Consider the following 115343-nt stretch of genomic DNA (forward strand, 5'->3'; position numbering starts at 1 on the left):
AATGGCTTTGACGGCGCCGATGCCCTGCCCGGAGCCCCAAATATCCTTCCAGGCCTTGGCGCCAGTCGTCGCCGTTTCGAAATCCATCTTCGAAGGATCGGCCTCCGGCAGCTTGTCAGGGTCCATGCCGGCGGCGCGGATCGAAGGTTTCAGATAGTTGCCGTGCACGCCGGTGAAGAAGTTGGAATAGACGATATCGGCCGCCGCACCGTCGACGATCGCCTGCTTGTAGGCTTCCGCCGCGCGCGCCTCTTCGGTAGCGATAAAGGGGGAGCCGATATAGGCCATATCGGCGCCCATCGCCTGTGCGGCGAGGATCGCGCCGCCATTGGCAATCGCGCCGGCAAGCAGCAACGGTCCGTCGAACCATTCGCGGATTTCCTGAACGAGCGCGAAAGGCGAGAGCTGCCCGGCATGGCCGCCGGCGCCCGCAGCCACCGCAATCAATCCGTCCGCCCCTTTGCGGATCGCCGAATTGGCATGACGGTTGTTGATGATATCGTGCAGCACGATACCGCCATAGGAATGCACGGCGGCATTGACCTCCGGCACGGCACCAAGCGAGGAGATGACAATCGGCACCTTGTATTTGACGCAGAGCATCAGATCGTGCTCCAGCCGCTTGTTCGATCCATGGACGATTTGATTGACGGCGAAGGGCGCGGATGGACGTTCGGGATGCGCGGCATCGTGTGCAGCAAGATCCTCGGTGATCATCGCCAGCCACTCGTCCAACTGGCTCTCCGGCCGGGCATTCAGCGCCGGAAACGCACCGACGACGCCGGCCTTGCATTGGGCCAGCGTCAAGGCCGGATGCGAGATGATGAAGAGGGGCGAGGCCACGACCGGCAGCCGCAGGCGCTCGGTCAGGACAGAAGGAAGAGCCATGAGCATCATCCGTATTTGACGTTTACGAAAACGTCAAAGGTAATAGCAGATGTGGATGGGGAGGGGAAGATGTCAGGCAGTAGGCAATAGGCGATAGTGACTGCTGATCATATCCGCGCGCCCACGCTTTTCCCCACTGCCCACTGCCTACTGCCTCACCTGCCACCCCATTTGTGTCGTCTTTGCCATTTATCCCCGCCGGAGTGTTCGTGGGGTATTTCGAGAGACTTGCACATTGCCGGTCAGGGCGTTACCCAATTTGGTTAGCGAATGGTAAAGAAATGGTCGTTTTGCCGGTAGAGTATGCAGGCGCATCGCGAGTGAGAGTAAAGGACCTGATGTGAGCGGATTAGAAACGGCTATCAGAAGCGCGTTGGAGCGATCCGAACGCGCCAATCCGGAAATTCGGGCTCGCATCTATCAATCGGCGCGACAGGCGCTCGAAGCCGGGCTTCGCAAGCAGGACATTACCGATATCGGCGTTATTTCCGCTCAGCGCCAGCGCCTTGAAGCGACCATCAAGGCGATCGAGGGCGAAGAGCGTGCCCGCCCGCGGGAGATGCCCGTCTCCCCCGAGGTGGAAGCGCCCCACGTGCCTCCCGCAGCGCCGCAACAGCAAGCTCCGCAGCCGATGCAGCAGCGTCAGGAGCAGGAGCCTATCATGAGTGTGCGCGGCGAGACGCGCGACCGTCCCGTTTCCGCCCAAGCCTCCGTACCAGTCGAACCCGTGGCACGGGAAAGCGAATTTGGCGACATGCGTGCCGGCCCGGCCGATCATCTCGGCGCCGATAGCGATGAAGGTCAAGCGGTCGCCGCGCCGACCGCAACCCGGTCGATGAATTTCAAACCCGAACGCGCCGCCGTTCGCCGCAAGCCGCGCAAGTTCTTCTCGCGCCTGCTGGTCTTCTGCATCCTGCTCGCCTTTCTCGGCGTTGGTGCCTGGTGGATCAAGACGTCAGGCGTGTTCATGACGGCGGCGCAGCGCGACACCAGCGTTCCCAATCCGCCGGCGCATGTCGATTCCCAGGATTTCAACGGCAACAACAGTGCTGACGATACGTCCGATGACGAGGACAACAGCGGGCCGCCCGCCAATCCTGGGCTTGCAACGATCGATCCACAGAACAACTTCTCGGCGGAGTGGATCGAGATTTTCAAGCCGACCGACAGCGCGAAGGTCGTAAGCGGCACGCAGGCCAAAGCCGAGAACGTCTCGGAAAATGAGGGTCCGGCGGTGCGCCTGATCTCTCAGGCCAGCGGTCCCGATGGCAACGCGTCCGTCGAAGTGCCGGCAAACGTGCTGCAGCAACTGGCCGGCAAATCGTCGACTGTCGCGCTGACGCTGCAGTCCACCACCGACACGCCGACGCAGATCACGGTGGAGTGCGATTTCGGCTCGCTCGGGAGTTGCGGCCGTCATCGCTTCGACGTCACCCGCCAGAAGACCGATGCGCTGTTCCAGGTCCGCTATGATCGTTCACTGGCGCCGACCGCGGCCGGCCATCTCATCATCAACAGCGATGTGGACGGCAAGGCACGCGGCATCAACATCTACGCAATCCGTGTCCTGCCGGGACAATAAGGTCGGATTGCATCCTGCCTATTTGAGGACATGCAATCCCATGCCGAGGATCTTGTCGTCGACCTCGCCGATCGCCTCCTCGTCCCTGCCGTCATAATCGAGCGTCAGCAGAATATGACGCATGAGGTTAAGACGCGCGCGACGCTTGTCGTTGGCGTGGATCACCGTCCATGGCGCGTAGTCCATATGCGTCTCCTTCAGCATACGGTCGCGCTTTTCGCTGTAGTCCTTCCATTTGCCGAGCGCCGCGATATCCATGGAGGAGAGCTTCCACACGGCGCGCGGATCGTGGCGGCGGTCGTGAAAGCGCTTGAGCTGCATTTCCCGGCCGATATCGAGATAGAATTTGAAGAAGAAAATCCCGTCCTGGACGATGAGCTTTTCCATATGCGGCGTCTGCTTCAGGAATTGCTCGTATTGCTCGTGGGTGCAGAAGCCCATGACCGGTTCGACGCCGGCGCGGTTATACCAGGACCGGTCGAACAGCACGAATTCGCCCGCCGTCGGGAAGTGGGCGACATAGCGTTGGAAATACCATTGGCCGGCTTCGCGATCGGTCGGCTTGGACAACGCCACGGCACGCGCGAGGCGGGGGTTCATATGCGCCGAAGTTGCCGCGATCGCACCGCCCTTGCCGGCAGCGTCGCGCCCTTCGAAGAGCGCCATCACCCGCTTGCCGGTCGCCTGCAGCCAAAACTGCACTTTGATAAGTTCGATCTGCAGCTTTTCGAGCTCTTCCAGATACTCTTCCTCCTTCAGCTTCTTCTTGTAAGGATAGCCGCCGGAGGCAAGCGCCTCGTCGTCGATCCAGCCCGGCAACACGGGGTCATCGACATCGAATATGCGAGTCTGGCCATGGATATCCAATTCCACAGCACGGCTTTTCACATCCTCTGCCATGTGCTCTGCTCCTCCCCAATTTATGCCATCTTAACGATATTTGCCGGTATGGCAAAAAAAGCCTTACGAGCAAGTTGAGCCATTTATCGAGTGTTTCCAAGCTCTTTGCGGGCGTCGTCTTTCGCCGGCTACGTTTATTGCCGCAGGCTGACGGCTTCTGTGGATAGAGCCGAAAACTTCTGTCATGAATCCTCGCTAAGACGCGGAGTCTTGGATTCCGCTATGACATGCGAAGGGACGGGCGCACTTGGAAGACGAATGGTCATTCCTCAGGAAACTGGCTGCACGGCTGCGGCAGGAGATCGCCATGCTGATTCTGGCGACGCTGATCGCCGTCATGGCGCTCGCCGAAGGTATCAATACAGCCGTCGTCTTCTGGATCTGGGTTGTCGTTGTAATTGTCGCGCTGATCCGCCGGCCGCTTGTCTCGCAAGCCGCGCCGCCGCCGCCCGTCGAGCCGGCGCCGGCCGATCCGGAAGCCTTGCTTCGCACAGTGTTCTCCGGCCTCGCCGCGCTCGACATGCCGGTCCTGATCATCGACCGTGAGGCCTCCGTCCTGGTGCAGAATGCCGCCGCCGAGAAGGCGTTCGGCGCCTTCCCGCTCAATGCGCATATCTCCGCCAAGCTGCGCTCCCCCGGTGTGCTCGACATGGTGCGCGAGACGATCACCACCAACACACCGAACCAGATCGAACATTCCGAGCGTCTGCCGTCCGAGCGCGTCTATATCGTCCGCATCGCGCCGGTCGAACTGCCGGAGACCGACATCGAGCCCGGCACCTTCTTCGTGCTGTCTTTCCGCGATATCTCGGAGCTCCGCCATATCGACCGCATGCGCTCCGACTTCGTCGCCAATGCCAGCCATGAGCTGCGCACGCCGCTCGCCTCGCTGCGCGGCTTCATCGAAACCATCCAGGGGCCGGCCAAGGCAGACCCGAAGGCGCAGCAGCGTTTCCTCGGCATCATGTTCGACCAGACGACGCGCATGAGCCGGCTGGTCGACGATCTCCTGTCGCTGTCGCGGCTGGAGCTGAAATCGCACATCGCGCCGGATCAGAAGGTCGACCTCGTGCCGTTGCTGGGCCATGTCCGCGACGCGCTGCTGCCGCTTGCTGCCGATCTCGACGTCACCATCAATCTGCATCTGCCTCCGGGCAAGGTGGAGGTGCTGGGCGATCGCGACGAACTGGTGCAGGTTTTCGAAAACCTGATCGAGAATGCCTGCAAATATGGTCAGGAAGGCAAGGTGGTCGAGGTTTCGCTCATGGAAGAGCTGGGCCAGGCCGTCGAAGTTATCATATCAGACAGGGGGCCGGGCATTCCGGCGGAACATGTGCCGCGCCTGACCGAGCGCTTCTATCGCGTCAATGTCGAAGACAGCCGCTCGAAAAAGGGCACTGGCCTGGGGCTTGCGATCGTCAAGCACATTCTTACCCGTCACCGCGCGCGACTGATCGTCAAGTCGGAAGTCGGAAAAGGAACGGACTTTACCGTCCGCTTTTGACGCCTCTGTGAATCGCTGATTTCAGCGCGACTTACTTCATAAATTTCAACGTTTTGAACTGTCATAATTGTTTTACTCGCCTGACATAAAAGGGCGGTGCTTTGACCGCTAAAAAAGAGATGTTGAACAGGCGGATGCTCCGTTCGCCGTCGCGCTCTTCAAAGCCCGTCAGGGAGGGTTCACCATGAACACGTTGAAACTGTCTGTCATAGTGGTCGCGTCCGCCGCTTTCGCTGGGGCTGCTGCGGCCCGCGATCAGATTCAGATTTCCGGTTCCTCTACCGTATTCCCCTACGCAAAAATCGTTGCCGAGACGTTCGGGGAAACCTTCACGAATTTCAAAGCGCCGGTCGTCGAATCCGGCGGCTCCGGCGCCGGTCTGAAGGAATTCTGCAAGGGCGTCGGCACCGATACCATCGATGTCGCCAATTCTTCGCGCCCCATCAAAAGTAGCGAAGTCGAGGCCTGCAAGGCAGCCGGCGTTGCCGATATCCAGCAGGTCAAGATCGGTTACGACGGCATCGTCTTCGCCTTCGACAAAAGCAATCCCGACATCAAATTCGTGCCCGCCGATCTCTATAAGGCATTGGCCGCCGAAGTTGTGGTGAACGGTAAGCTGGTTCCCAATCCCTATAAGAAATGGTCGGAGATCAATCCGGCCCTGCCGAACTTTGAAATTGCAGCCTATATTCCAGGCGAGAAGCATGGCACGCGCGAGGTTTTCGAGGAGAAGGTGCTCGCTGCCGGCTGCAGGGAGTCCGGTGCGCTTGATATCATCAAGGCGACTGTCTCCGATCCCGATCAGCAGACCGAGAAATGCATCGCGGTGCGCAAGGATGGCGCGGCGGTCGATATCGACGGCGATTATCCCGAGACGTTAGCCCGCATCGACGCCAACAAGTGCGGCGTCGGCGTCTTCGGCCTCTACTTCTATCAGAACAATGCCGACAAGCTGAAGGTCGCCACCGTGAGCGGCATCGTGCCGTCGGGCGAGACCATCGCCAACGGCACCTATCCGGTGTCACGGCCGTTGTTCTTTTACGTCAAGAAGGCGCATCTCGGTGTCATTCCGGGCTTGAAGGAATATGTCGACTTCTTCACGAGCGATCAGATGATCGGACCCGACAGCCCCTTGGCCGAATACGGCCTGGTGCCGGCGCCCGATTCCGAGCGCAACCAGATCCGCAAGGATTTCGCGGACGGGAAGATCATGTGATTGCATAAGGACTGCCCGCCGGTGCGGCTCGCCGCCACGCCGGCGTTCGCCGGGGAATGGGAATGAGTTTGTCACTGCTGCTGTTGTGCCTGTCGATCATCGGCGCCCTTGCCTTCGTGCTGGGGCGGACGAGAGCGGCTGCACTGTCGGGCAACAGGTCCTCGGCCATGCATTCACGGCTTGGCTATTACGGCGCCTACGCAGCCATCTGGGCGATATTGCCGGCGCTGGCGCTGATCTGCGCCTGGCTGGTGATCAGCCCGGAGGTGATCGATCGTTTCGTGGTCGGATCCTTTCCGGAGGAGGTGAAATCCCTCCCGACGGCTGAACTCAAACTCAGCTACGGCATGGTGCGCAGCCTGGCCCATGGCATGCGCCAACTCGATGACCAGGAACTTGCGGCTGTCGCGAACGGCTCGGCCGATCTTCAATTGTCCCTGGCGCAAAAAGGCGTCCCGCTCGCCGCCCGGCCGACCGGCTACATGATCGACGCCGCCAATCAATATAACGGCATGCGGCATGTGAGCCGTGTCGTCATGTCCGTCGCGGCCATCATTCTTTCGCTGCTCTGCGCCGTCCACGGCCTGCGCGCCATCACGCTGCGCTTTCGCGCCCGCAACCGGGTGGAGCAGGTCATTCTCGGCGGTCTGATCGTTGCCTCCTCCATCGCCGTGCTGACGACCGTCGGCATCGCTGCATCGATGCTGTCGGAGGCTGCCCGCTTCTTCAACATGGTTCCTGCCGCCAAGTTCTTCTTCGGCACCGTCTGGGACCCCGGCTTCACCGGCGCCGGTGCGCGGACATCGGGTACATTCGGCCTTATCCCGTTGCTGGCCGGCACGCTCTATATCGGCTTCGTCGCCATGCTGGTCGCGGTTCCCGTCGGCTTGTTTGCCGCAATCTACATGGCCGAATATGCCTCGGCTCGCGTCCGCTCCGTTGCCAAGCCGATGCTCGAGGTGCTGGCGGGCATTCCGACCATCGTCTACGGTTTTTTCGCCCTGGTGACGGTCGGGCCGTATCTGCGCGACATTTCCGCTGAGATCAACGGCGTGCTGACAGGCAATTATACGAGCTTCATCGAGGCGCAGAGCGTCCTGACGGCCGGCTTCGTCATGGGCGTCATGCTCATCCCCTACGTCTCCTCGCTGTCCGACGATATCATCATGGCCGTGCCGCGCTCATTGCGCGACGGCTCGCTCGGCCTCGGCGCCACGCGCTCGGAGACGGTCAAGCGCGTCCTCCTGCCGGCCGCACTACCAGGCATCGTCGGCGCGCTGTTGATGACGGCGTCGCGGGCGATCGGCGAGACCATGATCGTCGTATTGGCTGCCGGCGTTGCCGCCCGCATGCAGCTCGACCCTTTCGAGCCGATGACGACGGTCACCGTGAAGATCGTCAACCAGTTGACCGGCGACCTCGAATTCACCTCGCCGCAGACATTGGTTGCCTTCGCGCTTGGCATCACGCTTTTCGGCCTGACTCTGTGCCTGAACGTCTATGCCCTCTACATCGTCCGCCGGTACAGGGAGCAATACGAATGATCGAAGTCGTATCTTCCGCTCCATTGCCTATGCCGAACGGGCTCACGCCCGGCATGCCGCTGCGACGCGATATCGGCATCAAGCGCCGTTACGCCGCCGAGCGCCGGTTCCGCGCCTATGGCATCGCCGCCGTTCTCTTCGGTCTTGTTTTCCTGGTCATCCTTGTCTCGACGGTGGCGCGCCACGGCTACACGGCCTTCGTGCAGACCTCGATCACCTTGCCGGTCGAAATCACCGAGAAGGTCATTGATCCCGCGGGCAAGCGCGGCAGTGATCCGAAGGTGCTGATTGCGGCCAATTATCCCGTTCTCATTCGTGACGCCCTGATGAAGGCGCTCGGCATCGATCCTTCCAATCGAGCGCTGGTGCGCGAGGCGACGGAAATGGTATCGGACGGCGCGCGGATTGCACTCCGCGACAAGGTCCTGGCCGATCCGTCTGTTATCGGCAAGACTGTAAAGGTGACCTTCCTCGCCAGTGCCAATATCGACTCCGCCAACAAGGGACAGATCGATCTGACGGCCGACGAAAAGGATCGTAAGGTCTCCGATCAGCAAATTGCCTGGATGAGGCAGCTCGCCGCCACCGGCGCCCTGCATAAGGCGTTCAACACCGGTCTGTTCCTGTCGGCCAATTCCAGTCGTCCGGAAGCCGCTGGACTCGGCGTTGCCCTCATCGGCTCGTTCTATCTCATGCTGACCGTGCTGGTTTTGGCGCTGCCGGTCGGCGTTGCCGCTTCGATCTACCTTGAGGAGTTCGCGCCGAAGAACCGGCTGACGGATCTGATCGAGGTCAATATCAACAATCTCGCCGCTGTGCCGTCGATCGTCTATGGCCTGCTCGGCCTGTCAGTCTTCATCAACTTCATGGGTCTGCCGCGCTCGGCCTCGCTGGTTGGCGGGCTGGTGCTGAGTCTGATGACGCTCCCGATGATCATCATCGCCACGCGCTCGGCATTGCGCGCCGTGCCACCGTCGATCCGCAGCGCCGCCCTTGGCCTTGGCGCCTCACGCATGCAGGTGGTGTTCCACCATGTCCTGCCGCTCGCCATGCCCGGTATCCTGACGGGCACGATCCTTGGTCTGGCGCACGCGCTCGGTGAAACCGCGCCGTTGCTCCTGATCGGCATGGTCGCCTTTGTCGCCAACTATCCGGCGGGGCCGCTCGATCCTTCGACGGCCCTGCCGGTGCAGATCTATATGTGGGCGAGCGAAGCCGAGCGCGCCTTTGTCGAAAGAACCTCCGGAGCCATTATCGTCCTGCTCTTCTTCCTCGTCGCGATGAACATCGGGGCCATCCTGCTGCGCCGTCGCTTCGAGCGGCGCTGGTGAGAGGGGCGATCGAATGAACATGATGACGGAAGCCGCGAGCGAAAAAGCACTGGCCAGGAAGATGATGACGATCCCCTTCAAGATGATCGGCCAGGCTGTCTCGGTCTATTATGGCGACAAGCGTGCGCTGTTCGACGTCGACCTGAACATCCGTGCCAACACGGTCACTGCGCTGATCGGTCCTTCCGGCTGCGGCAAGTCCACCTTCCTGCGTTGCCTCAATCGCATGAACGACACGATCGATACCTGCCGCGTCACCGGCAAGATCACGCTCGACGATCAGGATATATACGACAACAGCATCGACGTTGTGGAACTGCGCGCCCGCGTCGGCATGGTGTTTCAGAAGCCCAATCCGTTCCCGAAGTCGATATACGAGAATGTCGCCTATGGCCCGCGTATCCATGGGCTGCATCGGTCCAAGGTCGATCTCGACCACATCGTCGAAACCAGCCTGCAAAAGGCCGGGCTTTGGGGCGAGGTGAAGGACCGGCTCTTTGAGGCCGGCACCAGCCTCTCCGGCGGCCAGCAGCAACGCCTCTGCATCGCCCGTGCCGTCGCCGTCAGTCCGGAGGTCATTCTCATGGACGAGCCGTGCTCGGCGCTCGATCCGATTGCCACCGCCAAAGTCGAGGAACTCATTCATGAGCTGCGGGAAAATTTCACGATCGTCATCGTGACGCATTCCATGCAGCAAGCAGCCCGCGTTTCGCAGCGTACCGCAATGTTTCATCTCGGCCATCTGGTCGAGGAGAACGATACCGATAAGATGTTCACCAATCCCGATGATTTCCGCACACAGGATTACATCATGGGCCGTTTTGGCTGATGATGCTCTCCGCGCGGCTTCCTTCGCATCTTTCACCTTGAGGATAGAAAAATGGTCTCTACACACATTCTCTCTGCTTATGACGAGGACCTGAAATTCCTGACGCGCCGTATTTCCGAAATGGGCGGCCTGGCGGAGCAGATGGTCAGCGACAGCGTCCGCGCGCTGGTCAACGGCGATGCCGCCCTTGCGCAGAAGGTCATCTCCGATGACGTCATTCTCGACCATGCCGAGCGCGAAGTCGGCGACAAGGCGATCGTCACCATCGCTCGCCGCCAGCCGATGGCTGCCGACCTTCGTGAAATCATGGGCTCCATCCGCATCGCCTCCGATCTGGAGCGCGTCGGCGATCTCGGCAAGAACACCGCAAAGCGCGTCATCGCAGTGCAGGGCACCGGCGTTCCGCGCCGTCTCGCCCGCGGCATCGAGCATCTCTCCGAACTGGCGCTCGTCCAGCTCAAAGAAGTGCTCGACGTCTACACGACTCGTTCGCCTGACAAGGCCGTGTCGATCCGCGAGCGCGACGAGGAAATCGATGCCATGTACACCTCGCTCTTCCGCGAGATGCTGACTTACATGATGGAAGATCCGCGCAACATCACCACCTGCACGCATCTTCTCTTCTGCGCCAAGAACATCGAGCGCATCGGCGACCATGCCACCAACATTGCCGAGACGATCTATTACATGGCGACCGGCGCCCAGCCGGAAGGCGAGCGTCCGAAGGACGATACCGCCAACACCGTCGGTGCGGTGACGGAATAAAGTAGACGCCAAGAGAAGGAGACCAGAGGCGCATGGTTCCGAGAGTAGCTGTTGTAGAAGATGAGGAAGCGCTAAGCGTTCTGCTGCGCTATAATCTCGAGGCCGAGGGCTTCGAAGTCGACACCATCCTGAGAGGCGACGAAGCCGAGCTGCGCCTCCAGGAGCGCATCCCCGATCTTCTGATCCTTGATTGGATGCTCCCTGGCGTGTCTGGCATCGAGCTCTGCCGCCGGCTGCGTATGCGGCCGGAGACGGAGCGCCTGCCGATCATCATGCTGACCGCCCGCGGCGAGGAAAGCGAGCGAGTGCGCGGCCTTTCCACCGGCGCGGACGACTATGTGGTCAAGCCGTTTTCGACGCCGGAGCTGATGGCCCGCGTCAAGGCGATGCTGCGACGGGCCCGCCCGGAGGTTCTGTCCACGGTCCTGCGCTGTGGCGATATCGAACTGGACCGCGAGACCCATCGCGTCCACCGCAAGAGCCGCGAAGTGCGGTTGGGCCCAACCGAATTCCGGCTGCTGGAATTCCTGATGTCATCGCCCGGCCGCGTCTTTTCGCGCTCTCAGTTGCTCGACGGCGTATGGGGGCACGATATCTATGTCGACGAACGCACCGTCGATGTGCATGTCGGCCGGCTGCGCAAAGCGCTGAACTTCTCCAATATGCAGGATGTCATCCGCACCGTTCGCGGTGCGGGTTATTCCATGGAGGCCTGATCGGGGCAACTCGACCGGCCATCGGACATAAGGGTGGAAACAGAAAACGGGCCTTTCGGCCCGTTTTTCATATGGTTAGCACTGATTTAGTGCGCGGCCCGACGCCGGTCATGCGCCGGCTGGTAGGCCAGCCGCTGATGGTAGGTGCAGTAGGGCGAAGAGTCCGGGCTGTCGTTGCCGCAGAAGTGAAAATCGTCCTTCAGCGGGTCGCCGACCGGCCACTTGCATGTGCGCTCTGTGAGCTCCGTCAGGCCGAGGCGGCGCGAGATCGGAACGACCACATTGGCGGCCGGGCGATACTCGATCTCATGGACCGTATCGATCTCGACTTCTTCCTTGAGCATCGTCGCACCCTGCTGGCGGGCAACCGTGCGGGTTGCAACCCGCGAGGCGTAATTCGGCGCCCGCGGCGCCGAGGTATTGCGCTTCGGCGCTCGAGCTGCGGTTGCTGCGCCACCGGCCTTCGCTCGGCCCGGCAGGCTCAAGCGATGCACTTTGCCGATGACGGCATTACGGCTGACACCACCGAGCTGTGCCGCGATCTGGCTGGCGCTCAAACCTTCGGACCACAGCTTTTTCAGCTTTTCGACGCGTTCGTCTGTCCAATTCATGCCCTGTCTCCGCTGTCGCGTTTCTGATGGCAGAATCCCTCACCATTGCCTCGCATTGGGTCGAGGCGTGAAACGCTTAAAAATTGTGGTGACTAGTTCCGCCGCATGCAGTCTAGTAATTGGTTTTTAACCTAGTGTGAGGCTGACTCCGTGACAAGAGTCGCGCGAATCTTGAGGAATCGATTTCGAGGTTTTCCCCAACTTGCTATACGTGAGTGGCATTTATGCAATATAAGTTGCCGACGAGATGCCCTCCACCAAGAGGCGCTCTGCCGCACCTGCTAAATCGCTAGTTTTGTTGACATCGCAGTGCAAAACATCAATAGTGCCCATGCCGCCGAGAGGCGGCATTTTGATTTTCCAGGGCCCGTTTCACGCGAAGGAAACGATCGGCCCTAAAAGTTGTGATCGAGGAGAATGCGCCATGGCTGAAACCGCGCCGCTTTATGACACCTACATGCGTGCTCCGCTGCGGTTCGAGCGAGGCGAGGGCGTGTGGCTGATCACGGAGACCGGCGAGCGCTATCTCGATTTCGCAGCCGGCGTCGCGGTGAATTCGCTTGGCCACGCTCATCCCCATCTGGTTGCAGAGCTGAAGTCGCAGGCAGACAAGGTCTGGCACCTGTCCAACCTCTACGAGGTGCCCGGCCAGGAGAAATTGTCGAAGCGCCTGACGGACGCCACCTTCGCCGACAAGGTGTTCTTCACCAATTCCGGAGCCGAGGCGCTGGAATGCGCCATCAAGACGGCGCGTCGCTACCAGTTCTTCAAGGGGCATCCCGACAGATACCATATCATCACCTTCGAAGGCGCCTTCCATGGCCGCACGATCGCGACGATCGCTGCCGGCGGCCAGGAGAAATACCTGGAAGGTTTCGGCCCGAAGGCCCCCGGCTTCGACCAGGTGCCTTTCGGCGATCTCGACGCCGTGCGTGCCGCCATTACCGGTGCTACGGCTGCGATCCTGATCGAGCCGGTGCAGGGCGAGGGCGGTATCCGCCCGGCGACCAACGAGTTCCTGCGCGGCCTGCGTCAGATCTGCGACGAGCATGGCCTGCTTCTGGTCCTCGACGAGGTTCAGTCCGGCGTCGGCCGTACCGGCAAGCTCTTCGCCCATGAATGGGCCGGCATAACGCCTGACATCATGGCCATTGCCAAGGGCATCGGCGGCGGCTTTCCGCTCGGCGCCTGCCTCGCGACTGCCGACGCTGCCTCGGGCATGAAGGCGGGCACGCATGGTTCGACCTATGGCGGCAATCCGCTCGCCATGGCAGTCGGCAACGCCGTGCTCGATGTCGTGCTGGCGGATGGTTTCCTTCAGCATGTGCGCGATGTGGCCTTGGTCTTCCGCCAGGGCCTGGCCTCGCTCAAAGATCGTTTTCCGGATATTATCGAGGATGTCCGCGGAGAAGGGCTGCTGCTCGGCGTGAAGGCCGCCATTCCGCAGTCGGACCTGCTGCAGGCGATCCGGGCTGAGCATCTGCTGGGTGTGCCGGCCGGCGACAACGTCATCCGTCTGCTGCCGCCGCTGGTGGTCACGGCCGAAGAGGCGCGCGAAGGCCTTGCCCGTATCGAACGTGCTGCAGAATCTCTGCGCGCCGCCCGCGTCAAGAAGTCGGCTTGAGTTCAACGCCTGCTGATCGGGGCGCTTTTGCCCTCACAGCGGGCGTTATCATTTCTGGAGTACAGGTAGGGACATGGCTTCACCGAAACACTTTCTCGATCTCTCGGCCATCGCGGCTGCCGACCTGCGCAGCATCATCGACGATGCCATCGTGCGAAAGCAGGCGCTGAAGACCGGTGCGGCGGACAAGCCGCTGGCCGGCAAGATGCTGGCGATGATCTTCGAGAAGCCATCCACCCGCACCCGCGTTTCCTTCGACGTCGGCATGCGCCAGCTCGGCGGCGAGACGCTGTTCCTGTCGGGTACGGAGATGCAGCTCGGCCGCGCCGAGACGATCGGCGATACGGCGAGAGTGCTGTCACGCTATGTCGACGCCATCATGATCCGCACGACCGAACATTCGCGTCTGTTGGAACTCGCCCAACACGCGACCGTGCCCGTCATCAACGCTCTGACCGACGATACGCATCCCTGCCAGATCATGGCAGACATCATGACTTTCGAGGAGCATCGCGGCCCGATCAAGGGCAAGACCATCGCCTGGACCGGCGACGGCAACAACGTGCTGCATTCGCTGGTCGAAGGGGCTGCCCGTTTCGGCTATCGCATGAACATGGCCGTACCCCTTGGTTCTGAGCCCAAGGATCACTATCTGAACTGGGCCCGCAACGAGGGCGCCGAAATCATGCTCTCGCATGATGCCGACCGTGCGGTCGCCGGCGCCGATTGCGTGGTAACCGATACCTGGGTTTCCATGAATCAGGAGCACCGGGCCCGCGGTCACAACGTCTTCCAGCCCTATCAGGTCAACGCGGCTTTGATGGCACAGGCCGGCAAGGACGCGTTGTTCATGCATTGCCTGCCCGCCCATCGCGGGGAGGAAGTGACGGACGAGGTGATCGACGGTCCGCAATCCGTTGTTTTCGATGAGGCGGAAAACCGCCTTCATGCGCAAAAATCGATTCTTGCTTGGTGCCTGGGCGCGATCTGAGGATATAGAACCGCGTTTGATGTCGCGGGCGCAGTAGGAGTAGAGCAATGGCGGAAAGTGCAGCCTCGCTGGGTCAATTCGATTTTGCCGGCGACGATCATGTCGTTCCCTTCCAGGTAGAGGGTCTGGATGTCCGCGGCCGCGCCGTGCAGCTCGGGCCGCTGTTGGACGCTATTCTCGCCCGGCACAGCTATCCGGCTCCTGTCGCGCGGTTGCTAGCCGAGGCGGTGGTGCTGACGGTATTGCTTGGCACGTCGCTGAAGTTCGAGGGCAAGTTCACCGTACAGACGAAGAGCGACGGGCCGGTCGACCTTCTGGTCGCCGACTTCTCGACGCCGGAGAACGTCCGTGCCTATGCCCGCTTCGATGACGAGGCGCTGGCCAAGGCCGTGGCTGCCGGCAAGACCGAACCGGAACAGTTGCTCGGCAAGGGCGTCCTCGCCTTCACCATCGATCAGGGTCGCTTTACCCAGCCTTATCAGGGGATTGTTGCGCTCGACGGTGCGTCGCTCGAAGAGATCGCCGGCACCTATTTCCGCCAGTCGGAACAGATCCCGACGCGTGTTCGTCTGGGCGCTGCCGAATTGTTCGACCGCGACGAAGCCGGCAAGCCGCGCCATCGCTGGCGGGCCGGCGGTCTTGTCGCGCAGTTCCTGCCGGAAGCACCGGAGCGCATGCGCCAGCCGGACCTTCACGGCGGCGACGGCGACACGAGCGTGCGCGCACACGTCGAAGATGATGCATGGGCGGAAGCCCGCACGCTGGTCGAGACAATCGACGCGGACGAACTGACCGACCCGCAGGTCGGCACCGAGCGTTTGCTGTTCCGCCTCTTCCATGAGCGCGGCGTGCGCGTTTACGAGCCCAAGGCTGTCTTCGACCGCTGCACCTGTTCGCGCGATAAGCTGAAGGGCGTGTTGCAGGGCTTTTCCGCCGAGGAGATCGAAGCGAGCCAAGACAATGGCGAAATCGCCGTCACCTGCGAATTCTGTTCGACGACCTATCGCTTCGAGGTTTCCGAAGTCGCGGACGCCTGAACAATTTCAGGAAGAATGCGGGATAGTTTTCCGCTTGGAATTGCGGCGAGCAAAGATGAAACGGTGTTGCGGTTCCGCGAAAAGCTGAACCGCTTCAGTTCAGCGTCCGCAGCAGGTTGGGCGTATCCAGCGAAAAGGCGGGGATTTTGACGTGGAAAAGCTTTCCGTCGTCCGTCTCCATCTGGTAATGGCCGAACATCATGCCCGAGGGCGTATCGAGCGGGCAACCCGAGGAATATTCATAGGTATCGCCGGGCTGCAGTCTCGGCTGCTCGCCCACGACACCGGGTCCGGTCACCTCGTCCACCATGCCATTCTGGTCGGTGATGTGCCAATAGCGCGTCACCAGCCGGACGGAGACGGTCGAGTGGTTGGAAATGACGATGCGGTAACCCCAGACGTAGCGGTCGTCTTCTGGATCGGATTGCTCCTCCAGATAAAAGGGTTCGACAACAACTTCGATGTCGTGTGTTAGTGCGCGATACATGCCTGACACCTTGGTCATTACTCCGAAACGTCGCGCGTCCAAACGAACGCACAAAGGACGCTCCAGCATTTTAAATCTAGGGCACCTTATCCGCTTTCTATGATCCCACGGAAAGCGGGATACTTAGGGGTATCCTATAAAGCGACCTCTTCCGTCAAGGAATGGATTGGTGAAAACGCCTTTGACGGATTAAACCCTTCGGATTTTCAGATGTTAGGACTAACTCTAAAGGTTAATCGTCCGCGGTCGAAAGTATAGGCGCACGGTCTGTTTTCAAGACGTGTAAGCCCGCCCGAACAATATTCGGGCGGGCTTGGGTAGAACGTCAGGCGGAAACCTGCGCTAGTGCGCGGGCGAAATCCTCGACCAAATCTTCGCCGTCTTCGATTCCGGCGGAGAAGCGCACCGTTCCAGGCGAAATACCGAGCTCGGCACGGGCCTCGTCGGTGAGATTCTTGTGCGTGGTGGTGGCCGGATGGGTGATCAGGCTCTTGGAGTCGCCGAGATTGTTGGAAATCTTGACGATCTCCAGCGCGTTCTGCAGCTTGAAGGCCGCTTCCTTGCCACCCTTCAGTTCGAAAGCCACCAGCGTCGAGCCGCCGGTCATCTGCTTGGCGATGATGTCTGCCTGCGGATGGTCCTTGCGGCCGGGATAGATCACCTTGCCGACCTTACCCTGGTCGGCGAGGAAGTCGGCGATCTTGGCTGCGTTCTGCGTCTGCTGCTTGACGCGCAGCGGCAGCGTTTCGATGCCCTTCAGCAGCGTCCAGGCAGTGAACGGCGACATGGCCGGGCCGGTATGGCGGAAATAATCGTGCAGGTTCTCGTCGATCCACTGCTTGTCGGAGAGGATGACGCCGCCGAGCGAACGGCCCTGGCCGTCGATGTGCTTGGTGGCGGAATAGACGACGATGTGCGCACCGAGCTCCAGCGGCTTCTGGAACAGCGGCGTCGCGAAGACGTTGTCGACCACGACCTTGGCACCGATCTGATTGGCAAGCTTGGCGACGGCAGCGATATCCACCACTTCCAGCGTCGGATTGGTCGGGCTTTCCAGGAAGAATACCTTGGTGTTCGGCTGGATTGCCTTTTCCCAGTTCTCGATGATGCGGCCGTCTACCAAAGTGCACTGGATGCCGTATTTCGGCGCCAGCGTCTCGACGACCCAGCGGCAGGAGCCGAAGAGGGCGCGGGCTGCCACGATATGATCGCCGGCCTTTAGCTGGCAAAGGATGGCGGCGGCAACGGCGGCCATGCCGGAAGCGGTGGCGCGGGCATCTTCGGCGCCTTCCAGAGCGCACATGCGCTTCTCAAACATGTCGTTCGTCGGGCTGCCGTAACGGGCGTAGATGAAGCCGTCGGTCTCACCCTTGAAACGGGCCTCGGCTGCTTCCGATGTGTCGTAGACGAAGCCTTGCGTCAGATAGATTGCTTCGGAGGTCTCGCCGAATTGCGAACGGAGCGTTCCGCCGTGAACGAGCTGGGTTGCGGGGCGCCAAGTCTTGCTCATGCCATCACCACTTTCAAAACAAAAAAACCGGTCGCGAAAGCAGACCGGTTTAACCCCGGTCCTTTTAGCCACTTGTTTAACGTGGCTGCAAGCCGACCGGCCAAATCACCACGGGATAAGTTGCAATACTGCCGTTGACCGCTTGCGTCAATTCCCCGAGTTTGGTTTTGTCTGCGGCAAATTACTGCCCATGCGTCCGTCAGAATGCGCAGAGGTCACAGTAACGTTTTGAACGGCGCATATCAGGCAAGTCTATTTCGACCTGCTGGGTCATGCGCTGGGAAAGAGGCATGATGGCTCGCACTACTGGAATTTTGGCCGATCGCGCCATTGCGGCGCTCTTCGAAGCGGGGCGGCTGACGAGCGAGAAGGAACTCGACGTCGATCAGATTCAGCCGGCAAGCCTTGACCTGAGGCTTGGCTCGCATGCCTTCCGTGTGCGCGCCAGCTTCATGCCCGGCCCATCGCATCTCGTCGCCGACAAGCTCGACCGGCTGAAGCTGCATGTGGTCGATCTCTCGGAAGGCGCGGTGCTGGAAACCGGTTGCGTCTACATCGTGCCGCTGATGGAGCGGCTTGACCTGCCGCCCGATATGTCCGCTTCCGCCAATCCGAAAAGCTCGACCGGCCGTCTGGATATCTTCACCCGCGTCATCACCGATCGTGCGCAGGAATTCGACAAGATCCCGGCCGGCTATTCCGGCCCGCTCTATCTCGAAATCAGCCCGCGCACCTTCCCCATCGTCGTGCGCCGCGGCTCGCGCCTGTCGCAGATCCGCTTCCGCGTCGGCCAAGCCATGCTCTCCGAGCCGGAGCTGCTGGCGCTGCACGAGAGCGAGACGCTGGTCGCCAGCAAGAAGCCGAACGTCACCGGCGGCGGCATAGCGCTGTCGATCGATCTTGCCGGCGATAAGGAAGGCCTGATCGGCTATCGCGGCAAGCACCACACCGCAGTCGTCGATGTCGACAAGAAGGCCCAGCACGATATCTTCGATTTCTGGGAGCCGCTCTACAGCCGCGGCCGCACCGAACTGATCCTCGATCCGGATGAATTCTATATTCTGGTCTCGCGCGAAGCCGTTCATGTGCCGCCGCACTATGCCGCCGAAATGACGCCCTTCGATCCGCTGGTCGGCGAATTCCGCGTTCATTACGCCGGCTTTTTCGACCCCGGCTTCGGCCACGCACCCACCGGCGGTCGCGGCAGCCGCGCCGTGCTGGAAGTGCGCAGCCACGAAGTCCCCTTCATCCTCGAAGACAGCCAGATCGTCGGCCGCCTGGTCTACGAGCACATGCTGGAACAGCCCTCCAGCCTCTACGGCTCCGGCCTCGGCTCCAACTATCAGGCGCAGGGCCTGAAGCTGTCGAAGCATTTCCGGCTGTGATCGCCTATTTGGCGGCCTTGACACAGGCCGCCAACTGTTGGACACCTCTGAATGTCAGGCGGGTGTAGCTCAATGGTAGAGCAGCAGCTTCCCAAGCTGAATACGAGGGTTCGATTCCCTTCACCCGCTCCAGAATCCACAAAACATCCTTATCACGTCAAAAATGTCATCTCCGCCTTCGGCGTTTAAGCCGGTTCTTCGCTGAAACGGCGGACGGGCGAGGTGTACTGCCGCGTCGCCACGAAACCCGCCTTCATTCAGGTTAATGCCAGACATTCATGCCAGAAGGTCATCCCTGAACTGGAACGAATGCCGATGCTCAATGTTGCGCTGCTTTACAGATTGAGGGCGATCTTTACGCGCGGCGCGTTGAAGATCTCCCGCCGCACCAAGGTGCCGCGCAGCGCGACGATCAACTGGAAGGATGGCAGCATCAGCATCGGGTCGAAGGCCTTTCTGCGCAGGGGGATCGTCATCGATGCCCAACGCGGCAGCATCGATATCGGCCGAAGCGTCTCCCTCAACGACTATGCCATTCTGCTGGGACGCGGCGGCATCACGATCGGCAACGACGTGCGGATCGCGGCCCATGCCATGGTCGTCTCGTTCGACCACAATTTCGATGATCCTGCGCAGCTCATCCGCATGCAGGGCGTTACCAAGAAGCCGGTCGTCATCGAAGACGATGTCTGGATTGGCGCCGGGGCGAAAATCCTGGGCGGCTCTCATATATCCAAAGGATGCGTCATCGGCGCTAACGCTGTCGTCAAGGGGAAGACCGAACCCTATGGCATCTATGTCGGCGCTCCCGCGAGGCTGATCAGGCGGCGGGGCGAAGCTCGTAATGTCAGACACGGGAATGTCGAACGGCTCTCTTTCTCCAAAAGAAAAACGGACCCATAGGCTCCATCGAACAAACAGGCGGGACGCGATGACGCGTCCGGCCTGTTTGTGTGGAGTTATGGCGCAAAGTAGCGGTGACAGCCTCAGAATTCCGTCCAGTCCGCGTCCTTTGAGGGAGTCGCCACCGTCTGGCTGTTGTCGCTGAAGGCGCTCATCAGTTTTTGGCCGAGCGCGCGGGCAGGTGAGGGTGCCGGGCGTGCTTTCGTTCCTTCGACGGCGCGCACTGGAGCAACCGCCGGCCGCGGCGCAGGGCGGGTGGACACACGAGGTGCGTGGCTCGACGGAGCAGCAGAAGCAACATAACCGCCTTCGGTTCCGGTCATGCGGAACTGGCCGAGCAGGGCCGTCAGCGAGGCAGCTTCCGTTGCCAGGCTATGACTGGCGGCGGTGCTCTTCTCTACCATGGCGGCGTTCTGCTGCGTGCCGTGATCCATGGCGTTGACGGCAGTATTGATCTCCTGGAGGCCGGCTGATTGTTCGCGGGAAGCTTCGGCGATGGCGTGCACATGCCGGTTGATCTCCTGCACTTCCGAGACCATGGCGTCGAGCGCCTTGCCAGTCTCGCCGACGAGATTGACGCCGGTGTGAACATGCGTGCTGGATGCGGTGATCAGCGTTTTGATCTCCCTGGCGGCATTGGCCGAGCGCTGCGCCAGTTCGCGCACCTCCTGGGCGACGACCGCAAAGCCCTTGCCGGCTTCACCGGCACGGGCTGCCTCGACTCCGGCGTTCAAAGCGAGAAGGTTGGTCTGGAAGGCGATGTCGTCGATCACGCCGATGATGTTGCCGATCTCGGAGGAGGATTTCTCGATCTGCTGCATGGCGCTGACGGCATTGCGGACGATTTCGCCGGACCGTTCGGCGCCGGCGCGGGTATGGGCGACAAGCTGGCTCGCTTCTTCTGCTCGCTTGGCAGCGTCCTCGACCGTGGTGGTGATCTGCTCCAGGGCGGCGGCCGTTTCTTCGACGGAGGCGGCCTGTTGTTCGGTGCGCTTGGAAAGCTCGTCGGCGGAGCCGCGCATCTCGTTGGCGCCGGCGCCGATGGCGCGCGCATTGGCGCCGACCGCCTGCATGGCCTCGTTCAGCTTGATCAGCGAATTGTTAAAATCCTGCCGTAGCTGGTCAAGATGGGCGACAAACTGCGTGTTGATGTGCGTAACGAGATCGCCGTCCGCCAGGCGCTTCAGACCGTCGCCGAGCGCCTGAACCGCCTGCTGCAGATGCGCATCTTCCGCCACCCTTTGCGCTTCATGTTCGGCGCGCTCGCTGTCGCTGAGATTGCGGTCGGCTTCGGCCTGCGCTTCCAGCCGGCCGCGTTCGATGGCGTTGTCGCGGAAAACGGAAACTGCAAACGCCATCTGCCCGATTTCGTCACGGCGGTCGAGCCCCTCGATTTCGCTTGTCGTATCGCCGCTGGCAAGCGTCGCCATGCGGCGATGCAGACGGGTCAACGGCGTTGCGACACCGGCCTGCGCGACATAGACGCCGACAGCGATGGCCAAAAGCGTCAGGGTGCCGAGAATGGCGAGCGTGTAGTCGATTGTCGTGGTGATATGGGCGGACAAGGCATCGGCGCCATTGTTCATCCGGTCGGTCAATTCATTATTATTGGCCTGCATCTTGGCGACAAGCGCTGTCAACTTGTCGCTGACGGCGGCCATGCCTGCGCTCGCGCCTTTGACGTCGCCGCTCCTGCGCTGTTCGATCACCTTGTTCGTCAGCGCCTCCAGCTCGTCTATGCCGGCGAGGATATTATCCATCTCTGCCTTTTGCAAAGGAACCTGGCTTTCAGCCTGTTTCAACCGATCCCTGGCCTCCGCGAAACGGCTTTTGGCGCCGGCGACCGCCTTGAAGGAATCGCTGTCGGGATCGAAATCCAGCATCATGCTTGCCTGCAGCACAGAAGCCAGAATGGATGTGCTGGAGCGCGCGCCTTGGGTCGCCGCAACGGCCTCATTGTCGAGGAGAGCGCCGTAAGCCTGGTCTGCTTTGCGGAATTCGCTGACGATGTAGAGCAGGCCGGCGAAGGCGATGATCCCGAGAAACAGGATCACGGCGAGCATCTTGGTTTTGATTTTCAGGTTCCTGAACATGACAATCCGTCTGGGAGATATCGCACAGCACCGGACGCGAGCGCGCCATGAACCGCTTCCGGGGGAAACGTTGGAGTCGCGCTTGCTGGCTGGTGCACGCAAGTGAAGCCGAATTTTATGAGATACCTTGGCAAACAAGGTTCGGACGACCTGCGTCATGCGATCAGCTCCTGGAGCCGACGTCGTCGACGCCGAATAGAATCGATAGAGCTTAATCGACCGCTAACACTGATAGCTCCAAAGCCCGATTCTGACGACTATCCCCGCTTTTTCCGGCCATTGCATTCTCCCTTCCGCACGACTCTGTTACACCGGTTTCGAAATCAAAAACCGCGAGCCGCCGGAGGGGATCATCGTCATGCGTGTTTGCCTTTCGTCGTTGGGATCCTTGGCAAGCCGCATGGCAGGCGCGGCGCTGATCTCTGCCTGCTGCGCCACGCCTCTGGCGGCCCAAGAAGCGCCGCCGCCCGGCCTGCCGATCCTGTTCGATTCGCGTGAGCGGCTGCCGAAGCCGGACCTTTCTTCGCTGGTCAGGCTGCGTTTCCTCACCTCCGTCGATTTCCCGCCTTTCAATTTCGCCGATCAGAACGGCAAGCTCGCCGGCTTTCATGTCGATCTCGCCCGCGAAATCTGCGACGAGCTCGGCATATCGGACAAATGTCAGATTCAGGCATTGCCCTTCGATGAATTGCAGGGCGCGCTGTCCGCTTCGCAAGGCGATGCGGTGATCGCCGGCGTCGCCGTGACGCCCAAGCTGCGTAAGAGCTTTACCTTTTCGCGCCCCTTCCTGATGCTGCCCGCTCGCTTCATCCGCAATTTGAAGGCATCGATCGACGGCACGACGGCCGCCGCCCTTACCGGTCATCCGGTGGGTGTGGTCAAAGGCACGGCGCATGAGGCGATGCTCGCCGCCTTTTTCCCCTCCATCAAGCAGGTGCCCTTCGACGACAAGGACGCGCTGTTGGCGGCGGTAAAAGACGGCAAGGTCGACGCTGCCTTTGCCGATGGCTTGCAACTGTCCTTCTGGGTATCGTCGTCATCAGCCGAAAAATGCTGCGCGCTGTTCGACGGTCCCTATCTCTCCCAGCAATTTCTCGGCGAAGGCATGACCATCATGCTGCGCCAGCAGGATGCCGATCTGACGGACGCGATCAACCATGCACTGGCCACATTGTCCCGCGACGGCCGGCTGCAGGAAATCTATCTGCGTTATTTCCCTTACGGACTCTATTGATGAAGCGTCTTAAAGCTCGTCGCGAATCTTTCAGATTCGCTCCCACGCTTTAGCTCCTTGTTTATGCATGTCGTTTTCGCAAAACCGCCGCACACTTTTGCGCGACATGCACTAGCCCTTGCGGTATCGGGCAATAGCGCTGCGCTCGATGGCGGCGCAGGTCAGCTTGTCGAGACCGAGACGGTCGCGCAGCAGGCTGAGCAGGCGCAGTTCCTCGGCCTTGACCGAGAAATCGGCGGAAGCGACCTCGACGGCAAGCGCATAGGCAGTGTCGTAGAGCCGCACCGGCAAGGTGTCGCGCACGGTTTCCAGCACGATATCGAGCCCTTCGCTGCCGGCGAGAAGCTTGGCGCAGTCGCGGGAAACCGAGATCAGCCTCTCGTCATCGAAACCATCGAAAACTGGCAGCGCATGGATCAGCTCGCCGATCCGTCCCAATTCCTTATCGTTCATGGTCCGATCGACGGCGGATGCCATCACCATGACGTAGATCAGGGCCTCATGGGCGGAAAGCGGCTTGTTCATGGCAGTGGAGAATCCTTTGATTTGGCAGCAGACTAGAAAGTCGCCCCTCTCATGACAAGAGCGCGTGTCGGAACCATGACGTCAGATCGGATTGAGCGGATTTTCCTTGGCAGGTGCAGGCCCAAGCGTTGACTTTCCGCCCGCGCGGGGATCGTCACCATAGATGCCACGTTTTTGCTGTTTCGCCTGTTCGGCAAGCGCGACCAATGGCGATCCGGCCTCCGGTTCGGCCCAGCCGAAACGCACCAGCCATTCGCTGAGATCGACGCGAACATATCGGCAAGCGCCGGTGACCGTACCCTGCCAGGTCGGATTGGGCAGATCGCAGTCTATGGTGCGGCCGCGCAGATACATGCGGAAGGCCGTACGCGCAGCCGCCCCGCAAGGCCAGCTCTTGCCATTCGGCCCCGTGCACATCCGGTCGACATCCGTCGGAATAATGCCCGGGAGCTGCACGCTCCTGCGGCCAATGGTCAGTATCCCCGCGCGATCCGAAAGCGGCCGCACCAGTTCCACCGGCTTTGCTTGCTCGCTCGGCTTTTGGTCGCTGTTGGGCGCCGCCTGCTGCGATGCTGGTTCGTCAGGCGAAGTCCGCCGGGCTGCGGCAGCCTGCTGCCTGTCCACCTGATCGGCGGGCATTTGGCTCGCCGGTGTCTGGTACGCATTGGTTTCGTCTGATGGCGCCGACTCTGTCGGCATCGCCTGCGCCACCTGCGTCTCGCCCGGATTTGCCGCTGTCGCATTCTGTTGCGCCAACTCGGTGGATGCCTTGCTTTCGGGCAATATCGCTGGCTGCACGCCCGCGGCGGACTGGTCTTTGCCGATTTGATCCGCTGTGGTGGCGACAAGCGCTTTGGCCGTCCCTTCCAGCGTCGACGTTGGCGTTGCGGCCGGTGTCGTCTGCTCGGCAACGGCAGCAGGTTGCACCGAGGCCTTGTCGTTTGGCTTTGTCTCGGCCGCTAGCATCGCCTTTTGCTTCGTCGTATCGGTAGGCTGCTGGACCGAAGTGGCTTTTGCCGGTACGGCCGCCGTTGCCGTTTCCACTAGTGTCGGTGCACTTCCAGCCGGTGGGCTTTCGGCTGCGGCTCCGTTCGCCAAACCGGAACCATGCTCTTCGACCTGCACGGCAACCAGCGTCAGCCACGAACCGAGGACCACACCTGCCAAACTTGCCAGCCAGAAATCACGACGCATAACGAGAAAACTTTCCTATTGGCTGGCCCAAATGATGCGTGCCATCCACTCCACATCCGCAAGATCGAAGCTTCGATTGGGATGCTCCGGGTTGAGTGACAGCAGTTCGATCGACCGCGCACTCTGTCTGAGCAGCACTTTGGCCATGACTTCGCCTTCGCGGGTCTTGACCACTACACGATCATTGCGCCTGATCTGGGCTCCCGGTTCGACAATCAGCACGTCGCCGTCGCGATAGAGCGGCAGCATGCTCTCGCCCTGCACCTCCAGCGCATAGACGCCGCCCTTTTGCCCGGGTGACACTGGAAATTCCACCATGTCCCACCCTTGACCGGCGGGAAAGCCGCCGTCATCGAAAAAGCCACCCGAACCGGCTTGGGCAAAGCCGAGCAGCGGGATGGAGCTCGCCGGTAAAGGGAAAGTGCGATCGGATGTGCTGCCGGCGCTTTCCACCGAGCGCATGAAGCCCAGAAATTGCTCCATGCTGGCCCCGGTTGCATCCAGCACCTTGGCGATCGATTCCGTCGAAGGCCAGCGCAGACGTCCGTCCTGGCTCAACCGCTTCGACTTGTTGAACGATGTAGGATCGAGCCCTGCGCGGCGGGCAAGACCGGACGCCGTCAGGGCATGCCTTTCGGCAAGCCTGTCGATCGCGCTCCATATCTGCTCATGTGACAGCATTGCGTTCAGCATACTCGGAAGCCGGAATGTTCGGCGTTTAACCCTTAAAGAAAGGTTAAGCGAGGCTTTTTTACGAGTAAAGGGCGGCGTAGGAATAAGGTCCTTTGTCCCCCTTCTTTCACTATTGATTCCAGTCGCTTCAGGTCTTCTGCGGCTGCGCCTGATTGTCGGGAGCCTCCTTCTGGAATTCCTTCGCCATGCCCATGAAGCCGCGCATGAATTTCTGCATGATACCGAGGGTTCGATCGATGTCGGCATCGCTCGGCAAGTTCGATACGCCGCTCGCGGCTACCGCCTTTTCCAGCTTCGAGACGCGATCTGCGAGGCGATCGAGTTCGTTCTCATAGGCGGCGCGCTCATCGGCGGCCATGCGGCAGACTAGATTGCCGTTTTGATCCTCGCAGATCGACATCGCACCGGTCTGCTTGTCCAAACGGACGAAATGATCGCCGCTGCGCTCGAGCTGGAAGCGCGCGGGGTCCGGTTCCGCGGCGCGGCCAGGCGTGGAGAGAAGTAGAGCGGCGGGCAGGATGAGGGCCGCAAGACCTGATACCATTTCCTTCGTCATGTCATCCTCCGGATTTTCTGCTTAATGTGCACTCATCTGCACTTTTCCCGGTGATCCCCGTGGACATCGGCAACGGTTTTCGTGCAAAGCCCTATCAAGGACACAAGTCATGTAAGGATGATGACTGCGATGCCAGTGGTTTACAAGATCGTGCCGGATACGCTCTGGCAGCAAGCCAGACAAACCGGCGTTTTTAATGGCGCATCGATCGATCTGACCGACAATTTCATCCACCTGTCGACGGCAAAGCAGGCAAAGGAAACCGCCGCGCGGTATTTTGTCGGCCAGCAGGGCCTCCTGCTGGTCGCGATCGACGGCGATGCGCTCGGCGACAAGCTGGTGTTTGAGCCCTCACGCGGCGGCGATCTTTTCCCGCATCTCTATGCGCCGCTGCAGCTTTCGGCCGTGCTCTGGGAAAAGCCGCTGCCGATCGGCCCCGATGGCGCGCATATCTTTCCGGAGATGCCGGAATGATCGGTGCCTTCCGCGACCTCGGCCGGCGTGGTCTCTTCATGTTCGATCCGGAAACGGCACATGGAATGTCGATCGCGGCGCTAAGATCTGGTCTTGTTCCGGCCTGCCGGATCACCAATGACGCCCGACTGCGTCGGACCGTCGCCGGATTGGATTTTGCCAATCCGCTCGGCATGGCAGCCGGTTATGACAAGAACGCCGAGGTGCCGGAGGCGCTGTTGAAGCTCGGCTTCGGCTTTACCGAGATCGGCACGGTGACGCCGAAGCCGCAATCCGGCAATCCGCGCCCGCGCATCTTTCGCCTGGTGGACGACGAGGGCGTCATCAATCGCCTCGGCTTCAACAATGAAGGCCATGATGCGGCCTTCCGGCGTCTGCAGCCGATCCGCGGCAAGGGCATCATCGGCGTCAACATCGGCGCCAATAAGGATAGCACTGACCGTATCGCCGATTACGTCGCCGGCATCCGCCGTTTCTATTCCGTGGCGTGCTATTTCACCGCCAACATCTCCTCGCCGAACACGCCGGGCCTGCGCGATCTGCAGGCGCGCGAAAGCCTTTCGGCGCTGCTGTCGGCGGTGCTCGCCGCGCGCAATGAAGAGGCTGCGAAGGCAGGCAAAAAGATCCCGGTTTTCCTGAAGATAGCTCCCGATCTGACCGAAGAAGGCATGGACGATATCGCTGCCGAAGTTTTGGAGCATGCGCTGGACGGGCTGATCGTTTCCAACACCACGCTTGCGCGTGACGGCTTGAGGGATCAGGTCCAGGCAAAGGAAACCGGCGGCCTCTCGGGCAAGCCGCTCTTCGAAAAGTCCACGACCGTACTCGCAAAGATGCGCCGTCGGGTCGGCGCAGCCCTGCCGATCATCGGTGTCGGCGGCGTTTCGTCGGCGGAGACGGCGCTGGAGAAGATCAAGGCCGGCGCCGATCTCGTGCAGCTCTACTCATGCATGGTCTACGAAGGCCCCGGCCTGCCGGGCCGTATCGTCAGCGGCCTGTCGAAGCTGCTCGATCGCGAGCGCGTCGGCTCGATCCGCGAGCTGCGTGATAGCAGGCTCGATCATTGGGCAGATAGAAACGTCTGATCGGCTCGCTTCTTCAGGCCCATGACCAGGAAAATGCCGCGGAACAGCAGGAAAGCGTTCACGGCCAGCCACAGGCCGTGATTGCCGAGGGTCGGCACGAAGACCGCAAGCGCCAATAGATAGCCGGTAAACGACATCAGCATGCGATTGCGCATGGCGCTGGACCAGGTGGCGCCAATGAACACGCCGTCCAGCAGGAAGGCGAGGACGCCCGTCAGTCCGGCGATGGCGGCCCAGGGCAAGTAATTTGCGGCGGCGGCGCGAACCTCTTCAGAAGTGGTCAGCAGACGGATCAGCGCCGGGCCTGCAATCAGGAAGAAGAGGGTAGTGGCAAGCGCCAGGCCGAAGGACCAAAGACTGGTTAGCTTCAGACCCCTGTCGAAGGCTGGACGGTAGTTGGCCCCGATCGAGCGGCCGGTGATCTGTTCGGCTGCGTTGGCGAGCCCGTCGAGGTAACAGGCCGACAGCAGGAAGAAGTTCATCAGCACGGCATTGGCGGCAAGCGTGACCGCGCCGAAGGAGTTGCCGATGCGGGTCATCAGCGTGAAGGCGCCGAGCAGTACGAAGGTGCGGATAAGGATATCGCGGTTGAGCGCGAAGAGCTGCTTGAGCTTGGCGGGCGATAGCAGTTCTGCGCGGGTCGGCCGCGCCTCGCCGGCAAAGCCGCTAAGCACGATGGTAAGGCCTGTGAGCGTACCGGCAGCCTCGCCAATGAGCGTGCCCCACGCGACGCCCGCAACGCCCCAGCCAAGCCAAAGACCGAGCACGAGTGCAAGAATGATGTTCACGCCATTGATGACGGTTTGCAGCAGCAGGCCGATGCGGCCTTGACCGCGCCCAAGCACAAAGCCGAGAATGGCATAGTTGGCAAGCGCCGCCGGGCCTGACAGCACACGGATCGAGAAATAGGTGCGTGTCGCCTCTGCGACGCCGCCCTCCGGGCACATCAGTTTGATCCCGAGCCAGAGGAGGACGGGTGATAGCAGCACGATCATCACGCCGCATCCGAGCGCCGACAGTAGCGCCCGCCAGAAAACGGTCTGCTGCTCGTGCTGGTCGCGGCGGCCAAGGGCTTGCGCCGTGAGGCCGGTGGTCGAGGCGCGCAGGAAGTTGAAACTGGCAAAGAGCAGATCGAAGAGCATGGCGCCGATCGCCAGCCCCGCGAGCGCATCCGGCTGGCCGAGATGCCCGACGACGGCGGTGTCTGCAAGGCCGAGCAATGGCGTCGTCATGAAGCCGAGCGTCATCGGTAGGGCGATCGACAGCACCAGCCGATGCGTCACCTCAAAGGGCAGAACCCTCCCGCCATGCTCTCGATGATCCATGTCCAATCAGCCCGTCTTCAATTCGAAGACAGCACCATGGACCAATAGGGCTTGTCACTGGAAGAGGGAGTATAGGCAAGGGCGACGCCGAGGCCGTTATATTTGCCGAGCATGTTGTGCAAATGCTTCGGCGAATTGATCCAGGCCGTCACCGCGGCGTTCACGTCGCGCTGGCCCTCGGCAATATTTTCGGCCGCCGGCAGCTTGACGCCACTTGCCTTGACGCGCGTGCCGAAATTGTCGCCGATGCCCATCAGATGTTCCATCTTGCCGGCATCGGCCATGCGTTTGGCCTGGTAGATTGCGGCCGTGCTGGCAGCCGGATCGATCTTGAGCGGCGGCAGCCCATTCTTGGCACGCAGGGAGTTGACGAGCGGCAGCGCGGAAGCGGTCTCGTCATTGGCCGGCGTGTTGGAAACATGGGTGGGCGACGTGGCGCAGCTTGCGACGATGGCAGCGAGCGCAAGGCCGGTGAGGCGCAGCGCGTGGCGCCGCGTAGAAGACGGAATGTTTGGGATCATATCAGCGGCGGTAATTGAAAAGGCGGAGAATGATGAAGAGCGGAATGACGATGGTGGCGCCGAGCAGCAGATAATCGCCGAACTCGCCGAGCGCGGCAAAGCCGCTGTGCCAGAGATCGAGAAGGAAGCGGCGGAGACCATAGAGGAAATCGAGCGGCCGCCAGCCGAAGAATTTCATCACGAAACCGACGATCAGCGACACGATAATAAGCTTCACGAGTGTACGGCCGGGCGAATCGCCGAGGAACCTGTTCACCTGATCGGACATGCGGCTGTCTCCATAATGCCTGTCGAGCGGTTTTGAGATAAGGCTGCGGCTTGCGACTCGCAAGCGCTTTTGCCCGATACGTACTGAAACAGTGCGCACCGAAACAGTGCTTACCTGAAACATGTGTCTGCCTGAAATAGGACTTGAGTTTTTTTGTGGCCACGTCCAAAGGCAGGTACCAAACAGGACCGAGACCATGCTGCCGAGCGAGCTTTCCTCCGGTGACGTCATCGCCGACCGTCGCGCAGACTATGCGAAGATGCTCGCCGAAAGCGGCGAGCCGGCAAGCGCTGCCGAATTGATGGAGCAGGCGCTGGAACTGACGCCGAACTGGGCCGCCGGCTGGTTCACGCTCGCGACCTATCGTGAAAAAGCGGGGAATACCGAAGGTGCCATAGAGGCGCTGAACAAGGTCCTAGCCCTCGATGCAAGCGATGTCTTCGGTGCCCGGCTGAAGCTTTCGGTTCTGGGTGCGGCCGATCTGCCGGATCGCCCGCCGAGCCGCTATGTGGAGCGTCTTTTCGACGACTATGCCGACCGTTTCGAGACGTCCCTGATCGAAAAACTCGGCTATAGCGTGCCGCAAAAGCTCGCGGCTCTCATCGCCGATACGGGCGGCATACCCCGCGATTTCCGTCTTGCCGTCGATCTCGGTTGCGGCACGGGCCTGTTTGGTCCGGAAATCCGTGCGCGCGTCGATCGGCTGGAAGGGTTCGATCTGTCGAAAAGCATGCTCGCCAAGGCAGCGGAAAAGCATGTCTACGACCATCTCGGCCAGGCCGATCTGTCGCTGGAACCAGAGCTGTCAGGCGTTTTCGATGCCCGGCTTGAGGCGTACCGCGCGGATCTGATCACCGCCGCCGACGTGCTGATGTATCTCGGCAATCTGCATGGTGTGATGGCGATCGTGCGCAAGCTCACAGTCGATGGGGCCGTCTTTGCCTTTTCGGTCGAGGATGCGCAGCGGCCGGCCGGCTATGTGCTGCGCGACTCACTGCGCTTTGCGCACTCGGAAGCCTATGTGAAGGAGATCCTGGCCGAACAAGGTTTTGTCGTACAGAATCTCGCCCGCAGCGTCATTCGCATGGATGGCGGAAAACCTGTCCACGGCATTCTGTTCATTACGCGCAAATCGGCCTGATTATCCGAATCTTGCGAATTTCAAATAGGTCAGTATTGCTTACGTATTTTCACTTGATTGCCGCCTGCGCTTTCAGCAGAAAGCCCCGGAAACACAGGGGATAGCACATGGCGAATGCGAAGAGCGCTTTTGGCGTCTGGAATACATCCGCGACCCGGCATTCATGGGCCGAGGACGTTCAGGGTATCATTTCCGGCAGCCTGATTTCGTCGCTCGGGCTGTTCTGCCTTTCCAGCGCCGGCCTTTTGACGGGCAGCACCGCCGGCATCGCTTTCCTGCTGCATTACGCGATCGGCGTAAATTTCGGCCTAGCCTTCTTTTTGGTCAATCTGCCGTTCTTCTATCTGTCGCTGAAACAGCTCGGCCCGGCTTTCACCATCAAGACCTTCATCGCTATCGCGCTGACATCGCTGCTCACCAACCTGCAGCCGCTGCTTTTCGATGTGGCGCATATCAATGCCCTGTGGTCGGCAGTGCTCGGGGGCATCCTGCTCGGCTTCGGGCTGCTCGCGCTGTACCGTCATCGCGCCAGCCTTGGCGGTGTGGGCATTCTGGGGATTTATCTGCAGGAGCGTTTTGGAATAAGGGCAGGGCTGGTGCAGCTTGCGATCGATCTCTGCGTGCTCGCGGTCGCTTTCGCGGTCACCACACCCCCTGTGGTCATCTGCTCGGTGATCGGCGCGATCGCGCTCAACCTCTTCGTGGCGATCAATCATCGATCGGATCGCTATATCGCCTTATGATTGGCGAGTGCTTTACTGCTTGCGGCTGGGATCGGTCTCGGTGATCGCCTCTTCATGATACCAGCTATCGAAAGCAGCCGTTGCGATGCTCGGGCCGATATCGGGGGTGAGGTTCACCTTTGGACGCTGGCTTGCCGCCGTAGGGCGGGCCTTGACGGGGAGCTGATAGATCTTTGCCGTTTCGCTTTGAGCACTGATTGCCATTCGCTGTCTCTCCCTTTTGGTGTCTAAGCGGGCGCGCTTAAAGAGACAGCTCATATATAGCAAAGTCGAACGTCGATTTCAGCAATTTGCTCAAAAAAAATGCTGAAAGTTGAAATTATAGGCAATTTCACTGCTTAACGATCGTGGGTTGCCAATATGCTTTGCCGATTTTTCGAGCTGAGGCGAATCCGTCGATCTGCGACAAGTTGGCAGTCCTCCCCAGCCGGGGCGCTTACGATTTGAAAGGAATCCGGCGCTTAGCTCTCCGAAATGCCGGGAAAAGGCGGCGCTGCAGCAGATTTTTGGGTGACTGAGCGGGCCGCCTTGCGATTCTGGCACGGCAAATGCATCTCCCTTGGCAGCCGTTCGTAGCGAGGAATTTTCCGGCGGGCGCGCCGGTCAAGTTTTTCCTACTTCGCCTGATTAACTGTTATGAGGTGCGTAATGACGAAATATAAGCTCGAGTACATCTGGCTCGACGGGTACACCCCGGTACCGAACCTGCGCGGTAAAACGCAGATTAAGGAATTCGACGCATTTCCGACGCTCGAGCAGCTTCCGCTTTGGGGCTTCGACGGTTCGTCGACGATGCAGGCCGAAGGCCGCAGCTCCGACTGCGTGCTGAAGCCGGTCGCGATCTATCCGGATCCGGCCCGTACCAATGGCGCTCTCGTCATGTGCGAAGTCATGATGCCGGACGGCGTTACGCCGCATCCGTCCAACAGCCGCGCCACCATCCTCGACGACGAAGACGCATGGTTCGGCTTCGAGCAGGAATATTTCTTCTACCAGGACGGCCGTCCGCTCGGTTTCCCGGAATCCGGCTATCCGGCTCCGCAGGGCCCGTACTACACCGGCGTCGGCTATAAGAACGTCGGCGATGTCGCTCGCGAAATCGTTGAAGAGCACCTCGACCTCTGCCTCGAAGCAGGCATCAACCATGAAGGCATCAACGCCGAAGTGGCAAAGGGTCAGTGGGAATTCCAGATTTTCGGCAAGGGCTCCAAGAAGGCCGCCGACCAGATCTGGATGGCACGCTATCTGCTACTGCGTCTGTGCGAAAAGTACGGCATCGACATCGAGTTCCATTGCAAGCCGCTCGGCGACACCGACTGGAACGGCTCGGGCATGCACTGCAACTTCTCGACCAAGTTCATGCGCGAAGTCGGCGGCAAGGCCTATTTCGAAGCGCTCATGGCTCAGTTCGACAAGAACCTCGAAGCTCACATCTCCGTCTACGGCCCGGACAACCACCTGCGTCTGACCGGCAAGCACGAAACGGCTCCGTGGAACAAGTTCAGCTACGGCGTTGCCGACCGCGGTGCTTCGATCCGCGTTCCGCATTCCTTCATCAAGAACGACTACCGCGGCTACCTCGAGGATCGTCGTCCGAATTCTCAGGGCTGCCCCTATCAGATCGCTTCCCAGGTTCTGAAGACCATCTCGGAAGTTCCGACGGCTGGCTTCGCCTCCGAAGCTGCTTGATGAAAAGATTACCTTCTCCCCCCCGGGGAGAAGGTGGCCCAACGGGCCGGTCGAGGGGGCGTTACAAGCGCACTCGAGACCGGCCCTTTGTTTTTGAGATGAATGGCGGTGCGTGCGAACACCTCAAATGAGAGAGGGGACATCCCCTTCCCGGTAACGCCCCCTCAACCCGCTTGCGCGACCTTCTCCCCACTGTGGAGAAGATGTTTTCTCAGGCCGCCTTCGCGTCCTTATCGATGGGATGCTGCGAGCGGAAACCGACTGCCAGCCGGTTCCAAACATTGATCGCGCCGATTGCGACGGTGATCTTGACGATCTCTTCCTCACTGAAGTGCTGCTTCAGCGGCTCGAAGTCTGCGTCCGGTATGCCGGTCTGGGCGATCTTGGTGACGGAGTCGACCCAGCGCAGCAGGGCGCGTTCGCGGTCATCGTAAACAGGCGATTCCCACCAGACGCACATCAGATTGATCCACTGTTCGCTGAGGCCGTCGTGGCGAGCTTCCTTGACATGCATGTCGACGCAATAGGCGCAGCCGTTGATCTGGGAGGCCCTGAGCTTGATCAGGTGAATGAAACGGCGCTCCAGCCCGGAGGTCTGGACGAAATTCTCCAGCGCCATGATGGCCTTATAGGAGTCCGGCGAAGCCTTGGCGAAGTTGAAACGAGGTTGCATGGTTCTCTCCTTTGGTTTCGGATCTATCGTGAGGTTCTGCGTTCGTTGAGGGCAAGGAAGGCGCAGCCTCTTGCCGCGATGCTGCCGTCATCGCCCGCCGCAACATCGGCGAGGATATCGGCAATGGTGGTCTTGGCGAGCTCGGCGCGGTACATCCGCTCGGCCGCCAGCATCGCCGCGCTGATGCCGCACGGCTTTGCGAAATATTTTCCAGGCAGCGGGTTTGGTCCGCGCTGGCGGATTTCGGCGCAGCGAAAGGCAGGCGCCGGCCCTTCGACGGCAAGCACGATATCGAGAAGGGTGATTTCGGCGGGCAGACGCGCCAGCCGGTAGCCACCCTTGGGGCCGGGTACGGTGTCAAGAATGCCGGCGCCGGAAAGCGCCTGCAGATGCTTCAAGAGATAGCTCACCGATACCCCATGAAACTCGGCAATCGCCGCCGCCGAGAGCACGCCGCCCGCAGACAGTCCGGCCAGCATCGCGACGCTGTGTATCGCCTGTTCAACGCCTTCGCCGAGTTTCATCGGTCCGTCCTTTTCAAATCGTGGATATTTTTTATCCGTGATTATTGGAGGAGTCAAATTCTTTTTTTGGACGAGGCTGGAGTCAGGGTATGCCGTGCGCCCGGTATGCACTTTCTACGAACACTGAAGCCGTTGATCGCGCTTCCTATCTCTCGCATTTCGACTACATTTGCCCCGTGGACCAGATCGATTCCGAGCGCCGCCTTACACTTCTTCCCCCTTTCATCCGCTGGTTTGCGGAAAAAGGGTGGCAGCCGCGTGCCCATCAGCTTGAGTTGCTGGCCCGTGCCGAGGCCGGCGAAAGCACGTTGCTGATCGCGCCGACCGGCGCCGGCAAGACGCTGGCCGGGTTTCTTCCCTCGCTCACCGATCTGACCCGGCGCGGCAAGATGCCGCCGGGCTCGGCCTTCACCGGCATCCACACGCTCTACGTCTCGCCGCTAAAGGCGCTGGCTGTCGATATCGAGCGCAATCTGATGAAGCCTGTCACGGAAATGGGCCTGCCGGTCTCCGTCGAAAACCGCACCGGCGATACGCCTGCCGGCAAGCGGCAACGCCAGAAGCTCAATCCGCCGGACATTTTGCTGACGACGCCGGAGCAGGTGGCCTTGCTGCTCGCCAACCACGAAGCCGAACGCTTCTTCAAGGATTTGAAATACATCGTCCTTGACGAGCTGCATTCCCTCGTAACGTCGAAGCGCGGCCATATGCTTTCGCTCGGCCTTGCGCGCCTGCGCAAGCTTGCGCCCAATCTGCAAACCATCGGTCTGTCGGCGACGGTTGCCGAGCCGATGGACCTGCAGAAATGGCTGGTGGCGCAGGAGGAGGGGGCGGCGCGGCATGCCGGCCTCGTGATGGTCGATGGTGGCGCCAAGCCGGATATTTCCATTCTGAAGACCGAGGAACATATTCCCTGGTCCGGCCACTCCGCCAAATACGCCATTCCCGATATCTATCGCGAATTGAAAGAGCACCGGACGACGCTGCTCTTCGTTAATACGCGCTCGCAGGCGGAAATGCTGTTCCAGGAACTATGGTCGGCAAACGACGACAATCTGCCGATCGCGCTGCATCACGGCTCGCTCGATGTCGGGCAGCGCCGCAGGGTCGAAGCCGCCATGGCGGCCAATAAGCTGCGCGCCGTCGTCGCCACCTCGACGCTCGATCTCGGCATAGACTGGGGGGATGTCGATCTCGTCATCCATGTCGGCGCCCCGAAAGGCGCATCGCGCCTTGCCCAACGCATCGGCCGAGCCAACCACCGCATGGACGAGCCGTCGAAGGCGATCCTCGTGCCGGCCAATCGTTTCGAGGTAATGGAATGCCAGGCAGCGCTCGACGCCAATTATATCGGCGCGCAGGATACGCCGCCGGTCGGTGCCGGCGCGCTCGACGTCCTTGCCCAACATATTCTCGGCATGGCCTGTGCGGAACCTTTCGACATGCTGGAGCTCTATGACGAGGTTCGCGGCGCTTCGCCCTATGCCGACCTATCCTGGGAAACGTTCGAGCGCATCGTCGATTTCGTCGCCACCGGCGGCTATGCCTTGCGCACCTACGAGCGTTATGCCCGCATCCGCAAGACGCCGGAAGGCCGCTGGCGTGTCTCCAATCCGCAGGTGGCACAGCAATATCGCCTGAATCTCGGCACCATCGTTGAGGAGGCGATGCTGAACATTCGGCTGGTCAAACGCAATGCGCTGGGCTCGCTTGGTCGCGGTGGCGCTCCCCTTGGCAAAGTCGAAGAGTATTTTCTCGAACAGCTTTCGCCCGGCGACACCTTTCGCTTTTCTGGCAGGGTGCTCCGTTTCGAGGGCATCCGCGAGAATGAATGCCTGGCCTCGCAGACCTTCTCCATGGATGCGAAAATCCCGTCCTACGCGGGCGGCAAGTTTCCGCTGTCCACCTACCTTGCCGATCAGGTGCGCATGATGATCGACGATCCCGATCGCCGTCATCGTCTGCCGGATCAGGTGCGCGACTGGTTGGAGCTGCAGAAAGACAGGTCGCTCCTGCCGAAGCGCGACGAGTTTCTGATCGAGACCTTTCCGCGTGGCAGCCGCGCCTACATGGTCGCCTATCCTTTCGAAGGACGGCTGGCGCACCAGACGCTCGGCATGCTGCTGACGCGGCGGCTCGAGCGGGCCGGTGCAAAGCCGATGGGCTTCATCGCCACGGATTATTCGCTCGGCATTTGGGGCCTGGAGGATATGAGCCTGATGATTGCCGATGGCCGCCTCAGCCTTTCCGATCTCTTTGACGAGGACATGCTCGGTGACGATCTCGAAGCCTGGCTCGATGAATCCTTCCTGCTGAAGCGCACCTTCCGCAATTGCGCCATCATTGCCGGTTTGATCGAGCGCCGCCACCCCGGCAAGGAAAAAACCGGACGGCAGATGACGGTCTCAGCCGATCTGATCTATGACGTGCTGCGCGGCCACGAGCCGGATCATATCCTGCTGCAGGCGACGCGGCGGGATGCAGCCACCGGTCTTTTGGAAATTGGCCGCCTTGGGGATATGCTAAAGCGAATCAAAGGGCACATCACCCATCGCGCGCTGGATCATATCTCGCCGCTTGCCGTGCCGGTGATGCTGGAAATCGGCAAGGTGCCGGTGCCGGGCGAGGCGCATGATGTGGTGCTGGCGGAAGCGGCTGACGATCTGATCCGCGAGGCCATGGAATGAGCATGCCAAACGGATGAGGGCAGACCAAGTTGATGAACCGCCTGGCGCTTGCGCGAGAGATGAACGGCCAAGTGAGGAACGGATTGACGCCTGCATCGGGCGTCGAAACCGCCGTTCATGGCGTCGCCGCCGTCTGCGATCCCCTTGGCGCGCTTTATCTGCCGGATGACGGCATCCTCGTCGTTTCCGATCTGCATCTGGAAAAGGGAGCCGCCTTTGCACGGCGCGGCATGCTGCTGCCGCCTTACGATACGCTGGCGACGCTGACCGTGCTTGCAGCCGTCATTTCCCGCTACGATCCAAAGCTCGTCGTCTCGCTCGGGGACAATTTCCATGACCGTGTGGGCTCCAAGCACCTGCCGGAAGAATTCCGCAGCCTGATCGTCAACATGGCGCGCGGCCGCGAATGGATCTGGATCAACGGCAATCACGATCCGGATGGCACGGTCGATCTGCCCGGTCGCTCTGTCGATGAGATGCATTATGGCGGATTGACCTTCCGCCACGAACCGAAGGGCGGTCAGCAGGCCGGCGAGATCGCCGGCCATCTGCATCCTTCCGCCACCGTCCGCCGCCGCGATAAATCCGTCCGCCGCCCGTGCTTTGCCAGCGACGGCGCCCGCCTGCTGATGCCCGCTTTCGGCATCATGACCGGCGGGCTCGACCTGCGCCACAAGGCCATGGCCGGACTATTCGACCACGAAAGCCTCATCGCTCATGTCCTCGGTCGCGACCGAATCTATTCGGTACGCTTCGGCAATCTCTCGGCCTAAGCTGCTTTTGAAGGCTCGTAGCGCAGGATCACCGCGCCGGTCTTCAGGGGCGTGGCTTCGAGCAGCTTCATCGGAATCCGCTCCGCCGCCGGCTTGAAATGCGGGTTGCCCGCGCCGAGGATGACGGGAACGAGGCAGAGGCGGATTTCGTCCACCAGTCCCGCTTTCAGCAGCGTATCCGTCACTTCGGCGCTGCCGAAGACGAACATGGTCTTACCCGGCTCTTCCTTCAGTTTCCTGACGTCGGCGACGATGTCGCGAACGACCCGGGTATTGTTCCAGTCTGCCTTGTCCATCGTCCGCGATGCTGCGATCTTGGCTATGCCGTTCATATAGGCGGCGATTTCGGGTGTCTCCGGCGCCGTCTGCCAGTAGGCAGCCATGCCTTCATAGGTCTTGCGGCCGAAGATCAGCAGATCGCCCTCCTTGCCGAGTTCGGTCGCGTAGTGCTCCAGCTCGTCGCCCCAGGCGAGCATATGGAAGTCAAGGTCCCAGGGTTTCGGTCCCTCGAAATAACCGTCAAGCGTCATGAGATTCCAGACAACAAGCTTTCTCATCGGTCTCCTCCTTTGCGATAACCGTATCATAATCAAAACTGGTTGCGAAAAGCAATCGGTTGAAAATTAGCTTGACTGGTGGCAAAGTGCAAGCAGTTTTTGGAGATTTCTATGGACGCGCTCAATCGCTCCGGCTGTCCGATCAATCTCACCCTGGAAATCCTGGGTGATCGTTGGAGCCTGATCATCATCAGGGACATCATGTTCGGCAATCGCCGGCATTTTCGCGAGCTTCTGCAGAACTCGGAGGAGGGGATTGCCTCCAACATCCTTGCTGACCGGCTGAAGCGGCTGGTCGAGCGCGGGCTTTTGACCCGCGACGACGATCCGACCCATAAGCAGAAGGCCGTCTATAGCCTCACCGAAATGGCGATCGACCTCGTGCCGCTCTTTGCCCACATGGGTGCATGGGGCCGCAAGCATCTGCCGGTTTCGGAGGAGCTGTCGATCCGGGCGGAGCTGCTGGAAGATGGCGGGCCGAAGCTTTGGGAGGATTTCATGGAAGAGCTGCGGGCGAAGCACCTCGGCAAGGTCTTGCCGCCGGGAACGCCGTCGGTGCTCGGTCGGCTGACGGAAGCCTATTTGAACGTGGTGGAGCGGAAGAAGAGCGCTTGATCAGCTCTTCCGGAACACGAAGCTCGCCGTCCATCCGGTAATCACCGCCAGCAGCACCGAAAACGCGCCATAGGCGATAGGGCGTTCATGGGCGGCATCGGTGATCGTCTGCTCGATGCCGGTCTTGATGACGCGCAGCGGTAGGGATTTTTCGGTCAGGAATTTGCCGCTCTTGAAGAGAAAGGCGCGTACGGTATGCACGCCGTTCGGGACGTCCGCAGGCAACCTTAGCGTTGCCTTGAACAGGCTGGAACTGACGAAGCGTACGCCGGCCGGGTCGCTCTCGTAAAGGCCGCCGCTCTGCTGCAGCCGCCGAAAAGCCTGTCGGAATTCCGGCACGTCGGCGCCATTGCCGACGAAACCGACGGGGGTTAGCTGAATATGATCCATGCCGATGCCGCGGTCGTTCAGCTCCAACGGCGCGGTGATGTAGTCGACGGCGCGTGTGCTCGACAGGGAATAGGCCTGCGGCACATGCTCGAAAGTCATCGAGCGGGTATTGACCCAAATGCCGAAGACCCGTTCCTTCTTGCGCACGGTGGCGTTTTCGCGAGGCCCCTCCAGCACGACGACGATGTCGTATTGCCCGATGGCCAAAAGTAACTGGTCGGTATTGGAAAGCGCGCCGAAGATCGTCAGATCCGCGCCGGTGAAATCGGAGGTAATGGCGATTTCGCCGGTCGAGGTGCCGATCTCCATCGTCTCGCGTGCCGTCGTGGAGGTCGTCGGCTGGTCGAGCAGCACCTGTGCGTTCGCGCTCAATGGCGCAAGCAGGAGAGCGGCTGCGAGAATCGGGCCAAAACGTCTCATCGGCCTGCTCCTTCGAGCACGACGGAATAGATATCGGCCGGCGTGACCACCAGCGCAATCGCCAGGCGCAAGCCGACGGCAAGGACGAGCAGGCCGAGCAGGGCGCGCAATTGCTCGCCGCGCAGCTTCTGGCCGACGCGCACGCCGTATTGTGCGCCGACGACGCCCGCCACCATCAGTAGGAAGGCCAGCACGATATCGACGGAATAGTTGGTCGCGGCCTGAACGACAGTCGTGTAGGCGGTGACGAAGATGATCTGGAACAGCGAGGTGCCGACCACGACATTGGTCGGAATGCGCAGCAGGTAGATCATCGCCGGTACCATGATGAAGCCGCCGCCGACGCCCATGACCGATGTCAGAATGCCGATGCCGAAACCTAGGCCGATTACCGGAATGACGCTGAGATAGATCTTCGATTTCTTGAAGCGCATCTTCAGCGGCAGGCGGTGCACCCAACTGTGATGACCCGGCTTGCGGGGCGCGGCCGGCTCGTTGCGGGCAGCACGGCGCATCGCATTGAGGCTCTCCCACAGCATCAACCCGCCGATGGTGCCGAGAAAGACGACGTAGAGCAGGGAGATGAAGAGATCGAGCTGGCCGATGCGTCTCAGCAGCGAGAAGATCCAGATGCCGACGGTGGCGCCGGTAAGACCGCCGATCAGCAGCACCGTGCCGAGCTTCATGTCCAGCGTGCCGCGACGAAAATGCGTGATAGCGCCGGAAATCGAGGAGGCGACGACCTGGTTGGCGCCGGTGGCGACGGCGACAACGGGCGGGATGTTGTAGAAGATCAGAAGCGGCGTGATCAGAAAGCCGCCGCCAACGCCGAACATGCCGGAGAGAAACCCAACGGCTGCGCCCATGCCGAGAATAATGAAGATATTCACCGACAGTTCTGCGATCGGCAGATAGATCGTCACGGTCTGATCCCAGTTGCAGCTATCCGAGCGTAGGCGACCGGATGCCTATGAACAATTTCCCCTTTAAACAGACGATTCTAATCTGAAATGATTGCCAGAGCCTTAGGAAAAATCATGGCGTCTTTCAGCGATCGAATTCGTCATTCCACTCTAATGCGGCATTTTCCGCGATTGTGTGACGAATTTCGTCGTAAGGCAAAGCCGGCGCGAAACCGTTGGTTATCGCCGGCAATACGCTCATTGTGACGATGATCTAATCGGGCCGATTGGCGCCCGCAAAGCAAAACGAGCCTTCGCCGATGTTGCTGCGATTATGCACCGCGACGGCGGTATGCCCGAAGGCTTCATCGATCCGAAATGAAACCTTGGAGCTATTTGTTGCGGGCCAGAAGTTCCTTGACGACCTGATTGCTCACCCGGCCGTCCTGCGGCAGGCCGACCGATTTCTGGAAGCTCTTCAGCGCGGCGACGGTCTTCCCGCCCATATTGCCGTCCGGCGGCCCGGCGTCGAAGCCGTTGTTGTTAAGGATCGCCTGGATGTTGCGGATCGCCTTCTTCATGTCGATCGAGGCGGTGTTGACGCCTTTGCCGGTCGTCCATTCCTCGGGGATTGTCGTACCGTTCGCCTTGGCGTCCAACGGTTGCGCCTTCCAGAGATCGACCTTGGCGCGAGCGCTTTCGAGTTCGTCCTGCTTCATGGCGTTCGCCACTTCGTCGCGCTTCTGCGAGGCATCCTTGTCGCCACCCTTGGCGGCGATCGCGAACCATTTGTAGGATTCCTGCAGGTCCTGCTTCACGCCGTTGCCGCGCGCATAGAGAATGGCGAGGTTGAACTGGCTGTCGGACACGCCGAGATTGGCTGCCTTGATGAACCAGTTCGCCGCCGTCGGATAGTCCTGCGGGCCGGCAGCACCGGAAGCATAGAGGACGGCAAGATTGTGCATGGCGCTGGCATTGCCCTGTTTGGCGGCCTGCTCGTAATAGTCTTTGGCCTTGGTGAGATCGCGCTCGAGGCCATTGCCCTTCTCATACATGCTGGCGAGCCGGTACTGGGCCGGCGCGAAGCCCTTATCGGCGGAAAGCTGATACCAGTTCGCTGCCTGCTTGAGATCGGCCGCAACGCCGCGGCCATCGGTGTAGCGTACGCCGATTTCGAATAGAGCGACGGGATCGCCGGATTTGGCGGCGGCAACGAGCGTCGGCGGCTGGATGCCGTCAGGCACGGTGATGGCGGCGGTCGGTGCGGATGCCTGTGTCGCAGCCGCTACCGGGGTAGCCGTGGCATTGGCAGGCACGAAGGCTGCGGTTTGCTGGGCCGGCGCGGCACTGCCGGCTGGCGCGAGCGTTTCGCTGGCCTCGCTGCCATCGAGGGTGGCGGCGGTCGTCAGATGATCGTTCGTCGGAGAAGTGGCCGGATTTGTCGGCGCCGCAGAGGACTGCGCGGTTGCTGCGGCATCGACAGCCGGTGCTTCTGTGGCCGGCGCCTGCGTGGCGGGCGCGTTCGTTGGCGCCTGAGCGCCCAGTGCCGGCATTTGAGCTGCATTGGCGGAGGCGCCGTTTGTCGCGCCACTTTCGGCAGTCGAGGTCAGCACCGAGACTTCCGCCGGCGGCGGCGCCTTCTGGCCGCGCGTCAGCGTATTCACGAGCGGGAAGGCCATGATGGCGAGCAGGGCCGCGCCGATAGCGAGCAGGATCGGCCGGCGGAAGCGCGAGAATGCGCCGCGCTTCTTTTCGCCGTTTTTGGGGGCAGGCGCCGAGCGCTGCGTCTGGTCGACTTCCATAGCGGCTGCCTGAGCGGCGCGGCGGGCAGCAGCGATATAGTCGGCGCGCTCGTTTTCACTCGGCTGTTTGGTGGCGCCGTTGCGCGCGGCATTCTGGCTGGCGCGCACGCGTTCCAGGATCTTTTTGATATCGGGCGCTCCCGAGCCGGGCTCGAGCAACTCATTGGCTTCCTCAGCCGGCATCATGTCGACCGGATCGATCGACGGCGCCTGCTCGATGACAGGCCGGTCGGGCAAGAAGATGGGTTCGGCCTTCTCGGGCATGAAGAAACGTCTGCCGAGGCTGGCGAGCAGGCTAGATTTCCCCCCCTCCTTCTTCGCCGCGGCCTTGATCTCCGCCTTGGTGACAGCTTCCACCGCTTGCGCGACGGCGACTTCCGGCGATGCCGCGGATTCGGCAGGCGCGACGGTACGGATCACCGGTCCGGCCTTGTGCGGCGCGGCCAGAGGCGCTTTCACCGTCGAGCTGTCGGCGGTAGCAAAAACATCGCTTTCGAATTTTGCGGCAGGCATCGCGGGCGCCGGCTGGCGATGTTCCATGTGGTCCAGCCGGTCGGCGATCTGCAGCAGCGTGCCGTGCAGCGCCTCGAACGTGCGATGCGTACGCTCGTCGCTGCTGCGGCTGAGGTCTTCGAGATGGCGAAGGTCTTCGGCCAATGCCGTCATCGCAGACATGTCGGCGGCAGTCCCGCCATGGCCGAGCATGCCTTCGCGCGAATAGGCCTCGACGACCGCTTCCGCCGCATGGCGCGCGGCCTCGATAATATACTCATCATTGGTCGCCATATAATCTTCGATCGCACTCATGCGGCGGTCGAGATCGGCGGGAATATGGTCGGCGACGGCCCGCGGTTCGTGCATCAGCAGCGTCGAGAGATGGGCGATCTGTTCTTCGAGATTGCGCAGCGCCTGCGTATCGGTCGGCGCCGCCGCGGTGCTCGCCTCAAGCCGCATGGCGATATCGGAAAGACGGCCTTCCAGCCGGCGGACGGCGCCATCATCGAGATTTGCGGCCGACTGCGGCGGGTGGAAATCCATTTCGTCGATGCGCCGCGCCAGATAATCCAGGCGCTCGGCCAGCGCATGATCGACCGAGCCCTGTTCCAGTGCGTCGATCTTGCGGGAAATATCGGCGAGATGGTTGACCAGTTCCGGCTGCGGCGCCGCCCTCTGTGAGCGCTCCATCAGATAGGAGAGCTGATCCAAGCGCTCTTCCAGCCGGGCGGCGGCCTTGGCATTGCCGAGTTCGTCGATGCGCATTGCCAACGCTTCTAGGCGTCCGGAAAGGTCGTCCGCCGGCTGGCGCCGCGCCGCTTCGCGGCTCATCATGTCGATCTGGTCAGCGAGACCGCTGATGCGGCCTTCGAGCCGCTGCATTGCTTGATCCTGCGGCTGGATCATGCCGCCGAAGCTTTCCACGGCAGTGGCGATCGACAGCAGCTTGTTTTCCAGCGCGTGCACGGCGGGGCTGTCGCTCATGCTGCCCAGATGCTGCTTGATATCGTCCAGGCGATAGGCGAGCGACACCAGCTCGTCCTGCAGGCCGTTCGTGTCGATCGCCTGCACCTGGCGTTCGACATGGTGCAGCGAGTCCTCGCGGGCAAGCCCGTCCATCAGCGAGCGCAGCTCTTCGAACTCCGCCTTTAGGCCAGCGGTTTCCGGCTGGCCGGGATGACCGGCAAGCTGGCTGATGCTGTCGGCAAGCCGCGCCATGTCCTCGCGCACATCGGCGGCGAAATGCTTGTCCTCGGCATTGTCCCGGATGTCGCGAATTTCTGCGCGTAACGCACTGACTTCGCGGGTAATGCTCTCTGCAATATCCCGTTTAAGGTCTTGCCGCAGGTTGACCAGCGCCTGAGCGATATCAACGGAGCTTTCCGGGGTAGAGCGAAGTGCTGAAGGTAGAGGCTGCCGCGAGGCCTGGTTTTCGCCAACGCGCCCGCCAAGCGGAGCTTCCTCGCGACGTGCATGCAGGCGTTCGCGGCTCGCTTCGAGAGCACGCTGGCGCTGGCGGATTTCGGCGAGCGGATCGGGCCGCAAATCGCTTTCCGCACGTTCGGTGCGGAGCGGACGTTCATAAGGGCGCGCGGCATACGCATCGCGCTCGGTGCGTGGCGTGCGGTCGGAAAGAGGAGCGCGCTCCGGCATCGGGGTCCGCTCAGGCGCCGCGGCATAGCCGTTTGCCACGCGCTGGCGCGTGTCCCGGGCGCCAGCCGTGCCCATCAGGCCTTCGATGCGCGCTTCCAGCCCCTCGATGGTGCGGCTCAACGCATCCAGCGACGCCCAGTCGCCCGTGCCGGTAGGATTTGATCGCGATCCGCTCATCTTCTTGCTCGCTTCGACATATGGACCACTCAAAGGCCATCTTCGCTTGTGGGAAGGCAGCTTCGCGGGTTCGCGCGCAGACCGCATCCCACCGTTCGGAAAGAAATAATGTATTAGGCTTTCCTCAGGCTGAACCGCGAAACGGCGCTCCATCAAGCTAAAGATGAAAGAAACGCGAAGCATCGCTGCTCATCCCGCACAATTCACGAAACGTAGTAAACAACCCGTTAAGTTTTGCCGAAATCTTAACCTTTTATTTTGGCCTTGTTATTGAATATGCTCACGTTCTTATATGGCTGACGGAGTGGCTGCTGGTGAGATCGGCGTGTTGAACATCAAACGTTCTCTTATCGTGCCGTGGTCCGATGGACAGAAATTGCAAATTCTTAAAATTGAGCGGCGTTATATTTTTCTCAATTGAGCTGTGGAACCATGGGTTGATTTAAATATCCTTGGGAGCCGAACGCGTGCCGCCATCCATTGCCCGTGAACCGGATCAGGTACATCACATCCCGGCCCTCGATGGATGGCGCGGGCTGGCTGTCATCATGGTGTTGATGGGCCATTTCGGGGCCGACCGATATCTGCCAAACTTCAGCTCATTCGGCGTCGATCTGTTCTTCGTGCTGTCGGGGCGATTGATGGCGGACATTTTGTTCATCAAGCACATGCCGCTACCGATGTTTTTCGCCAAACGGTTTGCGCGCGTTTATCCCGCGCTGTTTATGTTCGTATTGATTACCGGCCTCGCTTTTCATGGCAGGGTCGGCGAATATGACCTGAATGTCGCCGCTTTGGCGCTGACGTTCACCCTGAACTACGCCATGGCCTATGGGCACCCTTTTTCCCTGTTGGATCACATCTGGTCCCTATGCGTCGAGGAGCACAGCTATATCCTCCTGGGTTTGATCGCCTTCGCTACGCGCTTATGGAGCAAACCCATCGCCTGGGGCCTCATTCTTGCAGCCGGATTGATGGCCTTGATCAACGGAGTGGTTCGGATACATCTGTCGCAGGGAGACTGGGGGTTGATAATGTGGCGCACCGATGTCGCCATGGCCGGGATATTCATCTCCGCAGCCCTCTTTATTTTTCTCCGACCAAGCTTGCATCGGGATCATTGGACATGGATTGCGCCATGTGCCCTGGTGAGCGCGATCTTGGCGCGGATGTTTGGCGTAGATGCCATTGTATTTTTCGGCGTCAAAACGATCCTGCTGGCGACGGCCGTTATCGGAATCGAATATTCAGCCCCGTGGTTCCGGAGAAATTTCGAAGGCGATGTGCTCCGCTTTATCGGGCAATGCTCCTTCTCGATTTACTTATGGCAGGAACCCTTTTTCAAACTGACAGGCTTAGGTGTCGTACCGCCTGTTTTCCTGCTTGTCTTGGGTATCGCCTGCGGTGTGGCAAGCTACTATCTCATAGAACGCCCGCTGCGTGCCACGCTCAACGCCATGTTCAGCCGCCGCCCAGTCGAGCAAACTCTCGCCTGACTTCGAGTTTGCAGAAGCTCCGCATGACCGATCGCCGGATGTCGGAGAGATCGATGATCCTATTTTCGGTTAAGCGAGCGGCCACAGGGTAAGCATATCTCCGTCGCCTGCGGCATTATTTCCATTGCCCGCTTTGCCATCCTACCTAAAAATTCGCTTTGCCGTCCAAATTTGACGTTTACGCAAACGTCAATATTTTGTAAGGCTAGGTGAAAGGCCGGAATACGAGTCCCGGCGGCGAATTGGAGGAATTCGAAAGATGCCAGTCTACAAGGCCCCGGTGAACGATACGCTTTTCGTCCTGAACGATGTGCTCGGACTGGAACGCTACAACAATCTGCCGGGTTTTGCCGAAGCCAGTCTCGATATGATCGAGGCGATCGTCGGCGAGGCGGCCAAGTTGTCGGAAGAAGTGCTTTTTCCGCTGAATTATTCCGGCGATCAGGAAGGCTGCGTGCGCCATGACGACGGCACGGTCTCGACGCCGAAGGGCTTCAAGGAGGCTTACCGTGCCTATTACGAGGGCGGCTGGCTGGGCCTGGCGGTGCCGGAGGAATTCGGAGGGCAGGGGCTGCCCTACACGCTGCATTGCGCCGTCGGCGAATATACCTCCGCCGCCAACATGTCGCTGATGATGTATCCGGGCCTGACGCAAGGCGCGATCGCCGCCATTCTCGTACATGGTTCCGAGGAGCAGAAGCGGACCTATCTGCCGAAGATGGTCGAGGGCACCTGGTCCGGGACCATGAACCTCACGGAACCGCATTGCGGCACCGATCTCGGCCTGCTGCGCACCAAGGCCGTTCCGCAAGGCGATGGTAGCTATAAAATATCGGGCCAGAAGATCTTCATCTCCGCCGGCGAACACGACATGACGGATAATATCGTGCATCTGGTGCTCGCCCGCATCGAGGGAGCGCCGGAGGGCACCAAGGGTATTTCGCTGTTCATCGTACCGAAATTCACGGTCGGGTCGGATGGTTCGCCAGGCTCTCGCAATGCGGTCTCCTGCGGCGCGATCGAGCACAAGATGGGCATTCACGGCAACGCCACCTGCGTCATGAACTATGATGAGGCCACCGGCTTCCTGATCGGCGCCGAGAACAAAGGCCTCAACGCCATGTTCGTCATGATGAACGAAGCCCGTCTCGGCGTCGGCCTGCAGGGGCTGTCGGTTGCCGAAATCGCCTATCAGAATGCCGTCGCCTATGCCCGCGAGCGCATCCAGGGTCGCTCGCTTTCCGGCCCGAAGGCGCCGGACAGAAAGGCGGACCCGATCATCGTTCATCCCGATATCCGCCGCTCGCTGATGACCATCCGCGCTTTTAACGAGGCTGGCCGCGCCTTCCTGCTATGGACGGCGCTGAAGTCCGATATCGCCCATCGCTCGCCAGACGAGAAGGAGCGTCAGGCGGCCGACGATGTCCTTGGCCTGGCGACGCCGATCCTGAAGGGCGTCATGACCGACAAGGGTTTCGAGCACGCAGTCATGGCGCAGCAGGTCTTCGGCGGCCACGGTTATATCGAAGAGCATGGTATGAGCCAGTATGTCCGCGATGCTCGCATCACCATGATCTACGAAGGCGCCAACGGCATCCAGGCGCTTGATCTCGTCGGGCGCAAATTGGCGCTGAACGGCGGCCGCGCCGTCATGGCGCTGTTCAAGGAGATCGGTGATTTCTGCGAGGAGAACCGCAATGACGGCGAGATGGCCTTCTTCACAAAGCATCTGAAGAAGGGGTTGAACGACGTTCAGGCCGCGACCATGTGGTTCATGCAGAACGCCATGGCGAAGCCCGACAATGCCGGCGCCGGCTCGACGGATTACATGCACCTCTTCGGCCTCGTCGTCCTCGGTTACATGTGGGCGAAGATGGCGAAGGCCGCGCAAGCCGGTCTCGCCGGCGGCGACAGCGCCCGCACGGATTATTTGAAGAACAAGCTTGTCACGGCGCGGTTTTACATGGAGCGCATCATGCCGGAAACGGCGCTGCGCAAGGCTCGCATCGAAACCGGCGCGGATACGATGATGGAACTGGCGGCGGAAGCGTTTTGATGAAAATCCCCTTCTCCCCAGCGGGGAGAAGGTGCCCGCCCTTCGATCAACTCAGGGGGCGGATGAGGGGGTGCCTTGAGCGACGAGCGAAAGGCAGCCTTACGGTGCAACGCCCCCTCAACCTGCGCTAACGTGCATCCTTCTCCCCGCCGGGGAGAAGGTGGGTATGAATACAACGGCGCTTGCCGCCGCAGGGAGATGAGACATGACCGAGGTTTTCATTTACGACCATGTGCGCACGCCGCGCGGGCGTGGCAAGAAGGATGGGGCGCTGCATGAAGTGCCCTCCGTTCGCCTTGCCGCCAAGACGCTGGAGGCGATCCGCGACCGCAACGGGCTCGATACGAAGAGGGTCGACGATATCATCATGGGCTGCGTCGATCCGGTGATGGATGCCGGCGCCGTCATTCCCAAGGCAGCCGCCTTCGAAGCAGGTTATTCGACCACGGCGCCCGGTATGCAGATCTCGCGCTTTTGCGCCTCGGGCCTCGATGCCGTGAATTTCGGCGCAGCCAAGATCGCGCAAGGAGCCGATGATATCGTCATCGCCGGTGGCGTCGAGAGCATGTCGCGCGTCGGGCTCGGCATGTCCGGCGGCGCCTGGTTCATGGACCCCTCGGTCAACTTCCCGGCCTATTTCATGCCGCAGGGCGTATCCGCCGATCTCATCGCCACCAAATACGGCTTTTCACGCGACGATGTCGACGCCTATGCCGTCGAGAGCCAGAAGCGAGCGGCAAATGCCTGGGATAAAGGCTATTTCAAGAATTCCGTCGTGCCGGTGAAGGATATCAATGGCCTGACCATTCTCGACAGGGATGAGCATATGCGCCCCGGCACCGATATGCAGGCGCTGGCCTCGCTCAATCCATCCTTTCAGATGCCCGGCGAGATGGGCGGCTTCGAAGCCGTCGCGATCCAGTCGCATCCGGAAATCGAACGCATCAATTACGTGCACCATGCGGGCAATTCCTCCGGCATCGTTGACGGCGCCGCCGCCGTGCTGCTCGGCTCCAAGGCCGGCGGCGAGAGCATGGGACTGAAGCCGCGCGGCCGGATCAAGGCTTTCGCCAATATCGGCTCCGACCCGGCGCTGATGTTGACCGGCCCGGTCGACGTCACCGAGAAACTGCTGAAGCGCACCGGCATGACGCTCGCCGACATTGATCTTTTCGAGCTCAACGAGGCCTTTGCGGCCGTCGTGCTGCGCTATATGCAGGCTTTCGATATTGGGCATGACAAGATCAACGTCAACGGCGGGGCGATTGCCATGGGCCATCCGCTCGGCGCCACCGGCGCGATGATCCTCGGCACGGTGCTGGACGAGCTGGAGCGCCGTGATCTCAATACGGCGCTGGTGACACTCTGCATCGGCGCCGGCATGGGCACTGCGACGATCGTGGAACGCGTCTGAGGGGAGCGGAAACAATGGCTTATACGAATTTCACCGTCGAGACCGACGCGGACGGCATTGCACTCGTCACCTGGGACATGCCCGGCAAATCGATGAACGTCTTTACTGCCGAGGTGTTGGAGGAACTGAACGCCCTCATTGATGCGACCGTTGCCGACAAGGCGATCAAGGGCGTGGTCATTACCTCGGGAAAATCCTCCTTTTCCGGCGGAGCCGATCTGTCGATGATCAAATCGCTCTTCTCCGTCTATCAGGACGAGAAGGCGAGGAATCCGGCGACGGCGGCGCAAAAGCTCTTTGATCTCGTCGGCCGGATGACCGGTCTGTTCCGTAAGCTCGAGACCTGCGGCAAGCCCTGGGTTTCCGCGATCAACGGCACTTGCATGGGCGGTGCGCTGGAGATGTCGCTTGCCTGCCATGGCCGCGTTGCCTCCAACGCCAAGAGCGTCAAGCTGGCGCTGCCTGAGGTCAAGGTCGGCATCTTCCCCGGCGCCGGCGGTACCCAGCGCATCTCGCGGCTGGCCGATGCGCAGTCGGCGTTGCAAATGATGACGACGGGTCAATCGCTGACGGCAGCACGCGCCAAGGCGATGAACCTCCTGCATCAGGTGGTTGAGCCGGATCAACTGATCTCCGCCGCCAAGCAGATGATCAAGGATGGTCTGAAGCCTGTCGCTCCCTGGGATGAAAAGGGTTTCAAGGTGCCCGGCGGCGGCATCTGGACGCCTGCTGCCGCGCAGCTCTGGCCGGCTGCGCCCGCAATCCTTCGTCGGGAGACATCGGGCAACTATCCGGCCGCGCTCGCCATCCTCAAATGCGTCTATGAAGGCCTGCAGGTTCCCTTCGACACCGGTCTCAAGATCGAGCAGCGCTATTTCACCCAGGTGTTGCAGACAACCGAAGCCTATTCGATGATCCGCTCGCTGTTCATCTCCATGCAGGAACTCGGCAAGGGCGCCCGGCGACCGGCCGGGCAGCCGAAGACCGAGCTGAAGAAGGTCGGCGTCGTCGGCGCCGGATTCATGGGCGCCTCGATTGCCTATGTCACCGCCGCAGCCGGCATCGCCGTCACCCTCATCGATCGCGACATCGAAGCGGCCGGCAAGGGCAAGGCGGTCGCGGAAGGTCTGGTGAAGGAATCTGTCGGTAAGGGAAGAATTACGCGAGACGAAGGCGCGGCTCTGCTTGCCTGCATCACGCCTTCGGCCGACTATGCCGACCTCAGCGATGCCGATCTCGTCATCGAGGCGGTGTTCGAGGATCGTGATGTGAAGAAAGCGGTCATCGAGGCCGTTGAAGCCGTGCTGCCCGCGGGCGCCGTCTTCGCCACCAACACCTCGACCCTGCCGATCACCGGCCTTGCGAAGAATTCCAAGCGCCCGACGGATTTCATCGGCATCCATTTCTTTTCGCCGGTCGAGAAGATGCTGCTGACCGAAGTCATTCTTGGCAAGGAGACGGGCGACCGCGCCCTTGCCGTTGCGCTCGATTACGTCGCTGCCATCAAGAAGACCCCGATCGTCGTCAACGACACCCGTGGCTTCTTCGTCAATCGCTGCGTGCTGCGCTACATGTCGGAAGCCTATGACATGTTGATCGAAGGCGTGCCGCCGGCCATGATCGAAAACGCCGCGAAGATGGCAGGCATGCCGGTCGGGCCATTGGCACTCAACGACGAAGTCGCCATCGACCTGTCGCTGAAGATCCTTAAGGCCGCCGTCGCCGATCTCGGCGACAAGGCTGTTGATGTCAGGCACATGCAGTTGGTTACGCGCCTGGTGGAAGACGAAGGCCGCTTCGGTCGCAAGAATTCCAAGGGCTTTTACGATTATCCGCCGAAGCCGGGCAAGAAGTCTCTCTGGCCGGGCCTGAAGGACCTCTATCCGCAGAAGAAGGCCGAGGAGATCGATGTCAACGTCCTGAAGCAGCGCTTCCTCGCCACCATCGCGCTGGAGGCGGCGCGGACCATGGAAGAGGGCATCGTCACCGACCCGCGCGAAGCCGATGTCGGCTCCATCCTCGGCTTTGGCTTCGCCCCCTATACCGGCGGTGCGCTCTCCTACATCGACGCAATGGGCGTCAAAGCCTTCGTGGAACTCTGCGAAACGTTGGCTAAGGCTTACGGACGGCAGTTCAAGCCCACGGCGCTGCTGAAGGATATGGCGGCGAAGGGCGAGACGTTTTATGGGCGATTTGACCCGTATGGCGTGAAAACGGCAGCGTAAAAGAGTTTTCCTCCAAGAGAGAACATGGCCACGCAAACCCGCGAAAAATAGTGGGCCGCTCCTGTCGGGAGCGGCCCTTACCATTCGTCCTCTGCTCAGTTCCATTGCACAGAGGAGATGAAAGATGGCCGAAATCATCGGAAACCGCGAAGAGGCTGACGCTATCTTTGCCATGCTTGTCGCTTGGGCGACGGCGATCGGAGAGAAGAATACCGCCGGCGTCCTGTCGCATGTGACCGACGACATTGTGGAATTCACTTTGGCGCCGCCGCTGCAATATAAGGGCAAGGATCAGGCTGGTCTGCAGGGCTGGTTCGATACTTGGCAGGGGCCCATCGAAGGCGATGTCGAAGATCAGAAGCTGACGATCGGCGGGGATATCGCCTTCTGGAGTGGTCTGACGCACATGCTGGGTACCAAGACCGACGGCACCAAGGTCGACCTCTGGTTCCGCCAGACGCTTGGTCTCAGAAAGGAAGCCGGCGTCTGGAAGATCGCCCATGATCACACATCGGTCCCCTTCGCCATGGACGGCAGCGGCTTGGCGGAGCTTGGATTGAAGCCGTAATCGCAGGTTCAGGCTGACGCTGTGATCTTCTCCCGTCCGGCCCTCAACGCCAGCACGCCGCTGACGATCAGGACCAGAATGGCGGCCGCATAGATATCCGTCGTTGCCGTGAATCCGACAGCCTTGGACAGAAACCCGGCCAAAATGGCGGGCAGGCTGAAGGCGAGGTAGCTTTGGATGTAGAAGGCCGAAAGCAGGCCGGCGCGTTCGTCGGGCTTGGCCAATGGCATGATGCTTCTAACTGTGCCGAGGAAGGTCGCCCCGAAGCCGGCGCCAGCGATCAGCGTTCCCAAGGCAAGGATCGACACCTGCGCCGCATGCACGCCGGCGATGACGGTCAATATGCCGAGCATCATGCTGGGTATGCCGAACGTCATGGCCGTGGTGGCGGATCTCTTGCGCAGCAGGGATACGGCCGCCGCACCGCTGATCGTCAAGGCTGCGACCACGGAGCCGCCGACGAGAGGTGCGGTGCTGCCCGTCGTCGCGCTGACCAGCGAGGGCACCAGCGACAGATAGAAGCCGCCGAGCGCCCAGACGGCGACGTTGACCGGCGTCAGCGCCAGCAGCGTCCGGCGCACCTGTTGTGGAACTGCGACTTCCGGTTTCAGCGATGCGAGCAGCCCGCTCCGCCGGGGTGTCGTCTCCGGCACCAGCCACAGCAGCACCGCCTGCAGGGCCAGCAGAGCGAGCATAACGATATAGACGAGCAGGGTCGGCGCCGGGGCGAATTGGACCAGAAGGCTCGTGCCGAGGGCACCGATCGCCATGCCGGTAAGCGGCGCAAGACTATTGGTGATCGCTCCCTTGATCGGATCGAGATCGACAAGGGCGGCGCCGATCGAGCTTGCGGCGGCACCGGTGGCCAAGCCTTGCACGACGCGCGCGGCAATCAGCCAATTCGGGCCATCGGCCATTAAAAACAGCGCCATCGCCACCATATTGAGGATGAGCGAGGCAAAGATCACCGGCCGTCGTCCCAGATGATCGGAAATCGAGCCGATGATCAGAAGCGAAATGAGGAGCGCGAAGGCATAGACGGCGAAGATCACCGTGATCAGCACCGGCGAGAAGGCAAAAACCTGCTGGTAGATGCGATAGAGCGGCGTCGGAGCGGAGGAGGCGGCAAAGAACGTAGCGCTGGTGGCGGCGTGAAAGAGCGGTGCTAATCGCCGGCCAGCCGTCCGTGGCGAATTGGCGGTGGAATCCATCGTGATCATCGACTATATCCTGGCTTAAAGCAAAAAAGTTGCGTTAAGCACATGTAGGGTGCCGCACAGCTAAAAGCAAATAATTTGCGTTAGCAACGAGCGGATGCTTTCGATGCGATAACAGCGACAAAGGGAAAGATTGGCATCAATCTATGGTTTCAAGAGAAAATCCGCGTCCCGGCGGCCGCAGCGCCAGGGTTCAGGCCGCGGTGCATCAGGCGGTTCGCGAGATGTTAGCCAGGATGGAGCGCGCCGACGTCACGATCCCGCTCATCGCACAGCGCGCCAATGTGACGCCATCGACGATCTATCGCCGCTGGGGCGATCTGCAGGAACTGTTGGCAGATGTCGCGGCTTCCCGCCTGCAGCCGGAAACGGAGCCACTTAAAACCGGAAGCGCCAGGATGGACCTGCAGGCCTGGGCCGAGCAATATGCCGACGAAATGTCCTCCGGTGCCGGCCGGCAGATGATCCGCGATATCCTTGCAGTATCCGACACGGCGAATGCGGAGAAGTGCTCTGGATACACGCAGCAGCAATTGCGCGTGATCGTCGCCCGGGCGGAAGAGCAGGGTGAGGCGTTTCCGACGCTCACCGAACTGATGGACTTCGTCATCTCGCCGATCATGTACCGCATTCTCTTCGATCAGGTGCCGAACAGCGACTATATTCATGGCCTGATATCTCGGGTCATGCCGAAAGGTGCGCCAAGTCCTGAAACTGCGGAAGCAACAGTTGATGTCTCGGGCGCCTGACGGTTTCCCCAATGGGTTCGCTTCTTCCGCTGGTTTAGGCTGCGTTGCCCCCCAACCGGCCAAAAAAGTAAGACAGCGATCACGTTTGAAACATGCTGCGGTCAGTGATTCCCTTGGGATATGCAGCGTCGATGTCTCCGTCGCGCCATTTCGCTATTGAAGAACAACGGCAAAGATGATGCTAATGGTTGCCGAATAGATTCAACGGCAACGCAAAGGGGATCATTCGATGCTCAATGAGTTCAAGGCTTTCATCGCCCGTGGCAACGTCATGGATCTCGCGGTCGGCGTGATCATTGGCGGCGCCTTTGGCGGTATCGTCAAGTCGCTGGTGGACGATATCATCATGCCGATCGTCGGCGCCATTTTCGGCGGCTTCGATTTCTCGAATTATTTTCTTCCACTCTCATCCACCGTCAACGCACCGACGCTGGCCGCCGCCCGCGCGCAGGGCGCGGTTTTCGCCTACGGCAATTTCATCACCGTCCTCATCAATTTCCTCATCCTCGCCTGGATCATCTTCCTGATGGTCAAGGGCGTGAATACGCTGCGCAAGCAGGTCGAGCGCAAACAGGAAAAGGGCGAGGAGACCGCGCCGCCGCCGGCCGATGTGCAATTGCTCACCGAAATTCGCGATCTCTTGGCCAGACGCCCTGCCGTCTGAGGCACGTTTACCGTCCTTTATCTTCAGCCCCGGCCTATGAAAGGCCGGGGTCCATTCATCACGAAAATCGATTGGTCGCTCAGTCAAAGTCATGGGATTTGCCCCCCGAATTGCTCTATCTCTTTGTTTTCCCGCATTCCGGACGGAAAACCGCTACGCACTTTTCCTGGAATTGCTCTAAGAAGGCGGAAACCGGAGACTTTGCATGTCGATATTGGATAGCCTCAGCCCGCGTGCGCTGACCGCGCCCGAAAGCGGGATCGTGGAAGTCGTGAACTATGCCCGTGGGCGCGATGGGCTGTTGCCGCTCTGGGTCGGCGAGGGCGATCTGCCGACGCCGGATTTCATCAACCGCGCGACCATGGCCTCGCTCAACGCCGGTGAAACCTTCTACACCTGGCAGCGCGGCATTCCGGAGCTGCGCCAAGCGCTCTCCGATTACTATGGACGGCATTTCGGCGTCTCCCTGCCGATGGAGCATTTCTACGTCACCGGCTCGGGCATGCAGGCGATCCAGCTGTCGGTGCAGGCGATCACCTCGCCCGGCGATGAAATGATCTATCTGTCGCCGGCTTGGCCGAACATCGCGGCCGCGCTCGAGATCGCCGGCGCCCGCTCGGTCGCGGTGCCGCTGCAGTTCGAAAACGGCAAGTGGACGCTTGGTCTTGAGCGTCTGAAGGCGGCGATCACGCCAAAAACCAAGGGTCTCTTCATCAACACTCCCTCCAACCCGACCGGCTGGACGGCGACGCATCAGGACCTCAGGAATATTCTGGCGCTTGCCCGGGAGCACGGCCTCTGGATCATGGCCGACGAGATCTACGCACTTTATTATTATGCCGGCGGCCGCGCGCCCTCCTTCCTCGACGTTAAGGAGGCCGACGACAAGATCCTGTTCGTCAATTCCTTCTCGAAGAACTGGTCGATGACCGGTTGGCGCGTCGGCTGGATCGTGGCGCCCCCCGAACTTGGCCAGGTGATCGAAAACCTCGTGCAATACTCGACCTCCGGCGTGGCGCAGTTCATGCAGAAGGGCGCCGTTGCCGCACTGAACGAAGGTGACGATTTCGTCCGCTCCAACATCGCCAAGGCCGCTCGTTCGCGCGATATCCTTTGCGACGCGCTGATCGCCACCAATCGTGTCCACACGCTGAAGCCGGATGGCGCGCTCTATTCTTTCCTGAAGATCGACGGCGTCACCGACAGCCGCAAGGCCGCCCTCGATATCGTCGATAAGACCGGCGTTGGCCTTGCGCCCGGAACGGCCTTCGGCAAGGGCGGCGAACTCTTCATGCGTGCCTGTTTCCTGCGTGATCCCGCACAGGTGGCGGATGCCGCCGAACGGCTGAGCCGGTATATCTTGAGTCTTTGAGCGATACCTTCGCCCCAACAGGGAGAAGGCCGCGCTCTACGCGCGGGTTGAGGGGGCATTGCACCGTTAGGCGGCGAACAGTCCCTGAAACATGAAATCCGGGCAACGCCCCCTCAACCGCGCCCTTGGCGCACCTTCTCGCTGTTGGGGCGAAGGTATTTTCCGCCATTCGATAAAATTCGACCGATCTCCGAAAACTCCGCCTAACCATAGGAACAATCTTTCCTTGGCGGCAGCCTGCTCAACCCCTGCTTTTAGTCAAATCCGTAAGAAAGCGGGCTTCATATGCTTCTCATATTACTTTGCAGGGGCGCGAAGAATGACAGTGTTGGTGACAGGCGGTGCCGGGTATATCGGCAGCCATATGGTCTGGAAATTGCTGGACGCCGGCGAGGATGTGGTCGTCATCGACCGTCTCTCCACCGGTTTTCGCTGGGCAGTCGCGCCGGCGGCACGCTTCTATCTCGGCGATGTCGCCGATGAAGTGTTGCTGCAGAAGATCTTCGCGGAAAATGATATCGACGCCGTCATTCACTTCGCCGGCTCCGCCGTCGTGCCCGTGTCGATCGAAGATCCGCTTGCCTATTACGACAATAACACCGGCAAAACCCGCGTCCTGACGAGCGCGGCGATCAAGGCAGGTATTCGCCACTTCGTCTTCTCCTCCACCGCCGCCGTCTACGGCCCGCAGCCCTCCGACGAACCGGTGCGGGAAAACGCGCTGTTGCGCCCGGAAACGCCCTATGGGCAATCCAAGCTGATGTCGGAATTGATGCTGCGCGATGCCGCCGCCGCTTACGATTTCAGCTATGTGGCACTCCGTTACTTCAATGTCGCCGGTGCCGATCCGAAGGGCAGGGCCGGCCAATCCACCGACGGCGCCACACATCTTGTCAAGGTTGCCTGCGAAGCGGCCCTCGGACGCCGCCGCCAGGTGGATATCTACGGCACCGACTATCCAACGCATGACGGCACGGGCGTGCGCGACTACATCCATGTCTCCGATCTCGTCGAAGCGCATATGATGGCGCTGCAGCACCTGAGAAGCGGTGGCCGGCCGCTGGTTGCCAATTGCGGCTATGGCATGGGCTATTCGGTGCTCGATGTTCTGAACATGGTCATGCGCGTCAATGGCCGCGCGTTCCGCATTCACATGGCGCCGCGCCGGCCGGGCGATGCCGCCAGTGTCGTCGCCGATGCCACCCTCGCCCATCGCGAACTCGGCTGGGTGCCGAAATACAATTGCATGGAGACGATCGTGCGCTCGTCGCTAGAGTGGGAAATCAACCTCGCCCATAGATCCGGTTTCGACGCCAGCGGTTTGCGCAAGGTGTTCGCGGCGCCAAGCATCTGACGATGCTCCGGCGTCGGCATCTACATTCGCTGGCTGGGTGGAATACAAAGCAGATGCTGATCCTTGGTAATATTTCCCAATAAAAATAACCGAAAATCAAGTTTTTTGTGGTTTTGGATGGGTGGGGGAAGGACGCCATGAGGAACTTGCTTTCAGGCTTGCGCCTGCAGAAAGACGACCCGACATTTCTGCTGGCGCAATATAAAGCGCTGTCGTCACAGATACCGGTCCTCTACATTCTTCTGATCATCAACGCCCTTGCCGTGGCCGCCACCCATATCCACACCGCGCCGATGTGGCTGGCGCTTTACGTGCCGGTCGGCCTGAGCATCCTCTGCGTTTTCCGCATCATCTGGTGGCAGATGCACGGCCAGGATCCCGTCAGCGCGGATCGAGCCTACAGTGTGATGCGTCGAACAGTCGTGCTAGCCGGGGTGCTGACCCTTGCTTTCGGCACCTGGGCCGTCGGACTTTATCAATACGGCAATGCCTATCAGCAGGGTCAAATCTCCTATTTCCTTGTGGTGACGGGCATCTCCTGCGTCTTCTGTCTCATGCATCTGCCGGCCGCCGCCTTGCTGACGACGGCGATCACCTTTTCCTTCATGGTGGTCACCTTCATGTTCTCCGGCAACTCCGTGTTCGTGGCTACCGCGACCAGCGTCATCTTCCTCTCTTTCCCCTTCGTCCGCGTCATCAACAGTTACTTTCGGAATTTTGCCGGGCTGGTGCGGCTGACGGAGGAACTTGGGGACAAGCAGGCGGAAGCCGAACGGCTGAACCTCATCAACAGCCGCAACGCGCTGCAGGATCAATTGACCGGTCTTGCCAATCGCCGCAGCTTCTTTCGCGAATTGCAGGATCTGTTGCAGCAACGGCCGGAGGAGCCGCCAATCGTCGGTCTTGTCGACCTCGACGGTTTCAAGCCGGTCAACGACGTCTTTGGCCATGCGGCCGGCGATCTCGTGTTGAAGCAGACGGCCGAGCGTTTCGTGGCGCTGATGGGCGGCGAGGGCACCATTGCCCGCCTCGGCGGCGATGAATTCGGCGTGATTTTTCCAAGTGATCTCGACCGAAATCGCGTCTCCGACATGGGGCAGGCTTTCTGTGCCGCGCTACGCGAACCCTATGAGGTGCCCGGCGGCTCCATTCGCATCTCCGGCTCCTGCGGCATCGTCGTTCCGGAAGGCGACGGCCACACGGCCGAACAATTGTACGAAAAGGCGGATTTCGCCCTCTACCAGGTCAAGAGCCGCCGCAGCGGCAGCGTCGAGTTCTTCTCCCACGATCTCGAAGAAATCCTTCGGCAACGACACCTGATCGAGCTGGAATTGCAGGGCGACAATTTCGCCAGGGAATTGTCGTTGGAATTCCAGCCGATCATCGATCTCGATGACGGCCATGTCGTCGGCTTCGAGGCCTTGGCGCGCTGGAACAGCGCCCGCCTCGGACGCGTCAGCCCCAGTGCCTTCATCCCTGCCGCCGAACGCACTGCGATGATCGGCAAGATGACCCGCATTCTCTTTGCCGAGGCGCTGCAGGCATTGTCGATCATGCCGCCGCCGCTGCGGATATCCTTCAACCTCTCGGCCCGCGATATCTGCGACCACGAGACTTCGATGGCCCTGCTCGGCATGATCCATGCCGCCAAGGTCGATCCGCGCCGTATCGAATTCGAGATCACCGAGACGGCATTGTTGTCGGATTTCGACACCGCCTACGATGTCATAAGCCTCCTGCGTGCCGCCGGCATTACCATCGCGCTCGATGATTTCGGCACGGGCTTTTCCAGCCTCAGCCATATCCACCGGCTGGAATTCGATAAGATCAAGATCGACAAAAGCTTTGTCATGCAGTTCGACCGTGATGTCCGCTGCATGAGCATCACCCGATCCGTCGCCAATCTCTGCCGCAATCTCGGCATCGCATCGGTCGCCGAAGGCGTCGAAAGTGCTGAGATCGCCGAGGCGCTGCATGCATTCGGCGTACGGCTGGCGCAGGGCTATCATTTTTCCAGGCCGCTGCGCCTGCATGACGCCATCGCCTTTGCCGAGGCGAGCGAGACCGGCCATCAGACGCGGCATGTGGCAAAGGCCTAAGCTGACGCGTGCCCAAGAAAGGCCGGCGCATTGCGATGCACGGCATCCACCAGAAAATCGATGACCGTGCGCACGCGCGGCGATTGCCTGAGGTCACGGTGGCAGGTGATCCAATAATGGCGTTTCAGGTCGACTTCATCGGGCAGCACTATCTGCAGGTCTGGATGCCGGTTCGCGATGAAGAAGGGCAGGACACAGAGCCCAAGCCCGTTCTTGGTCGCCGTCAACTGCGCAAAGATGCTGGAACTCTGGAATTGCGGCCTGATGCGCGGATGGATGTCGCCGAGATAATCGAGACCGGGCGCAAAGATCATGTCTTCGATATAGCCGATGAAGGCATGCTCCGGCAGGTCATCGCGGCTCTCCACCGGCGGGTGGCTGGCGAGGTAATCCCGCGAGCCATAGACCTGCAGATGATAGTCGGTCAGCTTTTCGGTGAAATAAGGGCCGGCCTTCGGCGGGTCGAGCACGACGACGATATCGGCCTCCTTGCGCGATAGCGACATGATCTGCTGGATGGTCACCAACTCCAGCGAGATGTTCGGATACCGCGCGGTGAACTCCGAAAGCATGGTGGTGAAGAAGAAATTGGAAAAACCTTCCGGCGCGCTGATGCGCACCACACCGCGCTGGGCGGCCGAGCCGGCCGTCAGGTCAGACCGCAGCCGCTCGGTTTCCTGCTCCATCCGCTCGGCGGTATCCACGAAGCGCTGGCCCATGCCAGTCAGCATATAGCCGCGCGGATTGCGCTCGAAGAGCTTGACCTGCAGGGCAAATTCCAGCCGATCGATTCGGCGCGAGACGGTGGCGTGGCTCGTCCGCAATTGCCGTGCGGCGGTCGAAAGCTGACCGGTCCGGGCCACCGCCAGGAAAAATTGCAGATCATCCCAGGTAAAATGCGGCGCGGTTTTCATGCGTCCCCTTCTGTTCAAAAATGAACAGACACTGTTTGGAATTAATTGTAAACTTCACTTGCGTCAACGCAGGATTTCAATGATCTTGACGGACAGGAAAGTCGTTTTGAGGATAACGGCTGGCCAATTTTGAACAGATTCATTTTTGCCAAAATCTCTGGGAGGAGAGGATATGCGAAAGAGTCTCATTGCATCCCTGGCACTTCTGCTTGCAACCGGCACCTCGGCGTTCGCCGCCGGCGCGTCCGACGGTGTGGTGAAGATCGGCATCCTGAATGACCAGTCGGGCGTCTATGCCGACTTCGGCGGCAAGTCCTCGGTGGAGGCCGCGAAGATGGCCGTCGAGGATTTCGGCGGCAAGGTGCTGGGCGTGCCGATCGAGATCGTCGATGCCGACCATCAGAACAAGCCTGATATCGCCTCCAACATCGCTCGCCAATGGTATGACACCGACAAGGTCGATGCCATCATGGAGCTGACGACCTCGTCGGTGGCGCTGGCGGTTCAGGCGATCGCCAAGGAAAAGAAGAAGATCGATATCGTCACCGGCGCGGCGACGACCGATCTCACCGGCAAGCAATGCTCACCCTATGGTTTCCACTGGGCCTACGACACGCACGCGCTGGCCGTCGGCACCGGCGGCGCGCTGGTCAAGCAGGGCGGCGATACCTGGTTCTTCCTGACTGCCGATTACGCCTTCGGTTATTCGCTGGAGCAGCAGACCAGTGATTTCGTCAAGGCGAACGGCGGCAAGATCCTGGGTTCTGTGCGTCATCCGCTGTCCACCAATGACTTCTCGTCCTTCCTGCTGCAGGCGCAATCGTCCGGCGCCAAGGTCATCGGCCTTGCCAATGCCGGTCTCGACACCTCGAATGCCATCAAGCAGGCGTCCGAATTCGGCATCACCCAGGGCGGCCAGCATCTGGCGGCGCTGCTCTTCACGCTCGCCGAAGTTCATGGTCTTGGCCTGCAGGCCGCCCAAGGCCTGACGCTGACCGAGGGCTATTATTGGAACCGCGACGACGAAAGCCGCAAGTTCGGCAAGCGCTTCTTCGATCGCACCGGCAAGATGCCGAACATGATCCACACCGGCACCTATTCCGCCGTGCTGCAATATCTGAAGGCCGTGCAGAAGGCCGGCACCGACGATACGGAAGCGGTCGCCAAGGAACTGCATGAAATGCCGGTTGACGATGTCTTCGGCCGCGGCGGCACCGTCGGCCCCAATGGCCGCATGATCCACGACATGTACCTGCTCCAGGTCAAGAAGCCGGAGGAGAGCAAGCAGCCATGGGATTATTATAACGTGCTGGCAACGATTCCCGGCAAGGAAGCCTATATCGATCCGGCCAAGAGCGGCTGCGATCTCGTCAAGCAGTAAGTTTGCGATCAGCCGATGGCGATCTCTGCGACAGAGAAACAGGAAGAGCCACGGGTGGTTTTATCCGCCCGCGGCCTCCGGCGCGATTTTGGCGGCTTCACGGCCGTCAAGAATGTCGATCTCGATGTGCGCCATGCCTGCGTGCATGCGCTGATCGGCCCGAACGGCGCCGGCAAGACGACCGTGTTCAATCTCTTGACCAAGTTCTTGCAGCCGACGCATGGCACGATCACGCTGCTCGGCACCGATATTACCAGGACGAAACCGGACAAGGTGGCGCGCATGGGGTTGGTGCGCTCGTTCCAGATTTCGGCGGTCTTTCCACACCTCTCCGTGCTCGACAACGTCCGTGTCGCCCTGCAGCGGCCGAACAACCTGGCGCATCAATTCTGGCGGCCGATCTCAGCGCTGGCGAGCCTCGACGATCGCGCCGAACAATTGCTGGCGGCGGTCGGCCTCGCGAAAGAGCGCGATGCCATCGCCGCCGATCTCTCCTATGGTCGCAAGCGGGTGCTGGAGATTGCGACGACCTTGGCGCTTGATCCCAAGGTGCTGCTGCTCGACGAACCGATGGCCGGCATGGGGCTGGAGGATGTCAACACCATCTCCGCCATCATCCGCGACGTGGCGCGCGATCGGGCGGTGCTGATGGTGGAACACAATCTCTCCGTCGTTGCCGATATCTGCCATCACGTCACCGTGCTGCAGCGCGGCGAAATCCTTGCCGAAGGCGACTACAGCACGGTCAGCCAGGACCCGCGCGTCCGCGAGGCCTATATGGGCACGGAGGAGGCTTGAGCATGGCGGCACTGCTTGAAGTCCAGGGTCTCAATGCCTGGTATGGCGAAAGCCACATATTGCATGGTGTCGACATGAATGTCGGCGAGGGCGAAACCATCACCATTCTCGGCCGCAACGGCGTCGGCAAGACGACCACGCTGCGCACCATCATCGGCATCGTCCGGGCGCGCAAGGGCAAGATCGCCTTTGCCGGCGCCGACATGATGCAGGTGCCGCTGCACAAGACGGCGCACAGGGGCATCGGTTTCGTGCCGGAGGAGCGGGGGATATTCTCGACGCTCAACGTTCATGAAAACCTGATGCTGCCGCCGGTGGTGGCGCAGGGCGGGATGACGGTCGACGAGATTTTCGAGCTGTTTCCCAATCTGTACGAGCGCCGCAACAGCCCCGGCACGAAACTCTCCGGCGGCGAGCAGCAAATGCTCGCCATGGCGCGCATTCTGCGCACCGGCGTGCGAATGCTGCTGCTCGACGAGCCGACCGAGGGACTGGCCCCCGTCATCGTCCAGCGCATCGGCGAGGTGTTGAAGAAACTGAAGGAGCGCGGCATGACCATTCTGCTAGTCGAGCAGAATTTCCGCTTCGCCAGCCGCATTGCCGATCGTTTCTATCTGATGGATCATGGCCAGATGGTCTCCGAATTTCCGGTCGGCGAATTGCCGGAGCGGATGGGCATGCTGCACAAGGTTCTGGGGGTCTGATGCCATGACCATGATATTCGACATCCCATTGCAGGCGCTTCTCGGACAATTGCTGATCGGGCTGATCAACGGTTCCTTCTATGCGCTGCTAAGCCTCGGACTGGCGATCATCTTCGGCATGCTACGGGTGATCAATTTCGCCCATGGTGCGCTTTATATGCTTGGCGCCTTCACCGCCTATCTGCTGCTCGCCTATGCCGGCATCGGTTACTGGCCGTCGCTGGTGCTGGCGCCGTTGATCGTCGGCCTGTTCGGCGCGATCGTCGAGCGCCTGTGCCTGCGCCGGCTCTACAAGGTCGATCCGCTCTATGGTCTGCTCTTTACCTTCGGCATGGCGCTGACTGTCGAAGGCACGTTCCGTTATCTCTACGGTTCGTCCGGCCAACCCTATGCCGTGCCGACGGCGCTGGCGGGCGGCGTCAATCTCGGTTTCATGTTCCTGCCGATCTATCGCGGCTGGGTGATCGTCGTGTCGCTTATCGTCTGCATCGGCACCTGGCTGCTGATCGAAAAGACCAAGCTCGGTGCCTATCTGCGTGCGGCAACGGAAAATTCGGTTCTGGTACAGGTTTTCGGCGTTAACGTACCGGTGCTTCTGACGCTGACCTATGCCTTCGGCGTCGCGCTCGCCGCCCTTGCCGGGGTGCTGGCCGCCCCGATCTACCAGGTCTCGCCGCTGATGGGATCGAACATGATCATCATCGTCTTCGCGGTGGTCGTCGTCGGCGGCATGGGCTCGATCATGGGCGCCATCATTACTGGCTATGTGCTTGGTGTAGCAGAAGGCCTGACGAAGGTTTTCTATCCGGAAGCATCCAACATCGTCATCTTCGTGATCATGGCGATCGTGCTGCTCCTCAGGCCCGCAGGCCTCTTTGGCCGGGATGCGTGACATGGCTGATATGACCGATACGCTGAAATCCGAAAGCCGCCGCCCCTCGTCCGTGCAGAAGGGCTTCCTGATCGCCGGCCTGGTCCTGCTGATCTGGGCACCGTTTTTCATCTACCCCATCTTCGTCATGAAGGTGCTCTGCTTCGCGCTGTTCGCCTGTGCCTTCAACCTGCTGCTCGGCTATACCGGCCTTCTGTCCTTCGGCCACGCCACCTTCTTCGGCGGCGCGGCCTATTTCACGGCATATAGCGTGAAGGCCTGGGGGGTGCCGCCGGAACTCGGCATTCTGATCGGCGTTGCCGGCGCTGCGCTACTCGGCCTGATCATGGGCTTCGTCGCCATCCGCCGGCAGGGCATCTATTTCGCCATGATCACCCTGGCGCTGTCCTACATGTTCTATTTCTTCTGCCTGCAGGCGAAGTTCACCCAGGGCGAAGACGGCATTCAGTCGGTGCCGCGCGGCTATCTCTTCGGCGTCATCGACCTGAATAATTCGTTCAACATGTATTATTTCGTGCTAGCGGTGTTCATCATCGGCGTGCTGATCATCTGGCGCTTCATCAATTCACCCTTCGGCATGATCCTGAAGTCGATCCGGGAAAACGAGCAGCGGGCGATTTCGCTCGGCTATTCCGTAGCGCATTACAAACTCGGCGCCTTCGTGATGTCGGCGGCACTTGCCGGGCTTGCGGGTGCGGTCAAGGCGCTGGTTTTCCAGTTCGCGACGCTGACGGATGTCGCCTGGCAGATGTCGGGCGAGGTGATCCTGATGACCTTGCTCGGCGGCATTGGCACGTTGATCGGCCCGCTTTTCGGTGCCGGCTTCGTGGCAACGCTGGAAAACTACCTCGCGACGTCGGAATTTCCGGTCACCGTTATCACCGGCATCGTCTTCATGGTCTGCGTGCTGCTCTTCCGCCGCGGTATTATCGGCGAGTTCTACGCTTCGCGGCTGGGGCGGAAGCTTGGATTCGAGTATCGGCGGTAAAAATTAGGCCCATGCATTTTTGGTATGCACCCCCTCACCCCAGCCCTCTCTCGGAGGGGAGAGGGGGAATTGTTTCTGAAATTCGGTGGATTGGTGGGCGCCGCAAATGCCGAAATAGTCCCCTCTCCCCTCGGGGAGAGGGTTAGGGTGAGGGGGCATGCAGATGGACCGCTTCGACTACATCATCATCGGCGCCGGCAGTGCCGGCTGTGTGCTTGCCAACCGGCTGTCGGCGGATCGCAACAACAGGGTCCTGCTTTTGGAGGCGGGCGGTAGCGACAATTACCACTGGATCCACATCCCGGTCGGTTATCTCTATTGCATCAACAATCCCCGCACGGACTGGTGCTTCACCACCGCGCCGGAAGTCGGGTTAAACGGCCGCTCGCTGAATTATCCTCGCGGCAAGGTGCTTGGTGGCTGCTCTTCGATCAACGGCATGATCTATATGCGCGGCCAGGCACGGGATTACGATCTCTGGCGGCAGCTCGGCTGCACTGGCTGGGGCTGGGACGATGTGCTGCCCTATTTCGTCAAATCCGAAGACCATTATAGGGGCAAGGACGAGATGCACGGCGCCGGCGGCGAATGGCGGGTCGAGAAGGCTCGCGTGCGCTGGGATGTCCTCGATGCCTTCCAGGCGGCCGCACGCGAAGCCGGCATTCCCGAAACCGCGGATTTCAATCGTGGCAACAATGAGGGTTCCGGCTATTTCGACGTCAACCAGCGCGCCGGCATCCGCTGGAACACCGCCAAGGCCTTCCTGCGGCCGGCACTGAAACAGGGCAATCTCACAGTTCTTACCAAGGCGCAGGTCCGCAGCCTGCTGATCGAGGACGATGCCGTGACCGGTGTCGAGTTCCAGCATGACGGCATCACCAAACGCGCCTATGCTGACAAGGAGACGGTGCTTTCTGCGGGCGCGATCGGCTCGCCGCAGATTCTCGAACTGTCCGGGCTCGGTCGCGGCGAGGTCTTGAGCCAGGCCGGCATCGAGGTGGTGCGGGAGGTCAAGGCGATCGGCGAAAACCTCCAGGATCACCTGCAACTGCGCATGGCCTATAAGGTGACTGGCGTGCCGACCTTGAACGAGAAGGCGACGAAGTTCTTCGGCAAAGCAGCCATCGGCCTGGAATATCTTATGCGCCGCTCCGGACCAATGGCGATGGCGCCGAGCCAGCTCGGCATCTTCACCCGCTCCGGCCCCGACAAGGAAACGCCGGACCTGCAATATCACGTGCAGCCGGTCTCGCTCGATAAGTTCGGCGATCCCGTCCATTCCTTTCCGGCGATCACCGCCAGCGTCTGCAATCTGAGGCCGGAAAGTCGCGGCTCGGTACATATCCAGAGCCCCGAATTCACCGCTCAGCCGGTGATCAGTCCAAACTATCTCTCGGCATCGCGCGACCGCGAAATTGCCGTGCGTTCCATCCGGCTGACGCGGCGGATCGTGGAGCAGCCGTCTTTCGCCAAGTTCAAACCAGAAGAATTCAAGCCCGGCCCGTCCTATCAGACCGACGCTGACCTCGAGCGCGCCGCCGGCGATATCGGCACGACGATCTTTCATCCGGTCGGCACCTGCCGCATGGGAGGCGATCCGCAAAGCGTGGTCGATCCGCGCCTGCGGTTTCGGGCGTTGGCAAGACTTCGGATCGCCGACGCGTCCGTCATGCCGTCGATCACCTCGGGCAACACCAACTCGCCGACCATCATGATTGCGGAAAAAGCGGCGGAGATGATCCTTGCCGACAACCGCTGAGCGCCTATTGATGGGGATGGAGGCAGGATAGGGAGTTTTCGAATGCACAGCATAGACGAGGTCATCATCGGCCGGCAGGGATCGGCGGGGCTCATCCGCCTCAATCGGCCGCAGGCGCTGAACAGCCTGACGCTGCCGATGATCCGGGCGATTGAAGCGGCGCTTGCTGATTTTGCGGCCGATCCGTCCGTCGCCAGCGTCATCGTCAGGGGAGAGGGCGACCGCGCCTTCTGCGCCGGCGGCGATATCCGCCTGCTACATGAGAGTGGCAAACGAGGCTCTCCAGACGCCGAGACCTTCTGGCGCGAGGAATTCCGCCTGAACCACGCCATCGCCCGCTATCCCAAACCCTATGTGGCGCTGATGGACGGCATCACCATGGGCGGCGGCGTCGGGCTGTCCTCGCATGGCAGCCATCGCGTCGCCACCGAACGCACCCGGCTCGCCATGCCGGAAACCGGCATCGGCTATTTTCCCGATGTCGGCGCCACCTGGCTTTTGCCGCGGGCGCCCGGCGAAGCCGGCACATGGATGGGACTGACCGGCCTTGCCATCCATGCCGCTGACGCGATCCAAGCGCGGCTGGCCGATCATTGCGTTGCGTCTTCCGATCTCTCCGCATTGATCGAGGCGATCGGCGCGCTCCCCGCCGCTGCATCGCCGGCCGATGTGCATGGGGTGATTGCGGGCATGGCGATTTCCGCCGGCGAAAGCCGCCTGACCGTCCACCGCAATATGATCGATCGGGCTTTGGCATATGACACCGTCGAGGACATTCAGGAGGCTCTGGCGCGAGAGGCGGGCGATTTCGCCGCCGAGACCCGGCAGATCATCGGCACGCGCTCTCCGACCAGCCTGAAACTGACGTTGCGGCTGCTGCGCGCCGGGCGCAACAGTGCGAGCCTTGCCGAATGCCTGGATCGTGAACTCGGCGCCTGCCTGCGGATATTGTATAATCCCGACTTTTACGAAGGCGTCCGCGCTGCCGTCATCGACAAGGATCGCAATCCGAAATGGTCGCCGGCAAGCCTTGCCGAGGTCGAAGATGCCGCCATCGATCGCTTCTTCGTGCCGGCGCAACCGCCACTTTTCGCGATGTAAAGAGAATGGGAGGAAAGCATCATGACACGGATCGCATTCATCGGGCTCGGCAATATGGGTGGTCCCATGGCCGCCAATCTGGTCAAGGCCGGCCACGACGTCGTGGGCTTCGATCTCTCCCATGATATGCTGAAGGCCGCCGAGGCGACGGGCGTCAAGGCCGCAAACGTGCTGACCGAGGCGCTCGCCGATGCCGAAGCCGTCGTCACCATGTTGCCGAAAGGGCAGCATGTGTTGACGGTCTGGACCGATATCCTGCGCTCCGTGCCGAAGGGTACTTTGCTGATCGACAGTTCGACCATCGATGTCGACAGTGCCCGCAAAGCCCATGCCATGGCTGGCGATGTCGGCTGCCTGTCACTGGATGCGCCGGTCTCCGGCGGCACCGGGGGCGCTGCGGCCGGAACGCTCACCTTCATGGCCGGCGGCTCGACGGAGAGTTTCGCAGGCGCCAAACCCCTGCTGGAAGTGATGGGCCGGAAGATCGTCCATTGCGGCGATGCGGGTGCGGGGCAGGCGGCAAAGATCTGCAACAACATGATCCTCGGCATTTCCATGATCGGCGTCTGCGAGGCCTTCGTACTTGGCGAAAAGCTCGGCCTATCGCACCAGGCTCTCTTTGATGTGGCTTCCACGTCGTCCGGCCAGTGCTGGTCGATCAACACCTATTGCCCGGTGCCTGGGCCGGTGCCGACTTCGCCGGCTAACACCGACTACAAGCCCGGCTTCTCGGCAGCCCTGATGCTGAAGGATCTGCGCCTGTCACAGGAGGCGGCTTTGTCGAGCGGCGCATCGACGCCTCTGGGTGCCGAGGCGGCGCAGCTTTACGCACTCTTCGAAAAGCTCGGCAATGGCGGCCGCGATTTTTCGGCGATTATTGAGATGTTTCGCGAGGCGGAGTGAGTCTATTACCGCCACATGCCGCGCATGCGCGCGCCCACATCGACTCTTACCTGCCGCGCCCTAATGGCGGCGGCGCTTTCAGCTCTTGCCTGTGGCCAGCCGCAGACTTCGAAAAATTGCAGCAATGTCGCCGGGATGAAGCGCGTGCGCGAGGCAAAGACGTGCTTGTCGCCCTGTGCATGCTGACCATGCACGAAGAACCGTTGCGGGATGACGAGATCGAGATTGTCTTTCGCCCGTGTCATGGCGACATAGAGCAGCCGTCGTTCCTCCTCGATCTCGGAGGAAGAGCCGACCGCGAGATCTGCCGGAATGCAGCCGTCGACGGCATTGAGGACGAACACCTTCGTCCATTCCTGCCCCTTGGCGGAATGGATGGTCGAGAGGATGAGATAGTCCTCGTCGAGCAGCGGCACGCCCGCTTGATCGCTGGTGGCATCGGGGGGATCGAGCGTCAGTTCGGTCAGGAAGCGCTCCCGCGAGCCATAGCCGCCGGCGATCTGTTCAAGCTGGATCAAGTCTGCCTGGCGCGTTGCTGCGTCCTCGTGCGCCCGCTCCAGATGCGGTTCGTACCACTGTCGCACCAGACCGATTTCCGCCGGCCATCCGGCCTTGCCGCTCTTCAGCTCCTGCATGGTCGCAACGAAAGCCGTCCAGTCCTCGCCCGAGCGCGGCGGTGCCGGAAAATCGGCGAGAGCGGCCATCGGACTGGCCTGTTCCCCGATATGGTCGAGCACGCGCTGGGCGGTCGAAGGCCCGACGCCCGGCAAAAGCTGCATCAACCGGAAGCCCGCAACGCGATCACGCGGATTCTGCGCAAAGCGCAAAGCGGCGAGCATGTCCTTGACATGGGCGCTGTCGAGAAATTTCAGTCCGCCGAATTTAACGAAGGGGATGTTGCGGCGGGTAAGTTCGACTTCCAATGGTCCGCTATGGTGCGAGGCGCGGAAAAGTACGGCCTGCTGCTTGAGCGTCGCACCACTCTCCCGATTTTCCAGTATCTGATCGGCGATATAACGCGCCTGATCGCTTTCGTCGCGCACGGTGACCAGCCGCGGGCGCTCGGCGCTCTGACGTTCGGTGCGCAGGTTTTTGGTGAAACGCTCGGAAGCAAGATCGATCACCGCGTTGGCGGCGGCCAGGATCGGCTGCGTCGAGCGGTAGTTGCGGTCGAGCGTGACGATGTTGGCGGCGGGGCTAAACGAGGCCGGGAAGTCGAGGATGTTGCGGACGGTAGCCGCGCGAAAGGAATAGATCGACTGCGCATCGTCGCCGACGACGGTCAGCCCCTGACCGTCAGGCTTCAACGCCATTAGGATCGACGACTGCAGCCGGTTGGTATCCTGATATTCGTCGACCAGCACATGGTCGAAGCGGCCGCCGATATCTTCGGCAATCAGCGGCTCGTGCAGCATATGCGCCCAATAGAGCAGCAAATCATCGTAATCGAGCACATTCTGCACCTGCTTGGCCTCGACATAGGCCGCGAAGAGGTCGCGCAACTGCGTGTCCCAGGCGGCGCACCAGGGGAAGAAATCGCGCAGTATCTCTTCGAGAGGCGCTTCCGAATTGACGGCGCGCGAATAGATCGAGAGGCAGGTCGCCTTGGTCGGAAAGCGGTTTTCCTGCTTGGAGAAGCCGAGCTCATGGCGCACGAGGTTCATCAGGTCGGCGCTGTCTTCGCGGTCATGGATCGTGAAGGCCGGATCGAGGCCGATCTGTTCGGCATAGTCGCGCAGCAGCCGCGCGCCGATGCCATGAAACGTACCGGTCCAGGCCAGCGCGTCGGCCATGATGCCGGCATTGGCGCCAAGCACATCGCGACAGATGCGCTCGACGCGGCGGCCCATTTCGGCCGCCGCCCGGCGGGAAAAAGTCATCAGCAGGATGCGGCGGGGATCGGCGCCTTTGACGATGAGATGCGCGACGCGATGGGCCAGCGTATTGGTCTTGCCGGAGCCCGCACCGGCAATCACCAGCAGCGGCCCGGCGATATGGCTGCCTGCGATCGTCGTGCCGTGCTCCACCGCCAGGCGCTGCTCCGGGTTCAGCTTTTCCAGATAGGCAGCGGTCATGGGCTCTCCTAAGGCTTCGGACGACAGGCGCGCGAACGCGGAATCTCCGACGAATCATGTTCGCAATAATATCCGAATGTTCGATGAATGTTCCCAATTGGCTGAAACTGTCAAGCTCGGCCGAATCTGCACAAAGATGTGACCCTGCCGTCATGAATTTGGTTCAGATTTAACGAGCGTCGGCTCGTAAAATGCCGTTGGGGTACTTATTTACCATTATGACTCATGATTTTGGGGTATCGGCGCGCTGGGTGAGGGTTCCCGACCATGAACGAGACGATCGCCACCGGATTGCGCCAGCCTGAGGGGCCGGTAGCCCTGATGGATGGACGCATCGCCCTTGTGGAGACCGATGAGAGCCGCCGTTGCCTGACGATGATTGCGGCCGGTGCTCGCCGTGAAATCTGCCGGCCCGGCGGCCGTCCGACCGGGCTCGCGGTCGATGGCGATCATTGTTTCTGGGTGGCGGGCGGTCCGGAAAACTCCCTTGTTCGGGTCTCTCCGGAAGGCCGCACCTTACAGGTGATCGAAGGCGGCAAGGACGGCCCGTTTCTGTCTCCGAACGATCTTGCCTTTGGCCCGGATGGCCTGCTTTACATGACCGATTCCGGCGTCCGCATCTCCGATCTGCTCGATGGCGCCGACATCAATCCCGATTTTTTCCAGGTGCCGTATAACGGTCGTGTCTACCAGATCGATCCGGCGGAAGGCCGGGTGCTGCGCGTGCTGGCGACCGGCTTGCTCTATGCCAATGGCATCGCGTTCGGGCCGGACGGATTGCTTTATTATAGCGAGACGCTGACCGGGAAAATCCATCGCCAGATCGTCGGCGGGCGGCAGGAACTGTTTGCGCAGGTTATGCAGACGCCTGCCGTAAAGGCGTTGCGCGGGCCGGCCGGCATGGCCTTCGATCGCAATGGCATGCTTTATTGCGCAATCTACGGACAAGGCGAGATCTGCCTGGTCGATCCCGGCGGAAAGATCACGGGCCGTATCCGCACCAATGGCGCGCGGCCGGGCAATATCGCTTTCACCCTCGATGGCAAATATGCGTTGATTACGGAGCAGGAAAACGGTGTTTTGGAGAGAATAGCAGCACCGCGTCCAGGGCTGCCGCTGCATATGCCGTCCGTTTGATCCGGACGTTGGAGGACATGCCCGGAAGCCGGGCATGTCCTCTTTCAGTAGTCTTCGCCGCTTATTCGGCGGCGGGGATTTGCTTGTTGTCCTTGCCGGACTTGTCGTCGCCAGGCTTCTCATCATTGGCGACAGTCTTGGCATGGCGGCGGCGCCAATCGCCGAGGAAGAGCAGGATCGGAGCGGCGATGAAGACCGACGAGGCGCCAGCGACGAGTATGCCGAACACCATGGGGATCGCGAAGCTGGAGACGGCGCTGCCGCCCCAGATCGCCATCGGCACCAGCGCCAGGAAGGCGGTGGCGTTGGTATAGAGGCTTCGTGCCAGGGTCTCGTTGATCGACTTGTCGATGATGTCGCGCAGCGGCATCGACTTGTAGAGCCGCATGTTTTCACGCATACGGTCATAGACCACGACCTTGTCGTTCACCGAGTAACCGACCAGCGTGAGGATAGCGGCGATAGCCGTCAGGTTGAAATCGAGGCCGGTGATCGCGAAGAAGCCAATCGCCTTAGTGACGTCGAGTACCAGAGTGACGATGGCGCCGACCGCAAACGGCCATTCGAACCGCACCCAGATGTAGACGAGCATCGCCAGGCTGGCGATCACGACCGACAGGATGCCGGCCCAGGCAAGCTCGCCCGAAACCTTCGGACCGATGACATCCGTACCTTCGATGGTTGCGGTTGGGTCGATCTTGATGATTTCTGCCTTGAGCTTGGTGACTGCGGCTGTCTGCGCCTCTTCACCGCCGTCCTGGCGCTGGGCGCGGACAAGGAGGCTGCTGTTGTCACCGAAGGACTGCAGTGCGATTTCGCCGAGGCCGAGTGTGTTCAGGCCCGCGCGGAACGTAGACAAATCGGCCGCGTCCTTGGTCTTGACCGACATCTGGATGCCGCCGCGGAAATCGACGCCGTAGTTGAGACCCGGATGGATGAACAGGACCACCGAGGCGATCGACAGGATCGCCGAGACGGTGACGCCAAAGAAACGGGCCTTCATGAACTGGATGTGCTTGTCATAGGGGCTGAAGGGGATCAGCGGCCTGATGTTAAGCACCTTCAGCTTGCGGCGACGGGTGATAGCGATCATCACGACGCGCACGAAGGCGACGGAGGTGAACATCGAGATGATGAGGCCGAGACCCATGGTCACGGCAAAGCCACGAACCGGGCCGGAGCCGAAGTAGAACAGGATGGCGGCGGCGATCAGGGCCGTCATGTTGCCGTCGATAATCGTCGAATAAGCCTTCTTGAAGCCGTTATCGATGGCGGCGAAGGCGCCGCGGCCCTTGCGGGTTTCTTCGCGGATGCGCTCGTTGATGAGAACGTTGGCGTCAACAGCAAGGCCGATACCAAGGACGACACCGGCGATGCCGGGCAGCGTCAGCGTGGCGCCGACAAGCGTCAGGGCTGAGAATGTCAGGATCGTGTGGACGAGCAGTGCGAAATTCGCGAGAATCCCCCAAGCGCCGTAGAGCACGAAGATGAAGGCGGCAACCAAGACGAAGCCGACTAGGCCGCTATAGATACCCTTCTGGATCGCGTCTGCACCGAGATCGGCGCCGACCGTGCGTTCTTCGATGACCGTCAGCTTGGCCGGCAGGGCGCCGGCGCGCAGCAGGGCTGCAAGCGTCGTCGCGCTGTCGGCAGTGAAGTTGCCCGAGATCTGACCTGAACCGCCGGTGATCGGCTCGCGAATATTCGGCGCGCTCAGCACCTTGTTGTCGAGAACGATGGCGAAAGGTTTGCCGACATTCTCGCGGGTGATCTCTGCGAAGCGGTTGGCACCGGCGCTGTCGAAGCGGAAGGTGACGAGCGGCTCATGCGTATTCGGATCGAAGCTGACGCGGGCGTCGGTAAGACGGTCGCCGGCAAGCTCGATGCGATCGAGAACCGGATAGCTGTTGCCCTGATCATCCTTCAGGATGGAAACACCGGGGCCGGGATTCTTCGGATCGACATTCTCGGCGAGCAGATGGAAGGACATCTTCGCGGTCGAGCCGAGCAGTTCGCGCAGGCGCGACGGATCCTGTGCGCCCGGAAGCTGTACGAGAACACGATTGGGGCCGACGCGCTGGATGGTCGGTTCGGCGACGCCCACCTGGTCGACGCGCTTGCGGATGACTTCCAGGCTCTGCTGGACGGCGGAATCGACGTTGGCGGCGATGCCGGCTGGCGAGAAGGACATGGCAATCGCGCTGCCGTTCGGCGTGATCGTCAGATCGGACTGGCCGGCGGAAAGGCCGGAAGAGATCGTGTTGGCAAGAGTTTTGAGCTGCGTCACCGCATCGTTGCTCTGCGCCGGATCGGTCAGCGTCACGACGATCTGGTCACCATTGCGGACGATCGAACGGGTCAGGATGTTCTTGTCACGTAGGACACGGCGCGAATCTTGCAGCAGCGATTGCAGCCTGCCGTTGGTCAGGTCCTTCTCGTCGACTTCGAGGACGAGATAGGAGCCGCCACGAAGGTCGAGGCCGAGGGAAACCTGGCTGTGCGGCAGCCAAGACGGCATTTTGCTTAAGACCGACTGCGGCAGCACGTTCGGCAGGGCGATGAAAAGGCCAAGCACGATGATCACCGTATAGGTGACCACCAGCCATGGTGAGGTGCGCATGAGTATTATCCTTGAATACACTGATACCAGCGGAGCCTGCCGCTGGCGAATGTGAGGTCATGTCGAAGATGCGCCGTCAGGCGCGCGAACCGGTTAGATGAAAGTGGTTGGCGGAGCGCGGGCAAGATAGGCGCGGAAAGCAAGCGATTCATGCCGCGCGAGTTCGCCGCGGGTGCGCGGCTGTCCCGGATTGCTCAGGAGTCCGAGCGACGGAAGGGTCGAAAGCGTTGCCGGTCCGATATCATGCCAGGTGGCTTTCGGCGTGACCGTTCGATCGGCGACGACAGTCCCACGCACCGGATCGCGCAGGGCGAGATAGAGCGGTTGGGTGTCCTTGCCGGAGGAGAAGGCTTCCGCATCGGCCCGCGCGGCAAGATTGATGCCGCCGCCAAGCGCCAGTCCGAGATAGGCGAAGAAGGCGACGAACAATGAGGCAATCACGCGCGCTCCGGCGCGGCGTGTCATCCTGCTATCGTTCTCTTCGCTATCGGCAGCGCCGAATTCGAACGGGTTCAACGGTTAAAAGGGCCTTCATTCCGTTGCCGGAGCGGATTCCGGCGGTTCAATCATGATATCAGGACGCTGCGCGTCTTCATAGTGCGGCCTGTCATGATGCACTTGCGCCAGTCGGTCAACCATCCCCAGCGCAATTTCCCGCTCTCCCATGATCACCGTATCGGCGCCATATTGCTTGAGCACGTCGACCTCGGCATCGGAATGAGCGCGGGCGACGATCAGGATCGATGGATTGACGGCGCGCGCCTGCTCGGCGGCGCTGCACGCCTCAAAGGTATTCGGAATGGCAATGACCAGGCTGCGGGCGCCGGAAATATTGGCATAGGCCAGAACCTCGGCGGAGGCGGCATTGCCGTAGATCGCCTCGATTCCCTCACTCATGAGATCGCCGATTCGCTTGTCGGAATCTTCGATGACCACGAAGGGTGTACCGGAAGATTTGAGCTTCTCCCCGACGATGCTGCCGACGCGGCCATAGCCGATCAGCACCGCGTGGTCCGTCAGTGTAACGGCGTGCAACTCCTCATCGACATCATGGGCCGCTGGCCGATTGGCGGGGGCAGGTAAGGCTTCGCCCTCCGTCGGCTCTGCCTGCGCGGCCGGTTCGATGCCTTCCGTCATCTCGCCCTGCGGTCTGGTTTCCTGCGTCTTCCGCAACCAGTCGCAAGCAATGAAGACAAGCGGGTTGAGAATGATCGAAATGATCGCCCCGCCAAGGATCAGATCGCGGCCTTCGCCCGGCAGCAGGCCGAGATCGAAACCGAGACCTGCGAGGATGAAGGAGAATTCGCCGATCTGCGCCAGGCTGGCGGAGATGGTCAGGGCCGTGCTCATCGGCTTTCGAAAGGCGAGCACGATGAAAAAGGCGGCGACGGACTTGCCGATGACGATGATGAACACCGTCGCCAGCAGCGGCAGCGGGTTGTCGATGAGGATGTTCGGATCGAACAGCATGCCGACCGAGACGAAGAACAACACGGCGAAGGCATCGCGCAGCGGCAGGCTTTCCTGCGCCGCCCGGTGGCTGAGCTCGCTTTCCGACAGGATCATGCCGGCGAAGAAGGCGCCGAGCGCCAGCGAGACGCCGAAGAGTTTCGCAGCCCCGAATGCAACGCCGAGCGCAATGGCGAGGACACCGAGGCGGAAGAGTTCACGCGAGCCGGTATGGGCGATGCGATGCAGGATCCAGGGAATGATCCGCCGGCCGAAGACCAGCATCAGCCCGACGAAGGCCGCGACCTTCAGCAGCGTCATGCCGATGATCCCGGTGAGTCCGAGATCGAGGCCAAGCAGCCGGTTGAGGCCAGCCGATAGCGGCTCGGCCGCGCCGTGGCCGTTGGCGGAGATGCTGGCGGCAGCCGGGATGAGCACGAGGGCTAGCACCATGGCCAAATCCTCGACGATCAGCCAGCCGACCGCGATTTTGCCGCGTTCGCTCTCGATCAGCCGCCGCTCCTGTAAGGCCTTCAAGAGAACGACCGTCGAGGCGACGGAGAGCGCGAGGCCGAAGACGAGGCTCCCGCCGAGCGGCCAGCCCATCAGTGCGCCAAGCCCCCAGCCGAGCAGGGTGGCGAAGCTGATCTGGACGATCGCGCCGGGAACGGCGATGCCGCGGACCGACAGCAGGTCCTTCAGCGAAAAATGTAGCCCGACCCCGAACATCAACAGGATGACGCCGATTTCGGCGAGTTCCGGCGCAAGGCTCTGGTCGGCAACAAAGCCCGGCGTATGCGGGCCTGCAAGCACGCCCGCAATCAGATAGCCGACGAGCGGCGGCAGTTTGAAGCGGTTGGCAATAGCCCCGAAGATGAATGCCAGCACAAGGCCCATGACGATGGTCGAAATCAGAGGCGTGTCATGCGGCATCGCTGTCCCTCGATACTGGTAATCCCGTATGGCTTATGACATATTTGGTTTAAGTTGACCAATATGAGTGGTTTCAGATTGTGAATCAAGGCCGCAACCTGACGATTCTGACTCCCGCGCTCTGTCGCGCGGCGCGCGGGCTGCTCGACTGGACACAGTTGGATATAGCCGAGAGGGCCGGCGTGTCACGGAGCACCATCCGCGATTACGAAGGCGGGCGCCACGACATTCACCGGGCGACGGAGGCGCAATTGCGCCTAGCCTTCGAAGAGGGCGGGGTCGTTTTCGTGGAAATGCCGGGACTTGGTTGGGGCGTTTGCCTACGGCCGGCTTCCGACCGCGATTAGAGCGCTTTAGCGTTTCACGGATTCGCTTTCGCGCGCTATCCCTTTGTTTTTACGCATTCCGGACGGAAAACCGCTACGCACTTTTCCTGGAATTGCTCTAAGCTTTCGGCGCCAGGCAGCTTGGCGAAAGATGGTAGGCGTAGAGCGTCCTGCCTTTCATGTTGCCGAAATCCGGCGACCAGCTCTTGATGAGTTCCGATTTGCCCGCAATGCAATCGAACGGTTCGTCGTCGATATAGAGCACATCATCGGTCACGGCAGGTGGCAGCGAAAAGTTCTGCTCGTAATAGCTCTTCGGGAAGCCGCCAGAGTTACGGGCGTAGATATGATAGGGCTTGCCCTTCAGCGTATAGAACAAATCGGCGAGAATATCCCGGTTATCGGCGACGATGGTCGACGTATTTGCCTGGGCGGCAATATCAGCGATCTCCAGGCTGACGCCGCTGCGGCCGACATACCGCTTCATGATGAGATCGCCGTTCGGCAGCTTGATGTCATAGGCAAAGACCGTAAGGATCGGCAGCAGGAAGGCGACGACCGAGCCGATGATCAGCGAGACGGCGAGCCCTTTCTTCGTCAGACGGTAGAGCAGCCAGACGGCGAGGATGGTGCCGGCGGAGTAGGCGGTGACCGCCCAATTGGCATAGGCCTTGGCAAACAGCGCTTGCAGCGTAATCAACGCTATGACCGGAATGGACAGCCAGACGAGCAGCTTTTCCCTGTCGTCGCTTTGCCCGCGGATCGTCCGCCATGCCGCCCAAAGCATGCCATAGAAAATGACGGGACCCACGACACCGAATTGCGCGCCGAGGAATCCGAGCGCGCCGAGCAGATGCTTCACCAATCCGCCGCCTTTTCCTTCGCCGTTCCAATGGGCGATGCTTTCGGTATGGCGCACCGTCGCGGCATCATGGGCGAAATTCCACCAGAGATTGGGGGCAACGACGATCGCGCCGGCGATGGCGGCGATGAAAACGTCCCGCCAGGCAATGCGTGCTGAGCGCAGCGTCAGCATGGCGACGCCGACGCCCGGCAGCAGAAAAAGCACCGAATATTTCGTCAGGAAAGCGATCCCGAGGCTGACGCCTAGGATCAGCGCGTCGGTGATCGAGGAGCGCTTGGTAAGGCCGAGAAAGGCCCAGATGGCAATGGTGACGAACAGGATTTGGATCGTGTCCGTCGACATCAGCACGGCCGAAAGAGAAGCCGCCGGCAGGGTGACGAAGATGACGCCGACCCAGGGCTCGATCTCCTCCCCGGCCTCTCCGTCGATCAGGCGCCGCGTCGTGCGCATCAGCATCAGGGCGGTGACGAGATGGAAGAGAGGCGCGGAAACGCGGATCCAGAAGGTCGAGTCCGATCCCGATATCGCATTGAAGAAACGAACGACCCAGGCGATGACTGGCGGCTTGGAATAATAGCCGAAGTCGAGATTTTGGCCCCAGAACCAATATTGCGCCTCGTCGACGAAGAGGTCGGTCTTATTGAAGGCAAGCATTACCACACGCCAAAGCGTGACGCCGAAGATGATTGCAAGAGCAAGCCGCAGTGAAAGTGTCTTGTGGTTCGTTTCGGAATAGGTGGTGTCGGACATCAACAGGTCGATCTCTGTGCCGGGTCGTCAGGCTTCATACGGAACTATCGAGCCCAACGCTAGCTCTCGCTGAGATAACGGCAAAAAGCGCGGCCCGACGCCGCGCATAACCCGCCTTTATTAAAGATTTGTCTCACCTATAGGCGCCTGAGGCCGGATGCTTAGAGTACGCGCGGAGCGATAGTGCTGCGAGCCTCTTCGATGAGACTTAGGAACACGAAGGCAGCAAGCGTCATGCCGGCCGTCAGCGAAGCAGTCAAACCAAGAACAATCATTGCTCTCTCCGTATCGACATCGAAGGTGTCTCTACTTATCGACTTAAAATAGGAAGCTTGCCTGTGACTTGCGGCCACTGCGGTTTTTACTCGAAAAGACCGCCGGCAGAATTCGAACGCGCGACTGTTTAAACCAAAACGGGATAGCTTGCCGGACTTATTAACCTTCAAGCAAGGAATTAACCATAAACATTGGACTAGCACGTCGGAATGGGAAAACTGTCACTCGTTCTCACCAGGCATGAAGCCGCCCCGTCGTACCGGGTCAGATCCGGTATCCATGTCATCAAACGGTCCGAACAGGCTTTGATGAACGAGCGAGCTTCAGCGTCCCGGTCAATGAACCGGCGGCGGCGTGCACCTGTCCTCGTCTCTTCATCGCGTCTGAACCGGATCACCAATGGTTTCGCCGGCGTTGCTTACGCCCGGCAGTTCGGTGGGGACGATTTTGGCGCAGGATTCGCCGTCAGATCAGGCAGGACGGGCGCAGGCGGGCAGCCTTCGCGACCGCTTGCGTTTTGCTGGTCTCGATGCCGAGCAATGCGAAATCGTGCGCCGCAACCGGCCGATGCTGGATGCGCATCTGAAGGCTGGCCTGCGCGATCTCTTCCACCGCCTCCAGACATTTCCCGACGCCGCACGCAATTTTAACAGCGAGAGCCAGCTCGAACGGCTGCAGGACCTGCAATCCTCGCATTGGGGCGTACTGACGGACGCCCGTTTCGACAGCCTCTACGCCGAGCGCGTCAAGGTACTCTCCGATACTGAAAGCAAGATGGGGCTTGATCCGCGCTGGCACGTCGCCGGCCACGGCGTTGTCCTGGAGCATATTCTTGCCGGCCTCGTCGAGGAGTTGGGCAGCCGCGCCATCCTGCCCGGTACCAAGCGCCGCGCCCGTGAACTCAGCGAGCTGATCACGGCTGCCGTCCGCCTCGTCATGGTAGATGTCGAAATCGCCGTGTCGCTGCGCTTCAACGAGCTGCGGCTCAACCATCAGCGGGCGCTTGCCGAACAGCGGAGCTCCGATCATGCCGAAGCCGCCGGACTCTTTGCCGATGTCATTCGCAGCCTCGCAGAACGCGATCTGACTGCCCGCCTGCCTGTGGATGGTCCGGAAGCCTATGCCGAGCTGGCGCAGACGCTGAATGCCGCTCTGGACGACATCCAGAAGCAATTCGCGACATTATCCGGCAGGGTGCAGGCGGCCGATGCGGCCACGGATGCGCTCGTACGCGATTCCCGCTTCCTCGCTCAGAATTCCATGGAGCAATCCCAAGGGCTCGCCGCGTCGGCAAAGCAGCTCGCCGAACTGGCCGATCAGGTTCGCAGCAATGCGGCGAGCACCCGGTCTGCCGAGCGCGCCGCCGCCTCCACCCGTGTTGCGGCCGAAGACAGCGGCCGGGTCGTCGGCCAGGCGATTTCGGCGATGGCCGATATCGAAACGTCGGCGGAAAAGATCGGGCAGATCATCGGCGTCATCGACGAGATCGCATTCCAAACCAATCTGCTGGCGCTCAACGCCGGTATCGAAGCGGCGCGCGCCGGCGACAGCGGCCGCGGCTTTGCGGTCGTCGCCCAGGAAGTCCGCGCGCTTGCCCAACGTTCCGCCGATGCCGCCCGCGAGATCAAGGTGCTGGTGACAGGCACCAAGGCGCAGGTGGATGCCGGCGTACAGATGGTCGGCCGCACGCAGGAGGCGATCGGCGGCATCGTCCGCCAGGTGACCGATATCAACGAAGCCATTTCCGGCATTGCAGCCGCCACCGATGAACAGGCCGCCGGCTTGCGCACGGTCACGGCGGACATCGGCGGCTTCGGCGAACGTGCCGCTGCCAACGAAAGCCTTGCCCTTCGCTCAAATGAAGGTGCCGATCATCTTCATACCGTCATCCTGGAGCTTGGCCAGACGATCCGCGAATTCCGCCTCGAGCGCGAGCGCCGCCAGGCGGTTGCGCCGCGCCCGACGGCTGCCGCCCAACGCTTGCCGGTCGCTCGGCACCGGGAAGGGGCTACCAGCCATGATGAGGGCAGTGCCGACGAATTCGATGTTCCGCTTCGCAGGGTCGGTTTCGGAGGCGAACGGAATGCTTACTGACATCTCTGTTTTATGCGCATGCGGGCTGTGGAACCCAATTTCAGGCAACAAGGAATAAAGCGATGCCGAGCAGGAAGGGCGAAAAGACAATCAGTCTGGCTGCGGTGCTGGACCTCAATGAAGCCTCGACGCTTCGCGGCAAGTTGGTGGGGCTGCGCGGCAGCAATGTCGTGATCGATGCATCCGGCGTCGAGAGGATCGGGGCCTTGTGCGTCCAGGTCATCATGGCTGCCGCCAAGACTTGGGATGAAGACAAGCTGTCCTTCACCTTTTCGAAGGTGTCGGATGCATTTCAAAAAACGATGCAGTTGATCGGCGTCGACATCGATCACCTGCTTGCCAAGGAGATCCGGCAATGAAGAAAAAAGTACTGACCGTGGATGATTCACGGACCATTCGAAACATGCTTCTCGTCACCCTCAACAACGCCGGCTTCGAGACCATTCAGGCCGAAGACGGTGTCGAAGGTCTCGAGGTTTTGGAAGAAGCCAATCCCGATGTGATCGTCACGGACATCAACATGCCGCGCCTTGACGGCTTCGGCTTCATCGAGGGCGTGCGCCGCAACGACAAGTACCGGGCCATTCCGATCCTGGTGCTGACGACCGAAAGCGACGCCGAAAAGAAGAACCGTGCCCGCCAGGCCGGGGCGACGGGTTGGATCGTCAAGCCCTTCGATCCCGCCAAGCTGATCGATGCCATCGAGCGTGTAACCGCTTAAACAGGATCTGTTCCTATGGATATGAACGAAATCAAAGAGATTTTTTTCCAGGAGTGCGAGGAGCAGCTCGCCGAACTGGAATCCGGTCTCCTGAAAATGAATGATGGCGACCGGGATCCGGAAACCGTCAACGCCGTCTTCCGTGCCGTTCATTCCATCAAGGGTGGGGCAGGGGCCTTCGGTCTGGACGACCTTGTGTCCTTTGCCCATGTCTTCGAGACGACGCTCGATTGTGTTCGATCCAACAAGCTGGAGCCGACCCAGGATGTCCTGAAGGTCATGCTCAAGGCCGCCGATGTGCTGGCGGACCTCACCAACGCCGCCCGTGATGGCGGCAGCGTCGACCAGGCCCGCAGCAAGGGACTGGTCAAGGAACTGGAAGCGCTGGCCCACGGCGAATTGCCATCGGCATCGACAGCCGCTGAGGCCGCGCCGAAGCCGGTGAAGGCCGCAGCGCCCGCCCCGGCCCCCACCCCAGTCAAAGCCGCACCCGCTCCCACGGATGACAGCGGTTTTCAGCCGATCCCCTTCAGCTTCGACGATCATTTCGGTGGCGACGAAGCGTCTTCGAGCATGCCGGAATACGAAGTCAGCTTCAAGCCGCGTTCCGACCTCTACGCCAAGGGCAACGATGCGACGCTGCTGCTGCGCGATCTCTCGCGCGTCGGCGAGATGAGCATCCATTGCAACATGGACGCCCTGCCGGGCCTCGATCAGCTCGACCCCGAGGGCGCCTATTTCAAGTGGACGATCTCAGTCAGAACGGACAAGGGCGAAGACGCCATCCGCACGGTCTTCGAATTCGCCGAATGGGATTGCGAGCTCGATATCCGGCTGGTCGAAGATGCCGCTGTCGGTGGCGATGAAGAATTGCCGATGGTTCCCGTGCCCTTCGATCTCTCCGTTCTCGACGGCGACGAGCCGGCTGTGGAAGCGGCTGCTGAAGCGCCGAGGCCGAAAAGCGATGCCGCCGCCGCTGTTGCCGCCGCCGAAACGGCAAGCAATGTCACGCAGCTTGCCTCTGCTGCCGCTCGTGTCGAAAAGAAGGAAGCTGCGGCAGCCGCCGCCGCTGCCGCTGCCAACGCCGCCGCGCAGAACAATGCCGCCGCCGCCGGCCAGACCATCCGCGTCGATCTCGACCGCGTCGACCGTCTGATCAACCTCGTCGGCGAGCTTGTCATCAACCAGGCGATGCTGTCGCAAAGCGTCATTGAGAATGACAACAACGGCGCATCCTCGATCAATATGGGCCTCGAAGAGCTGCAGCAGCTCACCCGTGAGATCCAGGACAGCGTCATGGCGATCCGCGCGCAGCCGGTGAAGCCGGTCTTCCAGCGCATGTCGCGTATCGTCCGTGAAATCGCCGACATGACCGGCAAGTCGATCCGCCTGATCACCGAAGGTGAAAACACCGAAGTCGACAAGACGGTCATCGACAAGCTGGCCGAGCCGCTGACCCATATGATCCGCAACGCCGTCGACCACGGCGTCGAAACACCGGAAAAGCGTACGGCGCTCGGCAAGAACCCGGAAGGCACGGTTCGCCTGACCGCAAAGCACCGCTCCGGCCGCATCCTGATCGAACTCGCCGACGATGGCGCCGGCATCAACCGCGAAAAGGTGCGGCAGAAGGCCATCGACAACGATCTCATCCCCGCCGATGCCAACCTCTCGGACGAGGAAATCGACAACCTGATCTTCCTGCCCGGCTTCTCGACAGCCGATAAGATTTCCGACATTTCCGGCCGCGGCGTCGGCATGGACGTCGTCAAGCGCTCGATCCAGGCACTCGGTGGCCGCATCAATATCAGCTCCAAGCCGGGACACGGCTCGGTCTTCACCATGAGCCTGCCGCTGACGCTTGCCGTCCTCGACGGCATGGTGGTCACAGTGGCCGGCCAGACGCTGGTCGTGCCGCTCACCGCCATAGTCGAAACCCTGCAGCCGGAAGCCGCCGCGATCCATTCCTTCGGCGCCAACCACCGCCTGATCTCGATCCGCAACAGCTTCTGCCCGCTGGTCGATGTCGGCCGCATCCTGAACTTCCGCGCCACGCAGGCCAATCCGGTCGACGGTGTCGCGCTGCTGGTGGAATCGGAAGGCGGCGGACAGCGCGCTCTGATGGTCGATGCCATCCAGGGCCAGCGCCAGGTCGTCATCAAGAGCCTCGAAGCGAACTACACGCATGTGCCCGGTATTGCCGCTGCGACCATCCTTGGTGATGGGCGCGTCGCTCTCATCCTTGATGTTGATGCTGTGGTCGGAGCCTCCCGCGGGCAATCGCTGAAGGCTGAAATGTCATACGCAGCAGCAGGTTAAGCCTATGTCATACGCCGTCAAGAACCTGACCCAGGGAGCCCGTGAGCTGATCGCCTTCCGCATCGGCGATCAGGAATTCTGCGTCGATATCATGTCGGTCCGTGAAATCCGCGGCTGGACGCGGGCGACGGCTATGCCGCATGCGCCGGCTCATGTCCTCGGCATTATCAACCTGCGCGGCGCTGTCTTGCCGATCGTCGATCTCTCGGCCCGTCTTGGCATGAAACGCGCCGAGCCGACCGCACGCCATGTGATCATCGTGGCGCAGGTCAAGCGCAAGGTGGTCGGCCTGCTGGTCGACGCCGTGTCCGATATTCTGACGGTTACCGACGACAATATTCAGCCGACGCCGGAAATTTCTTCCGACTATGAGCGGCAGTTCGCGCGCGGCATCCTGGCGATCGACTGCCGTATGATCTGCCTTATCGAACTCGAAACCCTGTTCCCGGACAGCGAAAGCGAAGCTGCATGAGCATTATGGGAGCGACAGATTTCAGGGCATCCCCGGACGAGGTGCTGGCCAGCGGCGAATATCCGCTGACGAGGCGCGATCTTTCCGAAATTGCCGCCATGATCTACTCGGACGCCGGAATTTCTCTCAACGAGACCAAAGCCTCGCTGGTCTATTCGCGGCTGTCGAAGCATATCCGCGCACTGGGCTTGCCGGGCTTTCGCGATTATTGCGTGCTGGTCTCCTCGCCGGCGGGGGCTGCGGCGCGGCGCGAGATGCTGTCGCATCTGACGACGAATTTCACCCGCTTTTTCCGCGAGAACCATCATTTCGACCATCTGCGCGACGAGGTTCTCCCTGGGCTTCTGGCGCGCGCCAAAAGCGGCGGCCGCGTTCGCATCTGGTCGGCAGCCTGTTCCGACGGGCAGGAGCCCTATTCCATAGCGCTCACGGTTTTGTCGCTGCTGCCCAATGCCGCCGAATTCGATTTCAAGATCCTGGCGACGGATATCGATCCGAAGATCCTCGGCCTCGCTCGCGCCGGCGCCTATGACGAGACATCGCTGGAAACGGTTTCGCCCGCCATGCGCAAGCAATGGTTCCAGGAAGTCGACATCCAGGGGCGCCGCAAGTTTCAGATCGACGATCGCGTCAAGCGGCTGATCACCTTCAACGAACTGAACCTGATGGCGCAATGGCCGTTCAAGGGCATGTTCGACGTCATCTTCTGCCGCAACGTCGTCATCTATTTCGACGAGCCGACGCAGACGAAGATCTGGTCGCGCTTTGCCGGTCTGCTGCCGGAGAACGGCCATCTCTATATTGGCCATTCCGAGCGCGTCTCGGGCGAAGCCAAGCACGTTTTCGACAATATCGGCATTACCACTTATCGCCGTGTTGCCACTTCGACCGGGAGGAAAGTATGAGCGCCGCCGCCCGTGTTCTCGTCGTCGATGACTCCGCAACCATGCGGGGCCTGATCACCGCTGTCCTGCGCTCCGATCCGGAGGTCGATGTCATCGGCCAGGCCGGCGATGCAATGGAAGCGCGCGCGGCGATCAAGGCGCTCAATCCCGACGTGGTGACACTCGACATCGAGATGCCGAACATGAACGGCCTCGATTTCCTCGAAAAAATCATGACGCTGAGACCCATGCCGGTCATCATGGTCTCGACCATGACGCACCGCGGCGCTGAGGCGACCCTGGCGGCCCTCGAAATCGGCGCGTTCGATTGCGTCGGCAAGCCTGCTCCGGGCGAGCCGCGCCCGTTCGGCGATCTGGCGGAAAAGGTGAAGGCAGCAGCCCGTTCGCAGCGCCAATATTCCAAGCCCGCCGCAAACCATACTCCGCCGCCAGCAGTCGCCGACTTCCGCGTCGGCCGCAAGATCGTCGCAATCGGCTCGTCCACCGGCGGCGTCGAGGCATTGATCGCGGTCCTGCAGAAATTCCCGGCCAATTGCCCGCCGACCGTCATTACCCAACACATGCCGCCAAGCTTTACCCGCAGCTTCGCCGAACGGCTTAACCGTCTCTGCGCACCCGTGGTGCAGGAGGCGACCGATGGCGCGCGTCTGGAAATCGGCAAGATCTATCTGGCACCGGGCGGCGATCGGCATTTGCAGGTCGCCAACGCATCGGCGCCCCATTGCCGCCTGATCGACCGCGGGCCTGTCAACGGCCATCGTCCTTCCGTCGACGTGCTCTTCGATTCGGTCGCCGAGCTCGCCGGCCGCAATGCAGTCGGCGTCATCCTGACCGGCATGGGCCGCGACGGCGCCGCCGGCCTTCTCAAGATGCGCCATGCCGGCGCACGGACGATCGGCCAGAACGAAAAGACCTGCGTGGTCTACGGAATGCCGAGGGTCGCATTCGAACTCGGTGCAGTCGAGCAGCAGGTTCCGCTGAACGCCATTGGCGAGGAAATATTGAAAGTAACAGCCGCCCGCAAGGAAGGGAGCGAATAATGTCTCTAGCGGAGAAAATCAAAGTTCTGATCGTCGACGATCAGGTCACCAGCCGTCTGTTGTTGAGCGACGCGCTGACGCAACTGGGCTTCAAGCAGATCACTTCTGCCGGTGACGGCGAGCAGGGCATGAAGATCATGGAGCAGCAGCCGCATCATCTGGTGATTTCCGACTTCAACATGCCGAAGATGGATGGTCTCGGCCTGCTGCAGGCCGTGCGCACCAATCCTACGACGAAGAAAGCGGCCTTCATCATCCTGACAGCGCAGGGCGACCGTGCGCTGGTGCAGAAGGCCGCCCAGCTCGGCGCCAACAACGTTCTCGCCAAGCCCTTCACCATTGAAAAGATGAAAGCGGCGATCGAGGCCGTGTTCGGAGCATTGAAATGATCGTCGAGGGTGCTGCCCGTCGCGTGCACATCATTCAGGGCGAGTACAAGGTCATCAACGACCCGGACGTGGTGCTGTCGACCATTCTGGGCTCGTGCGTGGCGGCGTGCTTGCGCGATCCGATCGCGGGCGTCGGCGGCATGAACCATTTCCTGCTGCCGGGGACGGCCGCTTCGCCGACGAGCGGTGGCGACGCGACGCGTTACGGCGTGCATCTGATGGAGCTTCTGATCAACGGTCTCCTGAAGCAGGGCGCGCGTCGTGACCGGCTGGAGGCCAAGGTCTTTGGCGGCGCAAAAACGATTGCCACCTTCTCCAATGTCGGCGAACAGAACGCCGCCTTCGCCATGCAGTTCCTGAGGGATGAAGGCATTCCGGTCGTCGGCTCCAGCACCGGCGGCGAGCATGGACGCAAGATCGAATACTGGCCGATCTCCGGCCGTGCCCGGCAATACCCGTTGACCGGCGCCGAAACGCAGAAGACCGTGGCTCTGGAACAGCGCCCTGTTGCCGCCCCGAAGCCGGTCGACAACACGATCGAATTTTTCTGATCAACGAGGACTACCTGATGACCACCATGCCGCGTGCCGAAGCATCCGCCATGCAGGAAGCGCTCCCAGCCATCCTCATGCGTATCGTCTCGGAATTGCACGACGTCGCCTACCTGATCGAGCGCATCGAACCGCAACTGCTCGATCTCGGTGGCATCAACGTGTTGGAATCGCCCGATTCCATGAAGGTTATGCAGGGCATCGATCTTGCCGTGCAGAAGACGCGGGGCATTGCCGAGTTCATCGACACGATCACCGGCGGCATGCCTGAGGGCTGGATGGTCGATGTTGCTACGGCGCTGAGCCTGGTCAAGCTGGCCGAAATGCAGAAGGCTCTCGGCGGCAGCGGCCGCCACGGACACTCCCAACCCTTGGCCAAGGCCGCCGGCGATTTCGATTTCTTCTGACGGGAAGCGCCGGCGCCTGATATTGTTTTTCTTATATTATCTCGGATAAATTTTTCGAGTTCTTCATTTTTCCTGCCCCGGACGAAACGCTCGCACAAGTTTCGATTTCTATCTTCGCTGCAGGGCACAAAGCCATCAGGTCTTTGACGAATCGTGCGAGAACAGAATGAATCTGTTAAATCAATTAGTTCCCTTGTTCAGGAATCTGCAGAACCTGGGGAGGACACGCCTGCTGATCATGGCGGGCGTCGGCGTCGTTTCCATGGCGTTGATTCTGTTTGCAGCCCTTTACGTCAATAAACCTGCCCAGGAAACGCTCTATGTTGGCCTGGATGCAACCGATCTGAACCAGATCAGCATTGCGCTTGCCGAAGCCAATATCGGTTTCCAGGTGGGCACGGATGGCACCAGCCTGACCGTGCCGGCCGGCATGACCGGCAAGGCGCGCCTGCTGCTCGCCGAGCGTGGCCTGCCGAACAGCACCAATGCCGGCTATGAGCTCTTCGACAATGTCGGCTCTCTCGGCTTGACCTCCTTCATGCAGGAAGTGACCCGCGTGCGCGCGCTCGAAGGCGAAATCTCTCGCACGATCACGTCGATCTCGGGCATCAGCGCGGCACGAGTCCACATCGTCATGCAGGATGTCGGCAACTTCCGAAAAGCGGACCAGAAACCGACGGCCTCGGTCATGATCCGAGCGAACGCCGAAGCGGCGCGCAAGTCGGCCCAGGCCATCCGTCATCTCGTCGCCTCTGCCGTGCCCGGCCTGGAGGTCGACGATGTTACGATTCTCGATTCCACCGGCCAATTGCTCGCCTCGGGCGATGATCCGAGCAACGGCGCGCTGAACCGCAATCTCGGCATCGTGCAGAATGTTCAGGACGAGGTCGAATCGAATATCAACAAGGCGCTTGCGCCGTTTCTCGGAATGGACAATTTCCGCTCCAGCGTAACGGCGCAGCTCAATACCGACAGCCAGCAGGTGCAGGAAACTACCTACGATCCGGATTCGAAGGTCGAGCGCTCGGTTCGCACCACCAAGGAAGCGCAGAAATCGCAGCAGCGCCAGTCGGATACGGCAGCAACCGTTGAGCAGAACATTCCGCAGGCTGCTCCGCAGGCCGGTGGCGGCGGACCGACATCGAACGATCAGTCCGACAAGCGCGAAGAACAGACCAACTACGAAATCAACAGCAAGACGACCGCCACGACCCGCAACAGCTATAGGGTCGAGAAGCTTTCGGTGGCGGTGGTGGTCAACAAGGGTCGCATCGCCCAGATGGTCGGTCAGCCGGCCGATCAGGCAAAGGTCGACGCTTATATCGCCGAGATGCAGAAGATTGTCGCGACTGCCGCCGGGCTCGACACCAGCCGTGGTGACGTTGTCACTGTCAATGCGATGGACTTCCTCGACAATCAGCTTCTCGACGACACCTCTTCGGGCTTCAGCATCATGGATATGCTGAGCCGCAATATGGCCGGCATCATCAATTCGGCTGCCTTCGTTGCGGTTGCCTTCCTCATCGTCTGGATGGGCTTCCGTCCGCTGATCCGCTCGCTCGGCGGCGGCGCCGCTGGTGGCGCGGCTCTGCCGGAAGCGGCGGGCCTGGAATTGCCGGATTTCGCTCCTGCCGTCGGTGGGCCGGGCGCCGCGCTGATGGACGGCTTCGGCTCGGACTTCGGCTTCGACAGTACAGACGATCTGCTGACGATGGGCGAAGACGGCGGCACCTTCAATCGCCGTGTCAAGGAAGGGCCGGAACGTCGCCTCTCGCGTATGGTGGAAATCAGCGAGGAACGCGCCGCCAAGATCCTCAGAAAATGGGCCGTCGACAACGCTGCTTGATAAGAGGACCGGGAGATGCTCCCGGTCTTTTCATGCGATCGGAAGGGGAGCGCTTGATCAGGCCAACTTTGGGTTTCGCAAACGTTTCACGCGGTTCAGCCGGACGAATTCGAGTGACCGTAGGTGTTGGCAAGATCTCGCCGGTTCGGAAATTTCATTGCTGGGTAGAAAGAATCGACTTACAATCATCATACCTATTCGAAATTGCGCCGAAGCGGCGCGAATCAGACCATGGAGTCCGTGTTCGGTAATTCGGAGAATTTTGGAGATGCCGATATGCGGAGAAATCAGTCTATAGTTGGTTGATTGCGATTTAGGCGATTCGCGCCAATGCGATTGCCCAAATCGAATTTATATATTAGCGCATTTAGCGCGTCCTGCGTCCGCAGAGAGTCGTGGGAGACGTAGTAACAAGTTGAGTTGGCGCAGACGCCTGTTTGAAGATCGATGCCATCTTCGAGGTTATGCGCCGGGTCCAGACCGAGCAATGCTCACGTTGGTGTTCGAGCGCCTGACAGCGGCAGGAAATGCAAAAAATGGACATGCAGATATTGCAGGGGAGCAAGGGCGACAAGGATATGCGATTGGCCGCGTCCGCCAATACCATGTCGCGCGACCAGCTCATTCAGCAGTTGAGCGCCCTTGCCGGCTCGGCCTATCTCCAATCCGGTCTGCGCGTGCTGACGGACTATGTCGGCGCTTCCCACTATCTTCTGGCGCGCTGCGACCTGATCCAGGAGAGCGGTCTCGATTTCGTCGTATCCTCCGATTGGCCTTTCGATCTTGTCCGGCGTCTCGCTTCCGAACTCACAAGCGGCTACGGCCGCACGAGCGAATTTGAAAAGTGCATGTCGCTGTTCCAGCCGAATTTTGCATTCCTGCCAGACGATGTTGAGTTGCCGGAAGGCGTCAGCCGCCAATATTGCTCACTGACCTTCAATGTCGGGCGTACGCGCTTCTCGCTGATGCTGCTTGCCCGTGACGGCCTTTTGCTGTCGCCCGAGCGGCTGCGTGACGTTGGATTGCTGTCGGGCTACTTTGCGAGCTTCACCCGCTGCATGGAAGGCAAGTCCGAGCGCGATTTCGATCTCACCGAGCGCGAGCTTGAATGCTTGTTCTGGATTGCGGAGGGCAAGACGAGCGACGAGATCGCCATGATCCTCGGCATCTCGAGAAACACCATCAACAACTATATTACCAGCGTGATGCGCAAAACCGCGACCAAGACGCGATCGGAAGCGATCGCCTTTGCTGTTAGAAACAACCTCGTTTGAAGGGTCGATGGATGCGATATCAGCCGGTTAGGACGACGGACGCGCCAAGCGAAGCAAGGCTCGGCCGTTCGCATCGGATATCGAGCCGTTCTGATCTCTTCCCCAAACTGGTGTCGATGCAGAAGTTGATCGACGCGCAGAATTTTGCCGTCTATCGCCTCAGCGGCTCCGGCCTGCCAAGCAAGCAGCGCCTGGTCTGCGAGCTGGAAAACTGGGGCTCGACCAATACCGTCCTCAACAAGGCCTTCGTGGAAGCCTATGGCGAGGCGATGATCGAGCATATCGAAAAGTCGCTGCTGCCGCTGATGTGGAACGGCCGCGATGGCGACAGCACCGCCGAGACGCCCGATTTTGCCTCGTTCACCCAGCGCCTGAAACCGCATCTCCTGCCTTTTGCCGGCGTCGCCTTTCCGGTGCGTCTGGGATCGGTCGGCAACGGCTATGTCGTGTTCGCCGCGAAATTCATGGATTTGACGAGCGATATGATCGTCGAGCTGCATGGTCGTAGCTGCCAGATCATGATGGATCTCCTGTCGCTCGACGAACGTCGATCGCCGGCCGCCGAAGCGCTGAGCGAACGCGAAATCGCCTGCCTGCAGCTTGCCGGCGATGGCCGGATCAGTGAGGAAATAGCCGAAAAGCTGGGATTGTCGGTGCATACCGTCAACGCCTATCTCGGCTCGGCGACAATCAAGCTCGACAGCGTCAACCGTATCCAGGCAATCGCGAAAGCGATCCGCTTCGGTTACATCAGCTAGAGCGCGGTCGCGTTCACGGGACGCACAAAGGCCGGCCCAGGTCTCTTAAATCTACACATTTTATCCGCCACATATGTTTCATGGCGGATAAGATCTCCCCCAAATTGTGGAAATGCGGAGTGAGGGTGCGGTTCTGCGCATTTCTGAAAAGCAGAACCGCTGGAACGCCGAGATGGCTCGGCCGACTTTCTTTTTAAAACTTGGGATGGTTTGAGCCTATTTCAGGCTGCGTGCGTCGTGCCGATCGCGTAGCGGGCGTCCCGCAGGCTGCGGGCGAGAAGCGCGGTGTTTTCGTCCGGATCGGCCGAGGCCTTGTCGAAGGCGATATGGTTGATCTCGATGCCGGCATGATGTTCGGCGAGCGCGAGCTTGGCATAGACGGTAACGCCGCGCGGTTTGATTTCGAGGTCGATGGTGACTTCCGCCGGCCCGCCCCATTCGAGCTTGTAGTCGCCCCCGAGGCCGAAATTGACCGTGCCCGGATGGAAATAAAGCTCCGCCGCCGAAGCCACGAGGTCGGCGAGATTGCCATAGCGCTCGAAGCGCAGCAGCGAGATCAGATCGGCCGCGTCGAGAAGCCGCAATTCGCTGGCGACCGGGCTGATGGCCTCAGCCAGAATTTGTTCACGTTGGGCAGAGTAGGGGGATTTTTTCATTCGATTTATCGTACCCGTTTTCTATTCGACTGCGCGGCATAGATCCGATGAATCAGTTCTGCGACGGCCTTGTAAAATACTGACGGGATGACACTATCTACCGAGACTTGCGCAAACATGGAGCGCGCGAGTGGCGGGTCTTCGAAGACGGGAATGCCGTTTGCCTCGGCGATCTCCCTTATTTTGAGGGCGATGAGGTCCTGTCCCTTGGCGACGACGACCGGCGCATCGTTTTCTTCCCGGACATAGCGCAGCGCTACGGCAAAGTGGGTCGGATTGGCGATGACCAGAGTGGCGCGGGGCACCTGCTTCATCATGCGCCGGCGGGCACGGTCGCGGGCAATCGAGCGTTGGCGCGATTTAACGATCGGGTCGCCCTGGGATTGCTTGAACTCTTCCTTGACCTCCTGCTTCGTCATTTTCAACTGATCGACCCAATGGAAACGGGTCCAGAGCACGTCGCCGATGGCGACGATGGCAGTTGCCAAAAGCACGATGGTCAGAATTCTCTGGATGATGGTCGACAGCCGCACGAAGATCGTCTGCGGATCGGAAACCAGCGAATCGATTGCGTGGAAGAACTGGCCGCGCAGCACGAAGAACATGATGACGCCGACCACGAAGATCTTGGCAAGCGACTTGCCGAATTCGACAAGGCCCGAGGTACTGAAGATTCGGCCCCAGCCGGCCACCGGCGATATGCGGGAAAACTGCGGCTGGATGCGGTCGAGAACGGGTGTCGGCAGGTTCTGGAACAGCGAGGAACCGATACCGAAGGCGAAGAACAGTACGACGGCGGGCAGCAGCAGGTTACCAACTTCCCAGCCGATGCGGATGAAGAGGGAAATGACGTCCGGCCCAGTATCGAGTCGCCACTGATCGGGTTTTTCGAAGAGATCGCGCAGCACCTCGCCCATGCGCCCCATGCGCGCCGGCAGGAAGAAGGTGACGTAGATGACGGTCGCGAGCATCGATGCGAAGAGCGTTGCTTCCCTGGAGTGAGGCACATTGCCCTTCTCCATGGTGTCGCGGAGTTTTTTCTCCGTCGGTTTTTCTGTTTTACTGTCCTTGTCTTCGTCAGCCAAAGCAGCCGTCCTTCATGAAACGGAAAGAGGCCGTGCATCATGCACGGCCTTGTTCTGAACAGTCTAAGACGATTTAGGTGAGTCGCGCTGAGGTCACGCGGCTTCTTCCACAGGCGTCTTGTCTTTTGCCTTGAGTTCGATCTGGCCGGAATTGGAAAGCCGGATGGCTTCCTGGGCGATGGCGCGCCGCGCGATGGCGATTTCGCGTGGATTGATGCCGGTATTGCCCATCTGCAGGTCGGATTCGATCATGCGGCGCTGGCGCGGGCTGATCGAACTGAGCACGATCTCGCGAATCTCGGACGACGAGCCGCGCAGCGCCATGGTGAGAATGTCGGCTGCAATGTCGTTGAGCAGCATGACGCGGCTCGGCTGCGGCATGAGCGTAAGGTCGTCGAAGAGGAAGATCTTCGGGCGTACCTTGTCGACCGATTCCTTGTTGAGCGTTTCCAGCGAAGTGAGCAGCGTGTCGACCTGCGGCTTGTCCAGCTCGTTCATCAGCTCCGCCACCTTGGTCGAGCCGGAAGCATTGCGTTCGGCATCGATTTCGGCCATCAGCCCCAGCACGCGGTTTTCGATGATCTGCGCCGCTTTCGGGCTGACATCCTTGAGGTTGACGGTGCGGTTCATGATGTCGGCGCGTTGCGCCTCCGGCAGTTGCAGCAGAACCTTGGCGCCGAAGGAGGATGGCATCATCGACAGGACATAGGCGATGGTTTGCGGATGTTCGCGCAGGAAGAACTTGGCGACGAAGGTCGGGTCCGCCTCGCCGAGGCGATCCCAGATCGAGGTCTCGTAAGCCTTGAAAGCCGTGCGCCGGCCGAGAAGGCTGTCGACCTCATCGGGTGTCAGGCCTTCTTCGAGGATGCTTTCGATCGCCTTGGCGTTGTCCATCAGACCCGCGCCTTCGGTGAAGAGATCCTCGAACTCCGCGACAAGCTGAGCCAGTTCGTCCGGCGGAATCAGCCTCAGCGATTGCGCGGACGCGATGATGAGCTGCAATTCATGCTGCGTAAAATACTTCAGCAGCCGCCCCGCCACCTGTTTTCCCATGGCAAGAAGAACGGCTGCGGCTTTTTCAGCCTGAGTTAACGGTTTCTCGGCAATCGCACCGCTGAAATCGTCAAAGTCCATCATGGTCTTCGTCTCCGTCCCAAACCGGGAGTGGGCTTATCCTGAACCGGGTTCAGGTTTTCTTTGTATTCGATACTTCAATAAGCTTGATGCCGAACCGGGTGTCGTCATGTTCCAGCACGGTAATTTCGCCCCGGCCGATTCTGCGGCCGTTGACAGTGATTTCGACGGGCTCGCCGATCTTCTTGTCGAGGGCGATAATCGCGCCTTCGGTCAGGTTCATCAGGCCGGAGACCTGCATGCGGCTGCTGCCGAGCACGATCTGAACGTCGATCGGGATGTCCATGATCAGATCGAGATTGGCGGTCAGCGCGCTTCCCGGAGCGGCCGGTTCGGCAAAGGAGGAGCCGCCGAAATCGCCGCCGCCGAAGGTGGAGCCTGCGCTGTCGTCGCCGAAATCGCCACCGAAGGCGGAAAGATCCGTGCCCGGCTCGGCCCCGAATGTATCGGCACCGAAGTCTGGCATGCCACCGTCGGTGTCTTTCTTCAACACGCCGCGCAGGCCGTCGATGGCCTCGTCCAATGCGGCGTCGCTGTTTTCCACTTCCAGCGATTCCTCGCTGCTTTTCTGTGTCGTCTTCCTAACCATGAAATCACTATTCCAGTTGAAACTTGCCTCAAGCTGCCGTGGGTAGGCGAGCCACCCGCCAGCCGGTCAATTCATCAGGTGTCGAAGAAGCTCGTCGTCGGAATTCACATTATCCTTGACGCGCACCGTGTAATTTTCGCCCGAGCGGCCGAATTCGCAGATGTAGAGGTCCTTGCTGTTGGCGCTGACCTCGACGCGGACATCACCCGCATCCATGAAGGGAATGACGTCGCCGACCGCGAGCCTGGAAATCGTGTTCAGCGTCAGGGATTGCAGCCGGATCCGGGCCTCCAGCGTCACCTGCGAGCGACGCACCTGCTCGCTGAGCTGCTCCGTCCATGCTTCCGATGCGGCGGATGGGTTCTTCGCCCGCGGTGCGCTGACCACGGTGCGCAGCAGAACCTGCTGCGGGATGATGACGACGATTTCCGAAACGGTCTTGCCGAGAGAGATCATCATGGTGATGGCAGCGGCGAATTCATCTGCCTGGTCGGCAACCGGCTTCGGGCGGTTCTCGATATTGTACGGCGGGTCCAGATAAGGTTCGAAACCACCGGCCGCGTTGACGGCAGAGCGCAGCACGTTGGCGATCTTGTCGAATACCATGACCGCAAGATCGAGCTCGATCGTCGACAGCGGCCGCGGAACGGGCGCCTCGATGCTCTCAGGCAGCGCACCCAGCATGTGCTCCATAAGGGTCATGATGAAGCCCGAGCCGCAGCCGAGAACGAACTTCGGTGCCCAGTTGCGCAGAGATCCATTCGCAAGCGCATAATTGCCGCCAAGGCCGGCGATGAGATCGTTCATCAGTCCCGATCGGCAGCCGGCATAGGCGATGGACACGTCGAGACCGGTTTCGGTCTTGATGAAGTCGGGGAGAAATTCGCCGTAGACCTGGCCGAAGGCGGCGGCGAGCTTTCCAACGGTTGCCTGGTCGCCGAGGCCACCGGTCAGCTTGGCAAACAGGGCGCGATCCATCGACTGTACCTTGGCTGGTGATTGCTGGCTCATGATCGTCAGGCCGCCTTGCTCTCACCGCCGGGATTCATCATTTCCTGCTCGACGGCATCGATCGACGGCCGTTCGTAGGAGGAGATGGTCTTGCGGCCATATTCGAGCGCCACCTGCGGTACCGAGCCATTCATGTAGGCGAGCAACGTCTGCTTCACGATCACGTAGAGGCGATGCTGCTTGTTGCGAACGATCTTGATCTGCGACACGAGGGGGGCGCAGACGGAGTAGGAAAGGATAATGCCGAGGAAGGTGCCGACCAGTGCCGAGCCGATAAGGTGACCGAGCACTTCGGGCGAATCGTTGATGTGGCTCATGGCCTTGATGACGCCGAGAACGGCGGCGACGATACCGATGGCCGGGAAGGAATCGCCCATGATCGTGATGGCATGGTAGGGCTTCATCTTGTCGTGCAGAATGGTGTTGATTTCCTCGTCCATCAGCGCCTCGATCTCATGCGAGCGGGCGTTGCCGATGATGATGAGGCGGACATAATCGCAGATGAACGCCGTCAGTTCCTTGTTCTTCAGCACCGTCGGGGCGGCCTGGAAGATTATGGATTCGTCCGGGTTGTCGATGTGCGCTTCGATTTCGTTGCGCGACTTGGTGCGCAGGTCGCGCATCAGCGCATAGAGCACGCCGAGCGTGTCGAGATAGTTGCGTTCCTTCGGAACCGCATGCTTGAAGGCCTCGCCCAGCGCCTTACCGGAATCCTTCACGACCTTCATCGGATTGGCCATAATGAAGCCGCCGATGCCTGCGCCCGCGATGATGACAAATTCGAAGGGCTGGAACAGCGCGTCCACATGCCCGCCCATCGCCATGAAGCTGCCAATGATGCAGCCGCAGGTCACTACAAATCCGATAATAATATTCATCGCCAGTCCACACCTGAACGTTGCTTCCTTCGTTGAAGTAGGGGACCTGCCTTGCGTGAGGCTGTTCGGTGCGCTCCGAAAATGGCCTTTCGACGTGTCAGCTTCGCACAAGCCAATGCGGGTAGGGTATCGGGTAAGGGCATCCACGCCCGGCTAACGAAATGTAGGAGCGCCGCAATATTGGCGTTTCCTTTCCCGTTATTCTCCAATGTCCGGAGGGCGTTGAAAATGCAGTCTGGTATCTATGTGGCGCTGTCATCGCAGATGGCGCTCGAGCGGCGTCTGACGACGATCGCCGATAACATGGCCAACGTGAATACCACGGGTTTTCGTGGCACCGAGGTCAAGTTCAATCAAGTGCTCAGCAATACCGAAAACAAGCTCAACGCCAAGGTCGCCTTCGTCTCGCAAGGCAACGACTATCTCTCCACCGACAACGGCGAACTGGAAAACACCGGCAATCTCTTCGATTTTGCGGTCAAGGGCGATGCCTGGTTCGGCATCAACACGCCGGCAGGCCTGGTCCTGACGCGCGACGGCCGCTTCACCATGACCGAGAGCGGAGCGCTTGTCTCCACGCGAGGCTATCCGGTGCTCGATCCCGGCGGCGCACCGATCCAGCTCGATCCCGGCGGTGGGGCACCGAGCGTCTCCTCGGACGGCACGATCGCGCAGAACGGCAAGCAAGTCGGCAAGATCGGGCTCTACAGCGCCGATATCAGCAAGGGCTTCCTGCGCTATGATAATAGCGGTGTCTTGCCGACAGACCCGCCGCAGTCCGTCGTCGACCGCTCCAATGTCGGTATCGCCCAGGGGTATCTCGAAAACTCCAACGTCAACGGCATGCGGGAAATGACCCAGCTTATCGAAGTCAGCCGTGCTTTCGATAATATTTCGACGCTGACGAACAGCAGCGAAGGCACGCTCTCGGATGCGATCAAGACCCTCGGCGGCAGCCAGTAAGAGGGTCGGATGATGTTCGAGGATGGGCTGCCTGAGGGCGCGATGTCGCCAAGATTTTCGCGTATGGCCGCTTTGGCGGATCAATATTTGATGGCGGAAAATACGGTTGCCGACGGCGGCCATGTGCGCACTATCGCCGCCGGACAGTACACCGTCGCCGGCCTTTCCAGGCATGTGCGTCTCGGCGAGTTCGTCGCCCACCGATCCTCGACCGGCATCCATCTCGGCGAAGTCGTCCGCGTCGAGCCTGAGCTGACCTATGTCTGCCCGATCGAGCCGGGCGAGCCGATCGGCATCCATGACACGGTCATCCGCAAAGGCGCCTTCCGTATCGCTCCGTCGGATAGCTGGTGCGGGCGCACGATCAACTCGCTGGGCGAGCCGATCGATGGCCTGGGACCGCTGACGGCGGGCATGGAGTCGCGCTCGATCTCCAATACTGCGCCGCCCTCGATGACGCGCAAACGCGTCGAGACGGGCTTCAAAACCGGCGTGCGCGCCATCGACATCTTCTCGCCGCTCTGCCTTGGCCAGCGTCTCGGCATCTTCGCCGGTTCCGGCGTCGGCAAGTCGACGCTGCTGTCGATGCTGGCCCGCGCCAATGCTTTCGACAAGGTGGTGATCGCCCTGGTCGGCGAACGTGGCCGCGAAGTCCGCGAATTCATCGAGGACACGCTCGGTTCCCACATGCAGAAGTCGATCGCCATCGTCGCGACCAGCGACGAGAGCCCGATGCTGCGCAAGATGGCGCCGTTGTCGGCCATCACCATCGCCGAGCATTTCCGCGATCAGGGCGACAATGTGCTGTTGATCGTCGACAGCGTCACCCGCTTCGCCCATGCGATCCGCGAGGTTGCGACCGCGTCCGGCGAACCGCCGATCGCGCGCGGTTATCCGGCCTCCGTCTTCACCGAACTGCCGCGCCTTCTCGAGCGCGCAGGTCCGGGGCCGGAAGGGACCGGCACGATCACCGCCATCATTTCCATCCTCGTCGACGGCGACAATCACAACGACCCGATTGCCGATTCCACCCGCGGCATTCTCGATGGCCATATCGTCCTGCAGCGCAGCCTGGCGGAGGAGGGTCGTTATCCGCCGATCGATCCCTTGGCCTCGGTGTCGCGCTTAGCGCGCAAAGCCTGGACGCCGGATCAGGAAAAGTTGGTTTCGCGCCTGAAGGCGCTCGTGCACCGCTATGAGGAAACCCGAGACCTGCGCCTGATCGGCGGATATCGCCAGGGCAGCGACCCGGATCTCGACATGGCCGTCCGCCAGGTACCGATCATCTACGACATCCTGAAACAGACCCCGGGCGAACGCCCCTCGGCCGATGCCTTTACCGACCTTGCGACCGCGTTGAAAAACGGCTCGGCCGCAAACATCCAGCCGAGAGCAAAATGATGTTTCCACGCAATGTCGTTCGCTCCAGCCAATTGATGTCGCATCCCCCGGTCCGAAATTGCTTCACGCCGTTCGGGCCATGCCGAGAGAGAGGCCAGACGTGAGAGAATCCGATGCAGACGAACCGGTCGCTCCGCTGAAGCCGGTAAAAAAGCGGACCTTCACCGATAAGGCACTGGCCGGCACCGGCCTGTTGCTCGCCGGTATCTCGGCCTTCTTCCCCTGGTACGTATTCCTGAACCCGGACAAGTTCGGCATTCACGTTGCCGAAGGCGATCGCACCCGTGACCTGCCGAACTGGCCGGGACGCGAGATCGTCAACGTCTCGCCGCTCGCCATGGTCAACAAGAATCCGAACGAACCGAAGGTTATCGCTCCCGATCCGCTGACGACGGCGACGATCAGCAACGTCGGACGCGAAGACGATAAGGGCCAGCCGGCCGAAGATCAGCCGTTCCCCGGCAAGTCGCCGTTCCATTTGCTGCACGTCGCCAACGGCCGGGCTCTGATCGAGGATGACACCGGCATGTATGTCGTGCGCGTCGGCTCGATCCTGCCCGATAACAGCCGTCTGGCGACGATCGAGCAGCGTGACGGAAAGTGGATCATCGTCACCTCTACCGGCGATGTCTACGGCCATGACTGATAACCCGCAATCGCCTGCGTATCAGGCTTAGTAAAGACTTTAGCAAGAACGCATTCCCCGCAAGTCCCACGCAAGATTATCCCTCTAGGGTCCCTGCTGTAAGAACGGAGAGAAGCCCATGCAACCGATTCAGCTCTTTGACCTGGCCTCGCGGCAAGCCGAGTGGCTCCAGGTTCGCCAGGAGGTCGTTGCCGGCAATATCGCCAATGCCAATACCCCGAAGTTCCACGCGAAGGACGTCACGCCGTTTCAAGCCGTTCTCGACAACGAGAACGTCGCCATGGCGAAGACCAATCCGGCGCATTTTTCGGGCAATGAATTCAGTCAGAGCGGCGACGTGAACGTCGAGGAAGCGTCGCTCAATCAGGAAATCGGCGTCCAGGAGTCGGGTAACACCGTTGGCCTGGAAGACGAGCTCGCCAAATCCGGCGACATCCAGCGCCAGTACGGTTTGAACACCGCGCTGGTCAGCTCCTTTCATCGCATGATGTTGATGACCGTAAAACAATAGATGAAGTGAAGATGTTATGGACCCTTTATCAGCCGCGTTGAAGATCGCGGGCTCCGGCCTGGAGGCCCAATCGACCCGCCTGCGTGTTGTTTCCGAAAATATCGCCAATGCCCGTTCGACGGGCGATACTCCCGGTTCCGATCCCTATCGCCGCAAGACCGTGACGTTCGGTGCCGAGCTTGATCGCGCCAACGGCCTGACCACGGTGGGGGTGAAGAAGTTGGGGGAGGACACCGGCAAGTTCATCGAGGAATACGACCCAGACAATCCGGCGGCGGACACCAAGGGCTATGTCAAGATGCCCAACGTCAACGTTCTCGTTGAAATGGCCGACATGCGCGAAGCCAATCGCTCCTATGAGGCCAATCTGCAAACGATCAAGCAGTCGCGCGATCTCATCAACTCCACCATTGATCTCTTGAAGAATGCACAATGATTGACGCTATCAAGAATATCTCCTCCCTTTCGGCAGTCCGCGGTCTCGGCAGCATCGCCACGGACCAAAGCTCCTCTTCGTCCAACAGCCCGGCATCGACGCTTGGCTCAACGCTCGGAAACGCGACCGGGACCAGCTTCGCTTCGGTCATGTCCAATGTGGCGAAAGACACGGTCAACACGCTGAAGGAAGCTGAAAATGCCTCCTTCGCCGGCATCAAGGGGACGATGAGCACCCGTGAAGTGGTCGACAAGGTCATGCAGGCGGATCAAACGCTGCAGACGGCGATCGCACTGCGCGACAAGGTCGTCTCGGCCTTTCTCGATATTACGAAAATGCAGATTTAGGGCGGGTGGCCCCGCTCCCATTATTTGATTTGGCGCGATCTTGTTCAAAACCGCTTAGCGGCTTTCGGGATCACGCTCTAGCTCGAAGGACCAAGACATGAGAGCGCTCGCTATTGCCGCGACGGGCATGGACGCCCAGCAGACCAACCTCGAAGTGATCGCGAACAACATCGCGAACATCAATACGACGGGTTACAAGCGTTCCCGCGCCGAGTTCTCGGACCTTTTGTATCAGACCGAACGCGCCAAGGGCATTTCCAACCGGCCGAACCAGGCCGTGGTGCCGGAAGGCGCCAATATCGGTCTCGGCGTACAGACGACGGCCGTGCGCAACATTCAGATCCAGGGCGAACTGTCGCAGACGCAGAACGATCTCGACGTCGCGCTGGTCGGCCGCGGCTGGTTCCAGATTCAGATGCCCGACGGCACGACGGCCTATACGCGCGCCGGCTCGTTCAACAAGAGCGATACGGGCCAGATGGTGACCGCGGACGGCAACGTGCTGCAGCCGGGGATCACTATCCCAAACAATGCCAGCAACATCGTCATCAATGAATCCGGTCAGGTCTCGGCGACGATCGGCACCGCGACGACGCCGACCGTTCTCGGCCAGTTGCAGATTGCCAACTTCGTCAACGAAGCCGGTTTGCAGCCGATGGGCAGCAACCTCTTCACCCAGACGCCGGCCTCCGGCGATCCCGTCGTCTCCGATCCCAACCAGAACGGCTTCGCCTACATGAAGCAGGGCTACCTGGAATCGTCGAACGTCGATGCGGTCAAGGAAATCACCGACCTGATCTCGGCGCAGCGCGCCTATGAGATGAATTCCAAGGTCATCACCACCGCCGACGACATGGCGCAGATCGTCAGCAAAGATCTGAAGTAACGAGAGGACGGGCCGAACATGAGGTTTCGCCGGATGAAAAGCTTAGCAATGGCCTGGTTCGCCGCAGCGAGCCTCTCCGGCATCTTCGTGTCGGCCACTCCCGCCGGCGCAACCGGCACCGACGGCACCAGCCTGGGGACCGCGGTCGTGCCGACCGAGACGATTTATCCGGGCGATATCATCAGCAGCGGTCAGCTCGAAGAGGTCGAGGTCACCAATCCCAACCTCACAGGCGACTATGCCAAGCGGCTTCGCGATGTCACGGGGTTGGTATCGAAGCGGACGCTTCTTCCGGGCCGCACGATTTCCATTTCCGCCCTGCGCCAGCCCTTCGCAGTGACACGTGGCTCCAATATCCGTCTGGTGATGAACATGGGCAGCATGACGATCACCGCGGCCGGAACGCCGCTGGATGACGGCGCGGTCGGCGATAGCGTACGAGCCCGCAATCTGGACTCCGGCATCATCGTCAACGGCACGGTTCTCGAAAACGGCACGATCCGAGTGGTCGCAAAATGAGAAGCCTTCGTAATTTCCTCAGGGTTTTGCTGGCATTGCCCAGCCTGATCATCGCCGATCCGGCCCTGGCGATGCAATCGCGCATCAAGGACATAGCCTCGCTGCAGGCCGGCCGTGACAACCAGTTGATCGGCTACGGCCTGATCGTCGGTCTCCAGGGAAGCGGCGACAGCTTGCGTGCCTCACCGTTTACCGAGCAGTCCATGCGCGCGATGCTGCAGAACCTCGGCATTTCGACGCAGGGCGGTCAGTCGGCCGCCAAGAATACCGCCGCGGTCATGGTGACGACCAATCTGCCGCCCTTCGCAAGCCCCGGCAGCCGCATCGACGTCACGGTCAGTTCGCTCGGCGATGCGACGTCGCTTCGCGGCGGTACGCTGATCATGACTTCGCTCAGCGGCGCCGACGGGCAGATCTATGCCGTCGCGCAGGGCTCGGTCATCGTCTCGGGTTTCCAGGCCCAAGGGGCTGCTGCCAGCGTCACCGAAGGCACCACCACCGCCGGCCGCGTGCCGGGCGGCGCCATCATCGAACGCGAACTGCCTTCGCGTTTCAAAGACTCGGTCAATCTTGTCCTGCAATTGCGCAATCCGGATTTCTCTACTTCGATCCGCATCGCCGATACGGTCAATGCCTGGGCGACCTCGCACTTCGGCGCTCCAATCGCCGAGGCTAAGGATTCCCAGGAAGTCGCGATTGAAAAGCCAAAGATGGCCGATCTGACGCGGCTGATGGCAGATATCGAAAATCTCGACGTCCAGACCGACACGCCTGCCAAGGTCGTCATCAATGAACGCACCGGAACGATCGTCATCGGCGCCGATGTCCGCGTCTCGCCGGTCGCCGTCAGCTACGGAACCCTGACGGTCCAGGTCAGCGAAAACCCGCAGATAGTCCAGCCGGAGCCCTTCTCGAATGGTCAAACGGCCGTTCAGGATCAGACGGATATCACCGCTAGCAAGAGCGGCGGCCGCGTCGCCGTGCTCGAAGGACCCGATCTGAAGACGCTGGTTTCCGGGCTGAACAATATCGGCGTCAAGCCGGACGGCATCATCGCCATCCTGCAGGGCATCAAATCGGCCGGCGCCCTGCAAGCGGAGCTCGTGCTGCAATGACATCGATCACCATTGCCAGGAAATTGCTGACCTCCGGCTGCGTCGCGGCAGCGTTGCTGCTGTCGGTCTCTGCGGCAGCGCAGGAAGCGCCGAAGCCGGTCATGGATCCGGCTTCGAGCCAGGACGAGATCAAACAGTTCTGCACCAACATCGCCGATCCGGCCCGCGATCAGCGCTATCTGCTGCAGAAGCAGGAGCTTGAGAAGCTGCAGGCCGATATCGACCAGCGCATCGCCACGATGGACAAGCGCAAGGCGGAATACGAAGACTGGCTGAAGCGGCGCGACGACTTTCTGAAGACCGCCGATTCCGGCCTGGTCGACATCTACAAGAATATGAAGCCCGATGCGGCGGCGGCAAGCCTTAATGACGTCAAGGTCACCGTGGCGGCCGCGATCATCATGAAACTCTCGCCGCGCCAGTCGAGCCTCATTCTGGCGGAGATGGACGCGCAGAAGGCGGCTGTTGTCACCAACATCATCTCCAGCGCGTCCGATCCGAATACATCGAAGTCGAAGGACCCCTCATGAACATGCGTCTTACGGCCACGTGCGCAGTCGTCGTTTTCCTCGCCGGTTGTCAGTCGCAGGCTCTGAAGGAAATCGGCCGCGCGCCCGCCATGAGCCCGATCGGCAGCGGCCTGCAATATGCGCAGACGCCGCAGATGTTGCAGTATCCGAAGCGGCCGCATCAGGTCGCACAAGGTTACTCGCTCTGGAACGATTCGCAGGCGGCCCTTTTCAAGGATGCGCGCGCCCTCAATGTCGGCGACATCTTGACGGTCAATATCTCGATCAACGACAAGGCGAATTGGGATAACGAGACGAACCGCAGTCGCACGAACAAGAGCGACATGAACTGGAACATCACCGCCAAGATCTTTGGCTGGCAGCCGAGCACCAATGCCGACGCGACCTCCGGCTCCGACACCAGCACCGACGGCAAGGGCAAGATGCAGCGTTCCGAGCAGATTACTCTGCTTGTGGCCGCGGTTGTCACCGGCGTCCTTGAAAACGGCAATCTGATGATCAGCGGTTCGCAGGAAGTGCGGATGAACCAGGAAATTCGCATCCTGAACGTCGCCGGCATCGTCCGGCCGCAGGACGTCACCTCGGATAACACGATCTCCTACGACAAGATCGCCGAAGCGCGTATCTCCTACGGCGGCCGCGGCCGCCTGACGGAAGTGCAGCAGCCGCCGCGCGGCCAGCAGGCGGTCGATCTGCTGTCGCCGCTCTGACGGCCGGGCAGCACATAGCATTCGATAACGGGCGGACAAAGACATGGCAGCGGCAGACGCATCGGAAAAAAGCAAGGGATCGCCGCTGATCATGATGATTGCCGGACTGGTGGTCCTGACGGCTCTCGGCGGCGGCGGCGGCTGGTTCCTCGGCACCATGGTGGCGCCGAAGATCAAGACGGCGACGGCCGTGGTGCAGGCCGCGGCGCAGGCTCCGACCGGCGAAAAGCAGGCTGCTGCCGCCGCGGAAGCAAACGGCATCATTCAGCTCGATCCGATCACGACCAATCTTGCCTATCCCTCCCAAAACTGGATCCGGCTGGAAATCGCGCTGATGTTCAAGGGCAAGCCGGACGCGCAGCTTGCGGAAGCCATCCACCAGGATATCCTCGCCTACGTCCGCACCGTTTCGCTGCAGCAGGTCGAGGGCCCGCGCGGCTTCCAATATCTTCGGGATGACATTCAGGAACGTGTTGACCTGCGCTCGGAAGGGCGCGTATCGAAAGTTATGTTCAGAACTTTCGTGATCGAATGATTCGATTATTACTTGCTTTACTTATATTAGCTTTTGCTGCGTTTTCGCCTGAAATGGCGATGGCGCAGCAATTGCCATCTCAGCTCCCGACGGATCTCTTGAATGTCCCGGTGAACGGGTCGGTCGCGGCTTGGATCATTCGCACCTTCGGGCTGTTGACGATCCTGTCGATCGCGCCCGGCATCCTCATCATGGTGACCAGCTTTCCGCGCTTCATCATCGCCTTCTCGATCCTGCGTTCGGGCATGGGCCTCGCGACCACGCCGTCCAACATGATCCTGCTGAGTCTCGCGCTGTTCATGACCTTCTACGTCATGTCGCCGACCTTCGATCAGGCCTGGAAGGATGGCGCGCAGCCGCTGCTTGCCAACCAGATTTCGGAGGCCGACGCCGTTCAGCGCATCGCCGAGCCGTTCCGTACCTTCATGTCCAACAACACGCGCGACAAGGACATCAAGCTCTTCGTCGATCTGGCGCAGGAGCGTGGGCAGACGGTCGTGGTCGACAACAAGATCGATTACCGCGTGCTAATCCCGGCCTTCATGATCTCGGAAATCCGCCGCGGTTTTGAAATTGGCTTCCTGGTCGTTCTGCCGTTTCTGGTCATCGACCTGATCGTCTCGACCATCGTCATGGCGATGGGCATGATGATGCTGCCGCCGACATCGATCTCTCTGCCCTTCAAGATTCTTTTCTTCGTGCTGATCGACGGCTGGAACCTGCTGGTCGGCAGTCTCGTGCGTTCTTTCCACTAATCGCTGCCGCCGGCGGGGCAGTCATCGGCAGCAGAGCTTCCGGTGACGCCAGGCAACTCTGGGAAAGTGCACGGCGATTTTCCGTCCGGAATTGCGTAAAACAGGGTAGGGCGTTTCAGCGAAGTGCTGAAACGCTTAATGCATGTCGCGCAAAAGTGTGCGGCGGTTTTGCGAGAACGACATGCAAAAACAAGGAGCTAAAGCGTGGGAGCGAACCTGAAAGATCGCGAGGAGCTTTAGGTCCTCACTCCGCGGCGATTGCCGCCGCATTCTGATCTTCGGCCATGAACGGCTCGGTGCGCACCGGCAGTGCGGGCACGTCCATGTGATCCGGCCCGAGACCCTTCCTGGCGCGTTCGACCATCATTTCGTAAGCGGTCTCGATGTGACGGGTCAGGCGTTCGGCGTCGAAGAGCGGCTTGGTATATCGGTTGACGACCAGTGTTTCCTTGAGCGCGGCAATGCGCTCCGGCTGCCCGGCAAGCTCCACGGCCATATCTTCGTAGGCTTGAACATCGGCGGCCACCAATTCCGGTACGCCGATGGCGGTGAGCAGGCTTTCGCTGACGCGTGAGGCGAAGTTCGTGCCCTTCATCGTCAACACCGGCAAACCGCCCCAGAGCTGTTCCGAGGTCGTCGTATGGCCGTTCACCGGAAAGGTATCGAGACCGAGATCGGCCAGTTGCTGGCGGTCGATGTGATCTTCATAACGGATACGGGTGGTGAAGACGATGCGCTTGCGGTTGACGCCGCGCGCCTCCAGGCGCGCCCAGAGGTTGGCCTCCGCCCTCGGACCGTTGCAAAGCAGCCAGAGCACGCTGTTCTTGGTGCGCTTCAGTATGTTGCACCAGACATCGACCATTTGTGAAGTGATCTTGCGGTTGCCGTTGAACGAGGCGAAGACGAAGGCATCTTCAGGCAGACCATGTTGTGCTCGTGTCGTCGGCCGTGCCTTCGGACGATATATCGGATCGTTCGGCTGATAGCATTCGGGCAGCCGGCAGAACTTCTCGTGGAAATGCGGCTTGGAATGATCCGGCAGGACGTGGGGATCGCCGATGATGTAGTCGAGATCGATGTTGACGGCAGAGCCCGGAAAGCCGAGCCATGCCGTTTGAATCGGCGCTGCCTTGTGATTGAGGATGCGGACGCGGCTATCTTTGGTATGCCCCTTGAGGTCGACAAGAATGTCGATCCCCCGAGCGCGGATCGCCTCTGCCGCCGCCTGATCGGAAAGGCTGCGAATATCGACGACAGTACCCCATCTCGAAAAATCGAACTCTTCCTCGCGCTGAGAAGTCAAAGAAGAATGGTCAAAGAGGGTAATTTCGAACCGGCCCCTATCGTGCAGTTCAAATGTCCGCTGAATGAGCTTCATCGTCGCATGGCCGGGCCAGAAGTCCGATGAGAGATAGCCGATGCGAATCTTGTCCGCCCATGTATGCGGCGCCTTGCGGCGCGCCTCGGCGTGGCCGGCGGGCAGCGGCACTGTGTCATGCACCGCAAACTTGTTGATCGCTTCGTCGCCGCACCAGTGCAGATGGAAGAAGGGGTTATCCGGTCTGACATAGTCGAGATTGCCGGCGGCGATCGACGTCAGGATCGGCGCCATATGTTTGTCCACCGTGGCGAGATCGGACAATTCGCGGGCGAAGATCAAATGGAGCGTGCGGAAGATGATGTTGTCCGGATGCTTCTTGAACAGGGTGGCGACGATGTGGCGATTGCCCTCGTCGTAAAGGTCGTCGGTCAACAGTTTCGCGGCCATCAACCGGTGTCTGAGCTCCGGTCCTTCGACGAGGACGGTCTTGAAGCCGGCCAGCAGGTCTCTTTGCTGACGGCTCAGAAAGATGCTTGTAAGAGCATAGGCGAGCTCAGGATCCTTGAGCGCCTGAGGCAGGATCAGGCTTCCGATCGAGAGCGTCGCGTCTTCGTTGCCGGTGGCAAAATGCAAAAGCAAGGCTTCCCGCAGATAGTCTTCGCGAATTGGCTTTTGTCTGCCTGCCAATTCGTACGATCTCGCCGCGTCCGATCTGAAGCCGAGTTTTACCAGCGTCTTTGCCAGCAAGGCGTAGGTCTTCGGCGATTTGTCGGTATTGAGCAGCTCGTTCAGTGTTTCGAGCGCACGCGTATATTGCCCCTTTTGATAGAGGCTGGACGCTGTCACATAGGCGTTTTTCGTATTCACGAGCGAGAACTCCGGGCGAACTTTGAACAGTCTCCGGCAAGGGCCGAAGTCCGTCATCATGGATTCGTGGGATAATCGCGCGCGTAGCTTGCCTGAAACCGAAGCAATGGTTGAACGCTCCTTTACGCATCGTTAGCTACGTTGCGGTCGGCCGCCTCCCGGGCTTGCGTGTTTAAGAAATTCGCAAGCAATGCATGCGAGTTTACCTGCGACATGACGGGTTTGGCCTTCTAGGAAATGGGGCCGAGGAGCATGAAGCCGCTCCGTCATCGCCGGTATTTGAAGTCCGGTATGTCCTCCTTTTCGTATTCAGTTTCCAGGGGACACACTTATGACCAGCATTGTAACCAACAATTCCGCTATGGCCGCACTGCAGACTCTGCGCGGCATCAGCTCCAACCTGCAGAATACGCAGGAAGCCGTTTCTTCCGGCCTACGCATCTCCAAGGCTTCCGATAACGCTGCCTATTGGTCGATCGCCACCACGATGAAGTCCGACGACAGCGCTATGGGCGCCGTCTCCGACGCCCTCGGCCTTGGTGCCGCCAAGGTTGACACGGCATCTACCGCTGTGACCAGCTCGCTCGACATCGTCGGCCAGATCAAGGACAAGCTCGTCACCGCCATGGAAGGTTCGGTTGACAAGGGTCAGGTCCAGGAAGAAATCGGCCAGCTCCAGCAGCAGTTGCAGAGCGTCGCTCAGTCCGCTTCGTTCAACGGCGAAAACTGGGTCATGGCTGCAAGCGGCGACTCCGCTTCGGTCGTTTCCTCCTTCATCCGCGGCACCAACGGCACCGTTTCGGTCAGCACCACGTCCTACGCATTCGACACCGGTGCGACGGGCAACGTTCTGTTCGGCTCGAACAGCGGTTCGATCGACACGTCTTCGGGCATTCTCGGCACCGTGGACAGCACGGTCAATGCCTCGGTCTTCAGCCTCGACATCACCAACATGACCGGCGGTCAGATCTCCAGCGCCCTGAACATGGTTCAGACCGCTCTGAACTCCATGACCAGCATGGGTTCGAAGCTCGGCTCGATTTCCAGCCGTATCGACCTGCAGACGTCTTTCGCTTCGTCGCTGTCAGACTCGATCGAATCGGGCGTTGGCAAGCTCGTCGATGCCAACATGGAGCAGGAATCGAGCAAGCTCTCTGCTCTGCAGACGCAGCAGCAGCTGGCTATCCAGTCGCTCTCGATCGCCAACTCCTCTTCGCAGTCGATCCTGTCGCTGTTCCGTTAAGAAGAAGGACTGGCGCTCGACGCCGGCCGAAATTTCTAAACACCAAGTTAACCGCGCCTCCGTAAGGCGCGGTTTTTTTTATATTTTCGGATTGGGATCGGTTCAGGTTTTCTTAACCATATTGCTGTTTTCTAACACCATTGAAACGGCGAGTTAACCTTAACAGATTGGGTTAGCAGGCATGATGCTGAGTGCCGTTACCGGTTTTTAGGTCCGGAATGTCCCTTAATTAACCGCTGCCAAAGGGGCAAAATATTATGACGAGCATCCTTACCAACAACGCTGCAATGTCCGCCCTGCAGACGCTGCGCGGCATCAACAATGACTTGCAGAGCACTCAGAATGCCGTTTCTTCCGGCCTGCGCATCTCCAAGGCTTCCGACAACGCCGCCTATTGGTCGATCGGCACCACGATGCAGTCCGACGACAGCGCTATCGGCGCGGTCTCCGACGCCCTCGGCCTCGGTGCCGCCAAGGTCGACACGGCAACCACCGCCGTCACGAGCGCCCTCGACATCGTTAGCCAGGTCAAGTCCAAGCTTGTAACCGCCATGGAAGGTTCGGTCGACAAGGGTCAGGTTCAGGAAGAAATCGGTCAGTTGCAGCAGCAGCTTCAGAGCGTTGCTCAGTCCGCTTCGTTCAACGGCGAAAACTGGGTTGTGGCTGCCGCCAACGACTCCGCTTCGGTTGTTTCCTCCTTCATCCGCGGCACCAACGGCACCGTTTCGGTCAGCACCACGTCCTACGCTTTCAACACCGGCGCGACGGGCAACGTTCTGTTCGGCTCGAATTCCGGCACGATCGACACCACGTCCGGCATTCTCGGCACCGTGGACAGCACGGTCGGTGCCTCGGTCTTCAGCCTCGATATCACCGGCATGACCGGCGGCCAGATCTCCAGCGCTCTCAACATGGTTCAGACCGCTCTGAACTCCATGACCAGCATGGGTTCGCGCCTCGGCTCCATTTCGACCCGTATCGACCTGCAGACGAGCTTTGCTTCGTCGCTGAAGGACTCGATCGAATCGGGTGTTGGCAAGCTCGTCGATGCCGACATGGAACAGGAATCGAGCAAGCTCTCTGCTCTGCAGACGCAGCAGCAGCTCGCCGTCCAGTCGCTCTCAATTGCCAACTCCTCTTCGCAGAACATCCTGTCGCTGTTCCGTTAATAGGAAGAGCCGGCGCATGGCGCCGGTCGAAATTCCGAAACAAAGATCTACCGCGCCTTCCCAAGAGGCGCGGTTTTGCATTTCAGGGAGCCTCTATCGTCTTGTTGCTCTCGGTGAACAGGGCGGTTTGCTCAGGCCCCGTTCGTGCCCCCGCCGATCTTTCTGTTGCGCACGGCATCGATGAAGCCATCAAACAGCTTGCGCATGGCAACCTGCTTGTAGGGATAGACGGCGGCACTATCCATGTTATGGACGACCATCGCCACGTCGAGTTCAAACACCAGCAGACGTCCGTCGGGAAGCTCCGCGCAGTCGATGCCGAAATAATCAAGCCCTATGTGGCGATAGAGAGCCTCGAAACTCTCCTTGTGGCGGATTGCGAAATCCGTATCGAAATTCTCCATCCAAGCCTGTTCGACAGCGCGCTTCGCCGGGCTTTCCGCCATGCCGGCGCTCAGATAGTGCACGATCCAATGGTCGGAGAGCGCCATATGGCTGGCGAAAGCCTTCCCGTCGATGAATACGATGCGTTGCTTGTTGTAGAGGCCGTCCGGCCCGCGGAAATCGATGAAGGGAGCCACATAGAGTTCGGGAGCCGGCTGCGTGGCAATCCACGCGGACAGTTCCGAGATGTCGGCGATGCGCTCCATTCCGTTGCCGGCATGGGTGCTGATCGGACGAACGACCAGCGGAAACGACAGCCCCGGTGCGCATTCATCCAGAATCTTTGTGCCGGCACCGATAGCAATAAGATCTCCGCGAGATATGCGATGCGTGCTCGGCGACAGAATGGAGGGCTCGTTGGCCAGCATGCCGCTGACGCCATCGCGTGTCAGGCGGCTGATCAGTTCCGGATCATCGTTCATGATCGGGCCGTTGAAATCGGCCAGCAGCTTCTGCATCCGTTCGAGCACGGGGGCGTTTTCCGTCGATTCGCCGATCGCCATGAATGCAACGTCGTGATCCGGCAAGTCCGCCAGCGCGGTCGTTTCGGTATCCACATAATGTAGCCAAAGCACGCAGTCGCTATCCGCCAGCAGGAAATCCAGCGGCGTATTCGCCATGAAATTCCCCGGCGTCACGAAGGCCAGCAGCCGAGGTCCCCGTCCATTCCCATGGACGATGCAAAAATTGCGGCTCAGGTCCACCGCGCCCCGCAGGACCTGTTGAGCCTCCTCGGCGCGGTTAAGCGTCTGCAGGATCGTCGCCAGGTCGAAGATCGCCGCCGCATCAGTGCCGTCGGCCCCGACGCGTTGCATCAGCTCGTTCCAGAGCGGCGTCACGTCCGCCCCCGCATAGATAAGCGACACGATCCTCTGCATGCCCAGAATTCGGTTGGCGCCTCCGATTTCGTCAGGGGCGCGATCGGCCACGAGGCCGGATGTCATCAGCATTGGAGCAAATCCTGTCGAGAACCGAGTTTCAGAACCCCGTCAATCAGCGCGTCGATATCCGCCTGCTGCGTGCGATGATTGACGATTGCGGCGCGGATTGCCGGTTGTCCGTTGAAGTGGGTGAGGGAAGGGGCAACGCGCCCTTCGGCGTGGAGATGTTCGATGATCCGTGCATTGACCTGCGGCGGCGCGTCACCGCCGGGGCCGACATAGGCAAAGCAGACGATGTTGAGCGCGACCGGCGCGAGGAGCCGCAAGGCCGGTTCCCGTTCGATACGGCCCGCCAGACCGCGCGCCAGAGCACAGTTGGCAGCCATCGAATCTCCTAGTGCCTTGAGGCCATAGGTCTTGAGGGTGAACCAGGTTTTGAGTGCGCGGAAGCCGCGTGACAGGTCCGGGCCATAGTCGCAAGGCCACCAGTCGCCGCCAGCCAGGCCAGACGCCGCACGGCTGAGATACGCCGCGTCCGAAGCAAACGTCTGGCGCTGCCAAGTGCTGTCCCTGACGAGCAGGAAGCCAGCGTCGTACGGCACCTGGCCCCATTTGTGGAAATCGAACGCGAGTGAATCGCAGGACTGGATGCCAGTGAAGAGATGCGCCAGATCATCGCACAGGATGCCTAAGGCCCCCAGCGCGCCGTCGACGTGAAAATGCAGATCATGGGCGTTGGCGATACTGCGCAAGGCGGTGAGATCGTCGATCGCTCCGGTGTTCACCGTCCCCGCGCTTCCTATAATCAGGAAGGGCGTATGTCCTTCGTTGTTGTCGCGTATGATGGCACGTTCGAGGGCAGCAATATCGATCTGGCCGGCCGAGTTGGCCGGGATACGCCTGAGCTGATCGCTGCCGATGCCGGACATTTCGCAGGCGCGTGGGACGCAGCCATGCACTTCGTTCGATGCGTAGGCCACCAGTCGTGCCCCGTTCGACAGGCCTTTTGCGCGGACATCTGCACCGAGTTTTCTGCCTAGCGCGAGCAGGACGGCGACAAAATTGGCTTGCGAGGCGCCGGTCAGGAACAGGCCGCCAGCGGTATCGGGAAATGAGAATATTTGCCGCGTCCAGCGGATAATCTGACGCTCGACCTCGATCGGCATATGGTCGCGCCCGCCGAGATTGGCGTTCAGACCGCCGGCCAGCATCTCCGCCAACATGCCGGCAACGGTTCCGCCGCCCTGCACCCAGCCCATGAATCCCGGGTGGATATTGCCGCTGCCATAGGGAAGGATGTTGTCGCGGAATATGGCATGGACATCCGCCATAGCAGTCGGTTCGACCGGCAGCGGCGCGTCGAACAGGGTGCGCGCGGGCAATGGGGCCGGTTGCCAGACGGGCTTCTCGGAGAGCGTTGCCAAATGGTTGAGCATGTCGTCCAGCATCTGGTGACCCTGCTTGCGCAGGATTTGCCAGTCGTCGGGGTCGAGGCTTGTTCGTTGACGAGGGCTGTCCCACGGCAATTCGCCGTCTTGTAAACTTAGCATGCCGATCCCGCATTGGCTGAATTGTCGACGTCGCGTTCACACCGTTTCCGGCGGGACAGTCGTCCGATCGTGCCAATCTTATGCCGCCCAAGGTGGCGCGAAGCTGACCTGATGCGCGGTTAGCCTTTCAGGATATATGATTTTGTTAACTTTCCGGTTTTGCCGTTAACCTTTTATTAAGCCTAATGTTGTCATCTGCGGCTAACGCAACGGTTGGTTAACTTCTCCTAAGAGCCGGTTAACAGGCATGACGCTGACTGCCGTTCCC

The 115343-nt window shown here is 60.6% G+C and carries 106 protein-coding genes, 1 tRNA gene and 1 riboswitch (1 of these 108 running past the window's edge); of the genes, 71 read left to right on the forward strand and 36 right to left on the reverse strand.

Annotated elements, in window-relative coordinates; genetic code table 11:
• Positions 1–888, reverse strand: partial view of an NAD(P)H-dependent flavin oxidoreductase gene (locus K290_RS0106345; RefSeq protein ID WP_028751108.1) — the 5' portion only. 72 nt of this gene lie to the left of the window's left edge; only the first 888 of its 960 coding nucleotides appear in the window; its start codon is at positions 886–888; its stop codon lies off the left edge, out of view.
• A gap of 340 nt (positions 889–1228) precedes the next feature.
• On the opposite strand from K290_RS0106345, the gene K290_RS0106350 reads away from it, so the two are divergent.
• The gene (locus tag K290_RS0106350; RefSeq protein ID WP_028751109.1) at positions 1229–2470 is read left to right on the forward strand and encodes a hypothetical protein; all 1242 of its coding nucleotides are present in this window, start codon (positions 1229–1231) and stop codon (positions 2468–2470) included.
• Between the two features lie 18 nt (positions 2471–2488).
• Here the strand turns inward: K290_RS0106350 and ppk2 are convergent, their stop codons facing one another.
• Positions 2489–3370 carry a polyphosphate kinase 2 gene (gene ppk2 / locus K290_RS0106355; protein WP_028751110.1) on the reverse strand — a complete coding sequence of 294 codons (882 nt, stop codon included), beginning with the start codon at positions 3368–3370 and terminating at the stop codon, positions 2489–2491.
• A gap of 307 nt (positions 3371–3677) precedes the next feature.
• Here ppk2 and phoR point away from each other — a divergent pair, with 307 nt between their 5' ends.
• The 7 genes from phoR (at position 3678) to phoB (ending at position 11275) form a co-directional block, all read left to right on the forward strand.
• Entirely contained in the window at positions 3678–4874 is a 1197-nt protein-coding gene (gene phoR / locus K290_RS0106360; protein WP_037135028.1) for a phosphate regulon sensor histidine kinase PhoR, read from the forward strand.
• A gap of 184 nt (positions 4875–5058) precedes the next feature.
• A complete protein-coding gene (locus K290_RS0106365) occupies positions 5059–6090 on the forward strand; it encodes a substrate-binding domain-containing protein (RefSeq protein ID WP_028751112.1) in 1032 nt (343 codons plus the stop codon).
• A 62-nt stretch (positions 6091–6152) separates the two neighbouring features.
• Positions 6153–7634, forward strand: a complete 1482-nt coding sequence (pstC, locus tag K290_RS0106370; RefSeq protein ID WP_028751113.1) for a phosphate ABC transporter permease subunit PstC — start codon at positions 6153–6155, stop codon at positions 7632–7634.
• A gap of 29 nt (positions 7635–7663) precedes the next feature.
• Positions 7664–8965 (forward strand): phosphate ABC transporter permease PstA, encoded by a 1302-nt coding sequence (pstA, locus tag K290_RS0106375; protein WP_245276493.1) that lies wholly within the window; start codon positions 7664–7666, stop codon positions 8963–8965.
• A gap of 13 nt (positions 8966–8978) precedes the next feature.
• Positions 8979–9794, forward strand: coding sequence for a phosphate ABC transporter ATP-binding protein PstB (gene pstB, locus K290_RS0106380; RefSeq protein WP_028751115.1), 816 nt, complete (start codon positions 8979–8981; stop codon positions 9792–9794).
• Positions 9795–9845: 51 nt separating this feature from the next.
• Complete coding sequence (gene phoU, locus K290_RS0106385; RefSeq protein WP_028751116.1) at positions 9846–10559, forward strand: phosphate signaling complex protein PhoU; 714 nt, start codon at positions 9846–9848, stop codon at positions 10557–10559.
• 32 nt (positions 10560–10591) lie between these two features.
• Positions 10592–11275 (forward strand): phosphate regulon transcriptional regulator PhoB, encoded by a 684-nt coding sequence (gene phoB / locus K290_RS0106390; RefSeq protein WP_004128368.1) that lies wholly within the window; start codon positions 10592–10594, stop codon positions 11273–11275.
• Between the two features lie 86 nt (positions 11276–11361).
• Here phoB and K290_RS0106395 read toward each other — a convergent pair whose 3' ends face one another.
• Positions 11362–11886, reverse strand: coding sequence for a GcrA family cell cycle regulator (locus K290_RS0106395; RefSeq protein ID WP_028751117.1), 525 nt, complete (start codon positions 11884–11886; stop codon positions 11362–11364).
• Between the two features lie 424 nt (positions 11887–12310).
• On the opposite strand from K290_RS0106395, the gene K290_RS0106405 reads away from it, so the two are divergent.
• The 3 genes from K290_RS0106405 (at position 12311) to K290_RS0106415 (ending at position 15538) form a co-directional block, all read left to right on the forward strand.
• Entirely contained in the window at positions 12311–13510 is a 1200-nt protein-coding gene (locus K290_RS0106405) for an aspartate aminotransferase family protein (protein ID WP_028751118.1), read from the forward strand.
• Between the two features lie 73 nt (positions 13511–13583).
• Positions 13584–14501 carry an ornithine carbamoyltransferase gene (gene argF / locus K290_RS0106410; RefSeq protein WP_028751119.1) on the forward strand — a complete coding sequence of 306 codons (918 nt, stop codon included), beginning with the start codon at positions 13584–13586 and terminating at the stop codon, positions 14499–14501.
• Positions 14502–14548: 47 nt separating this feature from the next.
• Positions 14549–15538 carry an Hsp33 family molecular chaperone gene (locus tag K290_RS0106415; protein WP_028751120.1) on the forward strand — a complete coding sequence of 330 codons (990 nt, stop codon included), beginning with the start codon at positions 14549–14551 and terminating at the stop codon, positions 15536–15538.
• Between the two features lie 94 nt (positions 15539–15632).
• Here the strand turns inward: K290_RS0106415 and apaG are convergent, their stop codons facing one another.
• Positions 15633–16025 (reverse strand): Co2+/Mg2+ efflux protein ApaG, encoded by a 393-nt coding sequence (apaG, locus tag K290_RS0106420; protein WP_028751121.1) that lies wholly within the window; start codon positions 16023–16025, stop codon positions 15633–15635.
• 325 nt (positions 16026–16350) lie between these two features.
• A complete protein-coding gene (locus K290_RS0106425; RefSeq protein WP_028751122.1) occupies positions 16351–17535 on the reverse strand; it encodes an O-succinylhomoserine sulfhydrylase in 1185 nt (394 codons plus the stop codon).
• Between the two features lie 43 nt (positions 17536–17578).
• Positions 17579–17657, reverse strand: a riboswitch (SAM riboswitch).
• Between the two features lie 168 nt (positions 17658–17825).
• Here K290_RS0106425 and K290_RS0106430 point away from each other — a divergent pair.
• The 3 genes from K290_RS0106430 (at position 17826) to K290_RS0106440 (ending at position 19823) form a co-directional block, all read left to right on the forward strand.
• Positions 17826–18920, forward strand: coding sequence for a 2'-deoxycytidine 5'-triphosphate deaminase (locus K290_RS0106430; protein WP_028751123.1), 1095 nt, complete (start codon positions 17826–17828; stop codon positions 18918–18920).
• A gap of 58 nt (positions 18921–18978) precedes the next feature.
• A tRNA-Gly gene (locus K290_RS0106435) sits at positions 18979–19052 on the forward strand.
• 183 nt (positions 19053–19235) lie between these two features.
• Positions 19236–19823, forward strand: coding sequence for an acyltransferase (locus K290_RS0106440; RefSeq protein WP_028751124.1), 588 nt, complete (start codon positions 19236–19238; stop codon positions 19821–19823).
• An 83-nt stretch (positions 19824–19906) separates the two neighbouring features.
• Here the strand turns inward: K290_RS0106440 and K290_RS0106445 are convergent, their stop codons facing one another.
• Positions 19907–21916 (reverse strand): methyl-accepting chemotaxis protein, encoded by a 2010-nt coding sequence (locus K290_RS0106445; RefSeq protein WP_028751125.1) that lies wholly within the window; start codon positions 21914–21916, stop codon positions 19907–19909.
• 400 nt (positions 21917–22316) lie between these two features.
• Here K290_RS0106445 and K290_RS0106450 point away from each other — a divergent pair, with 400 nt between their 5' ends.
• Positions 22317–23150: a transporter substrate-binding domain-containing protein gene (locus K290_RS0106450; RefSeq protein ID WP_245276487.1), complete on the forward strand. Its 834-nt coding sequence runs from the start codon at positions 22317–22319 to the stop codon at positions 23148–23150.
• A gap of 111 nt (positions 23151–23261) precedes the next feature.
• Here the strand turns inward: K290_RS0106450 and K290_RS0106455 are convergent, their stop codons facing one another.
• The 4 genes from K290_RS0106455 to K290_RS0106470 all read right to left on the reverse strand — a co-directional run bounded on the left by K290_RS0106455 (position 23262) and on the right by K290_RS0106470 (position 26118).
• Positions 23262–23675, reverse strand: coding sequence for a tellurite resistance TerB family protein (locus K290_RS0106455; protein WP_028751127.1), 414 nt, complete (start codon positions 23673–23675; stop codon positions 23262–23264).
• An 81-nt stretch (positions 23676–23756) separates the two neighbouring features.
• Positions 23757–24869, reverse strand: a complete 1113-nt coding sequence (locus tag K290_RS37695; RefSeq protein WP_028751128.1) for a thermonuclease family protein — start codon at positions 24867–24869, stop codon at positions 23757–23759.
• 15 nt (positions 24870–24884) lie between these two features.
• On the reverse strand, positions 24885–25550 hold the full coding sequence (locus K290_RS0106465) for a S24 family peptidase (RefSeq protein ID WP_028751129.1): 666 nt from the start codon (positions 25548–25550) through the stop codon (positions 24885–24887).
• Between the two features lie 139 nt (positions 25551–25689).
• Positions 25690–26118, reverse strand: coding sequence for a hypothetical protein (locus K290_RS0106470; RefSeq protein WP_028751130.1), 429 nt, complete (start codon positions 26116–26118; stop codon positions 25690–25692).
• A gap of 117 nt (positions 26119–26235) precedes the next feature.
• Here K290_RS0106470 and K290_RS0106475 point away from each other — a divergent pair, with 117 nt between their 5' ends.
• Both K290_RS0106475 and K290_RS0106480 read left to right on the forward strand, forming a co-directional pair.
• Positions 26236–26592, forward strand: a complete 357-nt coding sequence (locus K290_RS0106475) for a DUF952 domain-containing protein (protein WP_028751131.1) — start codon at positions 26236–26238, stop codon at positions 26590–26592.
• Positions 26589–27677, forward strand: coding sequence for a quinone-dependent dihydroorotate dehydrogenase (locus K290_RS0106480; protein WP_028751132.1), 1089 nt, complete (start codon positions 26589–26591; stop codon positions 27675–27677). The genes K290_RS0106475 and K290_RS0106480 overlap by 4 nt, the downstream gene beginning before the upstream one ends.
• On the opposite strand, the gene K290_RS0106485 is transcribed toward K290_RS0106480, so the two are convergent.
• Genes K290_RS0106485 through K290_RS0106495 form a run of 3 tightly spaced genes read right to left on the reverse strand, consistent with a single transcriptional unit; the run spans position 27653 to position 29791 of the window.
• Positions 27653–29002: an MATE family efflux transporter gene (locus K290_RS0106485; protein WP_028751133.1), complete on the reverse strand. Its 1350-nt coding sequence runs from the start codon at positions 29000–29002 to the stop codon at positions 27653–27655. The genes K290_RS0106480 and K290_RS0106485 overlap by 25 nt on opposite strands.
• Before the next feature lie 17 nt (positions 29003–29019).
• Positions 29020–29523 (reverse strand): CAP domain-containing protein, encoded by a 504-nt coding sequence (locus K290_RS0106490; protein WP_028751134.1) that lies wholly within the window; start codon positions 29521–29523, stop codon positions 29020–29022.
• A 1-nt stretch (position 29524) separates the two neighbouring features.
• Positions 29525–29791, reverse strand: coding sequence for a DUF6460 domain-containing protein (locus K290_RS0106495; RefSeq protein ID WP_028751135.1), 267 nt, complete (start codon positions 29789–29791; stop codon positions 29525–29527).
• Between the two features lie 196 nt (positions 29792–29987).
• Between K290_RS0106495 and K290_RS0106500 the strand changes: the two genes are divergently transcribed.
• Together K290_RS0106500 and K290_RS0106505 are read left to right on the forward strand one after the other, a co-directional pair.
• The gene (locus K290_RS0106500; protein ID WP_028751136.1) at positions 29988–30932 is read left to right on the forward strand and encodes a class I SAM-dependent methyltransferase; all 945 of its coding nucleotides are present in this window, start codon (positions 29988–29990) and stop codon (positions 30930–30932) included.
• Between the two features lie 107 nt (positions 30933–31039).
• Positions 31040–31675 carry a YitT family protein gene (locus K290_RS0106505; protein ID WP_028751137.1) on the forward strand — a complete coding sequence of 212 codons (636 nt, stop codon included), beginning with the start codon at positions 31040–31042 and terminating at the stop codon, positions 31673–31675.
• 12 nt (positions 31676–31687) lie between these two features.
• On the opposite strand, the gene K290_RS0106510 is transcribed toward K290_RS0106505, so the two are convergent.
• Positions 31688–31879: a DUF2735 domain-containing protein gene (locus tag K290_RS0106510; RefSeq protein ID WP_028751138.1), complete on the reverse strand. Its 192-nt coding sequence runs from the start codon at positions 31877–31879 to the stop codon at positions 31688–31690.
• 444 nt (positions 31880–32323) lie between these two features.
• Here K290_RS0106510 and K290_RS0106515 point away from each other — a divergent pair, with 444 nt between their 5' ends.
• Positions 32324–33364 carry a glutamine synthetase beta-grasp domain-containing protein gene (locus K290_RS0106515; RefSeq protein ID WP_028751139.1) on the forward strand — a complete coding sequence of 347 codons (1041 nt, stop codon included), beginning with the start codon at positions 32324–32326 and terminating at the stop codon, positions 33362–33364.
• 211 nt (positions 33365–33575) lie between these two features.
• On the opposite strand, the gene K290_RS0106520 is transcribed toward K290_RS0106515, so the two are convergent.
• Complete coding sequence (locus K290_RS0106520) at positions 33576–34037, reverse strand: carboxymuconolactone decarboxylase family protein (protein ID WP_028751140.1); 462 nt, start codon at positions 34035–34037, stop codon at positions 33576–33578.
• A gap of 23 nt (positions 34038–34060) precedes the next feature.
• Positions 34061–34561, reverse strand: coding sequence for an RrF2 family transcriptional regulator (locus K290_RS0106525; RefSeq protein ID WP_028751141.1), 501 nt, complete (start codon positions 34559–34561; stop codon positions 34061–34063).
• A gap of 176 nt (positions 34562–34737) precedes the next feature.
• On the opposite strand from K290_RS0106525, the gene K290_RS0106530 reads away from it, so the two are divergent.
• Positions 34738–37248 carry a ligase-associated DNA damage response DEXH box helicase gene (locus K290_RS0106530; RefSeq protein WP_028751142.1) on the forward strand — a complete coding sequence of 837 codons (2511 nt, stop codon included), beginning with the start codon at positions 34738–34740 and terminating at the stop codon, positions 37246–37248.
• Positions 37249–37280: 32 nt separating this feature from the next.
• Positions 37281–38021, forward strand: coding sequence for a ligase-associated DNA damage response endonuclease PdeM (gene pdeM / locus K290_RS0106535; RefSeq protein ID WP_028751143.1), 741 nt, complete (start codon positions 37281–37283; stop codon positions 38019–38021).
• On the opposite strand, the gene K290_RS0106540 is transcribed toward pdeM, so the two are convergent.
• On the reverse strand, positions 38018–38578 hold the full coding sequence (locus tag K290_RS0106540; RefSeq protein ID WP_028751144.1) for a dihydrofolate reductase family protein: 561 nt from the start codon (positions 38576–38578) through the stop codon (positions 38018–38020). The two genes, pdeM and K290_RS0106540, sit on opposite strands and share 4 nt — an antisense overlap.
• 111 nt (positions 38579–38689) lie before the next feature.
• Between K290_RS0106540 and K290_RS0106545 the strand changes: the two genes are divergently transcribed.
• Entirely contained in the window at positions 38690–39193 is a 504-nt protein-coding gene (locus tag K290_RS0106545; RefSeq protein WP_028751145.1) for a winged helix-turn-helix transcriptional regulator, read from the forward strand.
• On the opposite strand, the gene K290_RS0106550 is transcribed toward K290_RS0106545, so the two are convergent.
• The 3 genes from K290_RS0106550 to K290_RS0106565 all read right to left on the reverse strand — a co-directional run bounded on the left by K290_RS0106550 (position 39194) and on the right by K290_RS0106565 (position 45032).
• Positions 39194–40003 carry a TIGR02186 family protein gene (locus K290_RS0106550; protein WP_037135033.1) on the reverse strand — a complete coding sequence of 270 codons (810 nt, stop codon included), beginning with the start codon at positions 40001–40003 and terminating at the stop codon, positions 39194–39196.
• Positions 40000–40926, reverse strand: a complete 927-nt coding sequence (locus tag K290_RS0106555) for a sulfite exporter TauE/SafE family protein (protein ID WP_028751147.1) — start codon at positions 40924–40926, stop codon at positions 40000–40002. Before K290_RS0106555 ends, K290_RS0106550 begins: the two co-directional genes overlap by 4 nt.
• Positions 40927–41297: 371 nt before the next feature.
• Positions 41298–45032 carry a peptidoglycan-binding protein gene (locus K290_RS0106565; RefSeq protein WP_028751149.1) on the reverse strand — a complete coding sequence of 1245 codons (3735 nt, stop codon included), beginning with the start codon at positions 45030–45032 and terminating at the stop codon, positions 41298–41300.
• Between the two features lie 467 nt (positions 45033–45499).
• Between K290_RS0106565 and K290_RS0106570 the strand changes: the two genes are divergently transcribed.
• The 5 genes from K290_RS0106570 (at position 45500) to K290_RS0106590 (ending at position 52791) form a co-directional block, all read left to right on the forward strand.
• A complete protein-coding gene (locus K290_RS0106570) occupies positions 45500–46528 on the forward strand; it encodes an acyltransferase family protein (protein WP_051263948.1) in 1029 nt (342 codons plus the stop codon).
• Between the two features lie 259 nt (positions 46529–46787).
• Positions 46788–48584, forward strand: a complete 1797-nt coding sequence (locus tag K290_RS0106575) for an acyl-CoA dehydrogenase C-terminal domain-containing protein (protein ID WP_028751151.1) — start codon at positions 46788–46790, stop codon at positions 48582–48584.
• Between the two features lie 205 nt (positions 48585–48789).
• Complete coding sequence (locus tag K290_RS0106580; protein WP_028751152.1) at positions 48790–49998, forward strand: acetyl-CoA C-acetyltransferase; 1209 nt, start codon at positions 48790–48792, stop codon at positions 49996–49998.
• Between the two features lie 14 nt (positions 49999–50012).
• Positions 50013–52223 carry a 3-hydroxyacyl-CoA dehydrogenase NAD-binding domain-containing protein gene (locus K290_RS0106585; protein ID WP_028751153.1) on the forward strand — a complete coding sequence of 737 codons (2211 nt, stop codon included), beginning with the start codon at positions 50013–50015 and terminating at the stop codon, positions 52221–52223.
• A 124-nt stretch (positions 52224–52347) separates the two neighbouring features.
• Positions 52348–52791, forward strand: a complete 444-nt coding sequence (locus K290_RS0106590) for a YybH family protein (RefSeq protein ID WP_028751154.1) — start codon at positions 52348–52350, stop codon at positions 52789–52791.
• A gap of 8 nt (positions 52792–52799) precedes the next feature.
• Here the strand turns inward: K290_RS0106590 and K290_RS0106595 are convergent, their stop codons facing one another.
• The gene (locus K290_RS0106595; protein ID WP_028751155.1) at positions 52800–54011 is read right to left on the reverse strand and encodes an MFS transporter; all 1212 of its coding nucleotides are present in this window, start codon (positions 54009–54011) and stop codon (positions 52800–52802) included.
• A gap of 143 nt (positions 54012–54154) precedes the next feature.
• On the opposite strand from K290_RS0106595, the gene K290_RS33870 reads away from it, so the two are divergent.
• The 5 genes from K290_RS33870 to K290_RS33875 all read left to right on the forward strand — a co-directional run bounded on the left by K290_RS33870 (position 54155) and on the right by K290_RS33875 (position 60246).
• A complete protein-coding gene (locus K290_RS33870; RefSeq protein WP_051263949.1) occupies positions 54155–54757 on the forward strand; it encodes a TetR/AcrR family transcriptional regulator in 603 nt (200 codons plus the stop codon).
• 229 nt (positions 54758–54986) lie between these two features.
• The gene (gene mscL / locus K290_RS0106605) at positions 54987–55421 is read left to right on the forward strand and encodes a large conductance mechanosensitive channel protein MscL (RefSeq protein WP_028751156.1); all 435 of its coding nucleotides are present in this window, start codon (positions 54987–54989) and stop codon (positions 55419–55421) included.
• Positions 55422–55626: 205 nt separating this feature from the next.
• Positions 55627–56793, forward strand: a complete 1167-nt coding sequence (locus tag K290_RS0106610; RefSeq protein WP_028751157.1) for a pyridoxal phosphate-dependent aminotransferase — start codon at positions 55627–55629, stop codon at positions 56791–56793.
• Between the two features lie 319 nt (positions 56794–57112).
• Positions 57113–58147, forward strand: coding sequence for a UDP-glucose 4-epimerase GalE (gene galE / locus K290_RS0106615; protein WP_028751158.1), 1035 nt, complete (start codon positions 57113–57115; stop codon positions 58145–58147).
• A gap of 137 nt (positions 58148–58284) precedes the next feature.
• On the forward strand, positions 58285–60246 hold the full coding sequence (locus K290_RS33875) for a putative bifunctional diguanylate cyclase/phosphodiesterase (protein ID WP_037135035.1): 1962 nt from the start codon (positions 58285–58287) through the stop codon (positions 60244–60246).
• On the opposite strand, the gene K290_RS0106625 is transcribed toward K290_RS33875, so the two are convergent.
• A complete protein-coding gene (locus K290_RS0106625) occupies positions 60243–61160 on the reverse strand; it encodes a LysR family transcriptional regulator (RefSeq protein WP_028751159.1) in 918 nt (305 codons plus the stop codon). The two genes, K290_RS33875 and K290_RS0106625, sit on opposite strands and share 4 nt — an antisense overlap.
• Before the next feature lie 172 nt (positions 61161–61332).
• Between K290_RS0106625 and K290_RS0106630 the strand changes: the two genes are divergently transcribed.
• From K290_RS0106630 to mmsB, 8 genes are all read left to right on the forward strand, one after another.
• Positions 61333–62541: an ABC transporter substrate-binding protein gene (locus tag K290_RS0106630; protein ID WP_028751160.1), complete on the forward strand. Its 1209-nt coding sequence runs from the start codon at positions 61333–61335 to the stop codon at positions 62539–62541.
• A 15-nt stretch (positions 62542–62556) separates the two neighbouring features.
• Positions 62557–63339 (forward strand): ABC transporter ATP-binding protein, encoded by a 783-nt coding sequence (locus tag K290_RS0106635; RefSeq protein ID WP_028751161.1) that lies wholly within the window; start codon positions 62557–62559, stop codon positions 63337–63339.
• Positions 63340–63341: 2 nt separating this feature from the next.
• A complete protein-coding gene (locus K290_RS0106640; RefSeq protein WP_028751162.1) occupies positions 63342–64043 on the forward strand; it encodes an ABC transporter ATP-binding protein in 702 nt (233 codons plus the stop codon).
• A 4-nt stretch (positions 64044–64047) separates the two neighbouring features.
• Positions 64048–64935: a branched-chain amino acid ABC transporter permease gene (locus K290_RS0106645; protein WP_028751163.1), complete on the forward strand. Its 888-nt coding sequence runs from the start codon at positions 64048–64050 to the stop codon at positions 64933–64935.
• Position 64936: 1 nt separating this feature from the next.
• Entirely contained in the window at positions 64937–65923 is a 987-nt protein-coding gene (locus tag K290_RS0106650; RefSeq protein ID WP_028751164.1) for a branched-chain amino acid ABC transporter permease, read from the forward strand.
• Between the two features lie 163 nt (positions 65924–66086).
• Positions 66087–67682, forward strand: coding sequence for a GMC family oxidoreductase (locus K290_RS0106655; RefSeq protein ID WP_028751165.1), 1596 nt, complete (start codon positions 66087–66089; stop codon positions 67680–67682).
• Between the two features lie 42 nt (positions 67683–67724).
• Complete coding sequence (locus tag K290_RS0106660) at positions 67725–68783, forward strand: enoyl-CoA hydratase/isomerase family protein (protein ID WP_028751166.1); 1059 nt, start codon at positions 67725–67727, stop codon at positions 68781–68783.
• Positions 68784–68804: 21 nt separating this feature from the next.
• A complete protein-coding gene (gene mmsB / locus K290_RS0106665; RefSeq protein ID WP_028751167.1) occupies positions 68805–69686 on the forward strand; it encodes a 3-hydroxyisobutyrate dehydrogenase in 882 nt (293 codons plus the stop codon).
• A 5-nt stretch (positions 69687–69691) separates the two neighbouring features.
• Here the strand turns inward: mmsB and K290_RS0106670 are convergent, their stop codons facing one another.
• Positions 69692–71761, reverse strand: coding sequence for an ATP-dependent helicase (locus K290_RS0106670; RefSeq protein WP_028751168.1), 2070 nt, complete (start codon positions 71759–71761; stop codon positions 69692–69694).
• Positions 71762–72028: 267 nt separating this feature from the next.
• Between K290_RS0106670 and K290_RS0106675 the strand changes: the two genes are divergently transcribed.
• Positions 72029–72898: an SMP-30/gluconolactonase/LRE family protein gene (locus tag K290_RS0106675; protein WP_028751169.1), complete on the forward strand. Its 870-nt coding sequence runs from the start codon at positions 72029–72031 to the stop codon at positions 72896–72898.
• 61 nt (positions 72899–72959) lie between these two features.
• On the opposite strand, the gene secD is transcribed toward K290_RS0106675, so the two are convergent.
• The 3 genes from secD to K290_RS0106690 all read right to left on the reverse strand — a co-directional run bounded on the left by secD (position 72960) and on the right by K290_RS0106690 (position 77900).
• Positions 72960–75518: a protein translocase subunit SecD gene (gene secD, locus K290_RS0106680; protein ID WP_028751170.1), complete on the reverse strand. Its 2559-nt coding sequence runs from the start codon at positions 75516–75518 to the stop codon at positions 72960–72962.
• A 93-nt stretch (positions 75519–75611) separates the two neighbouring features.
• Positions 75612–75983, reverse strand: coding sequence for a hypothetical protein (locus tag K290_RS0106685; protein WP_245276488.1), 372 nt, complete (start codon positions 75981–75983; stop codon positions 75612–75614).
• A gap of 66 nt (positions 75984–76049) precedes the next feature.
• Positions 76050–77900, reverse strand: a complete 1851-nt coding sequence (locus K290_RS0106690) for a cation:proton antiporter domain-containing protein (protein WP_028751172.1) — start codon at positions 77898–77900, stop codon at positions 76050–76052.
• An 80-nt stretch (positions 77901–77980) separates the two neighbouring features.
• Here K290_RS0106690 and K290_RS0106695 point away from each other — a divergent pair, with 80 nt between their 5' ends.
• Entirely contained in the window at positions 77981–78247 is a 267-nt protein-coding gene (locus K290_RS0106695; RefSeq protein ID WP_028751173.1) for a helix-turn-helix domain-containing protein, read from the forward strand.
• Positions 78248–78344: 97 nt separating this feature from the next.
• On the opposite strand, the gene K290_RS0106700 is transcribed toward K290_RS0106695, so the two are convergent.
• Positions 78345–79841: an ArnT family glycosyltransferase gene (locus K290_RS0106700; RefSeq protein WP_037135037.1), complete on the reverse strand. Its 1497-nt coding sequence runs from the start codon at positions 79839–79841 to the stop codon at positions 78345–78347.
• A gap of 723 nt (positions 79842–80564) precedes the next feature.
• Here K290_RS0106700 and K290_RS0106710 point away from each other — a divergent pair.
• From K290_RS0106710 to visR, 13 genes are all read left to right on the forward strand, one after another.
• Positions 80565–82211: a methyl-accepting chemotaxis protein gene (locus K290_RS0106710; protein WP_028751175.1), complete on the forward strand. Its 1647-nt coding sequence runs from the start codon at positions 80565–80567 to the stop codon at positions 82209–82211.
• A gap of 62 nt (positions 82212–82273) precedes the next feature.
• A complete protein-coding gene (locus tag K290_RS0106715) occupies positions 82274–82570 on the forward strand; it encodes an STAS domain-containing protein (protein WP_028751176.1) in 297 nt (98 codons plus the stop codon).
• Positions 82567–82932, forward strand: a complete 366-nt coding sequence (gene cheY1 / locus K290_RS0106720) for a chemotaxis response regulator CheY1 (protein WP_028751177.1) — start codon at positions 82567–82569, stop codon at positions 82930–82932. Before K290_RS0106715 ends, cheY1 begins: the two co-directional genes overlap by 4 nt.
• Positions 82933–82947: 15 nt before the next feature.
• The gene (locus tag K290_RS0106725) at positions 82948–85251 is read left to right on the forward strand and encodes a chemotaxis protein CheA (protein WP_028751178.1); all 2304 of its coding nucleotides are present in this window, start codon (positions 82948–82950) and stop codon (positions 85249–85251) included.
• Between the two features lie 4 nt (positions 85252–85255).
• Positions 85256–85723: a chemotaxis protein CheW gene (locus K290_RS0106730; RefSeq protein WP_028751179.1), complete on the forward strand. Its 468-nt coding sequence runs from the start codon at positions 85256–85258 to the stop codon at positions 85721–85723.
• Entirely contained in the window at positions 85720–86628 is a 909-nt protein-coding gene (cheR, locus tag K290_RS0106735) for a protein-glutamate O-methyltransferase CheR (protein WP_028751180.1), read from the forward strand. Before K290_RS0106730 ends, cheR begins: the two co-directional genes overlap by 4 nt.
• Positions 86625–87668 carry a protein-glutamate O-methylesterase CheB gene (cheB, locus tag K290_RS0106740; protein WP_028751181.1) on the forward strand — a complete coding sequence of 348 codons (1044 nt, stop codon included), beginning with the start codon at positions 86625–86627 and terminating at the stop codon, positions 87666–87668. The genes cheR and cheB overlap by 4 nt, the downstream gene beginning before the upstream one ends.
• Positions 87668–88057: a chemotaxis response regulator CheY2 gene (gene cheY2 / locus K290_RS0106745; RefSeq protein ID WP_028751182.1), complete on the forward strand. Its 390-nt coding sequence runs from the start codon at positions 87668–87670 to the stop codon at positions 88055–88057. Before cheB ends, cheY2 begins: the two co-directional genes overlap by 1 nt.
• Positions 88054–88608: a chemoreceptor glutamine deamidase CheD gene (gene cheD, locus K290_RS0106750; protein WP_028751183.1), complete on the forward strand. Its 555-nt coding sequence runs from the start codon at positions 88054–88056 to the stop codon at positions 88606–88608. Before cheY2 ends, cheD begins: the two co-directional genes overlap by 4 nt.
• Before the next feature lie 17 nt (positions 88609–88625).
• Complete coding sequence (gene cheT, locus K290_RS0106755) at positions 88626–89015, forward strand: chemotaxis protein CheT (RefSeq protein ID WP_028751184.1); 390 nt, start codon at positions 88626–88628, stop codon at positions 89013–89015.
• Between the two features lie 166 nt (positions 89016–89181).
• Complete coding sequence (gene fliF, locus K290_RS0106760; RefSeq protein WP_028751185.1) at positions 89182–90861, forward strand: flagellar basal-body MS-ring/collar protein FliF; 1680 nt, start codon at positions 89182–89184, stop codon at positions 90859–90861.
• A 536-nt stretch (positions 90862–91397) separates the two neighbouring features.
• Positions 91398–92135: a transcriptional regulator VisN gene (visN, locus tag K290_RS0106765; RefSeq protein ID WP_028751186.1), complete on the forward strand. Its 738-nt coding sequence runs from the start codon at positions 91398–91400 to the stop codon at positions 92133–92135.
• A gap of 11 nt (positions 92136–92146) precedes the next feature.
• Positions 92147–92893, forward strand: coding sequence for a transcriptional regulator VisR (gene visR / locus K290_RS0106770; protein WP_028751187.1), 747 nt, complete (start codon positions 92147–92149; stop codon positions 92891–92893).
• A gap of 221 nt (positions 92894–93114) precedes the next feature.
• Here visR and K290_RS0106775 read toward each other — a convergent pair whose 3' ends face one another.
• From K290_RS0106775 to motA, 6 genes are all read right to left on the reverse strand, one after another.
• Positions 93115–93549, reverse strand: coding sequence for a hypothetical protein (locus tag K290_RS0106775; protein ID WP_028751188.1), 435 nt, complete (start codon positions 93547–93549; stop codon positions 93115–93117).
• A gap of 5 nt (positions 93550–93554) precedes the next feature.
• Positions 93555–94634, reverse strand: a complete 1080-nt coding sequence (gene flhB, locus K290_RS0106780; protein ID WP_028751189.1) for a flagellar biosynthesis protein FlhB — start codon at positions 94632–94634, stop codon at positions 93555–93557.
• Between the two features lie 93 nt (positions 94635–94727).
• A complete protein-coding gene (gene fliG, locus K290_RS0106785) occupies positions 94728–95771 on the reverse strand; it encodes a flagellar motor switch protein FliG (protein WP_028751190.1) in 1044 nt (347 codons plus the stop codon).
• 49 nt (positions 95772–95820) lie between these two features.
• A complete protein-coding gene (fliN, locus tag K290_RS0106790) occupies positions 95821–96357 on the reverse strand; it encodes a flagellar motor switch protein FliN (RefSeq protein WP_028751191.1) in 537 nt (178 codons plus the stop codon).
• A 66-nt stretch (positions 96358–96423) separates the two neighbouring features.
• Complete coding sequence (locus K290_RS0106795) at positions 96424–97368, reverse strand: FliM/FliN family flagellar motor switch protein (RefSeq protein WP_028751192.1); 945 nt, start codon at positions 97366–97368, stop codon at positions 96424–96426.
• A 5-nt stretch (positions 97369–97373) separates the two neighbouring features.
• Positions 97374–98246 carry a flagellar motor stator protein MotA gene (gene motA / locus K290_RS0106800; RefSeq protein ID WP_028751193.1) on the reverse strand — a complete coding sequence of 291 codons (873 nt, stop codon included), beginning with the start codon at positions 98244–98246 and terminating at the stop codon, positions 97374–97376.
• A gap of 228 nt (positions 98247–98474) precedes the next feature.
• Here motA and flgF point away from each other — a divergent pair, with 228 nt between their 5' ends.
• The 13 genes from flgF to fliP all read left to right on the forward strand — a co-directional run bounded on the left by flgF (position 98475) and on the right by fliP (position 107600).
• The gene (gene flgF / locus K290_RS0106805) at positions 98475–99209 is read left to right on the forward strand and encodes a flagellar basal-body rod protein FlgF (RefSeq protein WP_028751194.1); all 735 of its coding nucleotides are present in this window, start codon (positions 98475–98477) and stop codon (positions 99207–99209) included.
• A 12-nt stretch (positions 99210–99221) separates the two neighbouring features.
• Positions 99222–100610 (forward strand): flagellar protein export ATPase FliI, encoded by a 1389-nt coding sequence (fliI, locus tag K290_RS0106810; protein ID WP_028751195.1) that lies wholly within the window; start codon positions 99222–99224, stop codon positions 100608–100610.
• 100 nt (positions 100611–100710) lie between these two features.
• Positions 100711–101256, forward strand: coding sequence for a hypothetical protein (locus K290_RS0106815; protein ID WP_028751196.1), 546 nt, complete (start codon positions 100711–100713; stop codon positions 101254–101256).
• A gap of 118 nt (positions 101257–101374) precedes the next feature.
• Positions 101375–101767: a flagellar basal body rod protein FlgB gene (flgB, locus tag K290_RS0106820; protein ID WP_028751197.1), complete on the forward strand. Its 393-nt coding sequence runs from the start codon at positions 101375–101377 to the stop codon at positions 101765–101767.
• A 16-nt stretch (positions 101768–101783) separates the two neighbouring features.
• Positions 101784–102203 carry a flagellar basal body rod protein FlgC gene (gene flgC / locus K290_RS0106825; protein ID WP_028751198.1) on the forward strand — a complete coding sequence of 140 codons (420 nt, stop codon included), beginning with the start codon at positions 101784–101786 and terminating at the stop codon, positions 102201–102203.
• On the forward strand, positions 102200–102550 hold the full coding sequence (fliE, locus tag K290_RS0106830) for a flagellar hook-basal body complex protein FliE (protein WP_028751199.1): 351 nt from the start codon (positions 102200–102202) through the stop codon (positions 102548–102550). Before flgC ends, fliE begins: the two co-directional genes overlap by 4 nt.
• A 97-nt stretch (positions 102551–102647) precedes the next feature.
• Positions 102648–103436, forward strand: coding sequence for a flagellar basal-body rod protein FlgG (gene flgG / locus K290_RS0106835; RefSeq protein ID WP_028751200.1), 789 nt, complete (start codon positions 102648–102650; stop codon positions 103434–103436).
• A gap of 33 nt (positions 103437–103469) precedes the next feature.
• Positions 103470–103955, forward strand: coding sequence for a flagellar basal body P-ring formation chaperone FlgA (gene flgA, locus K290_RS0106840; protein WP_425337582.1), 486 nt, complete (start codon positions 103470–103472; stop codon positions 103953–103955).
• The gene (locus K290_RS0106845) at positions 103952–105070 is read left to right on the forward strand and encodes a flagellar basal body P-ring protein FlgI (RefSeq protein ID WP_028751202.1); all 1119 of its coding nucleotides are present in this window, start codon (positions 103952–103954) and stop codon (positions 105068–105070) included. Before flgA ends, K290_RS0106845 begins: the two co-directional genes overlap by 4 nt.
• Complete coding sequence (locus tag K290_RS0106850) at positions 105067–105600, forward strand: MotE family protein (protein WP_028751203.1); 534 nt, start codon at positions 105067–105069, stop codon at positions 105598–105600. The genes K290_RS0106845 and K290_RS0106850 overlap by 4 nt, the downstream gene beginning before the upstream one ends.
• Positions 105597–106310 (forward strand): flagellar basal body L-ring protein FlgH, encoded by a 714-nt coding sequence (gene flgH / locus K290_RS0106855; RefSeq protein ID WP_028751204.1) that lies wholly within the window; start codon positions 105597–105599, stop codon positions 106308–106310. The genes K290_RS0106850 and flgH overlap by 4 nt, the downstream gene beginning before the upstream one ends.
• Positions 106311–106353: 43 nt before the next feature.
• Complete coding sequence (locus K290_RS0106860) at positions 106354–106845, forward strand: flagellar basal body-associated FliL family protein (protein ID WP_028751205.1); 492 nt, start codon at positions 106354–106356, stop codon at positions 106843–106845.
• A complete protein-coding gene (gene fliP / locus K290_RS0106865; RefSeq protein WP_028751206.1) occupies positions 106842–107600 on the forward strand; it encodes a flagellar type III secretion system pore protein FliP in 759 nt (252 codons plus the stop codon). Before K290_RS0106860 ends, fliP begins: the two co-directional genes overlap by 4 nt.
• Before the next feature lie 244 nt (positions 107601–107844).
• Here the strand turns inward: fliP and K290_RS0106870 are convergent, their stop codons facing one another.
• Complete coding sequence (locus tag K290_RS0106870) at positions 107845–109788, reverse strand: O-linked N-acetylglucosamine transferase, SPINDLY family protein (RefSeq protein ID WP_037135056.1); 1944 nt, start codon at positions 109786–109788, stop codon at positions 107845–107847.
• Positions 109789–110119: 331 nt separating this feature from the next.
• Here K290_RS0106870 and K290_RS0106875 point away from each other — a divergent pair, with 331 nt between their 5' ends.
• Positions 110120–111031: a flagellin N-terminal helical domain-containing protein gene (locus K290_RS0106875; protein WP_028751208.1), complete on the forward strand. Its 912-nt coding sequence runs from the start codon at positions 110120–110122 to the stop codon at positions 111029–111031.
• Positions 111032–111288: 257 nt separating this feature from the next.
• A complete protein-coding gene (locus tag K290_RS0106880; RefSeq protein ID WP_028751209.1) occupies positions 111289–112200 on the forward strand; it encodes a flagellin N-terminal helical domain-containing protein in 912 nt (303 codons plus the stop codon).
• 131 nt (positions 112201–112331) lie between these two features.
• Here the strand turns inward: K290_RS0106880 and K290_RS0106885 are convergent, their stop codons facing one another.
• Positions 112332–113594, reverse strand: coding sequence for an ATP-grasp domain-containing protein (locus tag K290_RS0106885; protein ID WP_028751210.1), 1263 nt, complete (start codon positions 113592–113594; stop codon positions 112332–112334).
• Entirely contained in the window at positions 113588–115075 is a 1488-nt protein-coding gene (locus tag K290_RS0106890) for a pyridoxal phosphate-dependent decarboxylase family protein (protein WP_028751211.1), read from the reverse strand. Before K290_RS0106890 ends, K290_RS0106885 begins: the two co-directional genes overlap by 7 nt.
• Between the last annotated feature and the right edge of the window lie 268 nt (positions 115076–115343).

The sequence above is a fragment of the Rhizobium leucaenae USDA 9039 genome (genome assembly GCF_000426285.1).
Taxonomy (GTDB): Bacteria; Pseudomonadota; Alphaproteobacteria; order Rhizobiales; family Rhizobiaceae; genus Rhizobium; species Rhizobium leucaenae.

Bases quoted from the DNA above. Each gene is read 5' to 3' on its own strand.
- cheY1 (WP_028751177.1), top strand. From the start codon at position 82,567: ATGAAGAAAAAAGTACTGACCGTGGATGATTCACGGACCATTCGAAAC.
- K290_RS0106880 (WP_028751209.1), top strand. From the start codon at position 111,289: ATGACGAGCATCCTTACCAACAACGCTGCAATGTCCGCCCTGCAGACG.
- K290_RS0106635 (WP_028751161.1), top strand. From the start codon at position 62,557: ATGGCGATCTCTGCGACAGAGAAACAGGAAGAGCCACGGGTGGTTTTA.
- K290_RS0106480 (WP_028751132.1), top strand. From the start codon at position 26,589: ATGATCGGTGCCTTCCGCGACCTCGGCCGGCGTGGTCTCTTCATGTTC.
- fliE (WP_028751199.1), top strand. From the start codon at position 102,200: ATGATTGACGCTATCAAGAATATCTCCTCCCTTTCGGCAGTCCGCGGT.
- fliN (WP_028751191.1), bottom strand. From the start codon at position 96,357: ATGGTTAGGAAGACGACACAGAAAAGCAGCGAGGAATCGCTGGAAGTG.
- fliI (WP_028751195.1), top strand. From the start codon at position 99,222: ATGTTCGAGGATGGGCTGCCTGAGGGCGCGATGTCGCCAAGATTTTCG.
- K290_RS0106885 (WP_028751210.1), bottom strand. From the start codon at position 113,594: ATGCTGATGACATCCGGCCTCGTGGCCGATCGCGCCCCTGACGAAATC.
- K290_RS0106505 (WP_028751137.1), top strand. From the start codon at position 31,040: ATGGCGAATGCGAAGAGCGCTTTTGGCGTCTGGAATACATCCGCGACC.
- K290_RS0106715 (WP_028751176.1), top strand. From the start codon at position 82,274: ATGCCGAGCAGGAAGGGCGAAAAGACAATCAGTCTGGCTGCGGTGCTG.
- K290_RS37695 (WP_028751128.1), bottom strand. From the start codon at position 24,869: ATGCGTCGTGATTTCTGGCTGGCAAGTTTGGCAGGTGTGGTCCTCGGT.
- mmsB (WP_028751167.1), top strand. From the start codon at position 68,805: ATGACACGGATCGCATTCATCGGGCTCGGCAATATGGGTGGTCCCATG.
- K290_RS0106440 (WP_028751124.1), top strand. From the start codon at position 19,236: ATGCTCAATGTTGCGCTGCTTTACAGATTGAGGGCGATCTTTACGCGC.
- K290_RS0106525 (WP_028751141.1), bottom strand. From the start codon at position 34,561: ATGAAACTCGGCGAAGGCGTTGAACAGGCGATACACAGCGTCGCGATG.
- K290_RS0106775 (WP_028751188.1), bottom strand. From the start codon at position 93,549: ATGAAAAAATCCCCCTACTCTGCCCAACGTGAACAAATTCTGGCTGAG.
- K290_RS0106450 (WP_245276487.1), top strand. From the start codon at position 22,317: ATGGCAGGCGCGGCGCTGATCTCTGCCTGCTGCGCCACGCCTCTGGCG.
- K290_RS0106650 (WP_028751164.1), top strand. From the start codon at position 64,937: ATGGCTGATATGACCGATACGCTGAAATCCGAAAGCCGCCGCCCCTCG.
- K290_RS0106365 (WP_028751112.1), top strand. From the start codon at position 5,059: ATGAACACGTTGAAACTGTCTGTCATAGTGGTCGCGTCCGCCGCTTTC.
- K290_RS0106540 (WP_028751144.1), bottom strand. From the start codon at position 38,578: ATGAGAAAGCTTGTTGTCTGGAATCTCATGACGCTTGACGGTTATTTC.
- pstC (WP_028751113.1), top strand. From the start codon at position 6,153: ATGAGTTTGTCACTGCTGCTGTTGTGCCTGTCGATCATCGGCGCCCTT.
- K290_RS0106630 (WP_028751160.1), top strand. From the start codon at position 61,333: ATGCGAAAGAGTCTCATTGCATCCCTGGCACTTCTGCTTGCAACCGGC.
- K290_RS0106645 (WP_028751163.1), top strand. From the start codon at position 64,048: ATGACCATGATATTCGACATCCCATTGCAGGCGCTTCTCGGACAATTG.
- pdeM (WP_028751143.1), top strand. From the start codon at position 37,281: ATGAACCGCCTGGCGCTTGCGCGAGAGATGAACGGCCAAGTGAGGAAC.
- K290_RS0106625 (WP_028751159.1), bottom strand. From the start codon at position 61,160: ATGAAAACCGCGCCGCATTTTACCTGGGATGATCTGCAATTTTTCCTG.
- K290_RS0106860 (WP_028751205.1), top strand. From the start codon at position 106,354: ATGGCAGCGGCAGACGCATCGGAAAAAAGCAAGGGATCGCCGCTGATC.
- pstB (WP_028751115.1), top strand. From the start codon at position 8,979: ATGAACATGATGACGGAAGCCGCGAGCGAAAAAGCACTGGCCAGGAAG.
- fliP (WP_028751206.1), top strand. From the start codon at position 106,842: ATGATTCGATTATTACTTGCTTTACTTATATTAGCTTTTGCTGCGTTT.
- K290_RS0106845 (WP_028751202.1), top strand. From the start codon at position 103,952: ATGAGAAGCCTTCGTAATTTCCTCAGGGTTTTGCTGGCATTGCCCAGC.
- K290_RS0106485 (WP_028751133.1), bottom strand. From the start codon at position 29,002: ATGGATCATCGAGAGCATGGCGGGAGGGTTCTGCCCTTTGAGGTGACG.
- K290_RS0106470 (WP_028751130.1), bottom strand. From the start codon at position 26,118: ATGACGAAGGAAATGGTATCAGGTCTTGCGGCCCTCATCCTGCCCGCC.
- K290_RS0106640 (WP_028751162.1), top strand. From the start codon at position 63,342: ATGGCGGCACTGCTTGAAGTCCAGGGTCTCAATGCCTGGTATGGCGAA.
- K290_RS0106875 (WP_028751208.1), top strand. From the start codon at position 110,120: ATGACCAGCATTGTAACCAACAATTCCGCTATGGCCGCACTGCAGACT.
- flgH (WP_028751204.1), top strand. From the start codon at position 105,597: ATGAACATGCGTCTTACGGCCACGTGCGCAGTCGTCGTTTTCCTCGCC.
- cheB (WP_028751181.1), top strand. From the start codon at position 86,625: ATGAGCGCCGCCGCCCGTGTTCTCGTCGTCGATGACTCCGCAACCATG.
- K290_RS0106495 (WP_028751135.1), bottom strand. From the start codon at position 29,791: ATGTCCGATCAGGTGAACAGGTTCCTCGGCGATTCGCCCGGCCGTACA.
- K290_RS0106690 (WP_028751172.1), bottom strand. From the start codon at position 77,900: ATGCCGCATGACACGCCTCTGATTTCGACCATCGTCATGGGCCTTGTG.
- K290_RS0106890 (WP_028751211.1), bottom strand. From the start codon at position 115,075: ATGCTAAGTTTACAAGACGGCGAATTGCCGTGGGACAGCCCTCGTCAA.
- cheT (WP_028751184.1), top strand. From the start codon at position 88,626: ATGACCACCATGCCGCGTGCCGAAGCATCCGCCATGCAGGAAGCGCTC.
- K290_RS0106490 (WP_028751134.1), bottom strand. From the start codon at position 29,523: ATGATCCCAAACATTCCGTCTTCTACGCGGCGCCACGCGCTGCGCCTC.
- K290_RS0106430 (WP_028751123.1), top strand. From the start codon at position 17,826: ATGATGGCTCGCACTACTGGAATTTTGGCCGATCGCGCCATTGCGGCG.
- K290_RS0106595 (WP_028751155.1), bottom strand. From the start codon at position 54,011: ATGATCACGATGGATTCCACCGCCAATTCGCCACGGACGGCTGGCCGG.
- K290_RS0106700 (WP_037135037.1), bottom strand. From the start codon at position 79,841: ATGTCCGACACCACCTATTCCGAAACGAACCACAAGACACTTTCACTG.
- K290_RS33870 (WP_051263949.1), top strand. From the start codon at position 54,155: ATGGTTTCAAGAGAAAATCCGCGTCCCGGCGGCCGCAGCGCCAGGGTT.
- K290_RS0106575 (WP_028751151.1), top strand. From the start codon at position 46,788: ATGCCAGTCTACAAGGCCCCGGTGAACGATACGCTTTTCGTCCTGAAC.
- cheR (WP_028751180.1), top strand. From the start codon at position 85,720: ATGAGCATTATGGGAGCGACAGATTTCAGGGCATCCCCGGACGAGGTG.
- K290_RS0106675 (WP_028751169.1), top strand. From the start codon at position 72,029: ATGAACGAGACGATCGCCACCGGATTGCGCCAGCCTGAGGGGCCGGTA.
- K290_RS0106510 (WP_028751138.1), bottom strand. From the start codon at position 31,879: ATGGCAATCAGTGCTCAAAGCGAAACGGCAAAGATCTATCAGCTCCCC.
- mscL (WP_028751156.1), top strand. From the start codon at position 54,987: ATGCTCAATGAGTTCAAGGCTTTCATCGCCCGTGGCAACGTCATGGAT.
- cheY2 (WP_028751182.1), top strand. From the start codon at position 87,668: ATGTCTCTAGCGGAGAAAATCAAAGTTCTGATCGTCGACGATCAGGTC.
- cheD (WP_028751183.1), top strand. From the start codon at position 88,054: ATGATCGTCGAGGGTGCTGCCCGTCGCGTGCACATCATTCAGGGCGAG.
- K290_RS0106465 (WP_028751129.1), bottom strand. From the start codon at position 25,550: ATGCTGTCACATGAGCAGATATGGAGCGCGATCGACAGGCTTGCCGAA.
- K290_RS0106395 (WP_028751117.1), bottom strand. From the start codon at position 11,886: ATGAATTGGACAGACGAACGCGTCGAAAAGCTGAAAAAGCTGTGGTCC.
- K290_RS0106475 (WP_028751131.1), top strand. From the start codon at position 26,236: ATGATGACTGCGATGCCAGTGGTTTACAAGATCGTGCCGGATACGCTC.
- secD (WP_028751170.1), bottom strand. From the start codon at position 75,518: ATGCGCACCTCACCATGGCTGGTGGTCACCTATACGGTGATCATCGTG.
- K290_RS0106565 (WP_028751149.1), bottom strand. From the start codon at position 45,032: ATGAGCGGATCGCGATCAAATCCTACCGGCACGGGCGACTGGGCGTCG.
- K290_RS0106500 (WP_028751136.1), top strand. From the start codon at position 29,988: ATGCTGCCGAGCGAGCTTTCCTCCGGTGACGTCATCGCCGACCGTCGC.
- flgA (WP_425337582.1), top strand. From the start codon at position 103,470: ATGAAAAGCTTAGCAATGGCCTGGTTCGCCGCAGCGAGCCTCTCCGGC.
- K290_RS0106590 (WP_028751154.1), top strand. From the start codon at position 52,348: ATGGCCGAAATCATCGGAAACCGCGAAGAGGCTGACGCTATCTTTGCC.
- K290_RS0106670 (WP_028751168.1), bottom strand. From the start codon at position 71,761: ATGACCGCTGCCTATCTGGAAAAGCTGAACCCGGAGCAGCGCCTGGCG.
- apaG (WP_028751121.1), bottom strand. From the start codon at position 16,025: ATGTATCGCGCACTAACACACGACATCGAAGTTGTTGTCGAACCCTTT.
- K290_RS0106660 (WP_028751166.1), top strand. From the start codon at position 67,725: ATGCACAGCATAGACGAGGTCATCATCGGCCGGCAGGGATCGGCGGGG.
- phoB (WP_004128368.1), top strand. From the start codon at position 10,592: ATGGTTCCGAGAGTAGCTGTTGTAGAAGATGAGGAAGCGCTAAGCGTT.
- flgB (WP_028751197.1), top strand. From the start codon at position 101,375: ATGCAACCGATTCAGCTCTTTGACCTGGCCTCGCGGCAAGCCGAGTGG.
- K290_RS0106795 (WP_028751192.1), bottom strand. From the start codon at position 97,368: ATGAGCCAGCAATCACCAGCCAAGGTACAGTCGATGGATCGCGCCCTG.
- fliF (WP_028751185.1), top strand. From the start codon at position 89,182: ATGAATCTGTTAAATCAATTAGTTCCCTTGTTCAGGAATCTGCAGAAC.
- argF (WP_028751119.1), top strand. From the start codon at position 13,584: ATGGCTTCACCGAAACACTTTCTCGATCTCTCGGCCATCGCGGCTGCC.
- K290_RS0106520 (WP_028751140.1), bottom strand. From the start codon at position 34,037: ATGCAACCTCGTTTCAACTTCGCCAAGGCTTCGCCGGACTCCTATAAG.
- K290_RS0106850 (WP_028751203.1), top strand. From the start codon at position 105,067: ATGACATCGATCACCATTGCCAGGAAATTGCTGACCTCCGGCTGCGTC.
- flgC (WP_028751198.1), top strand. From the start codon at position 101,784: ATGGACCCTTTATCAGCCGCGTTGAAGATCGCGGGCTCCGGCCTGGAG.
- K290_RS0106685 (WP_245276488.1), bottom strand. From the start codon at position 75,983: ATGACACGCCGCGCCGGAGCGCGCGTGATTGCCTCATTGTTCGTCGCC.
- K290_RS0106415 (WP_028751120.1), top strand. From the start codon at position 14,549: ATGGCGGAAAGTGCAGCCTCGCTGGGTCAATTCGATTTTGCCGGCGAC.
- K290_RS0106425 (WP_028751122.1), bottom strand. From the start codon at position 17,535: ATGAGCAAGACTTGGCGCCCCGCAACCCAGCTCGTTCACGGCGGAACG.
- pstA (WP_245276493.1), top strand. From the start codon at position 7,664: ATGCCGAACGGGCTCACGCCCGGCATGCCGCTGCGACGCGATATCGGC.
- K290_RS33875 (WP_037135035.1), top strand. From the start codon at position 58,285: ATGAGGAACTTGCTTTCAGGCTTGCGCCTGCAGAAAGACGACCCGACA.
- K290_RS0106445 (WP_028751125.1), bottom strand. From the start codon at position 21,916: ATGTTCAGGAACCTGAAAATCAAAACCAAGATGCTCGCCGTGATCCTG.
- fliG (WP_028751190.1), bottom strand. From the start codon at position 95,771: ATGATGGACTTTGACGATTTCAGCGGTGCGATTGCCGAGAAACCGTTA.
- K290_RS0106655 (WP_028751165.1), top strand. From the start codon at position 66,087: ATGGACCGCTTCGACTACATCATCATCGGCGCCGGCAGTGCCGGCTGT.
- flgF (WP_028751194.1), top strand. From the start codon at position 98,475: ATGCAGTCTGGTATCTATGTGGCGCTGTCATCGCAGATGGCGCTCGAG.
- K290_RS0106515 (WP_028751139.1), top strand. From the start codon at position 32,324: ATGACGAAATATAAGCTCGAGTACATCTGGCTCGACGGGTACACCCCG.
- phoR (WP_037135028.1), top strand. From the start codon at position 3,678: ATGCTGATTCTGGCGACGCTGATCGCCGTCATGGCGCTCGCCGAAGGT.
- K290_RS0106455 (WP_028751127.1), bottom strand. From the start codon at position 23,675: ATGAACAAGCCGCTTTCCGCCCATGAGGCCCTGATCTACGTCATGGTG.
- K290_RS0106405 (WP_028751118.1), top strand. From the start codon at position 12,311: ATGGCTGAAACCGCGCCGCTTTATGACACCTACATGCGTGCTCCGCTG.
- phoU (WP_028751116.1), top strand. From the start codon at position 9,846: ATGGTCTCTACACACATTCTCTCTGCTTATGACGAGGACCTGAAATTC.
- visR (WP_028751187.1), top strand. From the start codon at position 92,147: ATGCGATATCAGCCGGTTAGGACGACGGACGCGCCAAGCGAAGCAAGG.
- K290_RS0106580 (WP_028751152.1), top strand. From the start codon at position 48,790: ATGACCGAGGTTTTCATTTACGACCATGTGCGCACGCCGCGCGGGCGT.
- flgG (WP_028751200.1), top strand. From the start codon at position 102,648: ATGAGAGCGCTCGCTATTGCCGCGACGGGCATGGACGCCCAGCAGACC.
- K290_RS0106730 (WP_028751179.1), top strand. From the start codon at position 85,256: ATGTCATACGCCGTCAAGAACCTGACCCAGGGAGCCCGTGAGCTGATC.
- K290_RS0106610 (WP_028751157.1), top strand. From the start codon at position 55,627: ATGTCGATATTGGATAGCCTCAGCCCGCGTGCGCTGACCGCGCCCGAA.
- K290_RS0106545 (WP_028751145.1), top strand. From the start codon at position 38,690: ATGGACGCGCTCAATCGCTCCGGCTGTCCGATCAATCTCACCCTGGAA.
- K290_RS0106550 (WP_037135033.1), bottom strand. From the start codon at position 40,003: ATGAGACGTTTTGGCCCGATTCTCGCAGCCGCTCTCCTGCTTGCGCCA.
- K290_RS0106725 (WP_028751178.1), top strand. From the start codon at position 82,948: ATGGATATGAACGAAATCAAAGAGATTTTTTTCCAGGAGTGCGAGGAG.
- galE (WP_028751158.1), top strand. From the start codon at position 57,113: ATGACAGTGTTGGTGACAGGCGGTGCCGGGTATATCGGCAGCCATATG.
- visN (WP_028751186.1), top strand. From the start codon at position 91,398: ATGGACATGCAGATATTGCAGGGGAGCAAGGGCGACAAGGATATGCGA.
- K290_RS0106585 (WP_028751153.1), top strand. From the start codon at position 50,013: ATGGCTTATACGAATTTCACCGTCGAGACCGACGCGGACGGCATTGCA.
- ppk2 (WP_028751110.1), bottom strand. From the start codon at position 3,370: ATGGCAGAGGATGTGAAAAGCCGTGCTGTGGAATTGGATATCCATGGC.
- motA (WP_028751193.1), bottom strand. From the start codon at position 98,246: ATGAATATTATTATCGGATTTGTAGTGACCTGCGGCTGCATCATTGGC.